This window comes from Rhizobium halophilum (genome assembly GCF_021648825.1).
GTDB classification, from domain to species: Bacteria; Pseudomonadota; Alphaproteobacteria; order Rhizobiales; family Rhizobiaceae; genus Neorhizobium; species Neorhizobium halophilum.
This window is the reverse complement of record NZ_JAKJHS010000001.1, coordinates 671582-784095: the sequence shown is the minus strand read 5'-3', so window position 1 is coordinate 784095 and position 112514 is coordinate 671582. Positions and strand designations below refer to the sequence as shown.

Below are 112514 nucleotides of genomic sequence, written 5' to 3'. Positions count from 1 at the left end.
CTAGCAGTTCATCGACGCGCTTCTTCTGATCCGCCTTGTCGACCCCGCGGATCCGCAAGGCATAGGCAATGTTCTCGCCGACGGTCAGATGCGGAAAGAGGGCGAGCGACTGAAACACCATTCCCAGGTTGCGCTTGTGCGTCGGGATTTGGGTGATGTCCTCTCCACCCAACGCGACCGATCCTGTTGTCGGTAGATCAAGGCCGGCGATCATGCGCATCAAGGTCGTCTTGCCGCAGCCGGAGGGGCCGAGAAGACAGACGAAGGTGCCGTCCGGCACCGAAAGGCTGACATCGTTGACGGCTTTGAACGTGCCGAACTGCTTCGTCACATTGCTGAGGATAAGTCCGGACATTGCTTTTCGCTCGGCTCTTTGAGGCCATGGCTACGGATGTAGAAAGAAGTCACTCCCTCGCACGAAAGGGAGTGACTTGCGCAGGTCATCCCGCGATCATTTCCGTCCACTTCTGGTTCAGGAAGTCTGACCGCTCCTGATACATCTCGTAGCGGGGGATGATCGGCTCGATATCAGAGGAGACAGCGTCAAACTCCTCGGCAGTCAGGTCCAGCAGGTCCCGCTTGACAGTCGGCGAGGTGCCGACTTTGCGCGACAGCACTGCCTGGATCTCCGGCTGGCACATGTAGTTGATGAAGGTGTGCGCTTCTTCGACCTTTTCCGAGGCGCGCGAAAGGGCCCAACTACCGGAGTCACGAATGCCGCCTTCCTTGGGGAAGGTGGAGCGAACGGGATGGCCATCTGCCGCGGCAAGGCCGGTGACGTCGTGGTAGTACTGGCCCATCGGGATTTCGCCCGACTTCAGGGCCTGCTCGAACTGCGCTTCGTCACGGTACCAGAGGCGAACGTTCGGCTTCACTTCCGCAAGCTTGTCGAAGACCTTCAGGATGCCTTCTTCTGTGGCGAGGACGTCCGTGCTGCCGAAATGGGTCTTGGCCGTCACTTCCAGTAGGAAGGAGTTCGACACTAGGGCGAGAAGCCCCAGCTTGTCAGCGTTTGCCGGATCCCAAAGGGCCGCCCAGGAGGTCGGTGCTTCCGGATAAACGTCTGTGTTGGTGACGAGCGTGATATACCAGGACACGGCGCCGATGCCTGCGACGCGACCATCCGGGTACTTGTTGATGAAGGTATCGATAAGCCCGGATGCGTTCTCGATCTTCGCCATGTCGAGCGGCGCCCAAAGGTCGGTGCTCATGCCCTTGAGCAGGGAAACCTGCGACATCATTGAGACGTCGGCGGGCGCCTGACCGGCACGGGCCGCCTGCTCCAATTGCACGAGCCATGCTTCACCTGTCGGTTCGGCTACCGACTCCACGGCGATACCCGTCGCCTTGGTGAACTCCGGGAAGATGTTCTTGTCGAAGGAGTCCTTGAAGTATCCGCCATAGACGCCGACGTTCAGCGAACGATCCTGCGCCCGCAGGATCGTTGGCATCGCCAGCATTGAGGCGCCCGCCAGGCCGGCACCCAGCACCGCACGGCGGCTGGCCTTCTTGTTCAGGATCTCACGCATTCACTTTCTCCTATGTTTGGCGGCAGGTTCTGCGCCTGCGCGACCGGTTCCCACTCTTATCGTTACCTTACGTCAGGCCTTGCCCGTGACGGAAGGGCTGAACACCATCAGGCTGAGGATTTCAAACAGCATCTGTGCGCCGACCTGGGCTGTGTTGGTCGTCGAGTCGTATTGGGGCGCAACCTCAACAACATCGCCACCGACGAGATTGATACCCTTCAAACCGCGGATGAGCTCGAGCACTTCGCGCGTCGTCAGTCCGCCGATTTCGGGCGTGCCCGTGCCGGGGGCGAAGCTCGGGTCGAGGCTGTCGATGTCGAAGGAGAGATAGGTCGGCCCGTCCCCGACGATCGCCTTCGCCTTCTCGATGATGGCCGGCATGCCCATGCCGGACACATCTTCGGCGTGAATGACGGTCATGCCCGAGGCGTAGGAGAACTCCCAGATATATTCCGCCGCCCCGCGAATGCCGATCTGGATTGTCCGCGTCGGATCGAGAACGCCATCCAGGACTGCATTGCGGAACGGTCCCGCATGATGGAACTTGCTGTGGTCGAAGGAGCCGCTCGTGTCGCAATGGGCATCGATGTGGATCATCCCCACCGGCGCCTTCTTTCCGACCGCCTTGAGGATTGACTGGCTGATCGAGTGGTCACCACCAACCGCCAGAGGGGTCACGCCCGCGTCGACGATCTGATTGAAACGCTTCTCGATGTCCTCGTGGCACATTTGCAGGTTGTAGCGGCTGCGCAGCGGAACATCGCCGATATCGGCGACGCGAAGATCGAAAACAGGCGCTGTCTTCAGCACGTGGTTATAGGGGCCGATCCGCTCGATGGCGCGAAGTGCGCGCGGACCGAAGCGCGAGCCTGGCCGGTTGGTGACGCCGAGGTCCATGGGCACGCCGGTGATGGCAACCTGCAGGTTGCCGAAGTCCGGGTTTTCGGCTTCCACCGGCATGTGTGGTGCTGATACGAACGTCGGTACGCCCGCATAAGGCGCCAGGCGAGTGCCGCTCTTGGAGAAGATCTTGTCCGCGACTTTCCTGAACTCAGGATCGTAGAGGTCGCCACCGTGACCTGATCCGTATTTTTCACGCAGTTCGGTAAGTTTCTCGTCGTCCAGGGCCATGATCCCGGCGCTCCCATATGCTCTGTACCAGTTCCCGCGGCTTTGCCGGTTGAATTTAGAGTATTATCGGCAAAGAGGGGGTGGAAATGCAATTGACAATGTTCTAGCGGAAGGTGTGAGAAATGCTCACATGACGGATCCCGGATGACGAACCGCCTGCCGCCCCTCAACCCTCTTCGCGCTTTCGAGGCGACCGCGCGTCTGGCCTCCGTATCAGCCGCTGCGCGGGAACTGCGGGTAACCCATGGGGCTGTGAGCCATCAGCTCCGGGCACTTGAGGAGTCGCTCGATACCACCCTCTTCGAGCGCGGAGGAAGACGCCTGAAGTTGACGGCTGCCGGTGCCTTGCTTCTGCCGGCAGTGACACAAGCCTTCAACGGAATTGCAGCCGCAACCGCGCAGATGAAGCGACCGGCCACCGCAGGCAGTCTTTCAATCACCTGCGTTCCAGCGCTTTTGTCTTTCTGGATCTTGCCGCGGCTATCGTCCTTCACAGACCAGTACCCGGACGTGACGCTGACGCTGGCAGCGTCCAACGACGCTGGACATCTTCATTCCTCCGACGTTGACGTCTGCATCCTCTACGGGGCCGGAAACTGGCCGGACGCCTGGACGCGCCTGTGGAGCAACTTGCAGCTCTTTCCCGTCGCTAGCCCCACTCTCCTCAACAGCCGGCCACTTCGTTCGATGCGGGATCTTGAGGACCACGTCCTTCTTCACGGCGATGCCGATGGCAGGGAGTGGAGCACCTGGCTGGCTGCTGCGGAGGGTGAAGCCTTTCCCCGGCGCAGGCAACATTACATGGGCGATGCCCGTTTTTCGACAGAGGCCGCCCTGCAGGGGCAGGGCGTCGCGCTTGGCGATACGATCACGGCAGCAAAGCTCATCGCCGAGGGAGAATTGCTCGTTCCCTTCGACCTCAGCGTGCCCGCCAACGACGCATTCTACGTGGCTTGCCGCCACGAGATGCGGGCGGCACCGATAGTCCGGGTGTTCATCGACTGGTTGTTTGCGTCCCTTGAGGCAGATCGACTGCCGGAACCATGGAGCCTCGCCCGAACCCTTCTGAGACCGCGAAGCACGAAGTAGACAGATGGAGGAGCCAACATTTGCCGCCTCCTCCATCAGATCGTCTGCTCAGACCTTGCCGGACTCGCCCGCTTCGCGCAGGTTAATATAGCGCGTGGTGACGGTGCTCAGATTGTCGTCGATCCATCGGGCCATATCCTGCTCTTCCTGCAGGTTGGTTCGGAGGCCGGTGGTCGCGAACGTGAAGCCGCCCGCCTCAGCCACCGTGATCAGTGACTTGTAGGCAGCGATCTCGAAGTGCTCGAAGGCGTAGTTTGCGAAGGAATTTTTGAGGATTTCATCGCCGGCAACAGTGTGTCCCATTGCAGCCATGCTGCCGGTGAAGGAAAGCGCCATGTCCTTCATTGATGAGTGGCTCTCATCAAGCTGGCGAAGGATTTCTTCGATCCGCGTCATCTGTGCCTCGGTCTCGCGGATATGTTCTTCCAGACGGCGGGCAACTTCCGGATAGTGCTCGATACGGGAAACCTGCGGCTTCATGATCGACAAGGCCTGGTTTTCCATAGCGTGAGCGTTCTTGAGGCCCGACACGAAGACTTCGCGGGTGGCGCTGGTATCAGCCATTTAGGATCTCCATTAACTATTTGATTTGGTCGCTCTCTAACGGGACTGGGTGGCAATTGTTCCGAGGCAAGAACCGGGTGATCGGTAGCAATCGGTGCAGCGGCGCGTTATCCATTGAGCTAGCCGGCGGGTGCGGACAAACCGGCAGGCATGGCAATTTTGGGGGATGCGGTTGGACTGGCTGGTACTTAGCGACGAAGAGTGGGTGGCCGTGCGCCTGAGCGTGAAGGTTGCTGCCGTCGCGATGCTCTGCAGTCTGCCCCTCGGGATTCTTGTCGCCTATATCCTGGCGCGTGGCCGGTTCTGGGGGAAATCCATCCTGAACGGAATCGTACACCTCCCCCTCATCCTGCCGCCGGTGGTGACCGGCTTTCTGCTCCTGGTCACGTTTGGCCGGCGTGGCGCTGTTGGAGCCTTTCTCTATGACTGGTTCGGGATCAGCTTTTCCTTCCGCTGGACCGGCGCGGCATTGGCCTGCGCGATCATGGGGTTCCCGCTCATGGTGCGGTCCATCCGGCTTTCCATCGAGGCGATCGACCAGAAGCTGGAAGAGGCGGCTGGGACGCTCGGAGCAGGACCGCTCTGGATCTTCCTTTCTGTCACCTTGCCGCTCGCCTTGCCGGGCATTGTCGCTGGGATGATCCTCTCCTTCGCCAAAGCGATGGGGGAATTTGGTGCCACCATCACCTTCGTCTCCAACATTCCGGGCGAGACGCAGACGCTTGCTTCGGCGATCTACACATTCACTCAGATACCGGGCGGCGACGCCGGGGCTATGCGGCTTACTCTTGTTGCCGTGGCCATCTCGTTTGCGGCACTTCTTGGTTCGGAAGCCGTTGGGCGGATCCTGTCTCGCGATGGTCGCGCGTCATGACATTGATCGTTGAGGCCAGACACCGATTTGGCTCGTTTCGATTGAGCGCAGCGTTTTCCGCCGAAGGCGGCGTGACCGCGCTCTTCGGCCGCTCTGGCTCCGGCAAAACGTCACTTCTGCGGATCATCGCAGGCTTAGCGCGACCCGATGAAGGCGAGGTACTTTTCAACGACCAGGTGCTTCTCGACACCTCCGCCGCAATCTTCGTTAAGCCGCACCGCCGGCGCTTCGGATATGTCTTCCAGGAGGCGCGGCTTTTTCCCCATCTCAGTGTCCGCAGCAATCTCCTCTATGGGCGCCGATTTGCCGGAAATACACTCACTGGGGCCAATTTTGCCCGGGTGGTCGAGATGCTGGGGATCTCGCAGCTTCTCGGTCGAGCACCCGGCGCTCTTTCCGGTGGAGAGCAGCAGCGGGTGGCGATCGGGCGGGCGCTTCTCAGCGGGCCTCGTCTCCTGCTGATGGATGAGCCCTTGGCGGCGCTCGACGAAGAGCGGAAGGCCGAGATTCTTCCCTACCTTGAACGGTTGCGGGATGAGGCGGGCGTCCCGATCATCTATGTCAGCCATTCGGTAACGGAGGTGGCGCGCCTGGCCGACCAGGTGGTGCTGCTGGAAGCTGGGAAAGTGGTCGCCACCGGCGATCCCAGCCATATCCTGTCCGGCCGCGTCGCTTCTGCCCTGGATCGCAAGGAGGCGGGGAGCGTGCTGAGTGGCGTCGTCGAGGGCTTGGACCCAGACTCCGGCCTGGCGCGGGTAAAGATCAAGCAGAGGTCTCTTCTCGTACCAAGCCATGGCTTGAGCGCGGGCAAGGCCGTGCGTGTTCACGTCCCCGAGCGGGACGTCATCATCGCTGTTTCCGAGCCGCAGGGGCTGAGCGCACTCAACATCCTTCCCGGTCGCATCACAACGCTGAAGCGGGACGACGACACCGTCGTCATCACCGCGAACTGCGGGGGCGACGAAATCTTTGCCCGCGTTACAAGCTTCTCTTCCGAACGGCTGGGGCTTTCGCTCGGACAGGAGGTCTATGCGGTGATCAAGTCGGTGGCCCTAGAGCGGTAAGCGGTACCGTGACGGCAGTGGATGCACTGGCGCAAGCCAGGCGACTATGCCAAACCAGACGCATCTGATTGGAGGATCAGCAGCTCGCACCGTGTCCCGATGGGATCGATGCGAGGAATGTTAAGAGCAGGGCTGTTTTCAGCCCGCTTGAGGGAGGAAGAACATGACAAGCTGCATCGCGTTCATCGGTCTTGGCAACATGGGCGGGCCCATGGCCGCCAATCTCGTTCAGGCAGGGCATCAGGTGAAGGGCTACGACCTGTTGTCCCAATCGTGCGATGCCGCAGCCCAAAAGGGTGTCGCGATTGCTGACACGATCTCGGCTGCGGTGAAGGAGGCGGATGTTGTCGTGACCATGCTCCCGGCGGGCAAACACGTCCTTGCCGTTTGGCGCGAGATCTCGCAGGCGCTGAAGCCCGGCACCCTGTTGATCGACTGCTCGACCATCGATGTGGAAAGCGCCCGTGAAGCGCATGTTCTGGCCAAGGAAGTGAGCTGCCTTTCGCTGGATGCCCCCGTCTCCGGCGGCACGGTTGGAGCCGCGGCCGGGACGCTCACCTTCATGGTCGGCGGTGAAGAGGCAGCGTTCCAACGAGGCGAGGCAATCCTGCAGGCGATGGGCAAGCGCATCGTCCATTGCGGCGGCGCCGGCGCAGGTCAAGCCGCAAAGATCTGCAACAACATGATCCTCGGCATCACCATGGCGGGGGTCTGCGAGGCCTTCGTGCTCGGCGAGAAGCTTGGTCTCTCGCATCAGGCGCTCTTCGATGTGGCCTCCACCTCCTCCGGCCAATGCTGGTCGCTCACGACCTACTGCCCCGTTCCGGGCCCGGTGCCGACCTCCCCCGCCAACAACGCCTACAAGCCGGGCTTCGCCGCGGGGTTGATGCTGAAGGACCTGAGGCTATCCCAAGAGGCGGCCGCGGCGGCGGGGGCGACAACGCAGATGGGCGCCCGTGCAGCCGCGCTTTATGAAGACTTCAGCAAGCACGGCCAGGGCGACACCGATTTCTCAGGTCTCATCAACTTCCTTCGCGAAGCGTCTGGCCGTCAGTCGTCCGAATAGCGTTCCTCCGCCCAAGGATCGCCGCGCATGTGGTAGCCGTTCTTCTCCCAGAAGCCGGCTCGGTCCGCATCGAGGAACTCGATGCGGTGCAGCCATTTGGCGCTCTTCCAGAAGTAGAGGTGCGGGACGACCAGCCGCACCGGTCCACCATGCTCCTCGGCCAGCGGTTCGCCCTGCCAGCTATGGACGATGATGGCATCCTCGGCTGCAAAATCGGAAAGCAGGAGATTGGTCGTGTAGCCGTCATAGCTCGTCAGCATGACGGCGGCGGCTTCGGGCTGCGGATCGACAGCATCCAGAAAGTCGCGGGTGGTGACGCCGGACCAGTCATTATCGTAGCGCGACCAGGTCGTCACGCAGTGAATGTCGGAACGCATCTGGGTCTGCGGGAGCGAGAGGAAGGCGTCCCAGTCGAAGGTCGCGGGCTTGTTCACCAGTCCGCGCACGTCAAGCCGCCATTGAGCCTTGGAGATCTGCGGTTGCTGGCCAAGGTCCAGCACTGGCCAGTTCCTGACCAGGTGCTGGCCGGGCGGCAGGCGGTCCGCCTCGGGTCGCGATATGCGGCCGGTGAGGAAGCGGCCTTCATCGGCCCATTTCCGCTTGGTCCGGGTGAGCTTCGTGTCTTCGGTCTGAATGGGCTCGTCGGCCATCCTTCAAGTCCTTCTTGTGCGATCACGTGCCTTGCCACCGGCGATATTCTGGTAAATGAGTGGGCAAATCAATCGATCCCTCCGGCCCTCGCAGCCGTCACGCTTCGGAATACCCATGCCTTCCTTCAATCCGCTCATCCAGAAACTGGCTCCCCCGCCCGTGCCCTCCGTCTTCGCCTGGGGACGCTCCTATGACGGATCGCGTGGATCACTGATCGATCTCTCGCAGGCCGTGCCTGGTTACCCGCCGCATCCGACGATGCTGGCGTTGCTGAGGGAGATGGCAGGATCGACCGCCTATTGCGGATATGGACCCATTGAAGGCGAAAATGACCTTCGGCGCGTCTACGCAGACCATGTCAGCGAGGTGTATGGCGCCGACATCGGTAGCCAGAACATTCACGTAACGTCCGGCTGCAACGAAGCCTTCATCAGTGCCGCGATGGCGGTCGCCGGCGCCGGCCAGACCGTGCTGATGACAAATCCCTTCTACTTCAATCACGAGACGACGCTCGCGATGATGGGGGTGACGAGCAAAACGGTTGATTGCGCGGCCGATGACGGGTTCCTGCCGCGCGTTGATGCGGTTGCGGCGGCCATCACGCCCGATGTCCGGGCACTGGCGCTTGTTTCGCCGAACAACCCGACGGGTGCCGTTTACCCGCCGGATCTGTTGCAGGAGATCTTCGAGGTCTGCCGCGAGAAGGACATCTGGCTGATCCTCGATGAAACCTATCGGGATTTCCTGCCGGAGGCGGGACGTTCGCCGCATGGTCTCTTTGCAGAGGCTGATTGGGAAGACCGCCTGATCTGCCTCTACAGCTTCTCAAAATCCTTCTGCATTCCAGGCCACCGGCTCGGCGCCATCACCGCGGGTGCCAAGGCTGTGGAGCAGATCGCCAAGATCATGGACAATGTCCAGATCTGCGCGCCTCGTGCGGCACAGGCAGCCGTTGCGCAGGCTCTGCCGATGCTGGCGGAGTGGCGGGAGGAAAACCGGCAGGAAATCGTGCGCCGGGCGAAGGCGCTCAAGTTGGTGATGGCTCAGCTGCCGGGCTGGCGGATCGATGCGGCAGGCGCCTACTTCGCCTTCGTCCGTCATCCGTTTCCGTCGCTGAATTCGGCTGTGGTTGCAGAGCGGATGGCCAAGCAGGCGGGGGTGGTCTGCATTCCGGGCATGTATTTCGGTCCGGGTCAGGAACGGTATCTGCGCTTCGCCTTCGCCAATGCAGACGTTCCGACCATAGAGCGTCTGGCCGAAAGGCTCGGGAATTTCGCGGCCGAGTAAGATTTAGGTCATGTTTTGTTCTGCCGGTGCTGCTATATGCAGAGGATCTGAAGAACCGGTGGAACATGGCACAGAGAGCAGGCAGCGCAGATCTTCCGCTTCATGGCGGACGTGTACCGGCATGGCTCGGCCAGCGGATGACGCGACTCGGTGCGCTGATCAGCGAAGCGATCGTGCAGCACTATGGTCGGGACGAGTTCCTGCGCCGACTCGCCCATCCGTTCTGGTTCCAGTCCTTCGGCGCCGTTATGGGAATGGACTGGCACTCCTCGGGCATCACGACCAGCGTCATCGGTGCGCTCAAGCGAGGGCTGACACCGCTTTCAAGTGAGCTTGGCATCCATGTCTGCGGCGGCCGCGGGCAGCATTCGCGCAGGACGCCGGAAGAGCTTCTGGCCATCGGCAACCGTGTCGGGCTCGATGGTGGCCGGCTCGGCGACACCAGCCGTCTTGTTGCCAAGGTCGACAGCGCCGCCGTGCAGGATGGCTTCGATCTCTACCTCCACGGCTTCATCGTGACGGATGACGGCAAGTGGGTGGTCGTGCAGCAGGGGATGAATGGCGACCGTCGGCAGGCACGGCGGTATCACTGGCTATCTGAGGGGCTGGAGAGCTTTGTCGATTCTCCCCATTCGGCCATCGAGGGCAGGGGCCAAGGGGAAATCGTCAACCTCGCCGACCGTCGCGCAGCGGCCTCCCGTCACGGCCAGCTGGACCTTCTCGGTTCGCTGGGGCCGGACAAGCTGGTGGCAGAAGTGATCGCTCTGGAGGGACGAGAGGCGCCGCAACCGGCACAGCCTCTCCTGCCGGATCTCGTCATGCCCGCCCATCACGACGTGCGCGAGAAGGACGTGAACATGAGGCGCCTTCACGCCGCATTCGCGGCTGCTGCGGATCGTGGTCCGGAAGATTTTCCGCAATTGCTTCTGACACCCGGCGTCGGCGCGCGCACGGTGAAGGCTTTGGCCATGGTGGCGGAGGTCGTTCACGGCGCACCCTGTCGCTTCTCCGATCCCGCCCGATTTTCGCTTGCCCACGGCGGCAAGGATCGTCACCCGTTTCCGGTTCCGCTCAAGGTCTATGACGAGACGATCAAGGTAATGAAGTCTGCGGTCGCCAAGGGGCGGCTCGGTCGAGAGGAAGAACTGCAGGCGCTGAAGCGCCTCGATGATCAGGCCCGTCAGTTGGAACGCTACGTCACCGGTCCCGATCTGAAGGAGATCGTCGCGGGCGAGTTCCGCCAGTCCTCAGCCTTCGGTGGCCGGAGCGTATTCGGCTGGGAGGAGGCGCTTCAGGGTGCCGAGCGACAAAAAGCCCCCCAGTCCAAGCCCTAAAGACCGGCAGCTGTCTCCTCTTTATATGCTGTCTGCGCCTCAGGCAGAGGCTCGTCGCTCGGATGTGGAGACAAGCCGCGAAGCCAGCGCACCGATGCGTTTCATCGCCGTGACAAGAACGTCATCGGGAACGGTAAGTGAAATCCGCAGGAAACCGGCTGCCTGTTCACCGAAGGATGCTCCAGGCATCACTGCCACGCCTTCCTGTCGCAGGAGTTCCCAGGCGAACTGCTCGCCCGTCAGGCCCGTCGCGGAAACGTCGATGAGGATGAACATGCCGCCTTCCGGCAGCATGGGCTTCACCAGATTGTTGCCGGCCAGCGCCTGTTCTGCGATCTGTGCGCGTCGGCTGTAGTTCGTCCGCATCGTCGGCGCCATGGGGAAATCTTCCGCCAGGGCCATCGCCGTCATATCGGCGATAAACGGCTGGACGCCAAACAGCATGGTTTCCGACACCGGCAGTACCTTGCTGCAGAATTCTGCCGGACCTGCGGCCCAGCCGCTGCGGAAACCGGGTGCCGCGTGTGACTTGGAGATCGACGAAACGACGATCGTGCGTTCGGCCAGTTCCGGCAGGTCGAAAGGTGATGCGAATTCGATGGTCTCGAATACCAACTGCTCGTAGACCTCGTCGCAGACGATCCAAAGGTCGTGCTTGCGGCAAACCTCCCCGATCGCCTTGATTTCGTCGGTGGTCAGCACGGCACCGGTTGGGTTATGCGGGGTGTTGAGAAGGACGACGCGGCATTCGGGCGTCACGGCACGTTCGAGATCTTCCGCCTGCATGTGAAAGCGATTTTCCGGCTTCAGCGGCACGCAAACAGGATGCGCGCCGGTAGAGGAGATCACGCCCTCGTACGTGGCATAAAGCGGATTGCCCACCAGCACGCCGTCACCTGCCTCAACAAGTCCCGCCATAACCGTGTAAAGCGCGGTCTGCGTGCCGGGGAAACAGAGGAAGTTGGCTTCCGTCACATCCGCCCGCCGCTTGGAATACTTCTCGACCAGAGACTTGAGGACGGAAGGCTCGCCACGGCCGTTGGAATAGCGGATGCGACCCGCATACATGGAGCGGACCGCTTCATCGAGAAGCGATTTTTCAGGTGCCACGTCCGGCTCGCCAATCGTCAGTTCGATGATATCTGCACCGGCCGCCTTCATGCGGCGCGCTTCGCTGTGAACGGCCCAGCGACCCGATCCGAGATCTGCGAGACGGTCGGTGATGGAGGCGTAGCGCATTGGGGTTCCTTCTTTGTGATCTGGTTTCAGGACAGCTCGCCCGGAGGAAGCCTCAGCATGGCTTCAACCGAGGCGATGGCTGTCTCGGAGAGTTCTTCGTTCTTGAACAAGTCCGGGGCAAGGGTCCCTTCAAGCCACAGACCGTCAATCAATCCGTTCACTGCAATCGCGTAGGCGCGGCATTCCTGCTCACTTGCAACCCGCCCCCGTTCCGCGAAGAAGGCGACCAGCAGTGTTTCGAGTTCAGCCAGAAAGGAAAGGTAGCTCTCCCGATGAATTGCGGCGAAGGCAGGGTCGAGGGGGATGTGGCTGATGAAGGCGGCCCACAGGGAGAGCGTTCGGCTGTCGGTCACCGGCGGGGTGACGTTCGCCACGATGAAACGCCTTAACCGCGTCTTGGTGTCGGCCCCTTCGGCAGCGGCTTTGGTGATCTCCGTGATGCCGTCCATCAGCTGCCGGTAAGCGGCCTGCAACATCTGGTCCTTGGTGGCGAAATAATGGCGGATGAGGCCGCCTGTTACGCCGGCCCTGGCAGCAATTTGACGTACTGTTGCGCCCTGAATGCCGGCTTCGGCGATGCAGTCCAGCGTGGCGGCGATGAGGTCTTCGCGCCTCTCTGTCTCGGTTGCCCGGCTATAGGATCTACGTGTTACAGCCAAGGCGAAGTTGTCCCGCAGGGAAGGTAGGTTACGATGCAGTCGGCAGCGCGACACAAGCCGGCGCTGCCAAGAATGAGAGCTTGTTATACGCTTGAATAATAGGATGGCAAGGGGCTAACGGCGTCCGTTGGCGAGCTTAACGGCAGCAGGTCGGCGGCGCAAAGCCAGCATGGCGGCTGCGCCAATGAAGGGTCCGATCGCCAGGATGGAGAAGGTCCACTGCCACCCGCCAAGCCAGTTCGCAAGCTGCGGCATCAGCCAGATCATCCCGATGGTGAGCGCAAAGCCCATACCCATCTGCAGCGAGAGAGCTGTGCCCACATAGGCTCGGTCGGCCAGTTCGGTCACGGCGGCGGAAAACTGGGCGGAGTCGCCAATGATGGTGATCCCCCAGACCACGACCACGAGAACGAGCAGCCATTCGGGCCCGTTGAAGACGAAGCCGATCAGCAAGGCACAGCTTCCGGAGGCGAGCATCATTCCGGCAGTCGTGGCCGTGCGGCCGAAGCGGTCGGATAGCAGCCCGCCGGCAAAGCAACCCGCGACGCCGGCCGCGACAGCGGTGAAGGTCAGGAGCGATGGGTTGGGCAAGCTTGCACCCTTCATCGCCTGCAGCGCTGCCGACAGATACGCCAGCAGCCACGCCCACATCGCGTAGAGCTCCCACATGTGACCGAGATATCCAAGGTTTACCAGGGCAACGTCGCGATCGCGCAGGACCCTGCCGATCTGGCGAGGGTCGAAGACGGCCTTCCCGAGCGGATACGGGCCTTCGCGCGCGAAGACCAGGAACAGGATCATGCTGGCGAGGGAGGCGAGGCTTGCGAGCGCCACCACCGATTGCCAATGGACAGCTGTCATTGCCCCGCGAAAGAGGTGCGGCAGGGAGGAGCCGGCTGTGATTGCGCCGATGACCCCTGCGAACGCCAGGCCGCGGCCGGTAACGAACCACGTGGAGACGAGCTTCAGCGCAGGCGGGTAGACGCCGGCAAGGGCAAAGCCCGTGGCGAGGCGCGAGACAATGGCAAGCGTCGGGCCTGGCTCGACAAGCAGGGCAGCATTGGCGACCGCGGCAAGCGCGGCCGAGGCGGCCATCAGGCGGTTCATTCGGATGATGTCCGGCAGGTTGAACAGGCTGGCTAGCAGCGCCCCGATCACGAAACCAAGTTGCACCCCGTTGGTCAGCCAACCAGCGGCGGCTGGAGAGAGGGTCCATTCCCGACTGATTTCGGGCGCGATCGCTGCAGCGGAGAACCAGGTGGAGAAGGAGAGGACGACAGCAGCGCACAAAATGGCGAGAACCCGCCAGCGTTCGCTATCGACCTTCTCTTGACCCATCATAGCGGAGCGACCGAGGCCGGCTTGCCAACCCGATGGAAGGCACGGTCGAGGTATATCAGACCTTCGCCTGCCTCTCCCGCAGACGCTGCCGTGACGCGACAGAAGAACACGGAGTGCGTCCCTACTTCGGAGATATCGGCGATCTCGCATTCGAGTGACGCGGCGGCGCCTGCCAGGAGAGGGCTGCCGTTTTCTCCCGACCTCCAGCGGCCTTGGGCAAAGCGTTCCTCGGCAGACAGGCTGCCGTTGGAAAATCTCCGCGCCAGATCCTCGTGAGCGGCTGACAAGATATTGATGCAGAGCCGACCATTGCGACGGAAGGCCGTGTTGTTGCGGCTGGAGCGATTGAGACAGACCAGAAGGGTCGGCGGCTGATCGGTGACGCTGCAGACGGCGGACACTGTGGTTCCGGCAATCCCGGCTTCACCATCGGAGGTGACGATGGTCACTGCAGAGCCCAACCGCGCCATGGCATCTCGAAATTGCTGCCTCTCCATCGACCACCCTATTCCGCTGCCGGTGAAAATCGCCGGTGTCCGGCGCCGATATGCCTTGTCGGCAGTCGAGGCTGTCCGAACAGCTTCTGCCGCAGCGGTCCCTCGCTGTAAACCGTCTTGTACAGGCCTCGATCCTGCAGGATCGGGATTACCAACTCAATGATGTCGTCGAAGCATTCCGGCACCACGGTCCGCGACAGGTTGAATCCGTCAACTCCGGCCTCATTGGCCCATTTGCCCAGCTCATCGGCAATTTTCTCCGCCGAAGCGATCATCGGAGGCTGGCGGCTGCCGAGCACCATCTGCTCCAGGAGCTTCCGCTTCGTCCATTGCGGGCCCGCGGTTCGGGTCATCGCCTCGACGTTGGACACGATCGCGGCACTCTTGCCGGTTTCGATCGGCTCGTCCAGGTCATACTTGGCAAAGTCGATCCCCATCGATGCTGCGGCGTGAACCAGGGCTGCCTCGGAGCTCACATAGGCGCGGTAGTCTTCGTACTTCTCCTGCGCCTCCTTCTCCGTCCGCCCGGTGACGATGGTTGCGCCCATGAAGACCTTGATGTCATCGGGCTTCCTCCCCCGATCGGTGGCACGGGCACGGATGTCTTCGATGATCGCCTTGACCCCCTCAATCTTCTGACCGTTGACGAACACGCATTCCGCATGGGTTGCGGCGAACTGACGGCCACGCGTGGACGAGCCTGCCTGATAGAGCACCGGCGTCCGCTGCGGCGATGGTTCGCAGAGGTGGATCGCATCGATGCTGTACTGCGGCCCCTTGTGCCTGATCTTGTGGACCTTCTGAGGGTCGGCATAAAGATGCCGGCTGGGGTCGTTGACGACGGCGTCATCCTGCCAGCTTTCCTCCCAGAGCCTGTAGACGACCTCCATGTATTCGTCAGCCAGGTCATAGCGATCGTCGTGCGCTGCTTGGCCATCTAGTCCGATCGCCTTTGCCGCGCTGTCCAGGTAGCCCGTGACGATGTTCCAGCCGATACGGCCATTGGTAAGATGGTCCAGCGTCGACATCCGGCGGGCGAAGAGGAAGGGAGCTTCGTAGGTCAGGTTGGCGGTGATGCCGAAAGCAAGATGCTTTGTGACGGCGGCCATCGCCGGCACGAGCAGCATGGGATCGTTGACCGGCACCTGCACTGCGCCACGCAGTGCGGCTGCGTTGCTGCCGCCAAAGACGTCGTTGACGCCGACGACATCTGCCATGAAGATCCCGTCGAACAACCCAGCTTCCAGCCTACGGGCGTAGTCCGTCCAATAGGAGAGATCGGCACAACGCCGCGACTGATCGCGCGGATGTGCCCAGAGGCCCTGCTGAATATGGCCTACGCAGTTCATGTCGAATGCGTTGAACAGGATCTTCTTCGCCACTGCCGATCTCCCACCTCATTGCTTCCGGAGGTCGTCTCCTATAGGTTCCATTCGTCCACTATAGAAGACGATTGACGAAAGACAAGCTGGTGCAGGAAGCGAGAGATCCGGTTCATGCCATCGCTGCGCGCCTGAGGCACGAGCGGGAGACGAGGGGTTGGTCGCTTTCCGACCTCGCCGATCGTTCCGGTGTCTCGAAGGCCATGATCAGCAAGGTCGAGCGGGCGGAGGCAAGCCCGACCGCGACAGTGCTCGGTCGTCTCTCAGGTGCGTTCGGACTACCACTCTCGGTCCTGCTGGCATTGGCGGAGCAAGCGCCAGAGCGTTTGACCCAACATGGGGAACAGCCGGTCTGGCACGATCCCGAAACCGGCTATATGCGGCGCGCGATATCGCCCGCGGGTTCGACAGTGGAACTGGTGGAGGTGTCCTTGCCGCCTGCGGTGCGTGTCCCCTATCCCGCCTCGGCGTTTGCGTTTCAACAGCAGCAGATCTGGATCCTGACTGGCGAGCTGGAGTTCTTGGAGGGCGAGGTCGTGCATCACCTTGCGAAGGGGGATTGCCTGCTTCTCGGTCCTCCTGCGGACTGCGTGTTCTTCAACCCCACAAATGAGCCTGCGCATTATCTGATAACTCTCACAAGACGTTGAGACAGGAAATCCTGGAACCGGGCAGCCGGGCGATTGTTGCGATGTCAGCCCCGATCGATCCAGGAGTAAAATATGTCTCTGACCGCGCTTGCCCTCAATGCCACGCTGAAGTCCAGCGGTGGCGAACCCTCGTCAACCGACCGGATGCTTGGCCTCATCGAAGCAGCGATGAAGCCGATGGGTGTCGCGACCACCATCCTCCGCTTGGCAGACTACAACATCAAGCCTGGCGTGCTTTCGGATGAAGGCGAGGGTGACGAATGGCCGAAGATCCGGCAGATGGTGCTGGACGCGGACATCCTGATCCTAGGAACGCCGATCTGGATGGGCCAGCCTTCCAGCATTGCCAAGCGTGCGCTGGAGCGAATGGACGCCTTTCTCAGCGAGACAGACGATCAGGGGCGGATGGTGTCCTATGGACGTGTGGCTGCGGTTGCGGTTGTCGGCAACGAGGACGGTGCGCACCATGTTTCGGCCGAGCTTTACCAGGCGCTGAGTGACGTGGGCTTCACCATTCCTGCCAATGCGGTCGCCTATTGGGTTGGAGAGGCGATGCAGAGCACGAACTTTTCCGATCTGGAGAAGATCCCGGAGAAGGTGACTAGCACCGTTAGCATGCTTGCACGCAACACGGTGCATCTCGCGAAGCTGTTGAAGGAAAACCAGTATCCCGGCGAGAAGTAATCAGGCGCCAAGCCAGAGCTTGATCAGCAACCCCACGAACGCGACGCAGACCACACCGGCAAGCCAAAGTCCGATGAACCAGAGGATCCGCTTGCCGGTACCAGGGGCCGGCATTAGTGGTAGCCCTCTTCCGGATCGACCTTGCCGCGGAACACCCAGTAGGCATAGGTGGTGTAGGCGAGGATCAGCGGAACCAGAACCGCAGCGCCGACCAAGAGGAAGGCCAGGCTCTCGTCGGGCGCGGCAGCATCCCAGATCGTCACCGAGGTGGGGACAATGTAGGGATAGAAGCTGATGCCGATGCCTGCATAGCCGAGAACGAAGAGCCCGAGTGCTGCGATGAACGGGCGCGTGTCGTGGTGTGTACGAAGCCCATGAACCATCGTCAGGAAGCAGCCGGTGACGAGCAGGGGTACGATGATGCTGAAGGCTGCTGTCGGCCAGCTGAACCAGCGCTCAAGGTAAAGCGGCTCGAGGAACGGCGTCCAGAGGCTGACGGAACCCATGGCGAGGAGCGTGGCGACGGCCGAGAGGTAGGCATAGTGGCGGGCGCGATGCGCAAGGTCGCCGGTCGTTTTCATCACGAGCCAAGTCGCGCCGAGCAAAGAATAGCCGACCAGAACTGCAAACCCGGTCGCCACGGAAAACGGCGTCAGCCAGTCCCACCAGCCGCCAGCATAGGCGCGGTTTTCCACGGGAATGCCTTGCACTAGGGCGCCGAGCGCCACGCCCTGCGCAAAGGCTGCGACCGCCGACCCGCCGGTGAAAGCCCAGTTCCAGAGTCCTTCCGCACGGCGCGAGCGCCAGCGATACTCGAAGGCGACGCCGCGAAAGATGAGGCCGAGCAGCATCGCGATGATTGGCGCGTAGAGCGCTGGTAGGATCGTAGCGTACGCCAGCGGGAAGACTGCAAGAAGGCCTCCGCCGCCCAAGACGAGCCAGGTCTCGTTACCATCCCAGACGGGGGCAACGCTGTTCATCATCACGTCCTTGTCGCGCTTCTCGGGGAAGAAGGGGAAAAGAATCCCGACTCCGAGGTCAAACCCGTCGAGGATCACGTAGGCAAGGACGGCGAAGGCAATGATCGCCGCCCAGATGAACGCGAGATCAATTTCCATGATGATCGTAATCCTGCTTGCGGGCGAGGTGAGGTGCCGGGGTAATGCCGGCCGTACGGATCGGGCCTTCATCGAGATCGCCGAGCGGATCACGCGGCAGTCTCGACATCAAGCGGAGGATGTAGAACGTGCCCGCGCCGAAGACCAGGAAGTAGACGATGATGAAGGCCACCAGCGACGAGCCCACTGCGGGAGCGGAAATGGGAGAGACCGAATCCGCTGTCAGCAGGTGCCCGTAGACCGTGAACGGCTGCCGCCCCACTTCCGTCGTGACCCACCCGGCCAGGACGGCAATAAAGCCGGCCGGGCCCATCACGAGGGCGGCGCGATGCAGCCCGTCGCTTTGGTAGAACGTGCCACGCCAGCGGCACCACAGGCTCCAGAGGCCGAGGCCCAGCATCGAGAAGCCGAGCAGGATCATGATACGGAAAGACCAGAAGACGATCTGCACCGGCGGATGCAGTTCCTCGGGAACGGTGTCTAGCCCCGGAAGTGGCGCGTTGAGGTCGTGCTTCAGGATGAGGCTCGAGAGCTTGGGGATCTCGATTGCATAGTCCACACGCTTTTCGTCCGGATTGGGTATGCCGAACAGGATGAGGGGGGCGCCATCTGGATGGCTCTCGTAGTGGCCTTCCATCGCCATGACCTTGGTCGGCTGATGCTCCAGAGTGTTGAGGCCATGCATGTCTCCAGCCAGGATCTGCAGCGGCGCGACGATCGTCAGCATCCACATTGCCATCGAGAACATCGTCCCGGAGCGCAGGGGAGAGGTGTGCCGAAGAAGATGGAGTGCGCCAACTGCTCCAACAACCAGAGCGGTCGTCAAATAGGCCGCGAGCACCATGTGCACGAGGCGGTAGGGGAAGGACGGATTGAAGATGATCGCCCACCAGTCCTCGGGAACGAACTGGCCGACATCGTTCATGCCGAAGCCCTGAGGCGTCTGCATCCACGAGTTTACAGCAAGGATCCAGGTGGCCGACATCAAGGTGCCGAACGCCACCATCAGCGTTGCGAAGAAATGAAGCCGCGGGCCTACCCGATGTCGTCCAAACAGCATGACGCCGAGAAAGCCCGCCTCCAAGAAGAAGGCAGACAGCACCTCGTAGCCCATGAGCGGCCCAATGACGGGTCCTGCCTTGTCTGAAAACACGCTCCAGTTCGTGCCGAACTGGTAGGACATCACAATGCCGGAGACGACGCCCATGCCAAAGGCAAGGGCGAAGATCGTCTTCCAGAAGTCAAAGAGCTCGATGTAGACTTCCTGCTTCGTCCAAAGCCACAGCCCCTGCAGCACCGCCAGATAACTCGCAAGTCCAATGGAGAATGCAGGGAAGATAATGTGAAAGGACACCGTAAAGGCGAACTGAAAGCGAGCCAGAAGAATGGCGTCCATATTTTCGAACATGAGCCCTACACCTTAGCGACCAATCCCGATGTCCGGGTTCGACCTCCCTAAGATGATTTAGTGTGACCGAAGGTCAATACGGGCGGATCGCCGCAGCGGGGCAGTATGCCGCATCCTCCGCAATGAGGTCTTTCGCCAGCAGATCTCAGCTGACTATACGTTCAACTGACGCTCCAGGAAATCTGCCTATCGCGAAAGTGACGCGACAGCTTGGCAATATCATTCGCGAGATCGAAGATATTCCTCAGGAACATAAGCCTTGGCGCCCCGGTTTTGACTGTACCAACGCAAGAAGGAGGCACAGATGAGCAAATCCGTGGAGACGACCGATCACAAGGAAATCCGTGGTTGGGTTGAAGAGCGTGGAGGCCATCCGGCACGCGTCAAGACGTCCGGCGAAGGCGGGATCCTGCGGGTAGACTTCGGCGAGCCGGAGGACTCTCTTGAGCAGATCAGCTGGGACGACTTCTTCTCGATCTTCGATGAAAACGAGCTTTGCTTCCTCTACCAGGAAGAAACGTCAGGTGGAAAAACCAGCCGCTTCAACAAGTTCGTCTCCCGCAGCAAGCACTGACACGAGAAACAGGAGGCCCAAATGGCAACCTCGAAGCACTTCCGGCAGGACCGCCCGAGCGACACGGATCTGCAAGGCAATCCCGGTATCGGCACATCGAAAGGCCGACACGGCCATCTGGTCGAAGGCGACATCCAGGGCGAGAACACCGAGGAAGGGGACGTGCTGAATGACACGCTTCCGTCCGGTGGCATCGATCCGGAGCAGCGCGGCCGCGACAACAAGTAGCGAAAGCGAGACGTGACATGCAAGGCAACAAGACACATCAGCAACAACGCAACATCATCGAGAAGCGTGTCGACACCTCCAATGCTGGCGAGGATTTCGACGCCCAGGCAGATCTTGAGCGCAGCGAGGCTGCGAGAGACGCATACCGCAAGGGCGACGACCTCAGCATGAGGGCCGCCGAAATCTCTCTCAACGAGGATGATCCTGCCATCGTGCGAGGCGTGAACCAAGAAAGCGAACATCACAAAGGTACCGGCTCCCGGTGATGCCTTGCTGAAGGCGTGGCTACCGCGCCTTCAGTGGTCACAATCGCACAGTTGCTAGGAGAGGCACGTGATCCGAAGCTTGCCGAACAAGCGTGGTTGACGGTACTTGCGTTTCCACTACCTCCACGTGGTCCGACACGAAGATATGATCCAAGCGCATGAGCGGGAAGCGGGAGGGGAACGTCGGCTTCGGAGTAGCACCCGCTGCTTTTTGCGCGTCATGGAAGCGCCGCGCGAAGTGCTTATAGGCAGTGGAACTCCCTACTGAGTTGAGGTCGCCGATCAAGACCTTTGCAGTACCATCGTAAGCCGGGTGGCCTAGCCAGGCAGGGCTAAGTAAGCTGGCTGCCTGCTGAATCCTATCGCTTCTTCTGAGGCCCAGGTGGGTGTTGAATACCTGTAGAGAAGTGTCTCCGACGGTGATCTCTACCCAGAGCGCCCCCCGCTGTTCGCCGCTTGATGGCAACATCCCGCTCTTGATGAGCTTCATCGGCAATGCAGTCAGGATGGCATCGCCATACCTTTCTTCCGTCACGTGCAAGGCAGCGTGGAAATGATACTTCATCCTCAGCAAAGAGGCGATGATGTGCGCTTGGTCAACACCTCCGGTTCGGGATCGACCGACGTCCAACTCCTGCAGACCGATGATGTCAGGAGACAGATCGGCGATCACCTGTGCAATTCGAGCCGGGTCCAGCTTGCGATCGGTGCCGATGCAACTGTGGACGTTGTAGCTGAGTATCTTGAGGATCGTGCCGGGCGGGTCTGGGTTTTCGGGTCGTTGAGATGCCATGACGCTGGGAACCCGTTAGGCTCGGTTTCGTTCCCTGTCAGCAGATTCCGGAGGAGGGTATGATCTCCAGGCAGCGCCTGTTCAAAGTTCTGGTTCTCGTTGCCGTCTTATTTGCCGTGGTGATCGTATACCGAAGCCTCGGGCGCTATACGTGGGCGGAAATCCAGGCCTCTGTCCGTTCCATCCCCGTTAACCACCTCATTTCGTCCCTCGGGTTCGTGATTGCCTCCTACATCTGTCTTACAGGGTTCGATTGGCTGGCAGTCCGGTACGCCGGGCGGCCGCTCAGCTATCCGAGGGCGGCACTGGCTTCGTTCACGGGGTTGTCCATCGGCCACAATGTAGGGTTGGCGGCCCTGAGTAGCGGCGCCGTTCGCTACCGCTTCTATTCCCGTTGGGGATTGTCACCTGCGCAAGTTGCAAAGGTGATCGTCTTCTGCGGTGTGACGGTCGGCATCGGTCTCACTACATTAGCGTCGCTTGCACTTTTGTCCTCACCGGGAGGAAGGGGCGATATGCTCGGTCTTTCTGCGACGGCGTCAGTTGTGCTGGGGGTGACCATCCTAGCCGTTCCCGGCGGCTATCTCGTTCTCTGCTGGCGCGTGAGGCGATCCCTGACCGTTGGTAAATGGAGCTTCGAACCACCTCCACTTCATCTTGCGCTCGGGCAGGTGGTGGTCGGTACCTTGAATTTTGCCTGCGTCGCGGGCGCGATACACCAATTGATGTCAAGCGTGTCTGACGTCGGCTATCTGTCGGTCGCCACAGCCTATGTGACATCCAACATCGCTTCACTGGTCAGCCACGTCCCGGGCGGGCTTGGCGTGTTGGAGGCAACGATGTTGGGACTTCTGCCGCACGCCAGCGCGATTGGTGCGCTCGTCGCGTTTCGGGTGCTCTACTTCTTTGTGCCATTGATGATCGGGGTGCCGGTATTGATCGCAAGCGAAGCGTACTTCAAGCGGCGTTCTCCAACACTAGCGGAGCAGACGGCGAGCTAATCTTCCGGCCGTACGACGGATGAGAGCCACTATTGGACGGATGGGCCAGAAAGGCTGCTTTGGGTCGAAGAGGCCAGTGCCCACCAGCGAGTCTGTATCCCCCTCCGATCGAACCATCTCAAAAGGCCGAAGGCCACGGCGCTGGACATTCAGCCGGTCGATGGCGGCGATCAAGGATCCCGTCTCTTCAACGATCGCCTTCACCTCTTCGGCGGTGCAGCCCATATGTTCAGCCAAAAGATCATTGCGAATGGACGTTACGGCTCTGTGGCCTTCGGCGGAGCGCGTCTCCACCGCAAGGTCGCATTCGGTGTCGAGGCCCTCCGATCGGTTGTTGAGGTTGGACGAACCGACACGGATGAAGCGATCGTCCACGATGATGACCTTGGAATGGACGATGATTTCTTTTTCACCTTCCTCGCCATCCGGCGTCACTGCGTAAAAGACGCGCAACCTGTTGTACCGGTCGACGCGCTTCAGGCGACGAATGAGCCGGTTGCGGTTCTGTCCCATCATTGCCTGCTCAAAGAAGCCGTGGGATTCTCTTGTCACCACAACAACCACTTCGGGGCCGTTCCGGGCCTTCAGGCGCTTGGCTAGTGTGCGAGCAATACCGAAGGAGGCCAGATACTGCGTCTCTATATACAGATGCCGCTGGGCCGCCCTCAACGCCTCATGAGTGAGGCGAATTGCTTCTCGATGGCCGCGACGCCCTTTCCAGTTCCAGGCCTCGGTCAACGCCAGGGCCGTATTGCAATCGGTCAAGGCAGCGGGAAGGTCTTCGGGCCACGGGTTTGCTCCGTGGGTCTGTCTTGTTGGCTGCAGCACCTCGCCCGTCTGCCTTCGCCACCTGTCGCGCGCCATATCTGCAACGAAGAGTGCCGGCGGACCGGCGACAATCGTCTGAACATCGTGGACGGGCCCGTATGCGGTGCCATCCGGCGATACACGCAACGGGTTGTCTATTTGGTGGCTCCGGTCATCCCACCGTCGAGACGTCAAATCGATACCGCCTAGGAATGCAGTTCGATCATCGATGGAAACCACCTTCTGATGATGGCTGCCGCGCAGGGGATGATCAAAGTCGAGCTTGATGTGGATGCGGGGGTGATCGCTCCACTCCATCTTGCCGAACATCTTAAGGCTCCTGCTGGAGTAGACAGGCCCCATACCCCAGATCAACAAGCGAACTTCAAGTTCTGGCTTGGCGTCCACAAGGTCACGTAGAAGCTGACCTAATGTCTCCTCCGACGCTCCGGGACGGAGTCTGATCTCAGGATTGAAGTCCCAGCCAATAATGAAAATGGAGCGTTGCGCCTGCCGTAAGACCTGATCGAGTCTTGCGAAGTACTCCGCTCCGTCTACCAGAAATGCAACCTTTTCCGCTCGCGCGCTTCGCCATGCATTCAGTCCGGGCTTGATGATGGGATCAGGTCTGGCGTTTTGATGCTTTGATTTAGCGGTTACGGTCACGTCCACCTTTGGCCCCCGGAGCTGCGATCGCAGGGGAACGTGGAATCCTCCCGATTGTTCCAATCAGGAGGATTGCAGCCGGTGGCGGCGGCGCTAGATACTACGCATACGCCGGCGGGTTGTCATTCTCATCGGGATTGGGAGTCGGTGCCTCATCAGGCAGACGATCCGGTTCCGGCTCGTCGATCGGTGGCTCCGGTTTCCAATCCGGGATCGGAATGGGTGGATTCTCCTGTGGCTCGCGCGGATGAACCATGAACGCTCCCTATGTGCATAGTGCAAAACAAGGCTTTGCCCGTTTTGTTCCTTCGACACCGCGATGCTTTTTCGCGACCCCTTCTCCACTCGCAACCGCTTGCTATCTACCTGATGGCATCAAGGCGTCGACTCAACTCGGGAGATCATAGTGGCTCACATGCAAGATCACTACGCAAACTGGCTTCGTGACGCTCATGCGATGGAAGAGCAGGCTGTCACGATGCTTGCCGCTCAGGCGAGACGGTTGGAAAACTACCCGATGCTGAAGGACCGCATCAACCTCCATCTCGCCGAGACCCAGGGGCATGAGAAGTCGCTTAGACACCTACTGGAGAAGCTTCCCGATGCTCGATCTTCCGTATTGAACGACGTAACAGGGCGAGTGACCGCGACCCTCCAGGGGCTTTCGGGCGCGTTCACTCAGGACGAAGTGATCAAGGGCGCCATGGCCAGCTACGCATTTGAGCATGCGGAGATCGCAGCCTACCGAGTGCTGATCGCAGCAGCCGACGAATTGGGAGAAGCCGAAGCGAAATCGGTCTTTGAGAATATCCTGCAGGAGGAGGTGGCGATGGCATCGTGGCTACAAGACAACCTGGATGACACAACGCGACTTTTCTTGATGCGAGACGAACGGGAGCTTCAAGCCAAGCGCTGACCTCTCCAGGTCATCCCAGCAAATGCGTCCTTCGAATAAGATACGCTGCGCCGCTGGGATGGCCGTCGGAGAAGGATTGCGCCGCCCGTTGCAGGAGCGGCACAATCTGGTGCCTGCGTCAGTTCAAACACTCAATTATTTGTCGTCGAGGTGATTTGCATCGTGGTCGTGGAACTGCTCGGTCTGGACGGCCTTGCTGTCGAGGCCACGGTCGCGGGAGTGTTGTGCCTTGTCTCGGTTTGACAGAACCATGTTTTCCGGGAGAACTGACTTATCTACATCCGTCAAGGCTCCGGTTCCACTCTGCTTGCCTTTGGACCCGCCGGGACCAAAGTGCTTCGAGTCTGCGTTGGCCATCTTCTGTCTCCTTCATCTGCTGCGTCCGCCTGCTGCGACGCGACTTACGTGAGCTAAACCACGGCGCAGACGAATTGATCCGGTACGAGAGCTTATTTGTCTGCGCTACGCGCGGTGGCCGCGTGATTCACGCGAGCTTAGGCAGACTAGCTTCTTGCCGAAGGATGGAGGTGGTGGAGCGGCTTGATTGGAAGCTGGCTAGCCAGAGCTGCGTCGAGAGAATGCCCACGAAGGCAACATTGTCCCGGAAACCACTGACCGGCTTAGCCTGACACTTTTGATAGAGCTTGGCGACTGCCGCTGGATTGAACAGTCCGCCCTCCCGGATCTTCTCAGGGCCCAGGAGTTCGTTCAGGTAGTCTGGCTCCGGCTCAAAGAACGAACTGGTATCGGGTGCGCGGTAAGGCTGCTTCGGTCGCCGCACTACCTCCGTTGGCAGGAGATCACCAGCGATCCGGCGCAGGATGTGCTTTTCCTCCAATCCTTTCAGTTTCGCTCCAGGCGGGAGTCGGTTTGCGAACTCAATCAGCCGGGGGTCGAGGAAAGGAAAGCGGCCTTCGACGCCGTTGGCCATTGCCATCCGGTCCCCTTGGCTGGAGAGAATATAGCCTGGAAGCAGGAAGCGAGTTTCCAGATATTGGGCCTGATGCAGCGCGTGCCAGCGGCCGAAATCTGCGGGAAGGCAAGAGGTGAGCTCTTCTGCTGCGTCGTAGCCTGTCAGGCTCTCCCTGAGATCACTGGCATAGAAGATCTTGGCGGCAGCAGTGCTGCGAAAGCGGGGGCGATGCGAGAATAGCGGATCGTCTGTTCCGTCTCCACCCGCGCCAAAAAAAGCCGCCAGATATTCGGGTGTCTGTTGTTTTAGACCAGGCAAATACGGGTAGAGCTTGCGGAACAGGTGCGGGCGGACGCGAGAGCCCGGGTGCCTTGCGCAGAAGCGACGGACCTTGGCCTCTCGGAATATGTCATAGCCGGCGAACACCTCGTCGGCACCTTCGCCCGTCAGCACCACCTTCATACCGGACTGCCTGACGAGCCCGGACAGAGAGAGCAGCGGCGCGGGTGCTGTACGTAGAACTGGGCGTTCGGCGAAGCGGACCACCTGCGGGAAGACTTCGCTGATTTGCGAAGGTCCGCAGGCGATGGCGCGATGATGGGTACCCAGTGCCTCCGCTACCTGACGCTGAAACGACCGTTCGTCGTGCTCCGCACTCTCGAAATTTACGGAGAACGTGTTCAGGCCACCTGCTGCCATGGGGCTCGCTAGCGCCACGATCAATGAAGAGTCGAGGCCTCCGGAGAGGTAGGAGCCCACCGGGACGTCAGCACGCATCCTCAGTTGCACAGCGTCGCGCAACAGTGCCAGCAGTTCTTCTTCCTGTGCGCCGGGATGTTCTGGTGGGCGTAGATCTGCGAGATCGGGGTAGGTGAGGTGATAATATTGTTTGAACTCAACCCTTCCGTCTTCCACGACCAGGGCGGCTCCGGGCTCCAGTTCAGAGATTCCCTTGAAGACCGTCCGTGGCGCAATGGGCGCCCACAGGGTGAAAATCTGATCCAGCGCGATTGGGTCGAGTTCGGCTTCGACCCCGGGCACGGCAAGGAGCGCCTTTGCCTCGGAGGCAAAGATGAGCGCGCCTCGGTGTTGGGTGTAAAAGAGTGGTCGGACACCGACACGGTCACGGGCGATGAGCATGCGCCGGCGCCGGCCATCCCAGATCGCGAAGGCAAAGTCGCCGTTCAAGCGGCCCAGGCATTCGTCTCCATATTGTGCATAGAGCTGAAGAAGGACCTCGGTGTCGCTACCGGTGCGGAACCGGTACCCGCGGGCTTTAAGGTCCTCGCGCAATTCGACGTAGTTGAAGATTTCACCGTTGAAGGCGATAACGAGATCGCCGTCTGGCGTTGACATCGGTTGCTGTCCGTCGCCAAGGCCAACGATTGAGAGACGCACGTGAGCTAGGCCGACGCCGGGGTTCGAGTGAATGCCTCGGCCATCAGGACCACGATGAGCGATCGCGTCGGCCATGGCTGAAAGCAAGGGCTCGGGGCCGCCTGGAACGTCGACCTCACCGACAAAACCTGCAAATCCGCACATGCTCGGTACCCCAGCCCGTCAACAGCCTCCTCTCCAGTACACGATAGCGGTGCAGGAGCCGTTAAGCGCTGTTCTTGCGAGGGAGGGAAGGGAAAGCTGGTAAACCGCCGGTTAAATCGGACGCGCGCTCTGAATCACGGTCGGCCAAAGCTCAGACACGGTCGGGTGGATCGGCACGGCCCAACGTAGTTTATCAGAACTGGCGCCCGCATTCATTATGTCCAACACGCCGTGGATTGCCTCATCTCCGCCCGAGCCTAGAATCGCTGCGCCCAGGATCGTTCCGGTATCAGCCTCCATGACGATTTTCATCAGCCCCTGCGTCTCACCTTTTTCGATCGCCCGTCCGACGCGCGACATTGGCCGGCTCCCAACCAGAACCTTCCTTCCGTCCTTGCAAGCCTGCGCCTCGGTCATGCCTACCCGACCGAGCGGTGGGTCGATGTAAAGTGCGTAAGCGAGCACCCGTTGCGAAACCTTGCGATCCTCACCGTCGAGCAGATTGGCGGCAACGATCTCGAAATCGTTATAGGCGGTGTGGGTGAAGGCGCCTTTGCCGTTGCAATCCCCAAGCGCCCAGATCCCTTCGACATTGGTCGAGAGGTTGTCGTTCACCTTAATGTAGCCGCGGTCGTCGAATTCTACGCCGGCAGCCTCCAGTCCCAGATCGTCTGTATTGGGGCGTCGACCGGTGGCGAGGAGGACGTCTGAACCGATCACCTCCGGTTCGCCGTCGCTACAGGACAGGCCGACAGCCACGCCCTGCGGATGACGGCTGAAGCGGATGCACTCGGCGCTAGCGCGCACCTGTATCCCTTCCGCTTCTAGTATTTCACGTATGGCGTCGGAGATCTCGGGGTCTTCGCGTCCGATCAAGCGGTCGCTCTTCTCGACGATCGTCACGTCTGCGCCGAAGCGGCGATACATCTGCGCAAACTCGAGCCCAATATAGCTTCCACCAATGATCACGAGATGCTCGGGAACACGATCAAGCATCACGATGCTGCTGTTGGTCAGGTAGTCGATGTCGTTCACACCCGGAAGATCGGGAACGGCGGCACGTCCACCGACATTGATGAAGACCTGCGGCGCTTCCAGAACCTCCTCACCCACACGTATCCGCTTCGGCCCCTCGAAGCGGGCGTGGCCTCGGATCAGTGTGCAGCGCTCCATGCCGCTGAGCCAGTTTTCGTTGTTGCCGCGCGCGTTGAGTGTCACCTGGTGGGAGCGCTGCATCACCTTTTTCATGTCGATCCGCACGGGCGTATCGACCAGAACCCCATAGTCCTCCGCACGCCGCGCAAGATTTGCGGCGTATGCGCTGGCAACCAGTGCCTTCGTGGGCATGCAACCGGTGTTGACGCAGGTGCCGCCGACATGCTTTCGCTCAATGATGGCGACGGACTTGCCGGCGGCGGCGAGGCGACCGGCAAGCGGCGGCCCGGCCTGGCCGGTTCCGATGATGATGGCGTCGAAGCTTCTCATGATACTGCCACCAAGGTGACCGCGTTTATGAGCAGCCATGCGCTGATAATGGCCACGGCATCTTCGGCAAGCGCGGCTGGGGTGTCTTTTCGAAATGCCGTAGCGAGGCGGGCGCGGACCGCCGCCCCGCCCAGCGTTCCAACGACCGCTCCGATGGCGCCTGCAATAAGCGCTCCCAGCCAGAGGCCGAAGCCTGCTCCCAAGGCAACCCCTGCAAGCGCGCCGATCACGACGCGACCGGCAAATTGAACGGGTACCTTGCGACTGGGCGTTGTCGGAAGCTTGTCAGTCACGAGTTCGCCGGCGGCAAGGATTGTCAATATGACAACCGCCCAGATGGAGGTGAGGAAGGAGAGCCATGTGCCGGTCAGGGCAAGAAAGCCAAGATGGGCGCCCCAGGCGACCGCAGCGGCGGCAACCATCGTGCGAAGACCTGCAACGACGCCGATCACTAATGCGAGGAGGTAGATCATGGGATGCCTTTCCGAATGGAGCGACAGGACGGGGTGATCCAAGCATGCCGCCGCCAGGAGTCAAGCAGGTCTTCAGGATGCTCTCTTTCGCGTTCGCGCAACGAGCTATGGCAATGGCAGTAGGCTAGGCTTATGATCACGCGCAGTTTGGTGGAGGAGCCAGATTTCATTGCGTCATAGAGTCGTAATTGCGTCGATTGCCTGCCTGGTCGTCGTGGCGGCCGTCATCTTTGGCGGCGGAAACTTCGTATCCCGCAGCTATATGGAAGAAACCGCCGCTCAGGCGCAGACAACCCTGCGTCTCGCTGTTGCGGCGCTAGAGGGGCATCTGAAGCGGTACGAGGCGTTGCCTGCTTTGATCGCGGACCAGGAGAACGTGAAAAACCTGGTGCAGCGTCCAGACGACAAACGACTGCAGGCCGTCACCAACACCTATCTCAAGGAGATCAACGCGCTTCTAACGTCATCGGACATCTACGTGATGACGATGGACGGCAACACCGTTGCGGCAAGCAACTACGACGAACCGCTGAGTTTTGTCGGCGAGAACTTCAGCTACCGTCCCTATTTCCAGGACGCGGCAAGCGGCATGCAATCCCGCTTCTATGCGCTCGGCACCACGTCCCAGAAACGCGGCTACTACTTCGGCTCTCCCATTCGGGTCGCTGGCGAAATCCGCGGTGTGATCGTCTTCAAGGTGGACATCGACGCGATCGAGCGATCGTGGAACGGCGGCGACAGCCGCATCTTCGTCTCGGATCCCGAGGGCATCATCTTCATGACCGGCTCGCCGGAATGGCTTTATGCGGCAATCGAGCCGCTGACGGCGGAGCGGCTGGCGCGGACGGAGGCTTCCCGCCGCTATGCCGATGCCAAGCTGCGCGAATTGCCGGTTAGGCGCGGCACCTATGCCGGGCAGGCGACCATGACCATCTCCGGTGGATCGTCGGAGCGCGAATATCTCGTTGCTTCGGCGCAGATGGAAGATGCAGGATGGGCCGTCAACGTGCTGGTCGACACCGGGACCGTGCGTGCCCAGACAAAGACCACCATCGTTGCGGTTCTGCTCTTCCTCGGTCTGGCTGGGCTCTTTCTTGCCGTCATCCTGCAACGTCGTGCCCGACTGAACGAGCGGATGCAGATGCAGGCGCATGCGAAGGAGGAGTTGGAGCGGAGGGTGGCTGAGCGGACGGCCGACCTCGCGCGGGTCAACAGCATGATCGAAAAGGAGATTGCCGAGCGTCGCCTGACGGAGCAGCGCCTTCGCCAGACACAGGCCGACCTCATCCAGGCGGGCAAACTGGCCGGCCTCGGCCAGATGTCGGCAGCGCTGTCTCACGAGTTCAACCAGCCGCTCGCGGCCGCCAAGACCTACGCAGAAAGCGCTTCCATGCTGATCGGTCTTGGGCGGATCGATGAAGCCACCGACAATGTCCGGCGGATCTCGGCCTTGATCGACCGAATGGCGTCGATCAGCCGGCACCTCCGCAATTTTGCGCGCAAGCCGAAGGAGAAGCTCGGCGCCGTTTCGCTGGAAGAGGTGATCGGCGATACGCTCGAAATCGTCGCTGCCCGTTTGGGAACGGCAAAAGCGGAGTTGAAGGTGACGATCGAGAAGGATCTGCCGCCGGTGCAGGCGGGTGCGGTTCGGCTGCAGCAGGTGCTGGTGAACGTCATCACCAATGCTGCCGATGCTGTCGAAGGTCTTGCCGATCGCACCATCGAAGTGTCGGCCTTCTTGGAGGACGAGGGTAAGGTTTCTATCGCTGTGCGAGACCATGGTGCCGGCGTCCCCGCCGCAATACAGGAGCGCATTTTCGATCCTTTCTTCACGACGAAGGGCGTCGGCAAGGGGCTCGGGCTTGGCCTTTCAATCTCCTACAACATCGTGAAGGATTTTGGTGGCCGTCTCGTCGTGCGTAATCATCCGGAAGGTGGGGCAGTCTTCAAGGTCGAACTGGACGTCGCGTCGGAGACGGCGCTTGAGGCTGCGGAATGAGCGAGCAACGGGTCCTTCTCGTCGATGACGAAGAAGAGCTGCGGCGGTCGACTGCGCAGGCTCTCGAGCTTTTCGGCCTGTCCGTCCAGGCATTCGCCACAGCGGACGACGTCATGGAACTGGCAGGCTTTAGCTTCGATGGGGTCATCGTGACGGACATCCGGATGCCGGGCACCGACGGTATGACGCTGCTGCACCGTATCCGGGAGCTTGATCCGGAGATCCCTGTCATCCTCGTCACCGGTCATGGTGATGTCCAGCTTGCCGTAAAGGCCATGCGCGAGGGCGCTTACGACTTCCTCGAGAAACCCTTCACGCCACAGCACCTCGCAGGCGTGATCCGGCGGGCGCTGGACCGGCGGGCGCTGGTGCTCGAAAATCGAAGGCTGAAAGCGGTCGCCGGCAAGCGGGACGACCTTGAGGCGCGTCTTCCCGGCCGTACGCAGGTCATGGTCGATCTCCGCTACCGCATTCGCGCCATCGGTGCGACGGAAGCCGATACTCTGATCATAGGAGACACAGGTGCGGGCAAGGAGGTCGTCGCCCGCGCACTTCACGACATCAGTCCGCGCGCGAACCGGCCGTTCATCGCCATCAACTGCGCCGCGCTTCCCGACAACCTTATCGAGAGCGAGCTCTTCGGCCATGAGGCCGGCGCGTTTCCCGGGGCGCTTCGGGCCCGATACGGTAAGTTCGAGCATGGGCGGGGCGGCACCATCTTGCTCGACGAAATCGGGTCCTTACCATTTGATCTGCAGGCGAAGTTCCTGCGGGTTCTGCAGGAGCGGGTCATCAGCCGCCTGGGATCCAATGAACTCGTGCCGCTCGACGTCCGCTTCATCGCAACCAGCAAGGTCGACCTTGAGGCGGAGGTTACGGCCGGGCGGTTTCGCGCCGATCTGCTCTACCGCTTGAATGTTGCCACCATCCGGGTGCCATCGCTGCAGCAGCGGCGCGCTGATATCCCGCTCCTGTTCCTGCACCTCGTCAGAGAAGCTGCTGCGCGCTATGGACGCGACGATCTGGAAGTTCCTGCGGATATTCTCTCGGCCGTTGGACAGAAGGACTGGCCGGGTAATGTCCGCGAGCTGCGCAATGCCGCCGATCGGCTGGTGCTCGGCTTGGAGATTGATCCCGGCGAACATAGCTCGAACGGCGCTGAAGGCGGCAGCCGGCTGGCGGAGAAGGTGGCGACCTTTGAGAAGACGGTCATTGCCGGTGCCATTGCGGCCCATGGTGGAGCGCTTCGACCCGTCTATGAAGCGCTCGGTATCTCTCGCAAGACCCTTTACGACAAGATGCAGAAGTACGGCCTGGACAAGAAAATGCACGGTTCCGACCACGACATTTACGATGAGCGTGAGGGATGAAGCGGGCGATGGGTGGATTTCCACCCATGGATTCTGCGGCCCTGTTTCGATTTCCACCCATTACACCGTTAAGCGGCAGACAATGCCATTGATCCTTGAAGTTGAAGATTGCCAGCCTCGCGTGGTGAACCTCTAGATCAGTGCAGGCTGGCGCGGGAGGGACTTGCGCCGGTTCAAGCATATTCATCTGGAGGAGTATGATGAAAACGTTGAACGCCATCATTGGCGCAACCGCTCTTGCGGCCGCCACCCTGTTCTCCGCCGTTGCCGGCGCGCAGACGTATCCCGATCGTACGATCACCATGGTCGTGCCCTTCTCTGCCGGTGGCCCGACCGACACCGTCGCGCGTCTCGTCGCCGAAGCGATGTCCAAGGATCTCGGCCAGCAGGTCATCATCGAGAACGTTGGCGGTGCAGGCGGCACGCTTGGTGCTGCGCGCGTCGCGAATGCCGAAGCGGACGGCTACACGGTGCTCCTGCACCATATCGGCATGGCGACGAGTGACACACTCTATCGCAAGCTGCCCTACGAGACGCTGGACGCTTTTGAATATGTCGGCCTCGTCACTGAAGTACCGATGACGATCGTTGCGCGCAAGGACCTCGAGCCGACCGACCTGAAGGGCCTGATCGAGTACGCGAAGGCCAACAAGGACACCGTTACCGTTGCCAATGCCGGCATCGGCGCTGCCTCTCATCTTTGCGGCATGCTGTTCATGAGCGCGATCGAGACCCCGCTGGTCACGGTGCCTTACAAGGGCACGGGCCCGGCGATGACGGATCTTCTCGGCGGCCAGGTCGATATCATGTGCGACCAGACGACCAACACGACGAAGCAGATCCAGGGCGGCACCATCAAGGCCTATGCCGTGACCTCGCCCGAGCGTCTGGATGTTCTGAAGGACGTACCTACTGCTGCCGAAGGTGGTCTGTCCGACTTCCAGGTCGGCATCTGGCACGGCATCTACGCGCCAAAGGGCACGCCGGAAGAGGCCGTGAACCGCCTTTCGGAAGCCCTGAAGGTGGCGCTTGCTGATCCGAATGTTGCGGCACGGTTCGCCGAGCTTGGAACGGAGCCGTCGCCGCAGTCTGACGCAACGCCGGACGCCCTGAAGGCGAAGCTCGAAGGCGAAATCGCTCGCTGGAAGCCGGTGATCGAAGCGGCCGGCGAATACGCCGACTGATCCCTCAACGCCAGTCTTCGGTCCTCTCTCTGCGCGTCAGGGGGAGGACCATCTTTATGGCGCTCGTGCTGCGCCCCTCCATTCTTCCGGAGCGACCATGAAATCCACGACATTTGACAGAGCCAATCTATTGTGCGGCCTGCTGTTCATTGCGCTTGGCGCGTTCTTCGCGCTTCAATCGCTGACGCTCGAACTCGGCACCGCCTTTCGCATGGGGCCGGGGTATTTCCCGCTGATCCTCGCTTGCGCGCTGATCCTGCTGGGGGGCGTGATCCTGCTTCAATCCATCCGCGTTGAAGGGGAGCCGATCGGCCACATCGCGTGGCGCGGCATGTTCTTCATCCTACCGGCACCGATCTTCTTTGGCCTAACGGTCCGTGGCCTCGGTTTCGTGCCGGCCCTGTTCCTGACGGCGCTGATAGCGTCCTTCGCATCCGGTAAGATGAAGCCTCTGACGGCGCTGGTCCTGGCGTTCTGCCTGACGATCTTTTCGGTCCTTGTTTTCAGTTACGGTCTCGGTTTGCCGTTCCGGCGCTTCGGCCCGTGGCTCGGGTTCTAGGAGAGGCAGATGGATTTCTTGAGCAATCTTGCCCTGGGCTTTTCCACGGCGTCGTCGATCGAAAACCTGTTCTTCTGCCTGATCGGCGTCCTGCTCGGCACGCTGATCGGGGTTCTTCCCGGGATCGGCGCTACCGCGACGATCGCGATGCTGCTGCCGATCACCTTCCAGCTCGAACCGGTCTCGTCGCTCATCATGCTGGCAGGCATCTACTACGGCGCCCAGTACGGCGGCTCCACCACTGCGATCCTGATCAACATGCCAGGTGAATCCTCTTCGGCCGTCACGGCAATCGACGGCTACCAGATGGCGCGAAAGGGCAGGGCAGGGGCGGCGCTTTCGATTGCCGCACTCGGCTCCTTCTTCGCCGGGAGCGTTTCGACATTCCTTGTCGCAATCTTTGCGCCACCATTGACGGCGATCGCTCTTCAGTTTGGGTCGGCGGAGTACTTCTCGCTGATGATCGTCGGCCTGGTGTCGTCGATTGCGTTGGCGCATGGCTCCGTCATCAAGGCGCTGGCAATGGTGGCGCTCGGCCTGCTTCTGGGGCTCGTGGGCACGGACATCTATACCGGCACCCCGCGGTTCACCCTGGGAATCCGCGAATATTCGGACGGCCTCAACTTCGTTGCCGTCGCAGTGGGGGTCTTCGGTATCGCCGAGATCCTGCGCAACCTGGAGAACGAGAAGACGCGCTCGCTGCTGATGGCGAAGGTAAGCGGTCTGCTGCCGACACGGGACGATTTCAGGAAGATGGTGGCGCCGGTTCTGCGCGGCACGGTCATCGGATCGGCGCTCGGTATCCTTCCCGGCGGCGGTGCCATTCTTGCGTCCTTTGCCTCCTACACGGTGGAAAAGCGCGTGTCGGACAAGCCGGAGGAGTTCGGCCACGGGGCAATCGCTGGCGTAGCAGGTCCGGAATCCGCCAACAACGCCGGTGCGCAGACGTCCTTTATTCCGCTTCTGACGCTTGGCATCCCGGCCAATCCGGTGATGGCGCTGATGATCGGCGCGATGATCATCCAAGGCATCGTTCCGGGACCGAACGTCGCAACTGAGCAGCCGGCTCTCTTCTGGGGCATCATCGCCTCCATGTGGATCGGCAACCTGATGCTGGTGGTTCTGAACCTGCCGCTGATCGGGCTGTGGGTGAAGCTCCTGACGATCCCCTATTACGTACTCTTCCCCATCATCATGGCCTTCTGCTCGATCGGGGTCTACAGTGTCAACTCGAACGTCTACGACCTCTTCGCGGTCGCCTTCTTCGGGCTCATCGGCTATGTGCTGGTCAAGCTGCGCTGTGAGCCCGCACCGCTGCTGCTCGGCTTCGTGCTTGGGCCTCTGCTGGAGGAAAACCTGCGGCGCGCAATGATCCTATCGCGGGGCGATCCGACCACGTTCTTCAAACGTCCGATCAGCGCCACCTTGCTGGTCATTGCCCTGGCGGTTTTGGTGATTGTCTTCCTGCCAAGCGTGCGGAAAAAGCGCGATGAGGTGTTTCAGGAAGAAGACTGACGAAGTACGCAGGTGCTTCAGATCGTCTGAAGCACCTGCAGTTCCGAGACCGGCGGACGCTCCGCAATCCGCTTCAGCAGAAGGCGTCCCATTAGGGCACCGGCTTCCGCGAGGTCCTCGTAGATGGTCTCTGTCCGTGGCCTGATCTGGTCAAAGAGGCCTGACGTTTGTTTCGCAACCAGCCGGACGTCACGACAGAGGTCGAGACCGCGGTCATGAGCCGCCGCCATCACAGCGAGCGCAGAAACCTCACCGCCACAGATGAAGCCATCCGGGCGGTCCGGCTGCGAAAGCCGCTGGTCAATTACACACCGGATGTCGTCCGACTTGCTGTCCAAGGTCACTTCGTCAGGGATATCGAATGCGAGGCCTTCCTCCCGGACGGCCTTCATGAAGCCGTGGCGCATATGGTGAGCGAAGGTGAAACGCTCCGGCGGCAGGATGATGCAGAGCTTCTTTGAGCCGCCATCGATGAGTTTGCGTGCGGCTTTGTAGGCGAAGGCGTAATTGTCGAAGTCGACGAACGGATGCGGCGTCGCAAGCTCTGTCCGCCCATGGCAGATAAAGGGGAAGTCCCGCTCGAGGAGCAGCTTCACCCGCTCGTCGGAGGGCTCGGTCCGTGTGAAGACTATGCCGTCCGCCATCCTGTTGCGCATGATGTGCCTGACCGGATCCTGGGCCGGCGTGTCGGAAAAGTGTGGCGTGATCACCAGATGGTAGGTCGTCCCCCGCAGAGCCTCGGTCAGGCCGTTGATCATCGAGGTCGCGTAGCCGAGGATCTCCTCGTGGGGGTCCAGAACGAGACTGATGACGTTCGTTCGGCCGGTGCGCAGCCTCTGGGCTGCTCGATCCGGAAAGTAGCCGATCTCCTCCGCGACCCGCCGCACCCGTAGCCGGGTTTCCAACGCGATCTGCGGTGCATCCGCCAGTGCGCGCGAGACGGTGGTCACCGCCAGGCCCGTCAGTTCCGCCACCGTCCGGAGCGTCGGCTTGGCATCGTCCCGGAGGTACGTACCTCTTTCTGCGGGCGGGCTGCCGCGCGCCCCGCTCTCGTTCCGATTCCTCATCGGATAGTCACCTCACTCCCGACCCTGCAAAGGGTCTCCTTATGGGGAACTATATCGTTATAAATTTCGCGGGCAATTCCCGTTGTGCAGGTTTGCAAAGAAAACTTGCTTCGACAAATCAATGCCCCATCTGGCGCTTCCGCCGCTCCGCCACGGATCGCACGGGGTTGACAGCCCTGGGTTTTGTATCGTTATAAATTGACCATCCGGAGAGGAGCCCGGATCTAGAGGAGATTCTCATGAACATTAGAACATTTACTAAGCTGGCTGCCGGCGCTGCTCTGATCGCGGTGACGGCCGGTGCCGCAAAGGCTCAAGAAGGCGTTGAAGTCCTCCACTGGTGGACGTCCGGCGGTGAGGCTGCGGCGCTTAACGTCCTGAAGGAAAACCTGCAGAAGGAAGGCATTTCCTGGCAGGACATGCCGGTGGCCGGTGGTTCCGGTGTCCAGGCGATGACGGCGCTTCGTGCCCGCGTCACCTCCGGCGATCCGCCGACCGCGGTCCAGATGCTCGGTTTCGACATCAAGGACTGGGCCGAGATGGGCGTTCTGGGCAACCTGAACGATCTTGCGGAAGAGCAGGGCTGGGACGAGGTCATTCCGGCTGCTTTGCAGGAATTCTCGAAGTTTGACGGCGACTGGATTGCAGCGCCAGTGAACGTACACTCCACGAACTGGCTGTGGCTGAACAAGGCCGCTCTCGACAAGGCCGGTGGTGAAGCGCCGAAGAACATGGATGAGCTGTTTGCGCTGCTCGACAAGTTCAAGGAACAGGGGATCACGCCGCTCGCCCATGGCGGTCAGCCCTGGCAGGACGGCACCCTCTGGGAATCGGTCGTTCTTTCGGTCGGTGGCATGGACTTCTACAAGAAGGCTGTGATCGAGGCCGATCCGGAAGCTCTCTCCAGCGATACCATGCGTCAGGTCTTCGACGACATGAGCAAGCTGCGCACCTATTTCGACCCGAACTTCTCCGGCCGCGACTGGAACCTTTCCACCGCGCTCGTCATCGAAGGCAAGGCCGGCGCCCAGCAGATGGGCGACTGGTCGAAGGGCGAGTGGCTGCGCGCGGACAAGAAGCCTGGTGAAGACTTCGTCTGCATCCGCTTCCCCGGCACCCAGGGTTCCGTGCTGTTCAACTCCGACCAGTTCGTCATGTTTGACGTCGGTGAAGACAAGCGTGATGCACAGCTGAAGATGGCAGGCGCCGTTGAAGATCCGGCCTTCCAGATCGCCTTCAACACCGTAAAGGGTTCCGTGCCGGCTCGCACCGACGTTCCTGATACGGAGTTCGACGATTGCGGGAAGAAGGGCATGAAGGACCTGGCTGAAGCTGCTGCCAGCGGCAACCTCGCCGGTTCGCTCGCCCACGGCCACGCACAGCCTTCGGCCGTCAAGGAAGCTGTCTTCGACGTGGTCACCCAGCACCTGAATGGTCAGATCACGACCGACCAGGCTCTGGAGCGCCTGCCGCAGGCCGTTGCATCCGCTCAGTAAGTGCGAAGCATCTTCAATATCTGAAAATGGCCGGGGATGACCCGGCCATTTTCTCACTCACAAATCTCGCTTTTCAATTCGCGGTCTCGGCCGGAGGTGGTGTATGACGACGATCGAACCCGTTCCCATTGTGACGCCGGAGCGACCGCGTCGGTCCTTCACGGCGCGGCTGGGAACGCTGCTGCCGAAGATCGTCCTCGCGCCGTCCTTCGCCATTACCCTGATCTTCGTCTATGGCTTCATCCTGTGGACGGTCTACCTGTCTTTCACGCGCTCGCGCATCCTGCCAGTCTACGACCTGGTCGGGCTCGACGCCTATTACCGGCTCTGGTCGCAACCGAACTGGTACATGGCGATCAAGAACCTCGCGATCTTCGGCGTGCTTTACATCAGCCTTTGCACCGCTATCGGCCTGTTCATCGCAATCCTGATGGACCAGCGCATCCGCGCAGAAGGCCTGCTGAGGCCGATCTTCCTTTATCCCATGGCGCTGTCCTTCGTCGTTACCGGTACCGCCTGGAAGTGGTTCCTCAACCCGGGCCTCGGCCTCGAAAAGACGATGCACAATCTCGGCTGGGAGAGCTTCAAGTTCGACTGGCTGGTCAACACCGACATGGCGATCTACACCATCGTGATTGCTGGTGTCTGGCAGGCATCCGGCTTCGTCATGGCCATGTTCCTTGCCGGGCTGCGCGGCATCGACGGCGAGATCATCAAGGCTGCCCAGATCGACGGCGCACCGGTGTTTGCGATCTACCGGCGCATCATCATCCCGATGCTCCGGCCCGTATTTCTCTCGGCCTTCATCGTTCTGGCGCATATGGCGATCAAGTCATACGACCTCGTCATTGCATTGACGGGCGGCGGTCCCGGCAATGCGACGGAGCTGCCGTCGACCTTCATGTACTCCTATACCTTCACGCGCAGCCAGATGGCGGTCGGTTCCGCAAGTGCGGTCATGATGCTGATGGGCATCACCGCCATCATCGTGCCTTATCTCTATTCCGAGCTTCGGGAGAAGCGTTCATGAGTGCTGCAGCCGAAACCGTCAGCGCCGGTTCTGCGCGCACGGCCCGCATCGTCATCTACTCGCTGCTGGTCCTCCTCGCCCTCGTCTACCTGCTGCCGCTCTACGTGATGCTGACGACCTCCTTCAAATCGCTGGCGGAAATTCGCGGCGGCGACATGCTCGCCCTGCCGCGAGATCCATCCTGGGAGGCCTGGACGAAGGCCTGGGGTCAAGCCTGCATCGGCGTGACCTGCGAAGGCATCAAAGGGTATTTCTGGAACTCCATCCGCATGGTCGTCCCTGCGGTGCTGATCTCGACGGTGCTGGGCGCGCTAAACGGTTATGTGCTGACGAAGTGGCGCTTCCCCGGCCACAAGCTGGTCTTCGGCCTGATGCTGTTTGCCTGCTTCATCCCGTTCCAGGCGGTGCTCATCCCGATGGCGCGCGTGCTCGGGATCTTCGGCCTCGCCAATTCCACCACCGGGCTCGTCTTCGTCCACGTGGTCTATGGTCTCGGCTTCACGACGCTGTTCTTCCGCAACTATTACGAGGCGTTTCCGGACGAGCTGATCAAGGCGGCGATGATCGACGGCGCAGGGTTCTTCAAGATCTTCTGGCGCATCCTCTTGCCGAGTTCGGGTCCGATCATCGTGGTGACGATCATCTACCAGTTCACCAATATCTGGAACGACTTCCTGTTCGGCGTCTCCTTCTCTTCCGGGGCGGAGTCGCCGATGACGGTTGCGCTCAACAACCTCGTTTCTTCTTCCACCGGCGTCAAGGAATACAATGTCGACATGGCGGCCGCCGTGTTCGCGGCCTTGCCGACACTCTTCGTTTACATCGTCGCCGGACGCTATTTCGTGCGTGGCCTCATGGCTGGCGCAGTCAAGGGATAACCGCAATGAGCTTTCTCGAGATCAAGAACCTCAGCAAGAAGATTGGCAACAACGAGGTTCTCAAGAACATCAGCATTGAGCTCGAAAAGGGCGGCTTCCTCGTTCTTGTCGGCCCCTCCGGCTGCGGCAAGTCCACTCTCCTGAACGCAATCGCGGGCTTGATGCCGCTGACGTCGGGCGAGATCGTGCTGGATGGCCAGGTCATCAATGACCTGCACCCCTCCAAGCGCGACATCGCGATGGTCTTCCAGAGCTACGCGCTCTATCCGAACATGACCGTGGAAGAGAATATCGGCTTCGCGCTCGAAATGAGGGGTGTCGACAAGTCTGAGCGCGGAGAGCTGATCCGCAATGTTGCCAAGACCCTGCAGATCGAGCACCTGCTCAGCCGGCGTCCGAGCCAGCTTTCCGGCGGGCAGCGTCAGCGCGTTGCCATGGGGCGGGCGCTGGTGCGCCAGCCGCGTGTCTTCCTGTTCGATGAGCCGCTGTCGAACCTCGACGCTAAGCTCCGCGTGGAGATGCGGGCCGAGATCAAGTCGCTGCACCACAACACGGATGCGACAATCATCTATGTCACGCACGACCAGATCGAGGCGATGACGCTGGCGACGAAGATCGTGGTGCTGAAGGATGGAGCAATTCAGCAGGTCGGAACGCCGGCGGAAATCTACAATCATCCTGCCAATCTGTTCGTGGCGGACTTCATGGGTTCACCCGCGATGAACATGCTGAAGGGCAAGGCGGTCTCCAGCAATGGCACCCGGCAAATCTCGATCTTTGATGGGACGGTCAGGGTTCCCATGCCATCATCCGTTACGACCCAGCTCGCGGATGGAAGGGAGGTCATTCTCGGTCTGCGGCCAGAGGGTATCACGGACGAGGGATTGGTCGATCCGACCGCCGATGCAATCGCAAAGGTGGATGCAGACGTGCGCCTGGTGGAGCCGACGGGATCGGATACCTTTGTAACGGCCACGCTGCAAGGAAGCTCATTCACCGGACGTGTGCGGGCGGATGTGCCGATTGCTCCGCGCGAACGGTTCACCTTCGTGTTCAACCTCGACAAGGCAGTTGTCTTCGATCCCGCTACGAACCAACGCCTGACCTGATCTTTCCAACAGGAACAAACACCTGCGGCCCCTGTTAGAAGATCACTATCGATCAGCAACAGGGAACCAGGTGTGATGAGCAGGGACGAACATCCCTCTGGCGGCTACAGAAACGACGGCCTTCGCAGCGAGCGGGATCCAGAGATCAACGACGGCCGGAGCCAAAAGGATCAACAGACGGATCCCGCGTCACCCCCGGGTGAACTTCCGGAGGTCGAGTACGCCCAAAACGAGATGTCGAAGGCTTGGGCACGGGACTCCTATCGCGCCGATTACGGTCGAGCCTCCGAGCCGGCTCGCAACGATTTTGGCAGGAAGCGCGTTCCAGATGCTGGCGACACGCCCGAGCGCAAGTAATCGAACGCGCGCCAAGATCAGCAGCAGGAGCCACACACATGAGTTCGACACAAAAGCCAGCTGACAAGCAAACGGTTGAGAATGACGCGGCAGGACAGTTCGCCAATGTGAAGGCCGGCGGAAAAAGCTCCGGCGTCGCGAGCGCCAAGCCTACGGTGATCACCGGATCAGAAGACGCTACGGCTCACAAGGAGCCGCCGGGCGACGATGCGCCGAAGGACTGAAATCTGGCCTTTCGGCATCAGTCCAACTCGGCTCTCCTGTGCCATGGGAGCCGAATTGTGCAGCATTGAGACGTCCGCTATCGGGCACGGGGACCATTTCTTCAGTGGAATATTCATCCTGAGCTCTCAAAGGGTTGGTGGTTTCTCCAAAAGAAGCTAGAACGGACCTGTGCTACATTAGCAAGGGGCGGGATACATGAGGGCTTCTACCGCTGCGGTCACTGACGTGATCGCTGGGGAGACTTTGTAGTGTCGAAAGAGGGGGTTGTGCCCCGCTTTCTTCCGACTGCTTCGATCGGGGTCTACCTGATTGCCCTTTCGGCAGTGGTAGCTATCCCTCTCATTGCCTTCGTTCTCTTTCTGATGATCGAGCTGGAAAGCAGAGATCGCGAGCTCCTTGCCGCAAGTACCGCGGAAGACGCACAGATGGTTGCCCGCTCTGTCGATCGGGCGCTTCAGGACATGACCACGACCCTGCGGGTCCTTGCGGGTTCGCCGGAGCTCGAACAGGGGGATCTTCGGGCTTTCCATAACCGGAGTCAGGATAGTCTCCGATCAAACTCGCTCTATGTGATCGCCGTTGATGCCAATGGTCAGCAGTTGCTGAACACCCGTGTTCCCTTCGGCACTCCCTTACCGCCTACGTCGAGTCCTTCCACACTTCGGGCTGCGCTCGAAAGCGAAGTGACACAAATCTCCAACGTCTTCTTCGGCCCGACCAGCGGTCGTTTCGTGTTCAACGTCGTGATGCCATTGTCGGAGGAGAAAGCGGCCAGTTCGGGCGCGCACGCTCTCATCATGACGCAAGATGCGGAAGATCTGCAGAGGCTCCTTTCGACAGAAGGCATGCCGCCCGGATGGTCTGTCGCTATCTTGGATGGCGATGGCGCGATCGTCACAGCTCTTGGGGAAAGCAACGCCTCCTCGATCACCGACTTTTCAGAAGAGACGGTCAGGCTGATGTCCGGCGTCAATGGTACGATAGAGGATGTGGGTGGCGAGCCGGAAGAAATCTATGGCTATGCCCAGATCGTCGGCTCTCAGTGGAAGGCCGTCGTCTGGGGGCCGATCAGCACGGCCCAGGCGGCTATCCTTCACACATCGCGTCAGTTGATCGTCGGAAGCATCCTGTTTCTCGCGATCGGCATGCTCTGCGGTTATCTGATCGCACGCCAACTTCGCCTTCCCATCAGGCAGATTGCCGAAATGGCGGAGCGCATTGGGAGAGGCGAGATCGTTCCCCCCGTGGAGACCCGCATTCGGGAAGTGAGCCAAATCTCAGTCGCGCTCTCCAACGCTTCCTTCGACAGGAGCCAGGCCGAAGATAAAATGCACCTAATTCTGCATGAACTCGTGCACAGGACGAAGAACATCCTGACGCTGGTTCAAGCGATGATGCGCCAGTTGGGGCGCCAGGAGGCCACCATGGAGGAGTTCCAGAAGGCGATTTCGACGCGCCTGCAGGGACTGGGCCGCTCGATTGAGGTTCTCGCAAGCGAGCAATGGGTCGGAGTGCCGTTGAAGCGACTGGTCAGAATACAGCTCGAGACATTTGCCGAGGCTTCCGATCGCGTCGAGCTCGATGGTGAAGACATCGCACTAAAGGCGGAAGCGGTGCAGAACCTCGGTCTGGTTCTCCATGAGCTTGCCACCAATTCGCTCAAGTATGGCGCCCTCTCCGTTCCCGAGGGGAAGGTTGTGTTTTCGTGGCGACAGGATGTCCCATCAGAGCCGAAATCGCTCCTCAGAATGACGTGGGAGGAGCTTGGTGGCCCTCCGGCGCAAGAGCCTGCGCAGACGGGCTTCGGGACAACGATTATCAGACGGCATGCTGAGGCGTCGTTCGGTGGACGGGTCGACGTCCATTATCGGGAGAGTGGTTTTTCATGGGCGCTGGCCGCGCCCCGCGAAGCTTTCGAGCGAAGTTCCAGTGAAACCATTCCGGAGCTGATGACATGAGTACGGTGGCCGCAGGAACGAAGAGAGCCGGTTCTCGTTCTAAGGCCCATGGATGTTACAGCTTTCTCCGCTCCAGACGAGCAATCCCTTAAGGAAATCGGTCTCACGTATGTGAGTGATACCCAGCCTGGTATCCGGCGATTGCGCGCCGGAAGGGGATTTTGCTATCGGCTGCCGGACGGCAAGCTCCTGACCAACCCGGAAGAGAAGCGCCGGATCGCGGCTCTTGGCCTGCCGCCGGCATACGAGAATGTGTGGATCTGCATGGATCCTCAGGGCCATCTCCAGGCCACCGGTTATGATGCTCGGGGCCGCAAGCAGTACCGCTATCACACTGCCTGGCAGAGCCACCGGAGCGAGCTGAAATACGATCAGCTGATCCGCTTCGGTGAAGCCTTGCCGCGCATCCGCAGGCGGATCGAGCGGGATCTAGCTCTTGGACTGGACCACCAGGAAGCCGTGCTCGCGGCCATAGTGGCTCTGATGGATGCCGCTCATCTGCGGATCGGAAATCGTGCCTATGCTAAGGAAAACAGGACCTATGGTGCAACGACGCTGCTCAAGCGTCACATGAAGCTCTCAGACGATGCGGTGGTGCTGAAGTTTACGGCCAAGGGCGGGAAAAAGGTAAGCCATACGATCCAACACCCACGTCTGCAGCGCATCTTCGAGGAGATTGCAGATCTCCCGGGTCGTCAGCTGTTTTCTTGGCCCGACGACGATGGCTTGCCTCATCCCGTCGATTCAGGCCGTTTGAACGCATATCTGGCTGCAATTGCCGGTTTTCCCATTTCCGCAAAGACGTTTCGAACTTGGGGCGGCAGCCTGGCTGGCTTCTCTTCAGTCTGGCAGGCCGTGAAGGACGGGCAGAAGCCGAAGGTAAAACTCGTTTGCCACGCCGCGTCCGAGCGGCTCCACAACACGCCCGCGGTTTGCAGGTCTAGCTACATCCACCCGGCGATCCTCGCTCTGGTGGAAGACCAGTCGCCGCTCCAGACAATATTTTCAGACCCCGTGAAGACGGGCAGCCTGAGAGGCCTGCGGGCGGACGAAAAGCGCCTTCTTGTTTTTCTGCGGGAAGCAGCGGGAGAACTGGTTGCGGCCGCCGCGACTGAGGACGTGGCGACCGCACCAAGATAGCTTCAGCTATGCGGCCCGGCGATCGTGGCGGCCTTCCTTGACCTCTTCGACGATCTTGGCGACGAAAGCATCAAGATCTTTGGGAGACCTCGACGTGATAATGCCATTGTCGACCACGACCTCCTCGTCGACCCACTGAGCGCCCGCATTGCGAACATCTGTCCTGATCGAAGGATAAGATGTTGCGCGGCGGCCGCGCAGTGCATCTGCCTCGACCAATAGCCACGGTGCGTGGCAGATCGCAGCGACGGGCTTTCCGCTTCTGACGAAATCGCGGACGACGCGCATTGCATCTTCGTCCGTGCGAAGCACATCTGGGTTGATTTGTCCGCCAGGTAAAACGATTGCGTCGAAATTCTCGACCTTCACCTCGGAAGCAAGAAGATCGACATCGGCACTGTCGCCCCAATCGGTTTCATCCCAACTCCTGATCTGACCATTCTTGATCGATGCGATCTTCACCTCGGCGCCTTGTTTGCGCAACTGGTCCAGCGGGACGCGCAACTCTGATCGTTCATAGCCATCAGTTGCAAGAATGAGAATGGTAGCAGACTTGATGTCAGCCATTACGTTACTCCTAATCTAGAAGGTCTCTAAAGTTGTCCGTTCTCCCATCAGCGGAAGCTATAGAAAGGCGCCGAAGAAGGGGCTGCCTCGGGTCGTCCTCTGAGCGGAGGCTTTTCCGTCCGTGCAAAAGGAACACACTTCACCTCCATTCGTTCCCGCTGTGCGTCGACTGTGACAACCGCTGACAATCAGCCTGGAACAAACGCCCTACGATCGCGTTTACTTCCGATCGCCCGCGGCGAAGCCGCGGAGGGAGCTGGATGTGCCAGGGGGTCTTTTGCAGGATGGAGCTGATCTGCCCGGCCGGAGCGTCGGTAGCGGGAGAAGATGTTTAAGCGAGTGCCGGAGGCAGGCGCTTCGGGCAGCGCTCCTTGTTGGTCTTCCTTCTCTCTCCTCTTGTTCCGGGCCTCAGTCAGCCTTGGATCCCGCAGGCCCTGAAGCCGCAGATGTTGCAAACCTCTTCTATATGATGCTGGCCGGCGGGGCGCTGGTTTGGATTGGCGTGGTTGGTGCATTGATCTATGCGTCAAGGCGGGGGCGAGAGCCGCATTCGGAGCTATGGGCGTTCCATTTCGTTGTCTGCTATGTCGTCGTGGCGATCTATTGTGAAAAAATGCTCGTCTGGAGCATCGACTTCGACCTGACCCGGATCGGTCTTGGCATTTTTACGCTGCTAGCGCTCGCTATGATCGTTTTGTCGGCCTACCTTGCCTCGCGGCAGTGGGGTTTCGGATCGCGTGAGCCTCCGCACTCACAGACAACAGACCGCGACCGTTGGCGCTTTCCGGGGTTTGCAACCCTTCTCCTTTCAGGACTGAATTTCTTGACCGTAGTCTATGTCGCAATCCCGCTGGCTTTTATCGCGGGGTGCCAGATATGAGGCGGGTTTCCGCGACGGGCGGACTGCTCGTGCTTTTGGTTCTATGGGTTGGCGTCCTTCCCTTCTCCAACCGCGCTTCCTTTTCCGTCCACATGATCGTCCATATGGGAGTGGTTGCCGTGGTGGCGCCACTGCTTGCCGTCGGCCTCACCGGCTCGCGCTATGATATGACCATTCGTTGGCCATGGTTCACACCCGTGGTGGCGTCTGTCGTTGAGCTGGCGGCAATCTGGGGGTGGCATCTTCCGGCGGCACGTGAAGCGGCGGAAGGCTCGTGGGTCCTTACTGCGCTCGAGCAGATGACGTTTCTTCTTGCGGGGCTCCTGCTTTGGCTGTCTTGCCTCGGCGGGGCACTGGATGGGCGCGAGGGGAGGCGGCTTGCCGGAACCTTCGGCCTCCTGTTTACCTCCATGCATATGACCTTGCTGGGAGCCTTGTTGGCGCTCTCGCCGCGGCCGCTTTATGGTGACGCTGAGGTGACATGCTTTGGCGTCCCAATGAGCGCGGCTGTCGATCAACAGGCCGGTGGCGTCGTGATGCTTCTGATCGGTGCGATCGTTTATCTCGCGGGCGGCGTTGCCCTTCTCGCGACCACGCTTGAAGCCCGAACCAGCTCTGGAGGCACACCTTGAAGATCGGCTGGAGACAGGTCCTTATCGGAGTGTTCGGCGTCCCAGCTCTGGCGCTGCTCGTTGGTTGGTCCGGCCTGATCGGGGTAGGCGCCAGCTCTGGACACTGGGCCGTTACAGACTGGTTCCTGCATTGGGTGATGCGCAACTCCGTTCGCACTGCTGCCCTTTCCGTGACGGCTCCGCCTCTCGATGATCCTGCTCTCCTTCCCCCCGCTGCCGGACACTACGAGATCGGGTGTGCGATGTGTCACGGATCGCCGGTTCGCGATCCCGTTGCAGTGGTGCCGCATATGCTGCCCGCGCCGCCTGATCTTGCTCCTGTCATCTCGACCTGGACGGACGAGCAGTTGTTCCAGATCGTTCGGCACGGTGTGCGCTTCACGGGCATGCCCGCGTGGCCGACGCAGGTGCGGCCGGACGAGGTCTGGGCGATGGTGGCGTTCCTTCGGGCGCTACCTAATTTGGATGCTGCCCGATACTACGAGTTATCGGGCCTCTACCAGCCACCCATGGAAGGGGAGGTGGATGACCTGCCGCTTACCTGCGAAAGTTGCCATAGCCAGCGCAGGCTCACCTCCCACAGCATTGTCCCCAGTCTTGCGGGGCGGTCGGAAGCATACCTGCTGGAAAGCCTGAAGGCTTATGCGAATGGACAGCGCGCTAGCGGAATCATGCAGGTCGCGATCGGATCGTTGACGGAGGATACGTTCGCCGAGCTTGCGCGCTACTACGCCAGCCAGCAACGCTCGCAGCGAACTGAGGTGTCGGCGGAGACAGAGCTCGTCGATCGAGGCCGGTCCATAGCGGAAAACGGGCGAGCCAAGGACAAGATCCCAGCATGTCTGTCCTGTCACGAAAAGCCCGGGGCAAATCCGGTGTATCCGAAGCTTGCCGGCTTAAGCCAGCCATACATCGAGCGACAGCTCAAGCTCTTCGTCGAAGGTGTCCGTGGTGGAACGTCGTACAGCCACCTCATGCTGGAGGTGGCGAAGAACTTGGAAGAGGACGACATTGCAGCGGTGGCTGCCTATTTTGCGCAGCGGGACAATTGATGCTCGTCGACTTAGACAGGAATGACCATCATGTAACAGACGGCAACGACCATGACCAATCCGGCTGCTTCTACCCAATCTTTCGCCATGGCTGTCTCCATCGTTAGAATGAGAACTGAACGCCTGCAAACCGATGGTGTTCCACATTTACGACACGAAGATGGCGGATTTGCCTTAATCGCACGATATTTACCTGATCTCTGCTGAGGCTCTCGCTTTTGCGGCCTCCAAGATGCTTCGCAGTTCGACTGCGGCCGCATTTTCGATCGCGAAGCCTTGTTCGGGAAGTACACCTGGATCTTCCTCATTGTCCTTGAAAGTCGCGTCGCTTCGGAGCTTCCGGAGAAAGTCGGCGGTCGCGGCCTCACCACCAATCATCGCCGCCAGCATGTCGATCATCAATTCGCGATGAGCATTCAGGCGGCCTTCCAGTTCCTCGGGCGTCAGCATGTTCATTGCTTTCTCCAACTGCGTTTGATCCATAGATAGGCGCGCCAGTCGGAAGGGAACAATGCCTTCTTGATAAAGTTACCCATAGACTTGGTGGAGACGCTTCTGCACGGACCGAGGCAGGGGCGCGTGTGTTGAGGGGTGAACCTCCTGGTAGCGCAGGCGCTGCGTCCGAAGAATATTTGGAGAAGGATGACGATGTTTCGTGCGATCACTACGGCCTCAATGATCTTGTTCCTGGTGGCTTGCAGCGATCAGGGAACGGATACCAGCGACCCGATCAACAACACTCCTCAGAGCGGGCCAACTGCTGCACCGACGGACGCGGATCCTACGCCTCAGACCGGTGCAGGTGGACAGTCGCCCGTGGAAAGTCCGACTGGTACTGTGAAAAGATAATCAGCGGGTTGTCGGAACCAATACTGCGCCGTCCCATTATTGGAAGGTTCTTCATAGGGGCGGCGCATGGACAGTCATAACGGATACGCGATTCTTCCGGGTAGTTGGGAGCAGCTTGGTGCCAACTACGACGGAGAGGGAACTAACTTCGCCTTGTTTTCCGCACACGCGGAACGCGTCGAGCTCTGCATCTTTGATAGCAGTGGTAAGAACGAGATCGCCCGCCTTGAGCTGCCCGAGTACACCCATGAGATTTGGCATGGCTATGTCCCCGGCCTTCGGCCCGGAAGCTTGTACGGCTATCGTGTGCATGGTCCCTTCGACCCCGAGAATGGTCATCGCTTCAACCCCAACAAGTTGCTGATCGACCCCTACGCCAAAGAGCTGGTAGGCGACGTGGAGTGGAACGAAGCGCATTTCGGTTACGATCTTCTGCATGAGGACAAGGATCTCACCTTTGATGCACGCGACAGTGCGCCCTTCACGCCAAAGTGCCGGGTCTTGGAGCCGAACGGCTTCGATTGGCATCTGAACGACAAGCCCAGCGTGCCCTGGTCACGAACCATCGTGTACGAAACGCACGTGAAGGGTTTCACTCAGCTCAATCCGGCGATACCGCAGGAACTCCGCGGCACCTTCGAAGGTATGGGGCACAAGGCGTCAGTAGACTACATCAAGAGCCTCGGCATCACTTCGGTGGAACTGATGCCGGTGCACTACTTCCCCGACGATCAGCATCTGCTGGAGAAGGGGCTTCACAACTTCTGGGGCTACAATACGCTTGGATTCTTTGCTCCCACGCCTCGGTACTACGGGCCGCGGGGCTATGAGGGCTTCCGCGAGATGGTGCGCAACTTCCACGATGCCGGGATCGAGGTGATCCTGGACGTGGTCTACAACCACACGGCGGAAGGGAACGAATTGGGGCCAACCCTCTCGTTCAAAGGTATCGACAACTTTTCCTACTACCGAACGCTGCCGGACCAGCACCGTTACTACATCAACGATACGGGCACCGGGAACACCGTCAACACGTCGCATCCGCGCGTTTTGCAGATGGTGATGGATTCGCTGCGATACTGGGTGCAGCATATGCAGGTCGACGGCTTCCGCTTCGACCTCGGCACTATTCTGGGGCGGGAGCCGGAAGGGTTCGATCAGCGGGGTGGCTTCTTCGACGCGATTACGCAGTGCCCAATCCTCTCGCGCACAAAGCTGATCGGCGAGCCATGGGACATCGGTCCAGGAGGCTATCAGGTCGGCGGGTTTCCCCCTGGCTGGGCCGAATGGAACGACAAGTACCGCGACACGATCCGCGATTACTGGCGTGGAGAGAATGTCGCTCCTGACTTTGCCGCCCGCCTGCTCGGCTCGGGCGACATCTACGACCTGCGCGGCCGTCGTCCCTGGGCAAGCGTCAATTTCGTTGCCGCCCATGACGGCTTTACGCTCAACGACCTCGTTTCGTACGACGAAAAGCACAATGATGCGAACGGCGAGGACAACAACGACGGCCACAACGACAATCGCAGCTACAACTATGGTGCAGAGGGCCCGACGGAAGACGAAGACATCAATGACGTGCGCGAACGGCAGAAACGCAACTTCCTGGCGACGCTCTTCCTGTCGCACGGCACGCCGATGCTCCTTGCTGGCGACGAGTTCGGCCGCAGCCAGATGGGCAATAACAACGGCTACTGCCAGGACAGCGAAATCTCCTGGGTTCAGTGGGAAAACCTACCCGAAAGCAACGAGGCCCTGCGCGCCTTCACCAAGCAGCTGATCGATCTTCGCGAGAAGCAGCCAATCTTCCGTCGAGAAAGCTGGCGCGATGGTATGGTGGTCAGGTGGTTCAATGCCGGCGGCGGGGAGCAGCTCCCAGAACACTGGCAGGAGGGTACCACGCTCGGGCTCAACCTGAAGCGCGCTGACCTGAAGGGGCAAGACGGTGTGTGGGCCAATGTTCTGGTTCTTTTCAATCCGTTCGAAGGCACCGTACCCTTCCATATTCCAGTGATGAAGGAAGGCAAATGGGTGCTTGAACTCTCAACTGTCGACCCTTCCACACGAGGCATGGAGGTGGAAGAAGGCGAGGACTTGGAGCTTGCCGGCCGCAGTTTTGTCATCCTCAGGCGGGTTACGGACTAATGGGATCCCCATAAGCAACAAAAAACCGGCCGCCTGGCCGGTTTTTTGTTTGTGAACCTCTGCGACGGGCCGTCAGATGGCGATATGAGGCGCGATGCTAATTTCAAGGCTACGCGATTTTTTTGTCAGGCTTGCGTAAACGGCGGCATATTGCTGGGCGCTCCGATCCCAAGAGAATCGGGCCTTCATGCCCTGGTTCTGCAGGCGGGGCCACTGCCGGGGATCAGCATAGGCCTGAAGCGCCCGCCGCAAAGCTCCGCGCAATCCGTCTGTCGTCACCGGATGAAACTGGAATCCGGTTGCCACCCGCGCCGACATGGCAGCGTCATTGGCATCGATGATGGTTTCGGAGAGCCCACCGGTGCGAGACACAACCGGGACGCAGCCGTAGCGCAGCGCGTAGAGTTGAGTCAGTCCGCAGGGTTCAAATCGCGACGGCTGCACGATCGCATCGGAACCCCCGTGGATCAGATGCGCGGTGGGTTCATCGTAGCCGATATGCACCGCCATTCGGCTAGGATAGCGGGACGCGGCTTCCAAAAGCTGCTGCTCTATCGCGTGGTCACCGCGGCCAAAGACGATGAGCTTGCCGCCGTTGCAGATGATCTCGTCCGCCGCTTCGGCCAGCATGTCCATTCCTTTTTGCCAGGTCAGGCGGCTAACTGCGGAAAAGACCGGGCCTTCATCAGTGTCGTCGAGCTCGAACTTTCGGAGCAGAGCGGCACGATTCCCCGACCGGAGACGGAGGTTGGAATGATCGTAGTTCGCAATGAGGTTCGGGTCCGTCATCGGATCCCAGACGTCCAGATCTATCCCATTGACGATGCCCCTGAGAATGGATGCCCGTTCGTTGAGAACCCCGTCCAACCCCATCCCGAAACGCGGCGTGAGGATCTCGCGGGCATAGGTCGGGCTGACGGTCGTAATGGCATCGGCTGTTTGAAGTCCGCCTTTCAGAAAGCTGATGTCACCAAAATATTCAAGGCAGTCGGTCGAGTAGAGCTCCGCCCGCAGACCGAGAAATGGCAAGAGTTGAACGGAGAACTGTCCTTGGAATGCGAGGTTGTGCACGGTGATCACAACGGGAATTCCAAGTCCCATCTCTCGCATGTACACAGATGTCAGAGCTGTCTGCCAGTCGTGGGTGTGAACGAGATCGGGTTGCCATCCGGGAAGCGCTCCGGCAGCCAATTCTGCGGCCGCCAGGCTGAGGGCGGCGAAACGTTTCCAGTTGTCGGGGTGATCTTTGCCTGTGTCGTCCGTGTAGGGCCCGCCGGCACGGTCATAGAGGGCGGGAGCGTCGAGGACAAAAAGGTTTAAGCCCTCTACCCGCACGTGCAGGAGCGATGCAGGCTCACCAAGAAGGTCGTCGAATGCGAGGAGTGGAAGGGCATTGGACAACTGCTCCATGACGATCGGATAGCCTGGCAGGAGTGTTGCGGTTTCTACTCCGCAACGAGCTAGTGCCTTCGGGAGCGAGCCCGTTACATCTGCCAGACCGCCGGTTTTGACGAGCGGGAATATCTCCGAAGCAACCGATAGGACCTTCAGGGGCAAGCTGGTCGACCTCCTCTTGATGCCGCCGGGTGTCGGCACTGACTGCTCCGGGCGAGGAGCGGAAGGGGGGAACTGAACGTTCAGCATGTCATCTTCCACCAGTTCTTCAGTATCAAGGTCCAACTGATGGAGGAGGAGCGGCGTTCCAGCGTCGGACAGTTGCGCTGTCTTCTTGAACGCCTCATTTCCAAAATCAGGGAAATGGGAGCGCCGCGGCGGAGCCGCAGCAGGTGACGCTTGGTGGACGACTTAGCCGTCGTCGCTGGCTTTTTTGCTTCGGCGTACAGCGGAAGCCTTGCCGGGAGATTTTTCAGCTGAACCGCTGGTGGGCAGCTTCTTTGGCCGCGTCTTCTTCCCAGCATCGGGAATCGAAGGCGCTGGCGCCAATGCTGAATTCTCTGCGCGTTTGGCGGAGCCACGCCGGGCAGGTGTCAACGCGAAGGCGGCATACTCTCGCCTTGCTTGCTCCCAGTGCTCTGCGTCCTTCCCATGGGGGCTACCCTCCTCTTGCCAGAGGGCGTACGCCCGCTTTCTGATCCAGTCTTCTTCGGTGTCCGCCATACCTGTCTCCATTCGCCAAAAGCGAACGCTTGACGGCGCATGGAGTTCCCTGGGTCACAAAAAAGCGACGCGCGGCGTTGAGCGGAACCAAAAAGAATTTCGGGAGTTTGTGCGCCTTATAGGAGGAGCCTCGACATGAACAAATTTTGCGACATTATTCCCCATTCCGCTGGCTGGACCTACATCCTGAATGGGGTCGAGGCGGATTGCTCGTTCCCGACCTATGAACTGGCCGTGGAAGCCGCCAAGGTGGAGGTGACGCGACAGATGCGTCAACGAGTTTTTCGGTACCAAGGCGTGAACGGCAAGATGGTGCCGGTGCAGGAAAATGGGCTTGCGCCGTTCCCTTATACGGTCTCCGGCTCAGCATAACAGGCTCGCCGGTAGGTTATTAATGGGAGGTGTTCCTGCGAACCCCTCCCATTTTTTCGACTAGGCAGCTTTCTGGGCCGCCGTGTTAACCGCAGTCTCGGCGAGCTTCGTCAGCTTCTCGTCGGTCTTGCTTTCTTCGGAAAGCGTTTCATCCAGCAGCTTTACAGCCTCCTTCAGACCCAACTGCTGAGCCCACGCGCGAAGCGTACCGTAGCGGCTGATTTCGTAGTGCTCCACTGCCTGAGCCGCGGCGAGAAGTCCGGCATCCAGAGCAGGCGTGCCCTTGAATTCTTCCATGATTTCTTCGCCCTCGGAAATAATGCCTTCAATGGCGTCGCAGGTCTTGCCCCTCGCGCGCTTTCCGATGATCTCGAAAACCTGCTTCAGGCGCTCGATCTGGCCTTCCGTCTCGTCCTTATGTTCGGTAAAGGCGCTTTTAAGCTTGTCGTCCTGGGCCGCTCTTGCCATCTTCGGTAAAGCCTTCAAGATCTGACGCTCTGCATAGTAGATATCCTTCAGCGTTTCGTAGAAAAGATCATCGAGGGTCTTGGTAGCCATCTTGTTCTCCTTGGTCATCGGGTTGCCGAGTGTTTCCGCTGCCAGTAACGGCAGCTCGCTGGAAAGGTTCCGTGTAAGTTAGCGGCCTAGCGACGGGTGAAGGTAGGCTCTCGTCCACCCTCTGGCTTGTCGTACAGCCGCTCCACCGCTTCTTTCTGTTCTATCTGTTCCGTGGCACGAAGCCGCCGCCGGCGGATGAGGCTATAAGCAATCACGCCGCCAAGCAGCAGCGGCCCCAACGCCACCACGATGAACCACAGTTTGTCGGCCATCAGGTCTCTCCTCTCGTGGGTTCGATTTAATTCTGGGACGCCGTGATCTTCAGGTTGTTTTCGCAGCCGGTCACACCATGCACCGCTCTTGCGCACTCTTCCGCCCGCCGTCGATCAGCGTCGGTTGCCACCATGCCGTCCAGGATGACGCGACCGCTGTGAACCGTGACGACGATATTGGTGGGATCAAGCAGAGGATCCTGGGTAAGTGCCTCGTTGACCCCTGTCTCCACGTGCTCGTCAGGTCGCTGATAAGCGGCGGGTGCAGAGCCTCGATGTTTCTGCTGATCGGGATTTTCGGCGAAGATATTCGTGTCACCTTGCATGTAACCGCTCGGGCGGTTCTCGGCGGGACCCTCCCAACGCGGCCACTGCGACGTTTCACCGGGGCGTCCGGTTTTAGGGGCTTCATCTTTCATGGCGTTTTCCTTCACTTCGGACATGCCTTCCAAAAGAAAACCGCTTTCCGTGCGGGAAGGTTCCGCCTATCGCCACCAGTCAAGTACATTCCTTACGGTGTCGATCTTGATCTGGGTGGAGAACCGGGAGCCGAAGACCTGCAGCGAAGCGTCGTGTGTCTGATCGGACGTGCTGCAGATGGCGTCCCTTAGGAGAATGATGGAGTAACCTAGGTCGACGGCGCCCAGAACGGCTGCCATAACGCAGACATCCGTTTCGCCGCCAGATATCACCAAGGTCGTGACCTCCTGCTTTTGCAGGAAGTTGTGCAGGCGTCCGTCGAGCCAAGGGGAATAGATCGGTTTATCGAACACGATGGCGGGTGGAACCAGCGCACGCAGTTCCGGCAGGATATCCACCATGCCATCGCCAAGGATTTCGCGAGTCATCATCGGCCATTTGCGGTAATACTCGCTCCATGTCCCTTGTGTATCATCTGCCCGTTTCGGTGGAATGAACCGGGTGAAGATCGTTTCCGCTGCCCGGGCGGCAGCCAGTGTGGCCACCGGCTCACGCACCCGCTCCATCCAGGGCACATTCCAAGGGGTGTCCTCTGCGAACATGCGCTGCATGTCGACGCATAAGTGGCGGCACTTCCGCGGATCCTCCATTCCCTTCTCCGATCGTTGGTTTGAGTCGAGAATGAACAAGGGCGGGACGGGATGGTTCCTCCAGCGGAACGGCCGATGCGTTATGACTTAACTACTGTCGAGGCTGGCGTGAATCGCAATGAATAAGGAATACGCCTGCGCACTTTGATCGGCAGGACTTGGAGGGCAGATGCGCAGAAGCCAACTGCGGCTATGCTTTCAAGCGGTCCGACGAAGCGTCAGGTCCCGTCTTTCTCCGACTTGTCGTTCAAAGCTTTCTGAAGGTCGGTCGCAAGTTGCAGGAGGCGGTCCGGGACAGCCTCTTTCTCGATTTCGTTCAGCAGCATCGAAATTTTACGGCTGACGCGACGTCCGAGCCGGACATCGCCTTCTGCAAGTTCATCATTGCGTTTCGCCATTCCGACCTCTGACGACGTAGTATAGGCCATCGTCTGCCTCGTGCTGCTGACGTTAGATTAGCCTCCATAGCGCAAATAAACAAACTTCGGAAATCCCGAAAAAGTCACGGGCAAAAAAAACAGGAGCGGACATGATGATGGCCGCTCCTTGCGCAGTAGCTACCGCTTGGGCGGAGGGGGTGTACCCGTTGGAATAGAGGTCGTGGTGGTAGACACGGGATCGCTCGCAGGGAACGTATCTTCGAGCCCTTCTTCCAGCTGATCCTCTAGTTCATGTTTATCCTGTTCTTTACGAGCTGTGGGCTCGGTGTCCCGCTTGTCCGTGGTGCTATGGGGGGAAGAGGGTTGATTGTCGGCCATGATGTCCTCCGTTTTTTCTCCATGAGAACGTGGTGGTGGGCTCCTTGTTCCGGCGCTCCCGGGGAACAAAGAGCAGGCTGAGGCCGTTGCCGCCATCACTGATGGAGGCTGATCAAGTGGCGCCCCGAGCATTCTGGAAAGGCTATCTGAAGCTCTCGCTTGTCACCTGCCGGGTCAGCATGACGCCGGCGGTGTCCGAGAGCAGTAAAGTTCGATTTCACAATCTTAATCGCGAAACCCAAGCCCGCGTTCTTAGCCAGTATGTTGATGCTGAGACGGGGGAGGCCGTCGAGGACGAAGACCAGGTAAAAGGATACGAGAAAGGAGAGGGCGATTATGTCCTGCTTGAGGACGAGGAGATCGAGGAGGTCGGCTTGGAGAGCACTCGGACGATTGACATCGACACCTTCGTGCCGCTCGATTCAATAAGTTGGGTCTGGTACGATCGGCCGCACTACCTTGCCCCCGACGACGACGTGAGCGGCGAGGCTTTTGCGGTGATTCGTGAAGCCATGGCACAGACCGGTACTGCAGGCGTTGCAAGGCTTGTGATGTATCGTCGCGAGCGGGCGGTGCTTCTCACGCCAAAGGATAAGGGCATTGTTGTTTGGACGCTTCGCTATGGAGACGAGGTCCGAGAAGCGAAGGACTACTTTGGCAATGCAAGCGAGGCAAAACCCACGGGGCAGCATCTGACCATGATGAAGAAGCTGATCGAGGAGCGCACGGAAGAGTGGAAGCCGTCTATGGCAGACGACCCTGTGCAGGACCGTTTGCTGGAGATCATCGCCGAGCGCAAAAAGGGGAAGAAGACGAAGAAGCGTTCGGAGCCGAAGGCGGAGGAGCCCAGCAATGTCATAGACATCATGGCCGCTCTGAAGAAGAGTCTGGCTGCAGAAAAGAAGTCGTCCCGCAAATGAGCCTTGCTCAAATCCGCTAGCGTGCGCCCTTTCTCCTGATAAGGGGCTTGATCTCCGCTTCGGCGCTGCGGAAGTTCTCCCAAGGGTCTCGCGTCAATTGCTCCAGCCTTGTCGGTGCATTGCCGACGGTGAAATAGGCTGGCCCTATGGCCTCATTCAGTTCCTCCCATGACACAGGCATGGAGACGGGTGCGCCTGCCCGGGCGCGGGTGGAATAGGGTGCGACCGCAGTCGCGCCTCGCCCGTTGCGGAGGTAGTCTATCAGGATTTTTCCCTTTCGCTTCGACTTGGTGATGGTTGAGACGTATCTATCTGGGCTATCGCCGGCCATGCTGTCGGCGAGCGCTTTCATTGCAGCCTTCACCTCCGGCCATTCCGCCTTCGGCTGGACGGGTGCCACCACATGCAGTCCCTTGCCGCCGGATGTTTTGACAAACCCTGTCAGCCCAATCGCTTCAAAACGTGTCCGAACCTCGTAAGCCGCCTTGATGACATCATTCCACGTCGTGCCCTCACCGGGATCGAGGTCGATGTTGACCATATCAGGTTTCTCCCAATCAACGATCGTCGAGCCCCAAGGATGGATTTCGAGTGTTCCACCCTGAACAAGCCCCAGAAGCCCGTCGAGGTCACGGATGATGATGTCTTCCTCACCCGGGCTGGCGGGATCCTTGGCAGTCAAGATCTTCTTGTTCATGCCTTTCCAGCCATGCTTCTGGAAGAAGAGCTGCTTTCCAACCCCATCCGGTCCGCGCACGAGCGACAGCGGGCGATTGACGATGAAAGGAGCGATCAGCCGCCAAACCTGAACATAATAATCTGCAAGCCCCGCCTTCGTCACGCCGGCATCTGGCCAGTAGACCCGGTCGGGATGCGTCAAGGTGACGGTACGCTGTGCTTCTTCGGCTTGCTCTGCCGACGTTTTCATCGGGCCGCCTTCTCGCACGACGTCGCTGGCCTGCTTGTCGTCCCGCAGCCCCCGGAAAGCAGCATGCCGTATGTGGGCGTCGGCAGTCCAGCCGCGGAACTCCACCTCTGCCACTCGTTGCGGCCGGAGGAACACCACATCCTTTTTTTCGACCCCCGTGAGCTTTTCGTCAAAAGGGCTCCGCTCGCTGCGAAGACCCTCCAGGTCGTTGAAGAGAGAGTGGGCCACCTTGTTGCTATAGCCGGTGCCGACCCTTCCTGCGTGCCTCAGCTTCCCGTCGTCGTGATAGCCCATGACGAGCGAACCGATGGCATTACTTGAGACGGAAGAAGGGACGTAGCCGGCGATAACGAATTCCTGCCGCGCGGAACACTTGGATTTCACCCAGTCGCGTCCCCTGCCGCTCCGGTACGGAGCATCAGAGATTTTCGAGATGATCCCTTCCAGGCTTAGGCGACAAGCATGCTTGAGCACAAGCCCGCCCTCGTCGTCGAAGTGCTCGCTGTAGCGGAGCTTCTCACCGCTGTTGGTGAGCAGCGTCTCTAAGGCCTGTTTGCGAGCGATCAGGGGAGTGCCGGTGATGTCGCTTCCGTCGAGGTAAAGCAGATCGAATGCGAAGAAGACAAACCGGTCCGTGCGGCCTTCACTCAAATCTTGTTGCAGCAGCGAAAAGTCTGTCGCGCCTGCCCCGCCATTCGTCACAAGTTCCCCATCAATGATGGCCTGCTGCACGGGGAGAGCCTTCAACGCGTCGGTGATGGATTTTCCAAACTTATGGGTCCAATCGAGGCCGGTGCGCGTGAGGAGAGTGACCTTGCCGTGATCAATGCGCGCCTGGAGCCGATAGCCGTCGAGCTTGATTTCATGCAGCCATCGTTTGCCGGTTGGCGCGGAGTTCACGAGCGTCGCCAGTTGCGGCGGTATGAAGTCCGGGAATGCAGCCTCCCGTGCCCCTTTGATTTTTGGTTTCTCGGGGGCGGGCCCATTGAGCTCCCGATCCGTTGGAACGCTTCGGGATGCTTTGGCCGGTGCCTTTTTCCTCGCCTTCGGCGGCTTCTTTCCCTGCATTTCCTCGATCATCTTTCCGGATTTCACCGATTGGGGCATCTCCTCCAGGATGTCGGCGTCACCCTCGGCACGCGCAAACTCGTCTTCCCCCTTGATGAGAAGCCAGTTCTCGCGCTTCTCGCCGCGATCGGCCATACGTATCAGATGCCAGCGGCCCTCCAGTTTCTCGCCCTTCAGCTCGAACTCCATGTGGCCCTTTTTGTAGCCCTTGTTCGGGTCGCTGATGGGTGTCCAGATACCGTGATCCCACAGGAGAACGGCGCCGGCGCCGTAGTTACCTTGCGGGATCGTTCCTTCGAACCCTCCGTAGTCAAGTGGATGGTCTTCCACATGGACGGCGAGGCGCTTTTCACCGGGGATCAAGCTCGGGCCGCGTGTGACGGCCCAGCTCTTCAACACGCCGTCCATTTCCAGCCTGAAATCGTAGTGCAGGCGACGCGCGGCGTGCTTCTGGATGACAAAGCTGTTGCCGTTCGCCTTTGCCTTCTTTCCTTTTGGTTCTGGGGAAACGTCGAAGTTGCGCTTCTGATTGTATGTCTCTAGCGCCATCGTCAGCTAGCCTTTCGTTGCGGAGCAGCTGTCTTGGGCTTGCGCGCTGGCTTCTTGCCGCTCGCTGCTTTCTTGCCTCCAGACCCTGTCGCACTGGCGCTTTGGCGGAGCGCATCCAGCAGGTTCGATACCTTCTTCGGTTCGGTTTTCGGCCGTTGCGGAAGTTTGCGCCCTTCGATCTTGGCACGGATCAACTCGGAAAGCGCCGTCTCATATCGGTCGTCGAACCGCGTCGGATCGAATTCTCCCCGCTTGGTCGCGATGATGTGCTCGGCGAGGTCAAGCATCTCTCCCTCGATCTTGAAGTCCGCGATGTCGGAAAACACCTCCTCGGCTGGCCGAACCTCATGATCATAGTTGAGGGTGCTTGCAATCAGGCCATGTTCGTTGGGCCTGATCAGCAGCGTACGCAGCCGACGAAAAAGCACCGTCCGTGCAAGCGCCGCAACGCTTTTCTGCTCGAGTCCCTTCTTGATCAGGTTGTAAACCTCCGCGGACGCCTTGTCGGCCGGGGCGAGGTAATAAGGACGATCAAAGAAGATCGTGTCGACTTCTCCGCAGGGAATGAAGGTCTCCAACTCCAGTGTCTTGTCACTTTGCGGCACGGCGGCCTTGATCTCCTCCGGATCAAGGATGACGTATTCACCGCTCGCGACCTCATAACCTTTGACGATATCGTCCTTTTCGACCTCACGGCCCGTATCTGCGTCGACCATCTGTCGGTGGACCCGATGGCCGGTTTCCCGATTAATGATGTGAAAGCTCACTCGATCCGACGTAGACGCGGCAGTGTAGAGAGCGACCTGGCAACTCAGCTCCCCGACCTTGAGATAGCCCTTCCAGTTTGCACGCGGTGCCACAACTCAAAACTCCCTGAAAGCCTTATCAATGAAGGCTGGGGAACTTTGTTCCGTAGCTCCCGTTGGAGCCTGACTGGCAGTGAACAAGACCATTACCTTAGCGGAACCAAAGACGTGAAGAGCGCGTTTGCCACCGTCATTCCCGCCACGACATGGAGAGGTAGGCAACGGTGTCTGATTCACAGATGAATCGTGATCCTGCACGTGCAGACATAGTGAGGCTGATACCTGCTCTCCGTGCGTTTGCTCGAACATTCTGCAGGAACCCGACCGACGCCGATGACCTGGTGCAGGAAACCTTGATGAAGGCGCTCGCGAACTTGGATAAGTTCGAGCCCGGCACCAAGCTCAAGTCCTGGCTGTTCACGATCATGCGCAACACCTTCTACACCCGCTCAAAAGTGCTGGGGCGGGAGGCGCCGGGATTGGCTGAGCCTGTCTCGGGTGACACGCCCATGCCTGCGACTCAGGAGGTCAGTGCACGGGCCAAGGAGGTACAGCGGGCACTACAGAAACTGCCGCCGCATTACCGCGAGGTATTGACGCTCGTAGCGATACTCGGGGAGAGCTACGAAGCTGCGGCCGAGATCTGTGACTGCGCGGTTGGAACGGTCAAAAGTCGCCTAAACCGGGCACGTCATCAGATTCTCCAGGAGCTTGGAGAAGACGTGGCCTGACGGCAACCCGAGGGCAAGGACGTCGCGACCGTGGATAATCGGGCGGCTCCGCCGATATCTTGGTCCGCAAGGACAAGCTGCATGCCGCCATATGGGAACTTTCGCGTCTGCCTGACGTTCACGGATGGGGGCGGCTGGGCATACCGGTCCCTGTGAATGCTTTCGGGATAGGGATCACAGACATGGCTATTCTACTCACCGCGATCCTCTTCGCACTGATAGGGGTCGTGCTTTCACTTGGTGGCACACAGCTGTTGATGCTCGGCGGCAGCGTCTATTACCTCCTCACAGGGATCGCGTTCCTGATCACCGCGATCCTTCTATATATGCGTCGTTCGGCGGCCCTTGTCGTTTATGCTGTTCTCGTCCTCGCTTCGCTCGCGTGGGCGGTCTGGGAGGTGGGCCTCGACTGGTGGCAGCTTGCCCCGCGCGGCGGTGTCGTCATCGTTCTGGGGATCTGGCTGCTCACACCTTGGATACGAAAGCCGCTCGGGTTCCAGAGCCCAACCGGGGCCCGTTACGCAGCGAGCGCCACTCCGCTCGCCGTAGCGGTAGCAATTTCGGTTGTCGTTGCCGTCTTGTCTATGTTCACCAACAGCACGGATCTTGAAGGTCGTCTGCCTGAGGAGAGTGTGGCAGCCGCGCCCAATCTTGGCGGGGACGTTCCTGCCGGCGAATGGCACCAATATGGTCGCACTCCCTATGGGCAGAGGTACTCGCCGCTTGATCAGATCAATGTTGAGAACGTCAGCGAGTTGGAGGAAGTGTGGCGCTATCAGACGGGAGATGTGAAGCTTCCGGAGGATGTGACGGAGACGACATACCAGGTCACGCCTCTCAAGGTGGGCAACTCCCTGTTTATCTGTACACCGCACAACTGGGCCATCGCGATCAACGCCACAACCGGTGAGGAGCAGTGGAAATATGATCCAAATGCGGGTCTTAATCCCGACCGCCAACACCAAACCTGCCGTGGAGTAGCCTACTTCTCCGATCCGGCGGCACAGCCGGGAGATGCCTGCGCACAACGGGTGTACTTGCCGACCTCGGATGCCCGCCTGATCGCACTCGACGCCAGGACCGGAGAGGTTTGCACCTCTTTCGCCGACAACGGCGTCCTGCAACTTGAGCAGGGCATGCCCTACAACCCGGCCGGCTATTACTACTCCACCTCTCCCCCCGTCATTGCAGCCGGCAAGATCATCATCGGCGGAGCGGTGAACGATAACTATTCAACTCAAAGCCAGTCGGGCGTCATCCGTGCCTTTGACGTCAACACTGGCGAATTGATCTGGAACTGGGATTCCGGCAATCCGGATCAGACCGAACCTCTTCCGCCCGGGCAGACCTACACCGCGAACTCGCCCAACAGCTGGTCGGTGTTCAGCGTGGATGAGGCGCTGGGCCTCGTGTATATCCCGCTTGGAAACCGGGTCCCCGACCAGCTCGGAATGGGGCGCTCAGAGAGCGTGGAGCGATACTCCTCCTCCATTGTCGCGCTCGACGTCAATTCCGGCGCCGATCGGTGGGTACGGCAGACTGTCCATCATGATCTTTGGGATATGGATGTTCCTGCTCAACCTGTCCTTCTGGACCTAGCCCAGCCGGATGGTGAGATTGTTCCGGCGCTGATTGGACCGACGAAGCAGGGCGATATCTATGTCCTCGACCGGCGGACCGGCGAACCGCTGCAGCCGATCGAGGAGATCCCGGCGCCAGGCGGCGCAATCCCTGAAGACTTCACCGCGCCCACACAGCCGATCACCGCCCTTACGTATCGTCCGCGGATGCTCGAAGGACGTGACATGTGGGGCATTACGATGTTCGACCAGATGGCATGCCGCATCCAGCTGAAGCAGTTGAAGTACGAAGGACAATACACGCCACCCTCTTTGGAAGGGACAATCGTTTACCCCGGTAACTTTGGCACTTTCAACTGGGGCTCGGTCGCCGTCGATCCGGAGCGGATGGTGATGTTCGGCATGCCCACCTACCTCGCCTTCATTTCGCAGCTGATCCCGCAGGACGAGGTGCCGCCGCGCGGTGCCGACGAGAAGGCTTCCGAACAGGGCATCAACCGGAACGAGGGCGCACCCTATGCCGTCAAGATGGGCCCGTTTCTCGGGCCGCTGCAGATCCCCTGCCAGGCTCCGCCATGGGGATATGTTTCCGGCGCAGATCTCCGCACCGGCGAAATTGCCTACAAGCTGAAGAATGGCACAGTCTATGACATGACGCTTCTTCCGCTTCCCTTCGAGCTTGGTGTTCCAGGTATCGGCGGGCCAATGATCACCAAAGGCAGTGTGGTCTTCCTTGGAGCAACGGTCGACAATTACCTGCGCGCATACAACCTCACGAACGGGGAGCAGCTTTGGCAGGCACGCCTCCCAGCGGGAGGCCAGGCAACTCCCATGACCTATGCTGTCGACGATGGTCGCCAGTTTGTTGTCATGGTTGCGGGAGGGCACGGATCGATCGGCACCACGCCTGGAGACTACGTCATTGCCTACGCGCTACCGCGTGAATAGAACCAAGAAGGCCCGGATCAAAGTCCGGGCCTTCTTCGTCCCGTGCTCCTCGCGACCCTGTCGTCAGGCAATCTTGCCGGTCGTGATGTGATTGCGAACGGCGGTAACGCCTGGAATGCTTCTTGCGACTTCCTCGGCGCGCGCCACTTCACTCTCGTACATAACCGATCCGGTCAATATGATCGTCGCGCCTTCGGCGACCACCTTGACCCCCGTCGCGTCAATACCGCCAACAGCGCCCAGCGCGTCTGACACGGCTCCTTCGAGCGTAGCTTCGGGGGGAAATTCTGTTTCCACGACAGGCGGTCCTTCGTGAAAACTCTGATGTTTAAAAACCATGGTCAAATCTCCGAGCAGAACTTTTGGTTCAACGTCTGGCGGAACGCTTTTGTTCAAGACGCACTTGAAGTGCTGCTTGTATGGCATCCTGCAATTCGCTCTGGCTGAATGGCTTTGAGAGCTTCGGCCAGTGTCCTTCGTTGCCAGGAGGCAGCTCCGCATAGCCGGTTGCAAGAATGATAGGTAGGTGAGGCCATTCGGCACTGACACGTTCAGCGAGTTCGGCGCCCGTCATGCGCGGCATCGAGTGATCGGTGATGACGAGGTCGACCTCCGCGCCACGGCGAAGCGTCTCCAACGCATCCTGCCCATTGAAGGCCTCGATGACTGTGTGGCCGAGATCTTCCAGCATCAGCGTCGTGTTCATGAGGACCAGCGAATCGTCATCCACTGCCAGAACAGTGATAGGGGCAGGAACTCGACTTTCGCTGACTGGAGTAGCGGTTTCGGCATGGGAGACCTCCACGAAGATTGTATCTGCAACCGGCAGCACGAGGGAGACCGTGGTGCCTTGGCCCTTGATGCTCTCTATCAGCAAACGCCCGCCGGATTGCTCGGCCAGCCCCTGGACCATCGAAAGGCCTAGTCCCGTTCCCTTGCCCACACCCTTGGTGGTGAAGAAGGGGGTGGTGGCCTGCTGAAGCGTCTCCGGCTCCATACCTTCACCCGAGTCGCTGACGGAAATGCGGATGAACCGCGCATCAGGATCTTTGCCGGTCGGGTCACTGGCCGTGTCCGCAGATATCCTGATCATGCCGCCTTGAGACATAGCATCGCGGGCATTGACGATCAGGTTGAGGATCGCTGTTTCCAGTTGAACGGAGTCGGTAAGGACGGGGGGAAGAGTTTCTGGCAAGGAGGTCTCTATCGAGAGGTTCGCCCCAACTGACCGCGGAATGAATTCCATCAGGTTCGCGATCACCTGGGGCACATCCACCGGTGTCATGTTGAGATTCTGCTTGCGCGAATAGGTGAGCATGCGCTGGACCAGTGCAACACCCCGCTCAGCGCCTTGAAGAGCATTGTCCAGCAGCGGAATCAGGTTCCGATCATCAGGGAGTCTCTTCTTGAGGATCTCGAGGCTGCCAAGTATTGCCATCAACAGGTTGTTGAAATCATGGGCGATCCCGCCTGTCAGCTGACCAATGGCTTCCATCTTTTGGGCCTGAAAGAGATCCTCCCGCGTCTGATTCAGCGCCTTCTGAGCCAACCTTCTCTGTGATGTCGCGCGTGATCTTGGCAAAGCCGATCAGGCTGCCTGTCTCATCGCGGATGGCGTCGAGCACGACATGAGCCCAGAATGGGGAGCCGTCCTTGCGCTGGCGGATGCCTTCCTTCTCGAAGCGTCCTTCCCGTCGTGCCGTTTCAAGTCCCAGTTCAGGGAGACCGGCCAGGCGGTCCTCCTCCGTATAGAAGCGGGAGAAGTGCGAACCAACGATCTCGTCTGCGCGGTACCCCTTGATGCGTTGTGCGCCAAGGTTCCAGTTGGTGACGTAACCGTCCGGATCCAGCATGAAGACGGCGTAGTCGGAGACCCCCTGAACGAGCAACTGGAACTGCTGCTCGCTCTTCCTGAGTTCAATTTCCGCCTGTTTCCGTTCCGTGAGGTCACGCGTGACCTTTGCGAAGCCTAATAGATCACCGGAAGGGCTCCAGATCGGGTCGATGATCACATGCGCCCAGAACCTGCTGCCGTCTTTGCGAACCCTCCACCCCTCGTTCTCAAAGCGCCCCTCCGATCGTGCGATCCTAAGAGCGCGCGCGGGGAGGTCGACGGCACGATCCTCATCTGTATAGAAGCGCGAGAAATGCTCGCCCAGGATTTCGTGAGAGCGGTAGCCCTTGAAACGTTCGGCTCCAGGGTTCCAACTGCTCACCTTCCCCGCCGGGTCGAGCATGTAGATCGCGTAATCAGTGATGGCGTCGATTAGAAGCCGGTAGCGTTCCTCCTCGGTCAACGTCACCTGTGCAAGACTGTCCCTCAATGCATTTCCCCCCTGCCATCGGATGGCAGTTAACCTCCCTCAATTGACGAGACGCAGTTTTGTTCCCTTAGGATGCGATTTTTTTTGGAGCTTGCAGTGGCGTTTGCGATAAGCGATTGCGGGCTGCGACGATTTTCACGCTTCGAAATGCCCAAGCGTCGGCGCCGTTCGAAGGAAGGCATCTTGGTTGGCATGTACGGCAGCGATTATGAAGTCGGCTACCGCCCTTACCCGTGGCACATGGCTGAGGTCGCGATGGCAGACCAGCCAATAGTTCCTGGTCAGCGTCACTTCGTCCTGTAGAACGATTTTCAGATCGGGCTGCGCCCGTGCAATGAAATGTGGCAAGACGCAGAGGCCGAGGTGGCCTTTGGTGGCCGTCAATTGGGCGAAGATGCTGGAGCTCTGGAAGTGCGGCTTGATCCCGGGGTGGACGTCGCGCATGTAGTCGAGCCCATGTGCAAAGATCATATCTTCAATATAGCCAATGAAGGGATGTGCCAGTAGGTCTTCCCTGCATGTGATGGAGCTTGCCCCTTGCAGGTATCGCTGCGAAGCGTAAACGTTGAGGACGTAGTCGCTGATCTTCTCGGTCTTGTAAGGGCCGCCCTTAGGTGGATCCAGCGTGACCGCAAGGTCTGCTTCCTTTCGCGAAAGCGACATGATCTGCTGGATCGTAACCAGTTCAAGTGAGATGTTTGGGTGTTGCGCCTGGAAGTTGCCCAGCCGATGGCTCAGAAAGAAGTTGGCGAATCCCTCTGGCGCACTCAGACGAACAACCCCTTTTTGGGCTGTTGTTCCGGCCGCCACATCGGCTTGAAGACGATCGGTCTCCGCTTCGATCCTCTCTGCCGCCTCGATGAACCGCTGTCCGATCGCCGTCAGCATGTATCCCCGCGGATTGCGTTCAAACAGCTTCACCTTCAAGGAGAACTCCAACCGGTCGATGCGCCGGGAGACCGTCGCATGGCTGGTCCTCAGGTGACGCGCCGCTGTTGAGAGCTGGCCTGTTCGTGCGACCGCTAGAAAGTACTGCAGGTCGTCCCAGGTAAAGTTAGGGCTGGCGGTCATCACAACTCTGTTCAAAAATGCACAGGCACTGTTTGCAATTAGTGCCCCAAATTCCCTTGCGTCAACCGTAGAATTCCGAAACGATAGGCAGTGGAGCAGCCGTCTTGAGGAGGGTGGCCTCCCAAATTTGAACAGACCCGCACTCTGCATTCTCTGGGAGGAGAAATCATGCGAAAGAACCTGATTGCGTCGCTTGCAATTTTGCTGGCGGGGAGCACGGCTGCGCTGGCTCAGGACGCCGTATCAGACGGCAAGGTCAAGATCGGTATCCTGAATGACCAGTCCGGCGTTTATGCCGACTTCGGCGGCAAGTCGTCGGTGGAAGCGGCCAAGATGGCTGTGGAAGATTTCGGCGGCACCGTGCTCGACATGCCGATCGAGATCGTTGACGCCGACCACCAGAACAAGCCTGACATTGCCTCCAACATCGCACGCCAGTGGTACGACACCGAGCAGGTGGATGCCATCATGGAACTCACGACCTCTTCCGTGGCGCTGGCTGTGCAGGCCCTCAGCAGGGAAAAGCAGAAGATCAACATCGTAACGGGCGCCGCGACGACCGACCTCACCGGCAAGCAGTGCAGCCCCTACGGCTTCCACTGGGCTTATGACACGCACGCTCTTGCCGTCGGCACTGGTGGCGCGCTCGTCAAGCAGGGCGGCGACAGCTGGTTCTTCCTGACCGCAGACTACGCCTTTGGCTATTCCCTGGAGGAGCAGACCAGCGCATTCGTAAAATCCGCTGGTGGTAACGTGGTTGGCTCAGTACGCCATCCGCTGGCGACCAACGACTTCTCGTCCTTCCTGCTGCAGGCCCAGTCCTCCGGCGCGAAGGTAATCGGCCTCGCCAATGCGGGGCTCGATACTGCAAACGCCATCAAGCAGGCTGCCGAGTTCGGCATCACTGCGGGAGGGCAGAATCTTGCCGCCTTGCTCTTCACCCTTGCAGAAGTGCACGGCCTGGGTGTCGAGGCAGCGCAGGGTCTGACGCTGACCGAAGGCTACTACTGGAACCTTGACGATCAGAGCCGTGAGTTCGGCAAGCGCTTCTTCGAGCGTACCGGTTCAATGCCGAACATGGTCCATGCCGGCACCTATTCAGCCGTCATGCAGTACCTGAAGGCTGTCAAGCAGGCCGGCACCGACGAGACCGAGGCTGTCGCCAAGGCGCTGCACGTAATGCCGGTGGACGACTTCTTTGCCCGTAACGGCAAGGTCGGCGCCAACGGCCGTATGATCCACGACATGTATCTGCTGCAGGTGAAGAAGCCGGGCGAAAGCGACGAGCCGTGGGACTACTTTAACGTGCTGTCGACAATCCCGGGCGACGAAGCCTATATCGACCCCGCCAAGAGCGGTTGCGAGCTGGTGCAGTAAGCCATCATGGCGCAAGCTGCAGTCCAGACCCAAAACGAGCCGCGGGTGGTCCTTTCCGCCCGCGGTCTCACTAAGATTTTCGGCGCCTTCGCCGCAGTGAAGGACGTCGATCTCGATGTGCGCCATGCACAGGTCCATGCGCTGATCGGGCCAAATGGCGCGGGCAAGACCACGGTCTTCAACCTGCTGACCAAGTTCCTGCAGCCTTCTGCCGGAAGCATCAACCTTCTCGGAACGGACATCACCCGCACCGCACCCGACAAGGTGGCGCGCAGGGGCCTCGTTCGCTCCTTCCAGATTTCAGCCGTCTTCCCGCACCTCACGGTACTCGATAATGTGCGCGTGGCGCTCCAGCGTCCTAACAACCTTGCCACGCAGTTCTGGCTGCCAATGGCATCCCTGAACCGGCTCAACGAGCGCGCCGAGGAACTACTCACTGCTGTCGGTCTGCACAACGAGCGGAATGCGCTCGCGGCCGATCTCTCCTATGGCCGCAAGCGCGTACTCGAGATTGCCACCACACTTGCGCTCGACCCGAAGGTGCTGCTGCTCGACGAGCCTATGGCCGGCATGGGTCAGGAGGATATCGGCAATATTTCCGGCATCATTCGGGAAGTGGCCCGTGAGAGGGCAGTGCTGATGGTGGAGCACAATCTTTCCGTGGTGGCCGATATCTGCCATCACGTCACGGTGCTGCAGCGCGGCGAGATCCTTGCGGAAGGCGATTACGCCACCGTCAGCCAGGATCCACGTGTGCGCACGGCCTACATGGGCACGGAGGAGGCGTGAGATGAAGACGCTGCTCCAAGTCGCCGGGCTCAATGCCTGGTATGGCGAAAGTCATGTGCTGCACGGGGTCGACATGACTGTCGGCGAAGGTGAGATGATCACCATTCTCGGCCGTAACGGCGTCGGCAAGACGACGACGCTTCGGACGATCATGGGCATCCTGCGCGAACGCAAGGGCCAGATCATCTTCGACGGGAAGGACATGATGGACGTGCCGCTGCACCGCACCGCACATGCGGGCATCGGCTTCGTGCCGGAGGAGCGGGGGATTTTCGCGACCCTCACGGTCGAGGAAAACCTGATGCTGCCGCCGGTGGTTGCCGGCAACGGCATGTCGCTCGAGGAGATCTACGATCTCTTCCCCAACCTCCAGGAGCGCCGTCATAGCCCAGGCACCAAGCTGTCGGGCGGCGAACAGCAGATGCTGGCGATCGCCCGCATCCTGCGCACCGGAGTGCGGCTGCTGATCCTCGACGAGCCGACGGAAGGCTTGGCACCCGTCATCGTCCAGCGGATCGGCGAAGTCTTGAGGAAACTGAAGGATCGCGGGATGACGGTTCTTCTGGTGGAACAGAACTTCCGTTTTGCAAGCCGGGTCGCCGACCGCTTCTACCTGATGGATCACGGTCAGATGGTCGCCGATTTTCCGGTCAGGGAACTGCCGGAGCGGATGGACATGCTGCACAGCGTGCTGGGGGTCTGAACATGACAATGATCTTCGGTATTCCCATCCAGGCATTTCTCGGCCAGCTGTTGATCGGCCTCATCAACGGCTCGTTCTATGCTCTGCTGAGCCTCGGCCTCGCGGTGATCTTCGGCCTGTTGCGCGTCATAAACTTTGCTCACGGGGCGCAATACATGCTCGGCGCTTTCGTCGCCTTGCTGCTGCTACAGTATTTCGGCATCAACTATTGGCTCGCACTGTTCCTCGCACCGTTGATCATCGGCTTGTTGGGAGCCCTGATAGAGCGGTCCATGCTGAGCCGACTCTACAAGCTCGACCACCTTTACGGCCTGCTCTTCACTTTCGGTCTGGCGCTCACCATAGAGGGCACCTTCCGCTATCTCTATGGCGCGGCGGGACAGCCTTACTCGGTGCCAACCGCGCTCGCCGGCGGCACCAATCTCGGCTTCATGTTCCTACCGATCTATCGCGGCTGGGTCGTGGTGATCTCGCTGATTGCCTGCATCGGAACCTGGCTTCTGATCGAGAAGACGAAGCTCGGCTCCTATCTGCGCGCAGCCACGGAAAATGCGGTGCTGGTGCAGGCCTTCGGGGTGAATGTGCCGCTGCTGCTTACCTTCACCTACGGCTTTGGCGCGGCGCTTGCTGCATTCGCAGGCGTGCTGGCTGCGCCGATCTACCAGGTCTCGCCGTTGATGGGCAGCAATCTCATCATCGTCGTCTTCGCCGTGGTGGTGGTCGGCGGTATGGGCTCCATCATGGGCGCGATCATCACCGGCTACATGCTCGGCATTGCGGAGGGGCTGACGAAGGTCTTCTACCCCGAGGCGTCCAACATCGTCATCTTCGTCATCATGGCGATCGTACTTTTGATCCGGCCGGCCGGCCTCTTTGGACGGGATGCTTGAGATGAGCCACGTCGCACATTCCACGAACTCCAAACCGGCGGCAGAGCCCGGTGTGAAAGTTACCACCAGCGCGACCATCTTCCTCCTTGCGGGGCTCGCCCTGCTGGTGGTTGCGCCGCTGTTCTTCTATCCGATCTTCCTGATGAAGCTTCTGTGCTTCGCGCTGTTTGCCTGCGCCTTCAACCTGCTGTTGGGGTATACAGGCCTCCTGTCCTTCGGACATGCGACCTTCTTCGGCGGCGCGGCCTATTTTACCGCTCATGCCGTAAAGGTCTGGGGCTGGACGCCGGAACTCGGGATCCTCCTGGGCGTAGCTGGGGCGGCTGGACTGGGTGTCGTGATGGGCTTTGTCGCCATCCGCCGCCAGGGCATCTACTTCGCCATGATCACGCTCGCGCTGTCGCAGATGTTCTTCTTCTTCTGTCTGCAGGCGGGTTTCACTCAAGGTGAGGACGGGATCCAACAGGTGCCACGCGGGCATCTGTTCGGGGTGATCGATCTGAGTGTCTCCACCAATATGTATTACTTCGTGCTTTCAGTGTTCGTGATCGGGCTGTTGCTCATCTGGCGCTTCATCAATTCGCCGTTCGGCATGATCCTCAAGTCGATCCGTGAGAACGAGGCACGGGCGACGTCGCTCGGCTATTCGGTGGCACGTTACAAGCTCGGCGCCTTTGTCATGTCGGCGGCCCTTGCCGGCCTGGCAGGCGGTGTAAAGGCTCTGGTGTTCCAGTTCGCGACGCTGACGGACGTGGCATGGCAGATGTCGGGGGAGGTGATCCTGATGACCCTGCTCGGTGGCATCGGCACGCTGATCGGGCCGATCTTCGGCGCAGGGCTGGTGGTCACGCTGCAGAACTACCTGGCGACCTCCGACTTCCCGGTTACCATCATTACCGGCGTCGTCTTCATGGTCTGCGTGCTGCTGTTCCGTCGTGGAATCGTAGGGGAGTTCTATGCCTCCCGCCTCGGTCGCAGCCTCAGCTTCGAGCATCGCCACTAGCCGAGTTGGATTACCAAAAGCGAGGGAGGCGGGTCGCGGCGCTTGGTGTCGAGGTCGGTCACCCTTTGGAGGAAGCATGACCGACCGGTACGATTACATCGTCATAGGAGCAGGGAGCGCGGGATGTGTCGTGGCCAACCGCTTGTCCGCCGACAGCCGCAACCGCGTTCTGCTCCTCGAAGCGGGCGGCACCGACAACTATCACTGGGTTCATATCCCTGTGGGCTACCTTTATTGCATCAATAATCCTCGTACCGACTGGTGCTTTACGACGGAGAGGGAAGAGGGGCTGAACGGCCGTTCGCTGTCCTATCCGCGCGGCAAGCTTCTCGGCGGCTGTTCGTCCATCAACGGCATGATCTACATGCGGGGCCAAGCGCGCGACTACGACCTGTGGCGGCAGATGGGCTGCGAAGGCTGGGGTTGGGACGACGTGCTGCCCAGCTTCAAGAAGTCAGAGGACCACTACAAAGGAAGCGACGACCTACATGGTAGCGGCGGTGAATGGCGGGTGGAAAAATCGCGTGTCCGCTGGGCGGTGCTCGACGCCTTCCAGAAAGCAGCTGAGGAGGCAGGGATCCCCGCTACCGACGACTTTAACCGCGGCACCAACGAAGGCTCCGGCTATTTCGACGTCAACCAGCGCTCCGGCATCCGCTGGAATACGTCGAAGGCCTTCCTGCGCCCGGCAAAGAACCGGCGGAACCTGACGGTCTTGACGAAGGCGCATGCCCGGCGGCTGATCGTGGAGGAGGGAGAAGTCCGCAGCGTCGAGTTCCAGCACAACGGTATGGCCAAGCAGGCCTACGCATCCCGCGAAACAATTCTCTGTGCCGGCTCCATTGGCTCGCCGCAGCTCCTCGAACTCTCGGGCATTGGTCGCGGCGACGTGCTGCGCCAGGCGGGCATCGAAGTCGTCAAGGAAGTGGCGGGCGTGGGCGAGAACCTGCAGGATCACCTGCAGCTCCGCATGGTTTACAAAGTCACCGGCGTGCCGACGCTGAACGAAAAGGCCTCGCGCATGATCGGCAAGGCAGCGATCGGCCTGGAATATGTCTTTCGGCGCTCCGGCCCCATGTCGATGGCGCCGAGCCAGCTTGGAATTTTCACGCGATCCGGTCCGGAAAAGGAAACACCGGACCTGCAGTATCACGTGCAGCCGGTTTCGCTCGACAAGTTCGGCGATCCGCTTCACGGCTTCCCGGCCATGACGGCAAGCGTCTGCAACCTGCGTCCCGAAAGCCGCGGGTCGGTGCATGTGAAGAGTAGCGACTTTGCCGCCGCCCCAGCCATCAAGCCCAATTATCTATCGACGCAGGCGGACCGGGACGTTGCGGTGAAGGCAATCCGGCTCACCCGGAAGATCATCGCCGAGCCGTCCTTTGCGCGGTATCACCCGGAAGAGTACAAGCCGGGGCCGGAGTACCAGACAGAGGAGGATCTGGTAAAGGCCGCCGGCGATATCGGTACCACGATCTTTCATCCCGCCGGCACCGTGCGTATGGGCGCCGATCCAGAGAGTGTTGTCGATCCGCGGCTGAGACTGCGAGCACTTGGCCGCCTCAGGGTGGCGGATGCTTCGATCATGCCCAATATCGTGTCAGGTAACACTAACTCGCCCACGATCATGATCGCCGAGAAGGCGGCGGAGATGATTCTGGCCGACAACCGGTGACAGGGAGACGAGCCATGCTGGAACCAGCGGCGAGCAACGACGAAGTCATCCTTGAACGGAGAGGCTCTGCCGCCGTCATCCGGCTGAACAGGCCGAAGGCGCTCAATAGCCTTAATCTCAAGATGGTCCGAACCATGCGGATGGCCCTCGACGCTTTCGCCGAAGATCCTGCGGTGTCCGTTGTTGTGCTTACGGGAGCGGGGGAACGGGGGCTGTGTGCCGGGGGCGACATCCGGGTGCTTTACGAGATGGGGCGCGCCGGGGACGCGGAGACCACGCAGTTCTGGCGGGAAGAGTTTCCGCTGAACTACCTGATCGCACATTATACCAAGCCCTTTGTCGCTCTGATGGACGGGATCACCATGGGTGGCGGCGTCGGGCTGTCGTCCCACGGCCGACATCGGGTGGTCACCGAACGGACGCGGCTCGCGATGCCGGAAACGGGGATTGGTTACTTCCCGGATGTCGGCACAAGCTGGTTGCTGCCAAAGGCGCCCGGCGAGATCGGCACCTGTATGGGGTTGACCGGACTTGAGGTAAGTCCGGCCGACGCGATTTTCGCCGGACTTGCTGATGTCTTCGTACCCGCCGAGCAGTTGCCGGAGCTGGTAAAGGCGCTGAGCGGGCTAGCGCCGGAGTCGGATGATGAGGCGGTTGAAGCCGTGCTGAGCTGGTTCGCGACCTCGCCCGGCGAGAGCGAACTGCAGAAACATCGCGTTCTGATCGACCGCTGCTTCACCCATGATAGCGTCGAGCAAATCATCGCCGCTCTGAAGGCCGAAGACGACGACTTCGCACGCCGCGCTCTTGAGACTATCCTCAAGCGCTCGCCCACCAGCGTCAAGCTGACCTTGCGTCTCTTGCGAGACGGCCGGAACAGTTCTGGTCTCGTGGAGTGCCTCGAGCGGGAATTTGGTGCCGGAACGGAAATCCTTCGCCACCATGACTTCTACGAAGGCGTGCGGGCTGCAATCATCGACAAGGACCGCAACCCGAAGTGGTCGCCACCGACCCTCGACAAGGTCACGGCGGAAGACATCGCTCCTTATGTCGAGGGGCGGCATGGGACACTCTTTCCCGAACACCGGCTTTAGCATTCCTTTCTGAGGCCAGCGTCTTCGGTTGCCTTCACTGGGTGATCCATCGCGGAAGCTGCTGCGAAAGGAACAGAATTTCTAAGGCAGCCTTTGCTGAGGGTTGCCGGTTGCTCGCTCCGATCTCGCATCGCCGGTAGTTTCTCGGCATAGACGAACACCGGAGACACCCTCATGAACCGCCTCCTGATCCTCGGCACTGCCGTTGCCGCCCTTTTCGCCGCGCCTGCTTTCGCGCAGTCACCGAACACGCTGCTCAACGCCTCTTACGACATTGCTCGTGAGATTTTCGCTGCCGAGAACGAGGCGTTCGTCAAGGCGCACCCAGGCGTCACCATCGACCAGTCGCACGCCGGCACCTCCAAGCAGGCCCGCGCGATCGTCGAGGGTCTGGAAGCGGACGTCGTGACCTTCAACCAAGTGACGGATATCGACTTCCTGGTGAAGCAGGGCTTCGTGTCGGACGACTGGCAGCAGGATTTTCCAAACAATGCCTCGCCGTTCTACTCCTTCCCGTCCTTCCTCGTACGCGAAGGCAATCCGAAGAACATCAAGGACTGGAGCGACCTCGCACGTGACGATGTGCAGGTAATCTTCCCGAATCCAAAGACCTCCGGTAACGCCCGCTACACCTATCTGGCGGCAACCGCCTATGCCATGGAAGCGTTCAATGGTGATGAAGAGAAGGTCGAGGAATTTGTCGGCAAGATCTTCGACAACGTTCCTGTCTTCGATACAGGCGGTCGTGCGGCCACGACCACCTTCGTTGAGCGGGAGCTTGGTGATGTGATCATCACGTTCGAGGCCGAGACCCGCGCAATTGCCAAGCAGTATGGCGATGACAAGTTCGATACCGTCGTGCCCTCGGTCAGCCTGCTCGCAGAATTTCCCGTCGCAATCGTCGACAAGGTGGTGGATAAGCGCGGCTCGCGCGATCTCGCCAAGACCTATCTCGATTTCCTCTACACGGAAGAAGGTCAGCGGATTGCCGCCGAGTTCGGTCACCGCGTGCACAATGAAACCGTTGCGGCTGAGTTCAAGGATCAGTTTCCGGAGATCCGCCTGGTGAACGTCGACGAGGTCTTCGGCGGCTGGGACAAGATCCAGGAAGAGCATTTCGCTTCCGGCGCGACGCTCGACAAGCTTTACGGCAGCCGTTAAGCCCTCATCATCAGCACTGCGATCCCGACGGCACCTTGCCGTCGGGTTTTGTGTGAAAGGACAGGGGAAAGCGCTTGAGACGCAATGTTCTGCCCGGGCTGTCGCTATCGCTCGGTGTCACGCTCTTCTATGTCGGCCTTATCGTCGTGCTGCCGCTGGCGGCATTGATCTTCAAGGCGGCAAGCCTTGGGCCGGTCGACTACTGGTCGATCATCTCCTCGTCGCGCGCTGTCGCAAGCTACCGGGTGACGGTGCTGTCGGCGCTTGGGGCGACTGCGTTCAATCTCGTTTTCGGTCTGGCGCTCGCATGGGTGCTGACGCGCTATCGCTTCCCCGGCTGGCGTTTGATCGACGCCATGGTAGATCTCCCCTTTGCGCTGCCGACGGCTGTCGCCGGCATTTCGCTCACGGCGCTCTTTGCCAACAACGGCTGGTTCGGCTCTGTCTTGTCCGAACTCGGCATCAAGGTCGCCTACACGCCGCTCGGGATCATGGTGGCCATGTGCTTCACCAGCCTGCCGTTCATCGTGCGCACCGTGCAGCCGGTGCTGGAGGATCTCGATCCGGCACTTGAAGAAGCGGCACAATCGCTTGGCGGCTCCGACTGGACGATCTTCCGAAAGGTGATCTTCCCGTTGCTGACGCCGGCACTGCTCGCTGGCCTGTCCCTCTCCTTCGCCCGTTCGCTCGGCGAATTCGGGGCGATCATCTTCATTGCCGGCAATCAGCCGATGTCGACGGAGATTACGGCGCTTCTCGTCTTCATTCGCCTTGAGGAATACGATTACCAGGCGGCGGCGGCCATTGCCTCCGTCCTGCTCATCACTGCTTTTGTCATGCTGGCGGTCACCAATCTGCTGCAGGCACGGGCCCTGCGCTATACGGCGAGGAGCTGACGATGTCCAACGCGTCTTCCGGCCGCAAGCCGCCCCGAGTCGGCGATCAGCCGCTCTTCCGGCGCCTTCTGATCGGCATCGTGCTGGTCGTGGGGGCGCTGCTGATCCTGGCGCCTCTTATCGTCATCGGTGTGGAAGCCTTCTCCGAAGGATGGCGGGTGTATGCCTCCACGCTGGCGGACCCCGACACGCGCCATGCGATCTTCCTGACGGTGGTCACGGCCCTCATTGCCGTGCCGATCAACACCGTCTTCGGCATCGCGGCTGCGTGGGCGATCACCAAGTTCGACTTCCCGGGCCGGCGGTTCCTGCTGGTGGTCATCGAGATCCCCTTCTCGATCTCCCCGATCGTTGCGGGCGTCGCCTACCTTTTCGTCTATGGCCTGCAAGGCTTCTTCGGACCTTTGCTGGAAGCCTACGACATCAAGATCCTCTTTGCGCTGCCGGGGATCATTCTTGCCTCGATGTTCGTCACCGCGCCTTTCGTCGCGCGCGAACTCATCCCCTTGATGCAGGCGCAGGGGCGTGACCTTGAGGAGGCGGCAACCTCGCTCGGCGCGTCCGGCTGGCGTACCTTCTTCTCGGTGACGCTGCCAAACATCAAATGGGCACTGCTTTACGGCGTTGTGCTCTGCAACGCCCGTGTCATGGGCGAGTTCGGTGCTGTTTCCGTCGTGTCGGGCAACATTCGCGGGCAGACGAACACGCTGCCGCTGCACATCGAGCTGCTTTATCACGACTACCAGGCGGCCGGAGCCTTTGCCTCCGCCTCCATCCTGGCCGTCATCGCCGTCTTCACCATCATCGCCAAGGTGGCGCTGGAGCGGCAGGGCGCAGGCCGCGTCCGCCGCCCCGCATTGTCTACGCCGGCCGTTCCTGCCGTGGAGCCCAAGCCATGAAGATCCGTCTCGACCACGTGGTCAAAACCTTCAACACCTTCCGTGCCGTGCGCGACGTTTCGCTCGAGATTGAGAGCGGCGAGCTCGTGGCACTGCTGGGGCCGTCCGGCTCCGGCAAGACGACCATCCTGCGGATGGTTGCCGGGCTCGAATTTGCCGATGGCGGCCACATCTATTTCGGCGACCAGGACGCCACCGACATTCCGGTGCGCGACCGCGGCGTCGGCTTTGTCTTTCAGCACTATGCTCTCTTCCCGCACATGACAGTGCAGGAGAACATCGCCTTCGGTATGAAGGTGTCGAAGGTGAAGCGCGAGAAAGCCGCGATCGCGGCCCGTGTGGAGGAACTCCTGCGGCTGGTCCGGCTGGAACGTTTGGGCGATCGCTTCCCGGCCCAGATTTCCGGTGGCCAGCGCCAACGCGTGGCTTTGGCGCGCGCGCTTGCTGTCGACCCCAAGGTGCTTCTGCTCGACGAGCCCTTCGGCGCACTGGATGCTGCCGTTCGCCGTGACCTGCGGCGCTGGCTGCGCGAGATCCATGACGAACTCGGCATCACCACCCTCTTCGTCACCCACGATCAGGAGGAGGCGCTGGATCTCGCCGATCGCGTCGTGATCCTCAACGAGGGTCAGATTGTGCAAGAGGGGACGCCGGAGCAGGTTTGCCGCGACCCGAAATCCGCCTTCGTGACCCGCTTTCTGGGCGACGCCAACCGGCTCTCGGCGGAAGTGCGCGGCGGTGTCGCCTATGCCGACGGCGCTGCCATCGCAGCCGATGGCGTGGCCAATGGTGCAGCGGAAATCTATGCTCGGCCCGGCGACCTCGACTGGTCTGCCGCAGGACCGGGGATCGCCGCTTCGGTCACGCGCGTGCTGGATCGTCCGGGCGGGCGCCGTGTCATTGCGGTCACCGCCGCCGGAGAGAACCTGGAGTTCGACGTCGAGCCGGAGCTTGCGGTCAGAGCAGGGGAACAGGGCTTCGTGACGCTGCGACGTGCGCAGGTGTTTGCCGCCAGCTAAAGGCGCTTCCGATCCAAGCCATTGCAACAAAAAAGCCGGCGGGATGTCCTGCCGGCTTTCGCGTTCTTGTCGGTGGGGCTCAGTTCATCTGGGTGACGAAGCGCGTTTCCAGATAGGCTTCAACGGCTTCAGATCCGCCTTCCGTGCCGTAGCCGGAGTCCTTGATGCCGCCGAACGGCACTTCCGGAATTGAGAGGCCGTTGTGGTTGATGGTCAGCATTCCCGCTTCCATGTGGCGGCTAAGTGTATGCGCCGTCTTCACAGAACCCGTGAAGGCGTAGGAGGCGAGGCCAAAGGGCAGCCGGTTTGCCTCTTCCAGCGCATCGTCCAGATGCGAGAAGCGGTTGACGATCGCCAGCGGGCCGAACGGCTCGTCGTTCATCATCTTGGCGGAGGTCGGAACGTCGGCCATAACCGTCGGCTCGAAGAAGTAGCCCTTGTTGCCGATGCGCTTGCCGCCGGTCTTCAACTCCGCGCCCTTGGCAACGGCATCGTGGATCATGTCTTCCATGGCCGGGATGCGGCGATCGTTCGCCAGCGGTCCCATGCCAACGCCATCCTCAAGGCCGTTGCCGACCTTGATCGCTTCAGCCGCCTTGACGAAGCCTTCCATGAACCGGTCGGCGATCCCGTCTTGAACAAGGAAGCGGGTCGGCGCGACGCAGACCTGGCCGGCATTGCGGAACTTGGCTGCTGCCGTCACTTCAATCGCCCTTTCCAAGTCAGCATCGTCAAAGATGATCGCTGGCGCATGCCCGCCGAGTTCCATCGTGGCGCGCTTCATGTGCTTGCCCGCGAGTGCCGCCAGATGTTTGCCAACCGGTGTGGAGCCGGTGAATGAAATCTTGCGGATCACCGGATGCGGAATGAGGTATTCGGAGATTTCCGCCGGAATCCCGTAGACAAGGTTGACGACGCCCGCCGGTACGCCGGCATCGGCGAAGGCGCGGATCAGCTCGGCGGGCGAGGCGGGTGTTTCTTCCGGCGCCTTGACTATGATCGAACAGCCGGTGCAGAGCGCAGCCGATAGCTTGCGGACGATCTGGTTGATCGGGAAGTTCCACGGCGTAAAGGCGGCGACCGGGCCGACCGGCAGCTTGACCGTCATCTGCGAAACGCCGCTGAAGCGTGAGGGAATGATCTGCCCGTAGGTGCGGCGGCCTTCCTCGGCAAACCAGTCGATGGTGTCGGCAGCACCGAGGATCTCCACCTTGGACTGCGCCAGCGGCTTGCCCTGTTCGCGGGTCATCATGTAGGCGACCGCATCCACCCGCTGACGCAGCAGCTCGGCCGCCTTGCGCATGATCTTCGATCGCTCAAGCGGCGAAGTTTCGCGCCAGATCTTGAAGCCTTTGTCGGCTGCTTCCAGCGCCAGATCCAGGTCCGCCTTGCGCGCATGTGCGATCTTGCCGATCACCTCTTCCGTTGCGGGATCGGAGACCGGGAGCGTCTCGCCGCCGATGGCGTCGCGCCAGGTGCCGTTGATGAAAAGCTGCACGGCGGGATAACTCTGCATAGGATGACCTTTATTGCGGGCGGCGTCGAATGAGGGCGCCTGAACGTAGGCTGCAGCACCGAAAGCCGCGTAAATGCGGAGCCAGCGCCGCTGCCGGGTGGCGGGAGCGAAGAACGGCCCTAGGCTAAAAAAAGCGAGAGGCGCGATTCCCGTCTCGCCTCTATGTAGGAGGTTCGTCCGAAGCAGCCAAGAGGCGTTGTCGGACAACTTCAAAGGCAGGGACGGATCTGCCACGGGGGCAGGCGCCCCGATCAATTAGAAGAACGCCTGGATGCCCGTCTGTGCGCGGCCCAGGATCAGGGCGTGGACGTCGTGCGTGCCTTCATAGGTGTTGACCGTCTCCAGGTTCTGCGCGTGGCGCATCACGTGGTACTCGATCTGGATGCCGTTGCCGCCGTGCATGTCACGCGCCTGCCTGGCGATATCGAGCGCCTTGCCGCAGTTGTTGCGCTTGACGATGGAGATCATTTCCGGCGCCATCTTCTTCTCGTCCATCAGGCGGCCGACGCGGAGCGAGGCCTGCAGCCCGAGCGCGATCTCCGTCTGCATGTCGGCGAGCTTCTTCTGGTAAAGCTGCGTGCCTGCGAGAGGCTTGCCAAACTGCTTGCGGTCGAGGCCGTACTGACGGGCACGATGCCAGCAGTCTTCCGCCGCCCCCATGACGCCCCAGGAAATGCCGTAGCGGGCACGGTTGAGGCAGCCGAATGGCCCCTTGAGGCCGGAGACGTTCGGCAGCAGCGCATCCTCGCCGACTTCCACCCCGTCCATGACGATTTCGCCGGTCACGGAGGCGCGCAAGGACAGCTTGCCGCCGATCTTCGGAGCAGACAGCCCCTTCATGCCCTTTTCGAGCACGAAGCCACGGATTTCGTTGTTATGGGCTTCAGACTTGGCCCAGACGACGAAGACATCCGCGATCGGTGCGTTGGAGATCCACATCTTGGCGCCGCGCAGGCGGTAGCCGCCCTCGATCTTCTCCGCCCGCGTCTTCATGCCGCCCGGGTCGGAGCCGGCATCCGGTTCGGTCAGCCCGAAGCAGCCGATCAGCTCTCCGGAAACGAGGCCCGGCAGGTACTTGTCCTTCTGTTCTTCCGAACCGTAGGCGTATATGGGGTAGATCACCAGCGAGGACTGGACGCTCATCATCGAGCGGTAGCCGGAATCGATCCGCTCCACTTCCCGGGCGACGAGACCATAGGCCGCGTAGCCCGCATCGGCGGCACCGTACTTCTCCGGCAGCGTCACGCCGAGCAGCCCCGCCTGACCCATAAGCCGGAACAGCTCCGGCTCGGTCTTCTCGTTGAGATAGGCCTCCTGGACGCGCGGTAGCAGTTCAGACTGCCCGAACGCCGCTGCGGCATCGCGGATCATCCGCTCCTCTTCGTTCAGTTGGTCTTCAAGAAGGAAGGGATCTTCCCAGGAAAATGCCACGCGTTCGCTCACTGTCAAATCTCCAGTTGATGGTGCGGATTATCGGTGACGACGGTAATCGCGGCAACCCGCGTTTACTCATTTTACCATGAGTGATAGTCATAGCGTATGACCAGCCTCAGCCGCCGCCTCCTGCCGTCCACAGCAGCACTTGCCGCCTTCGAATCCGTTGCTCGGCTACGCAGCTTCTCACTTGCGGCAGAGGAGCTGGCGCTGACGCAAGGAGCGATAAGTCGCCAAGTTTCCGGGCTAGAGGAGCTCCTCGGCGTCGTGCTATTCGAGCGTACCAGCCGCGGCGTCGTGCTCACGCCCGCTGGCACAGACTACGCGAAATCGGTGGGTGCGGCGCTGTCGCAAATTCGCTCTGCCTCGCTTCAGGCCATGACCAAACGGCATAATGATACGCTGAACCTGGCGATACTGCCCACGTTCGGTACGCGGTGGCTGATGCCGCGCATCCCGAACTTCGTGGCGCGGCATCCGGAGATCACGCTGAACTTCGCCACCCGCATCGGCGTCTTCGATTTCGACCGCGACGGCATCGACATGGCGATACATATTGGCCAGCCGGATTGGCCGGGCGCCGACTGCACATTTCTGATGGAAGAAATGGTCGCCCCGGTTTGCAGCCCCGGATTTCTCGCAAGCCATCCGATCGCACGGCCGGATGACATCCTGGGCATGCCGCTGCTGCACATGGCCTCGCGGCCAGGGGCATGGAGCCACTGGTTCCAAAGCCAGGGGCTCCCCGGGGCAAGTTCCCAAGGGATGCGTTTTGAGCAGTTTTCCAGCGTCGCTCAGGCTTGCGCGGCAGGCCTGGGAGTTGCGCTGATGCCGCTGTTCCTGATCGATTCCGAACTGGCCAGTGGCCAGATCGTCCAGGCCGATCCGCATCAGGTGCGATCGCCCAGTGCCTACTACGCTGTCGCGCCGCTGACCAAGACCGACTTTCGCCCCGTGGTCGCCTTCCGCTCCTGGCTGCTGGAAGAGGTGGAGCGCTATCGTGGAGAGATCGTGGCCTGGTGAATCGGCTGCTCCTCTTTCGGCGGCGTTGCAAATGCTGCGGGAACAAGGAGGAATCGCTCTTGCGGTCGTCGAAGGTGCCGTTAGGATCAGCGGCATCCAACCCTCAGGTGCTTTTCAAGACAACTAGGACATACCCATGGAACTGGTGTTCGACGGCCATAACGACGTGCTTTTGCGGCTTTGGCGGACCATGAAGGCTGGCGGCGATCCGATCGCCGAGTTCGTGAACGGCGCTTCGAACGGGCATATCGATGCGCCGCGGGCCAGGGCAGGGGGGCTGGCCGGCGGGTTCTGTGCGATCTACATCCCGTCGGGCGATCTGATCCTCAAGGAGCCCGATGAGCGCGGCCACTACGAGACGCCGCTTGCGGCTCCGCTGACGTTGGAGCCTGCATTGCAAATTGCGCTGGAAGAGGCGGCGCTCGCGCTCCGGCTCGAGCGTGCAGGCGCGTGGCGGCTCTGTAGGTCTACGGCCGATGTGCGTGCGGCAATGGAGGACGGCCAGTTCGCTGCTGTTATGCATATGGAAGGCTGCGAAGCGATTGATCAAGATCTGAACAATCTGGAGGTTTTCTATGCTGCTGGCTTGCGGTCGCTCGGGCCGGTCTGGAGCCGCCACAATGCCTTTGGCCACGGTGTCCCCTTCTCCTTCCCCATGTCGCCAGACACAGGGCCTGGTCTGACAGAGCACGGATTTGAGCTGGTGCGCGCGTGCAACCGCCTCGGCATCCTTGTCGATCTTGCGCATATCACGGAACAAGGGTTCTGGGACGTCGCAAAGACCACTGACCAGCCGCTCGTTGCCAGCCATTCGAACGTTCATGCGCTGACGCCGGTCGCGCGAAATCTCACCGACAAGCAGCTGGATGCTATTCGAGAAAGCCGTGGTCTGGTGGGTCTAAACTACGCCGTCACAATGCTGCGGCCGGACGGACGCGACGATGCTCACACGCCGCTCTCCGACATGGTGCGGCACGTGGACTACCTCGTTGAGCGTCTCGGCATAGACCATGTGGCGCTCGGTTCCGACTTCGATGGAGCCACAATTCCGGAGGAGATCAGTGACGCGGCCGGCAACCAGAATCTGGTTGCGGCCCTCAAGGACGCGGGCTACGCTGGCGCCGACCTGAACAAGATTTGCCGGGAGAACTGGCTGAGAATCATAGCCTCCGCCTGGCACGAATAGTGCCTTCATCAAAAAACAGCTCATCAAATGGGGAACAAGACAATGATCGACTTGCTGAATAAACGCGTCCGCCTGCTGGCCACCAGCGCTGCACTTGCGCTGCTGGTGACGGCGACCCCGCAGGCCTTGGCGGCGACCCCGCCGGACACGCTGGTTCTGGCCTGGGCGATCGACGACATCATCTCGCTTGATCCGGCCGAAGCGTTCGAAATTTCCGCTGGCGAGATCATGGGCAACACCTATGACCGGCTCGTGAGGCTCGACATCAACGACACGTCCAAGGTCACGCCGGGCGTTGCCGATAGCTGGACGGTCTCGGACGACGGCCTCACCTATACCTTCAAGCTGAAGCCGGACCTGACCTTCGCTTCCGGCAATCCCATCACGGCCGAAGACGTTGCCTACAGCTTCGAGCGCGCCGTCAAGCTGGACCTGACGCCGGCCTTCATCCTGACCCAGTTCGGGCTGACGAAGGAGAACGTCACGGAGAAGGCCAAGGCAGCCAATCCGTCGACCTTCGTCTTCACCGTCGACAAGCCCTATGCCCCGAGCTTCGTTCTCAACTGTCTGACCGCCAACGTGGCGTCGATCGTGGACAAGACGCTGCTGCAGGAGCATGTCGCTAACGATGACTTTGGCCACGAGTGGCTGAAGACCAACTACGCCGGCTCCGGCCCGTTCAAGATGATGCAGTGGCGCGCGAACGAAGTTCTCGTTCTCGAGCGCAACGACAACTACTACGGCGATAAGGCTAAGCTGAAGCGCGCCATCTACCGGCACATGAAGGAAAGCTCCGGTCAGCGGCTGGCGCTGGAAGCCGGCGACATCGACGTTGCCCGCAACCTGGAGCCGGGCGATCTGGAGGCCGTGGCCGACAATGCGGACATCGATACGGAATCGGCGCCGAAAGGCACCGTCTACTACTTCAGCCTCAACCAAAAGAACGAGAACCTGGCGAAGCCCGAAGTGCGCGAGGCGCTGAAGTACCTCGTCGACTACGAAGGTATCGGCTCAACCTTCATCAAGGGCATCGGCGAAATCCACCAGACCTTCCTGCCGAAGGGCATGCTTGGTTCGCTCGACAGCAACCCTTATTCGCTGGACGTCGACAAGGCGAAGGAACTGCTGGCGAAGGCCGGTCTGCCCGATGGCTTCTCCGTCACCATGGACGTGCGCAACACTCAGCCCGTCACCGGCATCGCAGAGTCTCTGCAGCAGACCTTCGGGCAGGCGGGGGTGGAGCTCGAGCTCATCCCCGGCGACGGCAAGCAGACGCTCACCAAGTACCGCGCTCGCAACCACGACATCTATATCGGTCAGTGGGGCACGGACTACTGGGACCCCCATTCCAATGCCGACACCTTCGCAGCCAACCCGGACAACGCCGACGATGCTGCGGCAAAGCCGCTGGCATGGCGCAACGCCTGGGACATTCCGGAGCTGACGCAGAAGACGGCGGCAGCCTTGCTGGAGCGCGACGAAGCGAAGCGCGCCGGCATGTATGAGGAGATCCAGAAGGAAGTTCTCGATCGCGGTCCGTTCGCCATCATCTTTCAGCAGACGGAAGTTGCGGCACATCGGGCGAATGTCGAGAACTACAAGCTCGGGCCGAGCTTCGACACCAACCTGCTGGCCCCGGTCTCGAAGGAATAGGCTGAAGGAATACATCCTTGGCTCCTATGGATACATCCGCAGTCACCCGCCGTCCTCAGCGGCGGGTCCCTGCCTTCGCGTCCGCGCTCATGCGCTTCATCGTCATGGCGGCGACAACCCTCCTCGGCCTTCTTGCCGTCACCTTCTTCATCGGCCGGGTCATTCCAATTGATCCGGCGCTTGCCATTGTCGGCGATCGTGCGCCCCAGCACGTGGTCGAGCGGATCCGGCTGGAGCTCGGCCTCGACCTGCCGCTCTACCAGCAGTTCTGGATCTACCTGAAGCAGGTCGCTTCCGGAGACTTCGGCACGTCCGTGCTGACCACCAATCCGGTGCTGACAGACATTCTGCGCGTCTTCCCGGCAACCATCGAACTTGCGACCGTCGGCACCATCATCGGCGCGGTCCTCGGCATTCCGCTCGGAGTCCTTGCTGCGGTCAAGCGCGGCAGCATTGCGGATCAGGTGGTGCGGGTGATCGGGCTCGTCGGCTATTCCGTGCCGATCTTTTGGCTGGGGCTGCTGGCGCTTGTTCTCTTCTATGCAAAGCTCGGCTGGGTCGCTTATCCGGGCCGCATGGACATTGTCTATGAATACACCTTTACGCCGACGACGGGGTTCTATCTGGTCGATGCCATCTGGCAGGGTGAATGGGACGTCGTGCGCGACCTCTTCCGCCACATCATCCTGCCGGGCGCGCTGCTTGGCTATTTCTCGCTTGCCTATATCAGCCGCATGACGCGCTCCTTCATGCTGAACGAGCTGAGCCAGGAGTATATCGTCGCCGCGCGCGCAAAGGGCTTGTCGGAAGCGCGCATCATCTGGTTTCATGCACTGCGCAATGCCGCCGTTCCGTTGGTCACGGTGATTGCGCTTTCCTATGCAGGGCTGCTGGAAGGCTCCGTCCTGACGGAAACGATCTTTGCCTGGCCGGGGCTTGGCCTCTACATCACCAATTCGCTGCAGAACGCAGACATGAACGCCGTGCTCGGTGGAACCGTGGTGATCGGTGCCGTCTTCGTCGGCATCAATCTCCTGTCCGATCTTCTTTATCGGACGCTCGATCCGAGGACCCGCAGCCGATGAGCGTCGTGGAGCAGACTGTGAAACCTTACTCGCGGGAGTGGCTGCTGTCGGACCGCCCGCAGTCGCGCCGGCAGGCTAAGCTGGGGCGGGCTTACGTCGTCTGGAGGCGGTTTGGCGAAAACCGTCTCGCCCTTCTTGGCCTTGTGATCATCCTTGCGCTGTTGTTCGTCGCAGCCTTTGCCGGCGTGCTTGCGCCCCATGATCCGCTGCAGGGTGACCTTCGCAATGCGCGCCTTTTGCCGCCGGGTGCTGAAGGCTATCTGCTGGGGACGGATGACCAGGGTCGCGACATCCTCTCGCGGCTGCTCTACGGCTCGCGTCTGACGCTGCTCGTCGTGGTTCTGGTCGCGGTCATTGCCGCACCAGTCGGGCTGATCGTCGGCACGGTGTCCGGTTATGCCGGAGGGTGGATCGATGCCGTTCTGATGCGCATCACCGACATCTTCCTCGCCTTCCCGAAGCTCGTGCTGGCGCTTGCGCTGGTCGCGGCTCTCGGACCAGGCATCGAGAACGCGATCCTTGCGATCGCCGTCACGTCCTGGCCACCCTATGCCCGCATCGCGCGGGCCGAAACCATGACCTTCCGGCAGTCGGAGTTCATCTCAGCCGTGCAGCTGATGGGCGCGTCGCCGTTCCGCATCGTGATGCGCCACGTCATGCCGCTCTGCCTGTCCTCGCTGATTGTGCGCGTCACGCTCGACATGGCAGGCATCATCCTGACCGCCGCCGGTCTCGGCTTCCTTGGGCTCGGCGCGCAGCCGCCGCTGCCGGAATGGGGTGCAATGATCGCTTCGGGGCGACGCTTCATCCTCGACCAGTGGTGGGTTGCCGCCATGCCGGGCATCGCAATCCTGATCGTCAGCCTCGGCTTCAACCTGCTGGGTGACGGCCTTCGCGACGCGCTCGATCCGAAGGAGGCGGGACAATGACGCCACTTCTGACGGTCGAAGATCTGAGGGTCAGCTTTCCCACCCGAACCGGAACGGTCGACGCGGTACGCGGCGTTTCCTTCAGTCTTGGGCGCGAGCGGCTTGGGATCGTCGGCGAGTCCGGATCGGGCAAGTCGCAGACCGGCCGGGCCATCATGGGCCTGACGCCCAACCAGGCGGATGTCCGGGCCAAGAAGCTGCTTTTCGGCGACATGGACCTTCTGGCGATGCCACCAAAGGAAAGGCGCCTGCTGCGCGGCAAACGTCTCGCGATGATCCTTCAGGACCCGAAATACTCGCTGAACCCGGTGATGACAATCGGACTGCAGATCGTCGAGACGCTGAAGACCCACGAGCGGATCAGCAGCAAGGATGCTCGCGCGCGCGTCCTGCAGATGCTCGAGGCGGTTCAGATCAACGACCCGGAGCGCGTCTTCGATCTCTACCCGCACGAGGTTTCCGGCGGCATGGGTCAGCGGGCGATGATCGCGATGATGCTGGTCTGCGGCCCGGACTTGCTGATCGCCGACGAGCCGACCTCGGCGCTGGATGTCACCGTCCAGCTTGAGGTGCTGGCGATCCTCGACAAGCTGGTGGCGGAACGGGGCATGGGGCTGATTTTCGTGTCTCACGATCTCCGCCTCGTCTCGACCTTCTGCGACCGCGTGCTGGTCATGTATGCGGGACGCGTGGTGGAGGAGCTGTCCTCCGCCAATCTCGATCAGGCACAACATCCCTACACCCAGGGGCTTCTGAACTGCCTGCCGCACATCGGCAGCCACCGGCATCCGCTGCCGGTTCTTGAGCGCCAGAAGGAGTGGGCAGAATGACGGCTGCTCTCTCGATCCGCGACATGCTGGTGATGTACGAGGATTTCGCTGCACTGAACCGCGTCAGCCTCGACGTCAACTTCGGTGAGTCCTTCGGCATTGTCGGTGAATCCGGCTCCGGCAAGTCGACCCTGCTACGCGCAATCACTGGGCTCGCCAGCTTCCAGTCGGGCAGTCTCACGGTCAACGGGCGCAGCTATAGCGGCCGCAAGCGCGACAAAGAGTTCTACCGCACGGTCCAGATGGTCTTCCAGGATCCTTACGGGTCACTGCATCCGCGCCAGACGGTCGACCGGTTGCTGCTGGAGCCGCTGACTATCCACGGGTTTGATAACGTGGATGCCCGGATTGCCCGTGCGCTGGACGAGGTGGGGCTCGGGAGCGGCTTCCGCTTTCGTTACTCGCATCAGCTGTCGGGCGGGCAGCGGCAGAGAATTGCGATCGCCCGCGCCCTCATCGTCGAACCGAAGATCCTGCTCCTCGACGAGCCGACCTCAGCACTCGACGCATCGATCCAGGCGGAGATCCTCAATCTTCTGGAGCAGGCGCGCCGCGACCGGAACCTCACCTTCGTCATGGTTAGCCATGATCTGGGCGTCATCAGCCATATGTGCGAACGCCTCACCGTGATGAAGAGCGGCGAGGTGGTCGAGACGGTGCCGGTCGAGGCACTAGAAAAGCGGCAGCTCGCGGCGGATTATACCCGCCAGCTGATGGTGGCGAGCGAGGGCTTCCGTCGTGACTGACGCGGCCGGTGCACGGGCATGAACCTTCGGGCGCTGCTCTATTTTGACGAGCTGGTGCGCACCAATTCCATGCGTGCGGCGGCGGAGAACCTGAATGTCGCGCCAACGGCGGTTAGTCGACAAATCGAGAATCTCGAGGAATACTTCGGTGCGCAGCTTGTCGAGCGCAGCAACCGCGGCATTCGGCTGACGGCGGCCGGTAGGCTGCTGGCGGAGCGGGCGGGCAAAACCCTGCGCGAGCTGGATCATGTTCACCAGCTAATCGACGATCTGAAGGGTCTGCAGGGCGGCAAGGTGGTGCTCTATGCCAATGGTGCGACCGTCGCGAACGTGATTGCGCCGGTGCTTGCCGAATTCAGCCTGCGCCACCCCAGACTGCGCTTCGAGGTCACGATCAGCAGCGCCCGCGAGGTAATAGAGGCGCTCGCTGCGGGCGAGGCGGATATCGCGGTCACGCTTTTTGCTCCGCCGATGGCTGGCGTGAAGGTCCGCCTGAGCTCCGAGGTTGCGTATGATGTAATCCTCAGCAGGCAGCATCCTTTGTCCAAGGCGAAGGAGATTACGCTTACGAAGCTGATGGAGCTGCCGTTGGCGCTCCCCGATCGCGGATTTGCGGCGCGCCAAGCGATCGACGACCTGTTTGCGCGCGAGAAGCTGGAGCCCGATCCGCTGTTCGTCACCAGTTCGCTTGATATGCTGAAGGAACTGGTCCTGCGGGGGGCGGCGGTGACCCTGCTTCCTGAGCTGGCTGTGCGTCGTGAGGTAGAGGCAGGGTTGTTATCCGCAGTGCCGATCGCCGATGGCAAAGCCGTGCGCACTGCCATCGACCTTTGCGTCTCTACGGATCGGCAACTGACAGCAGCGGCAAAAGCCTTGGTAGAGTTCATTGAAGACTACGTAGGGATCGCCCATCCTGCCAGATAATCCGCCGACGACTTTTGTGTTGCAGTTTCGGCTACGCACCTTGTGTTGAATCCCTATTGTGTGTTCGCTGCAGCGATGCCATATGGGCTGACGCGTTATGCAACACCTGCTCAGGGAACGAGGCCGTCATGCGTATCAGGAAGTTATTCGGTGCCGCCGCAGTTTTCGGCGGCGTCTTGTTCGCCGCATTATCTGCGGCCCCCTTCGCTGAAGCAGCACCCAAGACCTCAGTCACCTTGGGGATGTCTATCGAACCCGCTGGTCTCGATCCCACCATCGCGGCGCCGGTCGCGATCGGCCAGGTGACGTGGCAGAACATCTTCGAAGGCCTGACGACCATTGATCGCAATGGTGCTGTCCAGCCCCAGCTCGCGGAAAGCTGGGAGATCTCCGAAGATGGCAAAACCTACACCTTCAAGCTTCGCCCCGGTGTCACCTTCCATGATGGGGAGGTTTTCGATTCCTCCGTCGCCAAGTTTGCGATCGACCGCGCGCGGGGCGCGGACTCAGTCAACCCGCAGAAACGCTACTTCCAGACGATCGAAGGCGTGGAAACGCCGGACGCGCAGACGCTGGTGCTGAAGCTCAGCGAGCCGACGGGCAGCCTTCTCTACTGGCTCGCCTGGCCATCCTCCAGCATGGTGGGTACCAAATCGGCTGACAACAACAAGACGACGCCGGTCGGGACAGGCCCCTTTACCTTCGTCGACTGGTCGAAGGGCGAGAAGGTCGAACTGGCTCGCAATCCCAACTACTGGAACAAGGATGAGGCGGCGAAGCTGGAAACGGCAGTCTTTCGCTTCATCTCCGAACCGCAGGCCCAGGCTGCGGCGCTCAAGGCCGGGGATGTCGATGCCTTCCCCGAGTTCGCGGCGCCCGAACTCATGGAAAGCTTCGAAGGCGACGACCGTCTCGTAACGGTCATCGGCGACACCGAGATGAAGGTGGTTGCCGGAATGAACAATGCTCGCAAGCCCTTCGATGACGCACGGGTTCGCCAGGCGTTGATGATGGCGCTTGACCGCAACATGATCGTCGAGGGCGCATGGTCGGGCTACGGGACGCCTATCGGCAGCCATTACACGCCGAACGATCCCGGGTATGTCGACCTCACCGGCGTCTATCCCTACGACCCCGAAAAGGCGAAGGTACTGCTGGAGGAGGCCGGTTACGGCAACGGCTTCACCTTGACCATCAAGGCGCCTCAGATGGCCTATGCTCAGCGCACCGCACAGATCATGCAGGCCATGTTTGCCCAGATCGGCGTGACGATGAACATCGAGACCACCGAGTTTCCGGCCAAGTGGGTCTCGGATGTCTTGAAGGCGTCAGATTATGGCATGACCATCGTCGCCCATGCCGAACCGATGGACGTCGACATCTACGCGCGTGATCCCTACTACTTCAACTACAAGAACCCGTCCCTCAACGAGGTCCTCGACAAGATTCAGCAGACGACGGATTCGGATGAGCAGGCGGCACTTTATGCCGAAGCGCAGAAGATCCTCGCCAAGGATGTTCCGGCACTCTACCTCTTCGTCATGCCGAAGCTCGGGGTGTGGGACAAGAAACTGAAGGGCCTCTGGGAAAACGAACCGATCCCTTCCAACGTGCTGCGGGAGGTTTACTGGGAGGAATAGGAGCCGCCATGCTATCGGTGAACGCGTCGCGATTGCAGAGTTCAGCGTCCCGTCAGCGGAGGCGGTAGAATGGCGTCGCTCATCGCGCGTCGGCTGGTCAGTCTCGTGGTCACGCTTCTCGTGACATCTCTCCTGATCTTCCTCGTCATGGATCTGCTGCCGGGCGACCCGGCAGCGGTCATGCTCGGAACGTCGGCAAGCCCCGACACGCTTGCGGCCCTTCAGAGGGAACTCGGGCTCGATCAGCCCCTGCCTCTGCGCTATCTCGGCTGGATCAGCGGCGTGTTGCAGGGCGACCTCGGAACCTCTTACACCTACGGCGTTCCCGTTGCGGGGCTGATCGTGGAGCGGCTTGCGGTGACGCTGCCACTGGCGGCGATGGCAATCCTCATCTCGCTCATGATCGCGGTACCGATGGGGGTTGAGGCTGCGCGACGACAGAAGGGCTTGGTCGATCTTACCGTGGGGCTGTTTTCATACATCGGCATCGCGGTGCCCGCCTTCTGGCTCGGCCTGCTGCTCATCCTGTTGTTTGCGACCAATCTCGGCTGGATGCCGGCCGGCGGCTTTCCTGGATGGGAGGCCGGCGCCCTTTTAGCGCTTCAGGCCCTGCTTCTTCCGGCGGTTGCCCTTGCACTGCCGCAGGCGGCGGTCCTGACACGGGTCACGCGGGCAGCGGTGCTCGAAACGCTCAGCGAGGATTTCGTTCGGACCGCCCGCGCAAAGGGATTGGGGGAGGGGGGAGCCGTCTGGCGCCATGCCCTGCCGGCATCACTTGTGCCGATCATCGCTGTCTTCGGGCTGCAGGCGACGTTTCTCGTTGCGGGAGCGGTCCTGGTCGAGAATGTTTTCAATCTTCCCGGCCTCGGCCGGCTTGCTTATCAGGCGCTGTCACAGCGTGACGTCATCGTCATGCAGGATGTGGTGCTGTTTTTCGCGGCGCTGGTGATCGTGATGAATTTCCTCGTCGAGCTCGCCTATATTCTCGTTGATCCTCGGCTTCGGGCGGAACGTTCCTGATGCGTGTCCTCGCCCGCTATCCGATCCTGCTCGCGGGGGCATTGATCACTGGCGCGTTGATCCTGACGGCCGTCCTGTCGCTGGTCTGGACGCCCTTGCCGCCGGCGCAGATCAACATCCTTCAGCGACTGAAGCCGCCGCTTGAACAGGGTCTGCTCGGAACGGACCAGTTCGGCCGGGACATGGCGTCGATGCTGATGGCGGGCGCTTGGAACTCGTTATCCACCGCCTTCCTCGCCGTCGCAGCCGGCGCTTGCATCGGCTCGGTGCTTGGACTGCTGGCGGCTGCCGGGCGCGACCTGCTGCAGACGGTGCTGATGCGCATCTGCGATGTCATCTTCGCCGTCCCGCCGATCCTGTCGGCCATGGCCCTCGGTGCCTTCCTCGGCGCCGGACGGATCACCGCCATCATCGCGATCGGCACCTTCATGATCCCGGTCTTCGCGCGGCTGACCTTGGCAGGAGCGCTGCAGATCTGGACGCGCCCTTATGTGCTGGCTGCGATCGGCATGGGGCGTTCCGCGGTCAGGATCACCCTCGTTCACGTGCTGCCGAACATCGGCAACCAGATCATTGTGCAGGTGACCATCCAGCTTGGCCTCGCCATCCTGACCGAAGCTGGCCTCAGCTTTCTTGGGTTGGGGCTGGCGCCCCCTGCGCCCACCTGGGGCCGGATGCTGGCGGATGCGCAAACCTTCATCGGTCAAGCGCCGTGGCTTGCTGTCCTTCCTGGCGCTGCCATCCTGATGGCCGTCATGGGGTTCAGCCTTCTAGGCGACGGCCTGCGCGAGCTGCTGGATCCGCGCGCGCGCTGACGTTTGCGCATCATGGAACAAAATCGGCAGTACGTCGTTCACTGCTTGCAGCGTGGTGGGCGGCTGCGCGCCTTCTTCCTGTCCGGCCCGGGAGACTTACCTGGTGCGCGGCATCCTGCTTTACCTTTTCAACGTCCTTTGACCTAACTCAAGATTTGCCGAACCGCGATCAATACCATCCGATCGAGATCTAAGTAGGAGACAAACATGGCACAGGTTAACCCATCCAATGATCCGGCCCGCGCAGCGGCAGCTTCTTCGACAAAGGATATTGAGGTGCAGCTCCAGCAGCTGCGCGAAGATTTGGCCGCACTGGCGCGCAGCGTCGCCGCTGTGGGATCCGAGAAGGCGGACGACTATCGCCGCCGCGCTCGCCGGGCCACGAGTGATGCCACAGATGCTTCTCTTCAAATGGTGGAAGCAGCTCGCGAGCAGGCAATGTCGCTTGAGCGGGATCTGGAGCGAAAGATCCGCACCAGCCCTATCCAGTCCGTGGCGATGGCTGCCGGCGTCGGCTTCCTGATCGCTATGCTGGCACGCCGTTGATGCTGTTGCTGACCAGACTGGCGCCGCTCCTGGCCTCTTTTGCGGCGATGGATGTTGGCCAGTTCGTTAGCCGCCTGCGTCGCAATGCGGTGATGTATGCGCTGGTTCTCCTGTTGTCTCTGACAGCATACGGCGCATTGGTTGCAGCCGCGGCAGTTGTCATGGCTGAGGAGATCGGAGCGGCAGGTGCTCTGCTCGTCGTGGCCGGCGCCGCCTTGTTCTTGGCTTTCGTTCTTCTGCTGGCCGCGCGATTGCGTGCGCGGGCAGAAGAGAAGAGGCGGAAGCAGGCTGCGGTCGACGGAGGCAGCCGCGCTTTGATGGCAACTGCTGCGCTCTCGGTTCTTCCCGTTGTCGTTAAATCCCGCTCTCTTGCCATCCTGGCTGTTGCCGGCGGCCTCGGCTATCTGGCCATGCGGAACCTGGACAGTGTTTCCCGGATGTTGCATCGACCGCCGCCCGGGCCGAGGCCCGAGGATGATCCTCGCTACTGATCAGATGAACGGTCGCTTTCCTTCATCAGGCGGTTGCCATCCTGCCACCCGGTACAGTCTTTCCGGTTCAATGACCTGACAGCCCCTGTCGAGCCAGCGCACCAGTCCTTGGTCCAGAAGCTTCCGCAAGGTCTTGTTCGTGTGGACAAGGGATAGCCCCAGCGTGTCAGCCACGTGCTGCTGGGTAAGCGGCAGTTGGTAGCCGGTTCCGTTATCGGCCATTGTCGCCCTGGCGCGCCAGTCAAGAAAGGCGAGAAGGTAGGCTGCTCTCTCCAATGCGCTCCGTCTGCCAATGCTGAGCAGGTGTTCATCGAGCATTGATTCTTCCCGCGATGCGATCCACGTGATGTCGAAAGCGAGAGAAGGATGGTTGCGGAAGAGCGAGGAGAAGCGCTCCCGCTCGAACGTGCAAAGCGTCATTCGGGTCAAGGCTTCAACCGAATGCTGCATTTCAGCCATCACGTTGCCCTGAAGGCCGATCATGTCGCCGGGCAAGACGTAGTTGAGGATTTGGCGTCTTCCGTCTTCCAGAATTTTATATCGGAAACCCCATCCGGTGAGGACGGTATAGAGGGATGGGTTTTGCTCGCCTTCTACGAGGATTAGCAGGCCCGGTTCCGCAGGCATCTCTGCGATCTTGAAACTCGACACGAAAGCCAGTTCCTGAGGGTCGAAGTCGCGGAACACCCGGCGGCGCCGAAGCGGGCAGCGCTCACACTGAACGCGCGGAGGTACGACAGGCTTGAGATTGGCCATGAGACTCACAAGAAGAGAGGGAGGCACCCTCTACTGCAATCGACTTAGCCTTACTGTGTCTTTTTTAAATGACCAGCATCTTCGAACCGCTACTACGAGATTTTATGGAAAGAGTGCGTATCATTTCCTCAGAACCCAACATCCTGGTCGTAGACCGCGAATATCTGGTTGCAATGGAAGCAGAGCGGGTTCTTCTCGATGCGTTCGCGTGTCGGGTGCGCATCGCTATGCCCCATGACTTTTCGCACGCTGTGGAGCACGACCGCTTCGATCTGCTTATTATCGACACGAGCGTCGCCGATGATGATGGCTCCCGCATTCTCGCAAATGCCCGGGCAGGGGGTGCCAAGCTGATCTTTACCACATTGACCAAGGACGCAATGCGGTCGCTTCCACAGTTTCAAGGCTTCGCCACGGTGGCGAAGCCTTTCAGTGATGAAGATCTTGTTGATGTCGTCAATGCGGCTCTTTCCGTGCCGGAACCGGAGCCGGAGGCTTAGCCTCCGAACGCCCGGGCCGTAATGGCGGCGTGCCCGGCATCGGGGCCGAAATCGCCTTCACCAGAGACGCCCAGTAGCTCCTGCAATCTGCTGCGAGCTCGGCTGACACGGCTTTTGATGGTACCTACAGCGCAGCCGCATATGGTTGCCGCTTCCTCGTAAGCGAAGCCGGCAGCCCCCACCAAGATGATCGCCTCACGCTGATCATCCGGCAGTTTGTCCAGCGCCTTGCGAAAGTCCTGCAGGTCCAGGCGGCCGTATTGCTCCGGATGGACCGAAAAGCGCTCGCTAAACAGGCCGTCGGTATCTTGCACCTCGCGCCCACGCTTGCGCATCTGGCTATAGAATTCGTTGCGCAGGATGGTGAAGAGCCAGGCCCGCATGTTCGTGCCGGCGGTGAAGCTTGTTTGGTTCGCCCATGCCTTCATGATCGTGTCTTGAACCAGATCGTCGGCTTTGTCGTGACGTCCGGTGAGGGAGACGGCAAAGGCGCGCAAGTTGGGTAAAGACGCGAGAAGGTCGCGCTTGAAGCCGCGATCGTCGCTCTCGGTCATCGTCATTTTACTTTCACCGACTTCGTATTACGTTCGGCTTCATCCAGCTTTTCGAGAAGGTCCAGAAAACGATCAGGAATACCCTCCTCCTGCACCGCATCATAGAATTCGCGGAGCTTTCGGGAAATCGACGCGTTTGGCGGCATCGATCCAGGTTTTATCTCATTGTGGGAAATGGTCATATCCTGCTTGTTTCTGGTTTTGTCACTCATCACGCGGGAAGCCTATTACGATATCGTCACGGCAAAATGCGCGACCAGAAAAATAGTTCCACCTCTTGCGGAACTTTTTTTCGTGCCCCACGTTCCTCCCCAGTAATTGCCCAGACGGGCGTCAGGGGAGAATTCTGAATGTCACTGACCACGCGTGTTGCGTCTCACCTTCCATACTTGCGTCGTTACGCTCGAGCCGTCACCGGTTCCCAGACTTCCGGGGATGCCTATGTGGCGGCTGTCCTGGAAGCGCTGATCGCAGATGTTTCAATCTTTCCAGAAACATCCAAGGACCGGGTCTCGCTTTACAAACTCTTCGTCGCAATCTTTGGTTCCACCTCCATCGAGATACGTCCAATCGAGTCACCATTCGCCTGGGAACAACGCGCGGCCGCCAACCTGTCGGCGCTGCCTTCGATGGCTCGCCATGCCTTTTTGCTCGTCTCCGTGGAGGGTTTCACGTTAGAGGAGGCGGCGGAAGTCCTGGATGTGAGCCTTGAGAAGGCAACGCAACTGCTAGACGAAGCTTCCAGGGAGATTTCGCGTCAGGTGGCGACGGACATCATGATCATCGAGGACGAGCCTCTGATCGCGCTCGACATCGAGCAGATGGTTCAGGAGCTTGGACATCGTGTCACCGGAATCGCGCGGACACATAAGGAGGCAGTTTCGCTCTTTCAGAGCACGAACCCGAAAATGGTGCTGGCCGATATCCAACTGGCAGATGGAAGCTCAGGAATCGACGCCGTCAACGAAATCCTGAATTCGTCCACGGTCCCCGTCATCTTCATCACAGCCTTCCCTGAGCGTCTTCTCACGGGTGAGCGTCCGGAGCCTGCGTTCCTTGTGACGAAGCCCTTCAATCCCGACATGGTCAAGGCTCTGATAAGCCAAGCCTTGTTCTTCAACGAAAGCGTCAAGGTTGCCGCCTGACGGTGTAGATCGCAGAGCATGCGGGAGAGGCCACGGTTCTATGGTGGTCCCCGCGCCAGAGACAACCTTGGCTATTTCCCTGCTGCTCCGATCGCTTAACTTCAACAGGCACGAGATCGTGAGGGCGAAAGGGTTCTCCCTCGCATTCTCCGGCCGATGTCAGACATTAGCCGGTTGTTGGAGCGCCTGCGACTCTCTATAAGAGGTGCGGCCACGTCAGGGATCTCTCGGCGCTACTCGGTTGTTTCCCTTGCAAACGGAACGGAGTGAACACATTGGTGCATCCGCTGACATGGCAGCACGCTGGTCAGAGCGATGACAAGTTGCGTGAGTTCTTTATGCCGGCGCTGGTGGACCTTGGCGCCAGCATCATCATCCAGAATGTGCAACACCAGTATCTGTTCGTCACCAATCTTCCAGAAGTCTGGGCCAAGAACCTCCTGGACACGCCGTCCGATGATCTGATCTTCGGATCCGATGTCGCTTCCAGTCTTGCGGCCTTGAAGGCTGAGATTCTGTTGCCGGGGCAAAAGGCTCAACTGGAGGTCATGGTCGGGGCCGAGCAGTTCTATGAGTTTCGCATCCAAGCGATAGAATTTGCAGAAGGCGGGCTCCACCTGGTGACGACGATCCTCGACCGGTCTGAGGAGCGTCACAGGGAGCGGCTGTTGCGTGCCCTTTTGAGGGAGGTCAGCCACCGCTCGAAGAACCTGCTGGCGATTATTCAGAGCATTGCTCTCCAGACGGCCCGCTACTCGGGCTCTTTAGATCTTTTCCTTCACAAGTTCCGTGGTCGGCTGTACTCGCTGTCGCAATCGCAGGATCTCATTACCGACTCAAGTTGGCGCGGTGCCTATTTTTTCGAGCTGGTGCAGCAGCAGACGGAGAAGTACCTGCCGGAGAATCGTGAGCTTGTGAAGGTGAGTGGCGACAACCTGCTCTTGAGCCCCAATGCCTCATTACATCTGGGCCTTGCCCTTCACGAACTCATCGTGAATGCGGTCAGCCATGGGTCCTTATTGCGGAGTGGCCTGCCGGTGGAGGTTTCCTGTGTCCGCAAGCACGCCAACGGGCATGACATGGTGGAGATGGTCTGGCATGAGCCGCTTCAGGAGGCGGCGAAGCCTGTCAATGACACGGAGCAGTTACAATCCCACTTTGGCAGCACCGTGCTCGAGAGGGTCGTGCCGGCGTCCGTCAATGGGAAGGCGCAGTACGTGATCTCCCAAGACAGGATCGCCTACCATCTCGCGTTCCCACTTGAGACTGCGTCCGACTGAAGCTCGGAGCCTGCCAGTCATTCGCTACCGCCAAACGCAGAATTGGCCCGGTTCCTTGTGAAACCGAGCCAACTCATCTCTTCGAGGGGGACTGAAGAGTGATGCCTGGAAGCTTTGTAGGGCGGGGGACGGGGGGTGCTTCCAGACGCTGACATAACGGCGGTCCCCGGCCTTCGTTCCCAAGAAAAAGCATAGATCCAAAAAAAAGATCATACGGGCATCAAAGCGGGCGCTCAAGCGCAGAACTACCGCTTCAGCGTCCGCGGATCCAGCGCATCTCGGATGGCATCGCCCATGTAGTTGACGCTGAGAACGGTCAGGGAAATCGCCAGTCCCGGCCAGAGAACCCGCGACGGTGTCAGTTGCAGGAAGTTTGCGCCATCGTAGAGCAAGCGACCCCAGGTGGGGAAGTCAGAGGGAAAGCCGAGGCCCAGGAAGCTCAGTGCGGACTCGGTGATGATCGCTGCGGCAATGCCCAACGTCGCCGAAACCATGATCGAACTTAGAACATTCGGCAGGATGTGGCGGATGATGATCCGGTGTTCGCGCATGCCGCTGCTTTTGGCCGCAACAATGAATTCCTGACTCTTTACCGCCAGGACATCGCCCCGCACGATGCGCGCCGTATGCATCCAACTGGTAATGCCGATAACGAACACGATCAGGATGAAGATGCCAGTTTCGGGTCCGAACGCCGAGCGGAGGGTGTCGCGAAACAGCATGAGGATCACGAGCAGTAGTGGCAACAGCGGCAAGGCGAGGAAGAGGTCCGTCAGCCGCATCAGCGGGCCGTCGGCCCGACGGAAATAGCCCGACAAGACTCCGACCAGGGTCCCGAGGAAGAGTGCCAGCAGCATCGCTGCGAAGCCGACCGCAAGCGAGATGCGGCCGCCGGCGAGCACCTGGGCCAGCATGTCTTTACCCAGATTGTCGGTTCCGAACGGATGAGCGAAAGACGGCCCCTGGTTCTTGTCGCGGATGTTGATCGCATTCGGCGCGACGGTATGGATATAGGGGCCGACATAGACGGCGAGCACGATGAAGATGAAGACCGCGAGCCCGGCAACGCCCCCCTTGTGAGCGCGGAACTGGCGCCACATCTCCCTCATCGGCGTGCGGACCGGCGTCTCGTCCCTGACCGTCGGTGCGGCTTGCAAAGTGGTGTCAGTCATACCGGATCCTCGGGTCAAGGATGCCGTAAAGAACATCGGCAATCAGGTTGAAGAGGACGATCAGCACGGCGAAGATGAAGGTCAGCGTCTGAACGAGCGGAATATCTGCGCCCTGGATGGCGGTTATCAGAAGTTGGCCGAGGCCGTTTACCCGGAAGATCTGCTCGGTGATGATCGCACCTGAGAAGATGGTCGGCACGCCGAGCGCGATCACCGTGACCACCGGGATCAGGCTGTTGCGCAGCACGTGGACGAGCAGGACCGCCTTTTCCTTGACACCCTTCGCGCGGGCGGTGCGGACATAGTCCTGGTGCAGATTGTCCAGCATGGAGGCGCGTACGAAGCGGGCGATTTGGGACGCGTTATAAAGCGCCAGAACCGCGACGGGCAGGGCCATTTGCCTTACCTGCGCGATGAAACTCTGGAAATCTGTGACCCTCAGATTGGTGTCGTAGACCGATGGAAACCACTGCAGGTAGGAGGAGAAGATCACGATCAGCAGAACGCCGGTGAAGAAGGTCGGGACGGAGTAGCCGACCATGGAGACGAAGGTGCCGATCTGGTCAAAGATCGAGTACTGCTTATAGGCGGAGATGACGCCAATCGGTATGGCGATCAGGATGCCGAAGATGTAGGCGAGACCGACGACCCAGAGGGTCTGGGGCAGGCGCTGGACGATCAGATCAACCACCGGGCTGCGGGTTGCCCAAGACAGGACGCGCATGCGTTCACCATCGCCGAACTGCCAGCCGGTCAGGCTCTCCAAGATGTTGAGCGGCTCGTTGATGAAGAACTGCTGCAGCCACTTCAGATAGCGGATGAGGAATGGCTGGTCGAGGCCGAGCGACGCGCGGATCTGCTCGCGAACTTCCGGCGGAATGGTCAGAGGAAGGTCCCCGGTCGGATCGCTTGGCGCAAGATCCAGCAGCGCGAAGATGACGAAGCTGATCACCAGCAGCGTCGGGATTGCAAACAGCAATCGCCGCAAAGTGTATGTGAACATCGGAATTCCCCGGACTGCAGCGCCGCAGAGGCTTTCCGGTCTTGGGTGCTGCAGGTGTCTGAAACTACGACCATCGCCAAAGTGTCGGGCGATGTGCCAGGGCGGCGAAGAGATGCCGAACCCGGATCACCCGGGCTCGGCAGTCACCTCACTTCTTGCGGTGCCAGTCCGCGATGTTCCAGACCTGCGAATCCCACGAGTTCATCTTGATGCCGTCGAGAGAGAGGGCAAAGGACGACTGGTCGCCGCGATGGACGAGCGGGATGTGAGCACCTTCTTCCGTCAGCATGTCGTTGAGCTGTTTTGAAAGCTCCGCGCGCTTTTCAAGATCGGCGGTCTTGGAGAGTTCGCCAACCAGCTTGTCGTAATCCGGGTTGCAGTAGCGCGGGATGTTCTGGCCCTGCCAGCCGTTGGCCGGGCTCGGCATCTTGTCGCACAGCCACTCCGCCAGATATTTCTCCGGGTCCGTGCCGTCGAAGTTGTTGGTGTACATTTCGACGTCGGCATAGAACTTCTGAAAGGTGTCGGGGCTCGCCGGATCGCCACCGAAGAAGACGGATGCGCTGGCATTGCGCAACTCCGCGTCGACGCCGATCTCGGCCCACATCGCCTTCACCAGTTCCTGGGTCGCCTGTCGAACTGAATTGGTTGATGTCTGGAACAGGTAGGAAAGCCGAACGCCATCCTTCTGGCGAATGCCGTCAGGACCGGGCATCCAGCCAGCTTCGTCGAGCAGCTTGTTGGCAGCTTCGATGTCCTGCTTCAGGCACCATTCGTCGTTCTTGGTAGAGGCGACGTTCTCAGGGGCGGGAACAATGTTGCAGGTCGGCTTGCCGGACTGACCGTAACCGGCCTCGATAATGATGTCGCGATCGATGGCAAGCGAAAGTGCGCGACGGACGGCCGGATCGCTGAGCGACGGGTGAGGGCCGGCTTCTACCGTGGAGCGTTTGTCGCCGAGTGACGGGTCTGGGTTCGTGAAGTTCAGGTTGATACGCTCGACCTGGGTGCCGAAGGAGATTTCAAGCCGTCCCTTCCCAGCAGCGAGCATGGTTTCCAGCACTTCGGGCTCCACCTGGGCATTCCAGGCATAATCGTACTCGCCGGTCTCGAGCACGGCGCGCGCGGCCGATGCGGCGTCGCCGCCACCCTTGAGGGTAACGGAGGCGAAGGCGGGTTTGTCAGCTTCGCGATAATTGGGATTAGCTTCGAACGTGATGACGTCGTTCGGCTTGAAGTCCTTGACGACAAAGGGGCCGGTGCCGACGGGCTTGAAGTTCGCATCCGTGCAGCCTGGGGCTTTGGTTCCAAGGCAATCCTTGAACTGCGCTGCCTGAATGATGGGTGACTGGGCGCCGACAAAGGCGCTGTAGGGATAAGGCTTCGGATCTTCGAAGGTCACCTTGACCGTGTGGGGATCGACCGCTTCGACATTCTTCACTCCTTCATACTGGGCCCGCTGGGCGCAACCGCCATCTGGCGCCGTGCAGTATTTCCAGGTGAAGACGACATCATCGGCGGTGAAGTCGGTGCCGTCCGACCACTTCAGGTCCGGCTTGAGCTTCCAGGTCATGCTGAGCATGTCTTCTGCAAAGCCGCCGTTCTCGATCGTGGGGATCTCGGTTGCCAGCCAGGGAACCAGTTCTCCCTTTTCGTCGTAACGCGCCAGCGGCTCGATTACCATGGACGAGGCATAGACTTCCTTCGTGCCTGCCGACAGGAAGGGGTTCATGGTGGACACTGCCTGCCAGAACAGGATCTTGAGCTCCCCGTCAGCGCCGCGTTCGGCATGTGCGAGAGAGCTTGAAACCGCCACGATAGCGGCCGCTCCTGCAAGCAGGATCTTCAACTTCTTCATGCTGCTGTCCCCTTATAGTTCTTGTTAGGGTTGTAATGGACCTTTGCCATCTGTTTATCCGGCATGTTCCTTTCGCTGCGAAACGCATTTTTTAACTTGCTGTTTTCGCAGAAGATTCTCTGTCGATCCTCCTTTATGCGAAGCTGATGAGCACACCACTGACAAGGCACTCCCAGTTGTGCCTGATCAAATTTTGGGCCATCTAAGCATAGGCCTATTTTTCGTTCAAGCGCGAAAATTGAAGCTTGCCAAGTCGCGCTCGGGCTGCACAGTATCCCACCACAAAAGAGTGGGAACGACTACAAGAAAATGAGGTGATCGCATGCCAGTGCTAAACCGTGCCGCCGAAATGCAGGAACAGGTCGCGGGATGGAGGCGCCACCTCCATGAACGTCCCGAGATCCTCTACGACGTGCACGAAACGGCCTCCTTTGTCGCAGACAAGCTTCGTTCGTTCGGGTGCGACACGGTCGAGACGGGCATCGGCCGCACCGGTGTCGTGGCCATCATCAAGGGGCGGCAGGGCGATGGACCCGTCGTCGGCTTTCGCGCCGACATGGATGCGCTGCCGATCCTGGAAACGAGCGGCAAGCCATGGGCCTCCAAGACGCCGGGCAAGGCGCATTCCTGCGGCCATGACGGCCACACGGCCATGCTTCTTGGCGCCGCTCAGTATCTCGCCGAAACCCGCAACTTTAAAGGTTCGGTCGCCGTCATCTTTCAGCCGGCGGAAGAGGGTGGCGCAGGGGCGCTTGCCATGGTGGAGGATGGCTTCCTCGACAAATATTCGATCAGCCAGGTCTACGGCATGCACAACTCGCCGGGGCTTCCGCTCGGCCAGTTCGCGATCCGCAAGGGCTCGGTGATGGCAGCGGCCGACACGTTCGAAATCACCATCAACGGTCGCGGCAGCCATGCAGCACAGCCCCATAATTCCATCGATCCGGTGCTGACGGCGTCGCATGTTGTCGTCGCCTTGCAATCGATCGTCTCGCGGCAGACGGACCCGCTTCATTCCCTCGTCGTCACGGTCGCCTCCATCCACGGCGGGGAGGCAAACAACGTCATCCCCGACACGGTAAAGCTCGGCGGTACGGTGCGGACGCTTTTGCCGGAAACACGCGATTTTGCTGAGAAGCGTCTTAAGGAAGTGGTGCAGGCCACCGCGCTCGCACACGGCGCGTCTGCCGAGATCGTCTACCGCCGCGGCTATCCGGTGACGTTCAACCACGATGCCGAAACCGACTTTGCCGCCGGAGTGGCCGGAAAGGTTGGTGGCGCCAACGCCGTGGATCTCGGCATGGCGCCACACATGGGGGCGGAGGATTTCTCCTATATGCTGGAGCGCCGCCCCGGCGCCTTCATCTTCATCGGCAACGGCGACACCGCAAACCTCCACAACCCGGCCTACGATTTCAACGATGAGGCGCTGCCCTATGGCATCAGCTATTGGGTGACGCTCGCCGAAACGGCTCTTGCCGCCTGACATCCTCGTCCTGGAAAAGGAGAAGCCCATGTCGCTTGCGCAGTCTGCGGTCGAGGGTGTGTTTGGCCTGACGGAGCCGGTTCTGTCCGTCCGCAACCTGACGACGTCGTTCAAGGTCGAAGACCAATGGCGGTCGGTGGTAAAAGGGATCTCTTTCGACATCGCGCCAAAGGAGACAGTCGCCATCGTCGGCGAATCGGGATCGGGTAAGAGCGTCACGTCGCTTTCGATCATGCGCCTCCTGCCCAAGAACGCGAGCCGCATCGAAGGCAGCGTCAAGCTGGGGGGGCGCGAGCTTTTGACCTTGCCGGACGAGCAGATGCGGCAGGTGCGTGGTAACGAGATCTCGATGATCTTCCAGGAGCCGATGACATCGCTTAACCCGATCTTCCCGATCGGCAAGCAGATTGCCGAGGCGTTGACGGTGCATCGGGACATTTCCCGGGCGGAGGCGCGGGCAGAGGTCATCCGGCTTCTGGAGAAGGTCCGCATCCCGAACGCGCCCAACCGCTACGACGAATTTCCGCACCAGTTCTCCGGCGGCATGCGCCAGCGGGTGATGATCGCGATGGCGCTGGCCTCGAAGCCGAAGCTTCTGATCGCCGACGAGCCAACGACCGCACTTGACGTAACGATCCAGGGCGAGATCCTCGATCTTATCAAGACGCTGCAGGACGAGGAGGGGATGTCGGTCCTCTTCATCACCCACGACATGGGCGTCGTTGCCGAAGTCGCCGACCGGACGATCGTGATGTATCGCGGCGAGGCGGTGGAAACGGGGCCGACGGAGCAGATCTTCCACCGCGGCCAGCATCCTTATACGCGCGCGCTGCTGTCTGCGGTACCGCGGCTGGGTTCGATGGGAAGCCGTGAGCTGCCGCTACGGTTTCCCAGCATCGACATCGGCACCGGCGAGCAATTCGAGCTTGAGGACGTCGCGGATACGGTGGCGAAGACGAAGACGCCGATCCTGGACGTCCGGGACCTGACGACGCGCTTCGACATCCATTCCGGCCTGTTTGGCCGCAAGACGGGTGCCGTTCATGCAGTGGAGAAGGTGTCCTTCCAGGTGCACGAGGGCGAGACCCTGGCTCTGGTCGGCGAGTCGGGGTGCGGCAAGTCGACGACAGGTCGATCAGTGACCCGCTTGATAACGCCCACCAGCGGCGAAGTGACGATCGACGGCTATAACGTTATGCAGCTCGACAAGACGACACTGCGCTCCATGCGCCGGTCGATCCAGATGGTGTTCCAGGATCCGTTCGCCAGCCTCAACCCGCGGATGAGCATCGGTTCGGCGGTGATGGAGCCCTATATCGAGCACCGGCTGGGGACGAAGGCGCAGGCGCGCGCGAAGGCGGCGGACCTCCTGCAGAAGGTGGGGCTTTCACCCGACATGATGCGGCGCTTCCCGCACGAGTTCTCCGGCGGCCAGAGACAGCGTATCGCCATTGCGCGCGCCCTGATGCTTGATCCGAAGGTGATCGTGGCGGATGAGGCGGTCTCGGCGCTGGACGTCTCGATCAAGGCGCAGGTCTGCAACCTGCTGCTCGACCTGCAGCAGAGCCTCAAGCTCGCCTACCTCTTCATCAGCCACGACATGGCGGTGGTGGAGCGGGTCAGTCACCGGGTGGCGGTGATGTATCTCGGGGAGATCGTGGAGATCGGTCCGCGTGCGGCCGTCTTCGACAATCCGCAGCATCCTTATACCCGCAAGCTGATGGCCGCGGTGCCGATCCCGGATCCTTCGCGCCGCGGCATCAAGCGCAACATGGCCATTGACGAGATCAAGAGCCCCATTCGCCCGGTGGGCTATGTGCCGCCCCTAAGGGAGTACCGCGAGATTTCGCCGGGCCATCTGGTGCAGGTCGCCTGATCTCCGTTGCGGGATCCGCTGCTGCAGCGTCCGTTTGACAGGCGGTCGCGAAGCATGGCAGCAACGGCGCCGGGAGGAGTGCTTTGATGGCAAAACGGTCGGATGCTCAAGGGCGGCTGGACGATGCGGCGCGCGCAGGCTGGATGTATTACGTGGCCGGGCGGACGCAGGACGAGATCGCGACCGCGATGGGTATTTCACGCCAGTCGGCCCAGCGGCTGGTATCGCTGGCGGTCGCCGAGCGACTGATCAAGGTCCGGCTCGACCATCCCATCGCTGCCTGTCTCGAACTGGGGGAGGCGCTGCGCAGCAAGTACGGTTTGCGCCAGGTCGAGGTCGTTCCGAGCGATCCCGGCGCCGCGTCCACGACCGTCGGTATTGCCGAGGCCGGCGCTGCCGAGATTGAGCGCTGGCTGAGGCGACAGGAGCCGATCATCCTTGCCGTCGGGACCGGGCGCACGCTGAAAGCGGCGGTAGACCAGCTCCCGCCGATGGAATGCCCGCAGCATCGCATCGTATCTCTGACTGGAAACATCGGCCCGGACGGGTCGGCGGCCTATTACAACGTCATTTTCTCCATGGCGGACGCCATCAAGTCCCGGCACTTTCCCATGCCGCTGCCGGTGCTCTGCTCTTCGGCCGAGGAGCGGGATACGTTGCACGAACAGGCGCTCGTCCGCTCCACGCTTGCGATTGGCGCCCAGGCCGACGTGACATTCGTCGGCATTGGTGAACTTGGCCCCGACGGCCCGCTCTGCGTCGATGGCTTCTTGGCGCGGGATGAGATGGCAAAGCTCGTTGACGCCGGTGCAGCAGGCGAAATCTGCGGCTGGATGTTCGACCACGACGGCAAGCTTCTGACCGACTGGATCAACGACCGCGTCGCCAGCGTGCCAATCCCTTCCTGCGACACGTCCTGTGTGATTGGGATTGCTCAGGGAAAGAAGAAACTTCCCGCCATTGCAGCTGCGTTGAGCGGCCACCTCATCAACGGCTTGATTACCGACGAAGCCACCGCTGAGCAATTGCTGCGCAACTGAGCAAAAATTTACTTCATGTGTTCAATGGGATAGCGCTTTTCGCTGCGCCGCAGCGATGATTATGCGTTGACTTGCGCTAGGTGAAGGTGGGTAATTGCTCATGGGCAAAGCGAATGCTCGTTTCCATCTTCGGGAGGAAGATTATGACTTTCAAGACAATCCTGCTGGGCGCGTGCTCGGCGCTCGCCTTTTCCGGTGTGGCTTCGGCCGAAACCCTCACCATCGCAACCGTCAACAACGGCGATATGATCCGCATGCAGGGTCTGACGGAGGACTTCACCTCTAAGAACCCTGACATCCAGCTCGAATGGGTGACGCTCGAAGAAAACGTTCTGCGTGAGCGCGTCACGACGGACATCGCGACGTCCGGCGGTCAGTACGACATCATGACGATCGGCAACTACGAAGTTCCGATCTGGGCCAAGCAAGGCTGGCTGACGGAACTCGCCGATCTCGGTGAAGACTACAATGTTGACGATCTGCTGCCGTCCATCCGCGGCGGTCTGACCGTCGACGGCAAGCTCTATGCCGCGCCGTTCTACGGCGAGTCGGCGATGATCATGTACCGCAAGGACCTGTTCGAGAAGGCCGGCCTCGAAATGCCGGAAAACCCCACCTGGGAATTCATTGGCGAAGCTGCCCGCAAGATCACCGACCGCTCGCAGGACATCAACGGCATCTGCCTGCGCGGCAAGGCCGGCTGGGGCGAGAACATGGCCTTCATCACGGCGCTGACCAACTCCTTCGGGGGGCGCTGGTTTGATGAAAACTGGCAGCCGCAGTTCGATCAGCCGGAGTGGAAGGAAGCGCTGCAGTTCTACGTCGACCTGATGAAGGATGCCGGTCCGGCCGGTGCTTCCTCCAACGGTTTCAACGAAAACCTGACGCTCTTCCAGCAGGGCAAGTGCGGCATGTGGATCGATGCCACCGTCGCTGCTTCCTTCGTGTCCAACCCGGAAGATTCCACCGTTGCGGATAAGGTCGGCTACGCAATCTTCCCTTCCAAGGAAGGCGTCGACAATCACGGCAACTGGCTGTGGTCGTGGAACCTAGCCATCCCTGCAAGCTCGCAGAAGGTCGATGCGGCGAAGAAGTTCATCGCCTGGGCGACCAGCGAAGACTATGCAGAGCTCGTTGCTTCCAAGGAAGGCTGGGCCAACGTTCCTCCGGGCACGCGCACCTCGCTCTATGAGAACGAGCAGTACAAGGAAGCGGCTCCGTTCGCCGAGCAGACGCTCGCTGCCATGCAGGCTGCCGACATCACCAAGCCGACGGTGGAGCCGGTGCCTTACACGGGCGGCCAGTTCGTCGCGATCCCAGAGTTCCAGGCGATCGGCACCAATGTTGGTCAGCTGTTCTCTGCAGTCGTAGCAGGCCAGTCCTCGGTTGACGACGCACTCTCGCAGGCGCAGTCGGCTACGGTTCGCGAAATGACGCGCGCCGGTTACATCAAGTAGCTCCTCCCGAGCAATTGCCGCCCGGCCTTCGGGCTGGGCGGCCTTTTCCACCTCTGCCTCAACTTTTTTAGATAAGCTCGCTGTGTGCGTGTCTCATGCTTGACGAGATGCGCGGCAAACGGAGGAGGGCGTCGACATGGCAACACAGAACACGAGGGGCCTGGCCCGCCTGATGATGGCGCCGTCGGTCATTCTGTTGCTGGTCTGGATGATCGTGCCGCTTTCGATGACGCTGTGGTTCTCATTCCAGAACTACAACCTCCTCAATCCCGCAAACGTCAGCTTTGCCGGCCTGTTCAATTATCGCTTCTTCTACACCGATCCGGCCTTCTTCCAGTCGATCTGGAACACATTGTTGATTGTCGGCGGGGTCTTGCTGATCACAGTGGTCGGCGGGACGTTGATCGCGCTTCTGATCGACCAGCCGATCTTTGGACAAGGGATCGTGCGGATCCTGGTTATCTCGCCATTCTTCGTCATGCCGCCGGTCGCCGCGCTGGTGTGGAAGAACATGATCATGCACCCGAGCTATGGTGTGCTTGCCGATATCAGTCGGCTGTTCGGCTTGCAGCCGATCGACTGGTTCGCTCAGTACCCGCTGCTCGCGATCATTATCATTGTCGCCTGGCAGTGGCTGCCGTTCGCGACGCTCATCCTGCTGACCGCCCTTCAGTCGCTCGACAGCGAGCAGAAGGAAGCAGCCGAGATGGACGGTGCCAACGTCCTCAACCGCTTCATTTATCTGACGCTGCCGCACCTGGCGCGGGCGATGACCGTCGTCGTCCTGATCCAGACGATCTTCCTGCTCGGCGTCTATGCGGAAATCCTCGTCACCACCAATGGCGGCCCGGGCTACGCGTCCACCAACCTGGTGTTCCTCATCTACCGGACGGCACTACTCGGCTACGACGTCGGCGGGGCCTCCGCAGGCGGGATCATCGCCATCATCCTTGCGAATATCGTCGCGATCTTCCTGATGCGCGCCGTCGGCAAGAACTTGGATCGATAGGGGGACGACCATGGCACGCTCCGTCACCACCCGTCACAAGGTCATCGCCACCGTCGCCGCCTGGGCCGTTGCGCTGCTGATCTTCTTCCCCATCCTCTACACCGTTGTCACCAGCCTCAAGACGGAGCCGGAGGCGATCGCAGGCTTTAACCTGATCCCCTCGTTCACGCTTGACAATTACGTCACGGTGCAGACCCAGCGGGACTACATCAAGCCCTTCACCAACTCCGTCATTCTGTCGGTCGGCTCCACGATCCTGGCGCTGATCATCGGCATCCCCTCGGCCTGGGCCATGGCATTCTCGCCGACGAAGCGGACTAAGGACGTGCTGATGTGGATGCTGTCGACCAAGATGATGCCGGCTGTCGCCGTGCTCGTTCCCATCTACCTGATGTTCCGGGACTTCGGCCTTCTCGACACGCGCATCGGCCTCACGATCATGCTGACGCTGATCAACCTGCCGATTGTGATCTGGATGCTCTACACCTATTTCCGCGAAATTCCGGGCGAGATCCTGGAAGCGGCACGCATGGATGGTGCAGGGCTCTGGCAGGAGATCGTCTACGTCCTGACGCCGATGGCGGTGCCGGGCATTGCGTCGACCCTCCTCCTGAACATCATCCTAGCCTGGAACGAGAGCTTCTGGACGATCCGGCTGACGACCGCGACCGCAGCGCCGCTGACGGCCTTCATCGCCTCTTTCTCCAGCCCCCAAGGGCTGTTCTGGGCGAAGCTCTCGGCAGCGTCGACCATGGCGATCGCGCCGATCCTCATCATGGGCTGGTTCAGCCAGAAACAACTCGTTCGCGGCCTGACCTTCGGCGCGGTTAAGTAAGGAAGACGACGATGGGCAGCATTACGCTCGACAAGGTTTCGAAGTCCTTCGGGGAAGCAAAGGTCATCCCCTCGATCGACCTGGAGATCCAGGACGGGGAGTTCGTGGTTTTCGTCGGTCCCTCGGGTTGCGGCAAGTCAACCCTGCTGCGCCTCATTGCCGGCCTTGAGGATGTCAGCGGCGGCAGGATCCTGATAGACGGTAAAGACGTCACCGGCAACGCGCCGGCGCAGCGCGGGCTTGCCATGGTGTTTCAGTCCTATGCGCTCTATCCGCACATGAGCGTGCGCAACAACATCGCCTTTCCGCTGAAGATGGCGAAGGTCGACAAGTCCGTGATCGATCAGAAGGTCAAGGATGCCGCCGCCATCCTGAACCTGACGGATTATCTCGAGCGTCGGCCCTCCCAGCTTTCGGGTGGCCAGCGCCAGCGTGTTGCGATCGGGCGCGCCATTGTGCGTGAGCCTTCCGCGTTTCTCTTCGATGAGCCGCTTTCCAACCTCGACGCGGCGCTGCGCGGAACGATGCGGCTGGAGATCAGCGAGCTGCACAATCAGCTGAAGACCACCATGATCTACGTCACGCACGACCAGATCGAGGCCATGACCATGGCCGACAAGATCGTCGTGCTGAACCGCGGTAATATCGAGCAGGTCGGCTCGCCACTCGACCTCTACGCCAAGCCGCGCAACCTCTTCGTCGCCGGCTTCATTGGCTCGCCGCGCATGAACCTGATCGAAGGTGATTTTGCCCGGTCCAAGGGCGCCAAGACGGTCGGCATCCGTCCGGAGCACTTCGACCTGTCGCATGAGGCGGGTCTGTGGGAAGGCGTCGTCACGGTTGCCGAGCATCTCGGCTCCGACACCTTCCTGCATGTCGAGGTCCAGGGGATCGGGCAGATTAACGCCCGCACCGATGGCGAGTTTCAGGCCCGTCATGGCACCCGAATCTATCTGACGCCGAACGAAACGAAGCTGCATCGCTTCGACGAACAAGGGCTGGCGATCTGACGCCGGCGTGGAGTGTCCTATGACCGTCAAACTTTCCGCCGCCGTGCTTGGCGAAATTGCGCATACTGCGGCCGTGCCTGCCTATGATCCGATCATGCTGACGCCCGGCATCCTGCATTTCGGCGTCGGCAACTTCCACCGCGCGCACCAGGCCGTCTACCTGGACGACCTGTTTAGCAAGGGGCACGGCCTGGACTGGGCGATCATCGGTGCCGGCGTCATGCCGTCTGATGCGACCATGCGGGAAAAGCTTGCGGAGCAGGATTTCCTGACGACGGTTGTCGAGCAGGACAACAACCGGACCGCGGCACGCGTCACCGCGCCGATGATCGACATCATCGCGCCCGGCGAGACGGAAACGATCATCGCCACGCTTGCCGATCCGCGGATCCGGATCGTGTCGATGACGATCACCGAGGGCGGCTATTTCATCGATGCCTCCGGCGACTTCAATCCCGGCCATCCCGCAATCTTCCACGACGGCCAGAACCCGAACCAGCCCAAGACCGTCTTCGGCCTTATCGTGGCCGGGCTCAAGCGGCGCAAGGCAGCTGGAATCGCTCCCTTCACCATCATGTCCTGCGACAACATCCCCGGCAACGGAGAGGTGACCGAGAATGCGGTGGTGGGTCTCGCCGCTCTGTCCGACCCCGCCTTCGCAGAGTGGATCGCGGAGAACGTTGCTTTCCCCAACTCCATGGTCGATCGCATTACGCCGGCGACCGGTGAGCGGGAGATCGATTTCCTCCGCGACACCTTTGCGATCGAGGACAACTGGCCCGTCTTCTGCGAGGAATTCAAGCAGTGGGTGATGGAGGACAATTTTCCGGCCGGCCGGCCGCCGCTCGAAGAAGTCGGCGTCCAGTTCGT

At 60.5% G+C, this 112514-nt stretch carries 109 protein-coding genes and 1 pseudogene (2 of these 110 running past the window's edge); 69 read left to right on the top strand and 41 right to left on the bottom strand.

Features of this window, described 5'->3' with window-relative positions; genetic code table 11:
• The 3 genes from LXM96_RS03955 to speB form a co-directional block, all read right to left on the bottom strand.
• A protein-coding gene (locus tag LXM96_RS03955) for an ABC transporter ATP-binding protein (protein ID WP_239997039.1) crosses the window boundary here: on the bottom strand, positions 1 to 355 show its beginning. 680 nt of this gene lie to the left of the window's left edge; 355 of the gene's 1035 nt are visible here — the first part of the coding sequence; the start codon lies at positions 353 to 355; its stop codon lies beyond the left edge, outside the window.
• A gap of 85 nt (positions 356 to 440) precedes the next feature.
• Complete coding sequence (locus LXM96_RS03950; protein ID WP_239997038.1) at positions 441 to 1529, bottom strand: ABC transporter substrate-binding protein; 1089 nt, start codon at positions 1527 to 1529, stop codon at positions 441 to 443.
• A gap of 72 nt (positions 1530 to 1601) precedes the next feature.
• A complete protein-coding gene (gene speB / locus LXM96_RS03945) occupies positions 1602 to 2660 on the bottom strand; it encodes an agmatinase (protein ID WP_239997037.1) in 1059 nt (352 codons plus the stop codon).
• 144 nt (positions 2661 to 2804) lie between these two features.
• On the opposite strand from speB, the gene LXM96_RS03940 reads away from it, so the two are divergent.
• Positions 2805 to 3749 (top strand): LysR substrate-binding domain-containing protein, encoded by a 945-nt coding sequence (locus LXM96_RS03940; RefSeq protein ID WP_239997036.1) that lies wholly within the window; start codon positions 2805 to 2807, stop codon positions 3747 to 3749.
• Between the two features lie 48 nt (positions 3750 to 3797).
• Here LXM96_RS03940 and LXM96_RS03935 read toward each other — a convergent pair whose 3' ends face one another.
• Positions 3798 to 4313: a ferritin-like domain-containing protein gene (locus LXM96_RS03935; protein WP_239997035.1), complete on the bottom strand. Its 516-nt coding sequence runs from the start codon at positions 4311 to 4313 to the stop codon at positions 3798 to 3800.
• Between the two features lie 166 nt (positions 4314 to 4479).
• Between LXM96_RS03935 and modB the strand changes: the two genes are divergently transcribed.
• The 3 genes from modB to mmsB all read left to right on the top strand — a co-directional run bounded on the left by modB (position 4480) and on the right by mmsB (position 7317).
• The gene (modB, locus tag LXM96_RS03930) at positions 4480 to 5187 is read left to right on the top strand and encodes a molybdate ABC transporter permease subunit (RefSeq protein ID WP_239997034.1); all 708 of its coding nucleotides are present in this window, start codon (positions 4480 to 4482) and stop codon (positions 5185 to 5187) included.
• Complete coding sequence (gene modC / locus LXM96_RS03925) at positions 5184 to 6251, top strand: molybdenum ABC transporter ATP-binding protein (RefSeq protein ID WP_239997033.1); 1068 nt, start codon at positions 5184 to 5186, stop codon at positions 6249 to 6251. Before modB ends, modC begins: the two co-directional genes overlap by 4 nt.
• Before the next feature lie 163 nt (positions 6252 to 6414).
• On the top strand, positions 6415 to 7317 hold the full coding sequence (gene mmsB, locus LXM96_RS03920) for a 3-hydroxyisobutyrate dehydrogenase (protein WP_239997032.1): 903 nt from the start codon (positions 6415 to 6417) through the stop codon (positions 7315 to 7317).
• Here mmsB and LXM96_RS03915 read toward each other — a convergent pair.
• A complete protein-coding gene (locus LXM96_RS03915) occupies positions 7302 to 7967 on the bottom strand; it encodes a sulfite oxidase-like oxidoreductase (RefSeq protein WP_239997031.1) in 666 nt (221 codons plus the stop codon). The two genes, mmsB and LXM96_RS03915, sit on opposite strands and share 16 nt — an antisense overlap.
• Positions 7968 to 8082: 115 nt before the next feature.
• Here LXM96_RS03915 and LXM96_RS03910 point away from each other — a divergent pair, with 115 nt between their 5' ends.
• Together LXM96_RS03910 and LXM96_RS03905 are read left to right on the top strand one after the other, a co-directional pair.
• Positions 8083 to 9255: an aminotransferase gene (locus tag LXM96_RS03910; protein ID WP_239997030.1), complete on the top strand. Its 1173-nt coding sequence runs from the start codon at positions 8083 to 8085 to the stop codon at positions 9253 to 9255.
• Positions 9256 to 9320: 65 nt separating this feature from the next.
• Positions 9321 to 10589 (top strand): DUF763 domain-containing protein, encoded by a 1269-nt coding sequence (locus LXM96_RS03905; RefSeq protein ID WP_239997029.1) that lies wholly within the window; start codon positions 9321 to 9323, stop codon positions 10587 to 10589.
• Between the two features lie 39 nt (positions 10590 to 10628).
• On the opposite strand, the gene LXM96_RS03900 is transcribed toward LXM96_RS03905, so the two are convergent.
• The 5 genes from LXM96_RS03900 to LXM96_RS03880 all read right to left on the bottom strand — a co-directional run bounded on the left by LXM96_RS03900 (position 10629) and on the right by LXM96_RS03880 (position 15707).
• Complete coding sequence (locus LXM96_RS03900; RefSeq protein WP_239997028.1) at positions 10629 to 11828, bottom strand: pyridoxal phosphate-dependent aminotransferase; 1200 nt, start codon at positions 11826 to 11828, stop codon at positions 10629 to 10631.
• A gap of 26 nt (positions 11829 to 11854) precedes the next feature.
• Positions 11855 to 12487 (bottom strand): TetR family transcriptional regulator C-terminal domain-containing protein, encoded by a 633-nt coding sequence (locus LXM96_RS03895; RefSeq protein WP_239997027.1) that lies wholly within the window; start codon positions 12485 to 12487, stop codon positions 11855 to 11857.
• A 114-nt stretch (positions 12488 to 12601) separates the two neighbouring features.
• Positions 12602 to 13828 (bottom strand): MFS transporter, encoded by a 1227-nt coding sequence (locus LXM96_RS03890; RefSeq protein ID WP_239997026.1) that lies wholly within the window; start codon positions 13826 to 13828, stop codon positions 12602 to 12604.
• On the bottom strand, positions 13825 to 14298 hold the full coding sequence (locus tag LXM96_RS03885; RefSeq protein ID WP_239997025.1) for a flavin reductase: 474 nt from the start codon (positions 14296 to 14298) through the stop codon (positions 13825 to 13827). The genes LXM96_RS03890 and LXM96_RS03885 overlap by 4 nt, the downstream gene beginning before the upstream one ends.
• A gap of 35 nt (positions 14299 to 14333) precedes the next feature.
• On the bottom strand, positions 14334 to 15707 hold the full coding sequence (locus LXM96_RS03880; protein ID WP_239997024.1) for an LLM class flavin-dependent oxidoreductase: 1374 nt from the start codon (positions 15705 to 15707) through the stop codon (positions 14334 to 14336).
• 71 nt (positions 15708 to 15778) lie between these two features.
• On the opposite strand from LXM96_RS03880, the gene LXM96_RS03875 reads away from it, so the two are divergent.
• Positions 15779 to 16357 (top strand): helix-turn-helix domain-containing protein, encoded by a 579-nt coding sequence (locus tag LXM96_RS03875; protein ID WP_239997023.1) that lies wholly within the window; start codon positions 15779 to 15781, stop codon positions 16355 to 16357.
• A 72-nt stretch (positions 16358 to 16429) separates the two neighbouring features.
• The gene (locus LXM96_RS03870; protein WP_239997022.1) at positions 16430 to 17041 is read left to right on the top strand and encodes a flavodoxin family protein; all 612 of its coding nucleotides are present in this window, start codon (positions 16430 to 16432) and stop codon (positions 17039 to 17041) included.
• A gap of 113 nt (positions 17042 to 17154) precedes the next feature.
• On the opposite strand, the gene cydB is transcribed toward LXM96_RS03870, so the two are convergent.
• Both cydB and LXM96_RS03860 read right to left on the bottom strand, forming a co-directional pair.
• Positions 17155 to 18159, bottom strand: a complete 1005-nt coding sequence (gene cydB / locus LXM96_RS03865; RefSeq protein WP_239997021.1) for a cytochrome d ubiquinol oxidase subunit II — start codon at positions 18157 to 18159, stop codon at positions 17155 to 17157.
• Positions 18149 to 19567 (bottom strand): cytochrome ubiquinol oxidase subunit I, encoded by a 1419-nt coding sequence (locus tag LXM96_RS03860; protein ID WP_239997020.1) that lies wholly within the window; start codon positions 19565 to 19567, stop codon positions 18149 to 18151. Before LXM96_RS03860 ends, cydB begins: the two co-directional genes overlap by 11 nt.
• Positions 19568 to 19871: 304 nt before the next feature.
• Between LXM96_RS03860 and LXM96_RS03855 the strand changes: the two genes are divergently transcribed.
• The 3 genes from LXM96_RS03855 to LXM96_RS03845 are packed head-to-tail and all read left to right on the top strand — an operon-like array spanning position 19872 to position 20635.
• Positions 19872 to 20141: a hypothetical protein gene (locus LXM96_RS03855; protein WP_239997019.1), complete on the top strand. Its 270-nt coding sequence runs from the start codon at positions 19872 to 19874 to the stop codon at positions 20139 to 20141.
• A 21-nt stretch (positions 20142 to 20162) separates the two neighbouring features.
• A complete protein-coding gene (locus LXM96_RS03850) occupies positions 20163 to 20369 on the top strand; it encodes a hypothetical protein (protein WP_239997018.1) in 207 nt (68 codons plus the stop codon).
• Between the two features lie 17 nt (positions 20370 to 20386).
• Positions 20387 to 20635 carry a hypothetical protein gene (locus tag LXM96_RS03845; protein WP_239997017.1) on the top strand — a complete coding sequence of 83 codons (249 nt, stop codon included), beginning with the start codon at positions 20387 to 20389 and terminating at the stop codon, positions 20633 to 20635.
• 37 nt (positions 20636 to 20672) lie between these two features.
• Here LXM96_RS03845 and LXM96_RS03840 read toward each other — a convergent pair whose 3' ends face one another.
• Positions 20673 to 21428, bottom strand: a complete 756-nt coding sequence (locus LXM96_RS03840) for an endonuclease/exonuclease/phosphatase family protein (RefSeq protein WP_239997016.1) — start codon at positions 21426 to 21428, stop codon at positions 20673 to 20675.
• 59 nt (positions 21429 to 21487) lie between these two features.
• On the opposite strand from LXM96_RS03840, the gene LXM96_RS03835 reads away from it, so the two are divergent.
• Positions 21488 to 22429, top strand: coding sequence for a lysylphosphatidylglycerol synthase domain-containing protein (locus LXM96_RS03835; protein ID WP_239997015.1), 942 nt, complete (start codon positions 21488 to 21490; stop codon positions 22427 to 22429).
• Here the strand turns inward: LXM96_RS03835 and LXM96_RS03830 are convergent.
• Positions 22406 to 23566, bottom strand: coding sequence for a phospholipase D-like domain-containing protein (locus LXM96_RS03830; RefSeq protein WP_239997014.1), 1161 nt, complete (start codon positions 23564 to 23566; stop codon positions 22406 to 22408). The genes LXM96_RS03835 and LXM96_RS03830 overlap by 24 nt on opposite strands.
• Before the next feature lie 742 nt (positions 23567 to 24308).
• On the opposite strand from LXM96_RS03830, the gene LXM96_RS03825 reads away from it, so the two are divergent.
• Positions 24309 to 24818, top strand: coding sequence for a ferritin-like domain-containing protein (locus tag LXM96_RS03825; RefSeq protein ID WP_394801874.1), 510 nt, complete (start codon positions 24309 to 24311; stop codon positions 24816 to 24818).
• Between the two features lie 135 nt (positions 24819 to 24953).
• On the opposite strand, the gene LXM96_RS03820 is transcribed toward LXM96_RS03825, so the two are convergent.
• The 4 genes from LXM96_RS03820 to LXM96_RS03805 all read right to left on the bottom strand — a co-directional run bounded on the left by LXM96_RS03820 (position 24954) and on the right by LXM96_RS03805 (position 29231).
• Entirely contained in the window at positions 24954 to 25175 is a 222-nt protein-coding gene (locus tag LXM96_RS03820) for a hypothetical protein (RefSeq protein ID WP_239997013.1), read from the bottom strand.
• Between the two features lie 127 nt (positions 25176 to 25302).
• Positions 25303 to 27273, bottom strand: a complete 1971-nt coding sequence (gene asnB / locus LXM96_RS03815) for an asparagine synthase (glutamine-hydrolyzing) (protein WP_239997012.1) — start codon at positions 27271 to 27273, stop codon at positions 25303 to 25305.
• 111 nt (positions 27274 to 27384) lie between these two features.
• Entirely contained in the window at positions 27385 to 28758 is a 1374-nt protein-coding gene (locus LXM96_RS03810; protein ID WP_262913460.1) for an FAD-containing oxidoreductase, read from the bottom strand.
• Positions 28755 to 29231 (bottom strand): DUF4126 family protein, encoded by a 477-nt coding sequence (locus tag LXM96_RS03805; RefSeq protein ID WP_239997011.1) that lies wholly within the window; start codon positions 29229 to 29231, stop codon positions 28755 to 28757. The genes LXM96_RS03810 and LXM96_RS03805 overlap by 4 nt, the downstream gene beginning before the upstream one ends.
• A gap of 196 nt (positions 29232 to 29427) precedes the next feature.
• Between LXM96_RS03805 and LXM96_RS03800 the strand changes: the two genes are divergently transcribed.
• The 5 genes from LXM96_RS03800 (at position 29428) to LXM96_RS03780 (ending at position 35858) form a co-directional block, all read left to right on the top strand.
• Positions 29428 to 31230, top strand: coding sequence for a sensor histidine kinase (locus tag LXM96_RS03800; RefSeq protein WP_239997202.1), 1803 nt, complete (start codon positions 29428 to 29430; stop codon positions 31228 to 31230).
• A complete protein-coding gene (locus LXM96_RS03795; RefSeq protein WP_239997010.1) occupies positions 31227 to 32600 on the top strand; it encodes a sigma-54-dependent transcriptional regulator in 1374 nt (457 codons plus the stop codon). Before LXM96_RS03800 ends, LXM96_RS03795 begins: the two co-directional genes overlap by 4 nt.
• Before the next feature lie 200 nt (positions 32601 to 32800).
• Positions 32801 to 33784 carry a tripartite tricarboxylate transporter substrate-binding protein gene (locus tag LXM96_RS03790; protein ID WP_239997009.1) on the top strand — a complete coding sequence of 328 codons (984 nt, stop codon included), beginning with the start codon at positions 32801 to 32803 and terminating at the stop codon, positions 33782 to 33784.
• 97 nt (positions 33785 to 33881) lie between these two features.
• The gene (locus tag LXM96_RS03785) at positions 33882 to 34343 is read left to right on the top strand and encodes a tripartite tricarboxylate transporter TctB family protein (RefSeq protein ID WP_239997008.1); all 462 of its coding nucleotides are present in this window, start codon (positions 33882 to 33884) and stop codon (positions 34341 to 34343) included.
• Between the two features lie 9 nt (positions 34344 to 34352).
• Positions 34353 to 35858 carry a tripartite tricarboxylate transporter permease gene (locus LXM96_RS03780; protein ID WP_239997007.1) on the top strand — a complete coding sequence of 502 codons (1506 nt, stop codon included), beginning with the start codon at positions 34353 to 34355 and terminating at the stop codon, positions 35856 to 35858.
• A 17-nt stretch (positions 35859 to 35875) separates the two neighbouring features.
• On the opposite strand, the gene LXM96_RS03775 is transcribed toward LXM96_RS03780, so the two are convergent.
• Positions 35876 to 36925 (bottom strand): LacI family transcriptional regulator, encoded by a 1050-nt coding sequence (locus LXM96_RS03775; RefSeq protein WP_239997006.1) that lies wholly within the window; start codon positions 36923 to 36925, stop codon positions 35876 to 35878.
• Between the two features lie 245 nt (positions 36926 to 37170).
• Between LXM96_RS03775 and LXM96_RS03770 the strand changes: the two genes are divergently transcribed.
• The 8 genes from LXM96_RS03770 (at position 37171) to LXM96_RS03735 (ending at position 45118) form a co-directional block, all read left to right on the top strand.
• Positions 37171 to 38421: an ABC transporter substrate-binding protein gene (locus tag LXM96_RS03770; RefSeq protein WP_394801885.1), complete on the top strand. Its 1251-nt coding sequence runs from the start codon at positions 37171 to 37173 to the stop codon at positions 38419 to 38421.
• A gap of 103 nt (positions 38422 to 38524) precedes the next feature.
• Positions 38525 to 39451: a carbohydrate ABC transporter permease gene (locus LXM96_RS03765; RefSeq protein WP_239997004.1), complete on the top strand. Its 927-nt coding sequence runs from the start codon at positions 38525 to 38527 to the stop codon at positions 39449 to 39451.
• Positions 39448 to 40329 carry a carbohydrate ABC transporter permease gene (locus tag LXM96_RS03760; protein WP_239997003.1) on the top strand — a complete coding sequence of 294 codons (882 nt, stop codon included), beginning with the start codon at positions 39448 to 39450 and terminating at the stop codon, positions 40327 to 40329. The genes LXM96_RS03765 and LXM96_RS03760 overlap by 4 nt, the downstream gene beginning before the upstream one ends.
• A gap of 5 nt (positions 40330 to 40334) precedes the next feature.
• Positions 40335 to 41438 carry an ABC transporter ATP-binding protein gene (locus tag LXM96_RS03755; protein WP_239997002.1) on the top strand — a complete coding sequence of 368 codons (1104 nt, stop codon included), beginning with the start codon at positions 40335 to 40337 and terminating at the stop codon, positions 41436 to 41438.
• Positions 41439 to 41513: 75 nt separating this feature from the next.
• Positions 41514 to 41795 carry a hypothetical protein gene (locus LXM96_RS03750; RefSeq protein ID WP_239997001.1) on the top strand — a complete coding sequence of 94 codons (282 nt, stop codon included), beginning with the start codon at positions 41514 to 41516 and terminating at the stop codon, positions 41793 to 41795.
• A gap of 38 nt (positions 41796 to 41833) precedes the next feature.
• Complete coding sequence (locus LXM96_RS03745; RefSeq protein ID WP_239997000.1) at positions 41834 to 42019, top strand: hypothetical protein; 186 nt, start codon at positions 41834 to 41836, stop codon at positions 42017 to 42019.
• A 267-nt stretch (positions 42020 to 42286) separates the two neighbouring features.
• Positions 42287 to 43978: an HWE histidine kinase domain-containing protein gene (locus LXM96_RS03740; protein ID WP_239996999.1), complete on the top strand. Its 1692-nt coding sequence runs from the start codon at positions 42287 to 42289 to the stop codon at positions 43976 to 43978.
• 48 nt (positions 43979 to 44026) lie between these two features.
• Positions 44027 to 45118 carry a DNA topoisomerase IB gene (locus LXM96_RS03735; RefSeq protein ID WP_239996998.1) on the top strand — a complete coding sequence of 364 codons (1092 nt, stop codon included), beginning with the start codon at positions 44027 to 44029 and terminating at the stop codon, positions 45116 to 45118.
• 6 nt (positions 45119 to 45124) lie between these two features.
• On the opposite strand, the gene LXM96_RS03730 is transcribed toward LXM96_RS03735, so the two are convergent.
• On the bottom strand, positions 45125 to 45685 hold the full coding sequence (locus tag LXM96_RS03730) for a type 1 glutamine amidotransferase domain-containing protein (protein ID WP_239996997.1): 561 nt from the start codon (positions 45683 to 45685) through the stop codon (positions 45125 to 45127).
• 418 nt (positions 45686 to 46103) lie between these two features.
• Here LXM96_RS03730 and LXM96_RS03725 point away from each other — a divergent pair, with 418 nt between their 5' ends.
• From LXM96_RS03725 to LXM96_RS03715, 3 genes are read left to right on the top strand one after another with little or no spacing between them, the layout of a single operon-like run.
• Positions 46104 to 46565 carry a hypothetical protein gene (locus tag LXM96_RS03725; RefSeq protein ID WP_239996996.1) on the top strand — a complete coding sequence of 154 codons (462 nt, stop codon included), beginning with the start codon at positions 46104 to 46106 and terminating at the stop codon, positions 46563 to 46565.
• Positions 46562 to 47197: a cytochrome c oxidase assembly protein gene (locus LXM96_RS03720; protein WP_239996995.1), complete on the top strand. Its 636-nt coding sequence runs from the start codon at positions 46562 to 46564 to the stop codon at positions 47195 to 47197. Before LXM96_RS03725 ends, LXM96_RS03720 begins: the two co-directional genes overlap by 4 nt.
• The gene (locus LXM96_RS03715; protein WP_239996994.1) at positions 47194 to 48249 is read left to right on the top strand and encodes a c-type cytochrome; all 1056 of its coding nucleotides are present in this window, start codon (positions 47194 to 47196) and stop codon (positions 48247 to 48249) included. Before LXM96_RS03720 ends, LXM96_RS03715 begins: the two co-directional genes overlap by 4 nt.
• A gap of 189 nt (positions 48250 to 48438) precedes the next feature.
• Here LXM96_RS03715 and LXM96_RS03710 read toward each other — a convergent pair whose 3' ends face one another.
• On the bottom strand, positions 48439 to 48705 hold the full coding sequence (locus LXM96_RS03710; RefSeq protein ID WP_239996993.1) for a hypothetical protein: 267 nt from the start codon (positions 48703 to 48705) through the stop codon (positions 48439 to 48441).
• A 459-nt stretch (positions 48706 to 49164) separates the two neighbouring features.
• On the opposite strand from LXM96_RS03710, the gene glgX reads away from it, so the two are divergent.
• A complete protein-coding gene (gene glgX / locus LXM96_RS03705) occupies positions 49165 to 51246 on the top strand; it encodes a glycogen debranching protein GlgX (RefSeq protein WP_239996992.1) in 2082 nt (693 codons plus the stop codon).
• A gap of 72 nt (positions 51247 to 51318) precedes the next feature.
• On the opposite strand, the gene glgA is transcribed toward glgX, so the two are convergent.
• Positions 51319 to 52797, bottom strand: a complete 1479-nt coding sequence (glgA, locus tag LXM96_RS03700) for a glycogen synthase GlgA (protein WP_239997201.1) — start codon at positions 52795 to 52797, stop codon at positions 51319 to 51321.
• Between the two features lie 255 nt (positions 52798 to 53052).
• Positions 53053 to 53364: a DUF2934 domain-containing protein gene (locus LXM96_RS03695; protein ID WP_239996991.1), complete on the bottom strand. Its 312-nt coding sequence runs from the start codon at positions 53362 to 53364 to the stop codon at positions 53053 to 53055.
• A gap of 135 nt (positions 53365 to 53499) precedes the next feature.
• On the opposite strand from LXM96_RS03695, the gene LXM96_RS03690 reads away from it, so the two are divergent.
• Positions 53500 to 53736 carry a hypothetical protein gene (locus tag LXM96_RS03690; RefSeq protein ID WP_239996990.1) on the top strand — a complete coding sequence of 79 codons (237 nt, stop codon included), beginning with the start codon at positions 53500 to 53502 and terminating at the stop codon, positions 53734 to 53736.
• Between the two features lie 60 nt (positions 53737 to 53796).
• Here LXM96_RS03690 and LXM96_RS03685 read toward each other — a convergent pair whose 3' ends face one another.
• The 5 genes from LXM96_RS03685 to LXM96_RS03665 form a co-directional block, all read right to left on the bottom strand.
• Positions 53797 to 54294, bottom strand: a complete 498-nt coding sequence (locus LXM96_RS03685; RefSeq protein ID WP_239996989.1) for a YciE/YciF ferroxidase family protein — start codon at positions 54292 to 54294, stop codon at positions 53797 to 53799.
• Between the two features lie 86 nt (positions 54295 to 54380).
• Positions 54381 to 54566, bottom strand: a complete 186-nt coding sequence (locus tag LXM96_RS03680) for a hypothetical protein (protein ID WP_239996988.1) — start codon at positions 54564 to 54566, stop codon at positions 54381 to 54383.
• A 26-nt stretch (positions 54567 to 54592) separates the two neighbouring features.
• Positions 54593 to 54985 carry a BON domain-containing protein gene (locus LXM96_RS03675; protein WP_239996987.1) on the bottom strand — a complete coding sequence of 131 codons (393 nt, stop codon included), beginning with the start codon at positions 54983 to 54985 and terminating at the stop codon, positions 54593 to 54595.
• Positions 54986 to 55051: 66 nt separating this feature from the next.
• Complete coding sequence (locus LXM96_RS03670; protein WP_239996986.1) at positions 55052 to 55636, bottom strand: cysteine hydrolase family protein; 585 nt, start codon at positions 55634 to 55636, stop codon at positions 55052 to 55054.
• 218 nt (positions 55637 to 55854) lie between these two features.
• Positions 55855 to 56064 carry a hypothetical protein gene (locus tag LXM96_RS03665; RefSeq protein WP_239996985.1) on the bottom strand — a complete coding sequence of 70 codons (210 nt, stop codon included), beginning with the start codon at positions 56062 to 56064 and terminating at the stop codon, positions 55855 to 55857.
• Between the two features lie 446 nt (positions 56065 to 56510).
• Here LXM96_RS03665 and ku (LXM96_RS03660) point away from each other — a divergent pair, with 446 nt between their 5' ends.
• Complete coding sequence (ku, locus tag LXM96_RS03660; protein ID WP_239996984.1) at positions 56511 to 57314, top strand: non-homologous end joining protein Ku; 804 nt, start codon at positions 56511 to 56513, stop codon at positions 57312 to 57314.
• A 16-nt stretch (positions 57315 to 57330) separates the two neighbouring features.
• Here the strand turns inward: ku (LXM96_RS03660) and ligD are convergent, their stop codons facing one another.
• A complete protein-coding gene (ligD, locus tag LXM96_RS03655; RefSeq protein WP_239996983.1) occupies positions 57331 to 59859 on the bottom strand; it encodes a DNA ligase D in 2529 nt (842 codons plus the stop codon).
• A gap of 2 nt (positions 59860 to 59861) precedes the next feature.
• Positions 59862 to 60719: a non-homologous end joining protein Ku gene (ku, locus tag LXM96_RS03650; RefSeq protein WP_239996982.1), complete on the bottom strand. Its 858-nt coding sequence runs from the start codon at positions 60717 to 60719 to the stop codon at positions 59862 to 59864.
• A gap of 185 nt (positions 60720 to 60904) precedes the next feature.
• Between ku (LXM96_RS03650) and LXM96_RS03645 the strand changes: the two genes are divergently transcribed.
• Together LXM96_RS03645 and LXM96_RS03640 are read left to right on the top strand one after the other, a co-directional pair.
• Complete coding sequence (locus tag LXM96_RS03645; RefSeq protein WP_239996981.1) at positions 60905 to 61396, top strand: sigma-70 family RNA polymerase sigma factor; 492 nt, start codon at positions 60905 to 60907, stop codon at positions 61394 to 61396.
• Between the two features lie 182 nt (positions 61397 to 61578).
• Positions 61579 to 63924 carry a glucose/quinate/shikimate family membrane-bound PQQ-dependent dehydrogenase gene (locus LXM96_RS03640; RefSeq protein WP_239996980.1) on the top strand — a complete coding sequence of 782 codons (2346 nt, stop codon included), beginning with the start codon at positions 61579 to 61581 and terminating at the stop codon, positions 63922 to 63924.
• Between the two features lie 63 nt (positions 63925 to 63987).
• Here LXM96_RS03640 and LXM96_RS03635 read toward each other — a convergent pair whose 3' ends face one another.
• The 3 genes and pseudogenes from LXM96_RS03635 to LXM96_RS03625 form a co-directional block, all read right to left on the bottom strand.
• On the bottom strand, positions 63988 to 64263 hold the full coding sequence (locus LXM96_RS03635) for a BON domain-containing protein (RefSeq protein ID WP_239996979.1): 276 nt from the start codon (positions 64261 to 64263) through the stop codon (positions 63988 to 63990).
• A 28-nt stretch (positions 64264 to 64291) separates the two neighbouring features.
• Positions 64292 to 66248: pseudogene (locus LXM96_RS03630) on the bottom strand (PAS domain S-box protein).
• 135 nt (positions 66249 to 66383) lie between these two features.
• Positions 66384 to 67319 carry a LysR family transcriptional regulator gene (locus tag LXM96_RS03625; RefSeq protein ID WP_239996978.1) on the bottom strand — a complete coding sequence of 312 codons (936 nt, stop codon included), beginning with the start codon at positions 67317 to 67319 and terminating at the stop codon, positions 66384 to 66386.
• A 168-nt stretch (positions 67320 to 67487) separates the two neighbouring features.
• Between LXM96_RS03625 and LXM96_RS03620 the strand changes: the two genes are divergently transcribed.
• The 11 genes from LXM96_RS03620 to LXM96_RS03570 all read left to right on the top strand — a co-directional run bounded on the left by LXM96_RS03620 (position 67488) and on the right by LXM96_RS03570 (position 78825).
• The gene (locus LXM96_RS03620) at positions 67488 to 68696 is read left to right on the top strand and encodes an ABC transporter substrate-binding protein (protein ID WP_239996977.1); all 1209 of its coding nucleotides are present in this window, start codon (positions 67488 to 67490) and stop codon (positions 68694 to 68696) included.
• A 6-nt stretch (positions 68697 to 68702) separates the two neighbouring features.
• Positions 68703 to 69485 carry an ABC transporter ATP-binding protein gene (locus LXM96_RS03615; protein ID WP_239996976.1) on the top strand — a complete coding sequence of 261 codons (783 nt, stop codon included), beginning with the start codon at positions 68703 to 68705 and terminating at the stop codon, positions 69483 to 69485.
• Between the two features lies 1 nt (position 69486).
• On the top strand, positions 69487 to 70188 hold the full coding sequence (locus LXM96_RS03610) for an ABC transporter ATP-binding protein (protein WP_239996975.1): 702 nt from the start codon (positions 69487 to 69489) through the stop codon (positions 70186 to 70188).
• Between the two features lie 2 nt (positions 70189 to 70190).
• A complete protein-coding gene (locus LXM96_RS03605; protein WP_239996974.1) occupies positions 70191 to 71078 on the top strand; it encodes a branched-chain amino acid ABC transporter permease in 888 nt (295 codons plus the stop codon).
• A gap of 52 nt (positions 71079 to 71130) precedes the next feature.
• Entirely contained in the window at positions 71131 to 72081 is a 951-nt protein-coding gene (locus LXM96_RS03600) for a branched-chain amino acid ABC transporter permease (RefSeq protein ID WP_317208191.1), read from the top strand.
• Between the two features lie 76 nt (positions 72082 to 72157).
• On the top strand, positions 72158 to 73756 hold the full coding sequence (locus LXM96_RS03595) for a GMC family oxidoreductase (protein WP_239996972.1): 1599 nt from the start codon (positions 72158 to 72160) through the stop codon (positions 73754 to 73756).
• Between the two features lie 14 nt (positions 73757 to 73770).
• A complete protein-coding gene (locus LXM96_RS03590; protein WP_239996971.1) occupies positions 73771 to 74850 on the top strand; it encodes an enoyl-CoA hydratase/isomerase family protein in 1080 nt (359 codons plus the stop codon).
• Between the two features lie 174 nt (positions 74851 to 75024).
• A complete protein-coding gene (cysP, locus tag LXM96_RS03585; RefSeq protein WP_239996970.1) occupies positions 75025 to 76011 on the top strand; it encodes a thiosulfate ABC transporter substrate-binding protein CysP in 987 nt (328 codons plus the stop codon).
• A gap of 74 nt (positions 76012 to 76085) precedes the next feature.
• On the top strand, positions 76086 to 76907 hold the full coding sequence (cysT, locus tag LXM96_RS03580; RefSeq protein ID WP_239996969.1) for a sulfate ABC transporter permease subunit CysT: 822 nt from the start codon (positions 76086 to 76088) through the stop codon (positions 76905 to 76907).
• A 2-nt stretch (positions 76908 to 76909) separates the two neighbouring features.
• A complete protein-coding gene (gene cysW, locus LXM96_RS03575) occupies positions 76910 to 77806 on the top strand; it encodes a sulfate ABC transporter permease subunit CysW (RefSeq protein WP_239996968.1) in 897 nt (298 codons plus the stop codon).
• Entirely contained in the window at positions 77803 to 78825 is a 1023-nt protein-coding gene (locus LXM96_RS03570) for a sulfate/molybdate ABC transporter ATP-binding protein (RefSeq protein ID WP_239996967.1), read from the top strand. Before cysW ends, LXM96_RS03570 begins: the two co-directional genes overlap by 4 nt.
• 79 nt (positions 78826 to 78904) lie before the next feature.
• Here the strand turns inward: LXM96_RS03570 and LXM96_RS03565 are convergent, their stop codons facing one another.
• Both LXM96_RS03565 and LXM96_RS03560 read right to left on the bottom strand, forming a co-directional pair.
• Positions 78905 to 80341 (bottom strand): NAD-dependent succinate-semialdehyde dehydrogenase, encoded by a 1437-nt coding sequence (locus tag LXM96_RS03565; protein WP_239996966.1) that lies wholly within the window; start codon positions 80339 to 80341, stop codon positions 78905 to 78907.
• A 255-nt stretch (positions 80342 to 80596) separates the two neighbouring features.
• Entirely contained in the window at positions 80597 to 81784 is a 1188-nt protein-coding gene (locus LXM96_RS03560; RefSeq protein WP_239996965.1) for an acyl-CoA dehydrogenase, read from the bottom strand.
• 96 nt (positions 81785 to 81880) lie between these two features.
• Here LXM96_RS03560 and LXM96_RS03555 point away from each other — a divergent pair, with 96 nt between their 5' ends.
• The 13 genes from LXM96_RS03555 (at position 81881) to LXM96_RS03495 (ending at position 94663) form a co-directional block, all read left to right on the top strand.
• Positions 81881 to 82798: a LysR family transcriptional regulator gene (locus LXM96_RS03555; protein WP_239996964.1), complete on the top strand. Its 918-nt coding sequence runs from the start codon at positions 81881 to 81883 to the stop codon at positions 82796 to 82798.
• A gap of 136 nt (positions 82799 to 82934) precedes the next feature.
• Entirely contained in the window at positions 82935 to 83984 is a 1050-nt protein-coding gene (locus LXM96_RS03550) for a dipeptidase (RefSeq protein ID WP_239996963.1), read from the top strand.
• Positions 83985 to 84026: 42 nt separating this feature from the next.
• A complete protein-coding gene (locus LXM96_RS03545; RefSeq protein ID WP_239996962.1) occupies positions 84027 to 85637 on the top strand; it encodes an ABC transporter substrate-binding protein in 1611 nt (536 codons plus the stop codon).
• 89 nt (positions 85638 to 85726) lie between these two features.
• On the top strand, positions 85727 to 86722 hold the full coding sequence (locus LXM96_RS03540; RefSeq protein WP_394801884.1) for an ABC transporter permease: 996 nt from the start codon (positions 85727 to 85729) through the stop codon (positions 86720 to 86722).
• Positions 86719 to 87651 carry an ABC transporter permease gene (locus LXM96_RS03535; protein ID WP_239996960.1) on the top strand — a complete coding sequence of 311 codons (933 nt, stop codon included), beginning with the start codon at positions 86719 to 86721 and terminating at the stop codon, positions 87649 to 87651. Before LXM96_RS03540 ends, LXM96_RS03535 begins: the two co-directional genes overlap by 4 nt.
• Positions 87648 to 88481 (top strand): ABC transporter ATP-binding protein, encoded by an 834-nt coding sequence (locus tag LXM96_RS03530; protein WP_239996959.1) that lies wholly within the window; start codon positions 87648 to 87650, stop codon positions 88479 to 88481. The genes LXM96_RS03535 and LXM96_RS03530 overlap by 4 nt, the downstream gene beginning before the upstream one ends.
• Positions 88478 to 89227, top strand: coding sequence for an ABC transporter ATP-binding protein (locus LXM96_RS03525; RefSeq protein ID WP_239996958.1), 750 nt, complete (start codon positions 88478 to 88480; stop codon positions 89225 to 89227). The genes LXM96_RS03530 and LXM96_RS03525 overlap by 4 nt, the downstream gene beginning before the upstream one ends.
• An 18-nt stretch (positions 89228 to 89245) precedes the next feature.
• Positions 89246 to 90151: a LysR family transcriptional regulator gene (locus LXM96_RS03520; RefSeq protein ID WP_239996957.1), complete on the top strand. Its 906-nt coding sequence runs from the start codon at positions 89246 to 89248 to the stop codon at positions 90149 to 90151.
• 128 nt (positions 90152 to 90279) lie between these two features.
• Entirely contained in the window at positions 90280 to 91791 is a 1512-nt protein-coding gene (locus LXM96_RS03515; protein WP_239996956.1) for an ABC transporter substrate-binding protein, read from the top strand.
• Positions 91792 to 91860: 69 nt separating this feature from the next.
• Entirely contained in the window at positions 91861 to 92811 is a 951-nt protein-coding gene (locus LXM96_RS03510) for an ABC transporter permease (RefSeq protein ID WP_239996955.1), read from the top strand.
• A complete protein-coding gene (locus LXM96_RS03505; protein ID WP_239996954.1) occupies positions 92811 to 93626 on the top strand; it encodes an ABC transporter permease in 816 nt (271 codons plus the stop codon). Before LXM96_RS03510 ends, LXM96_RS03505 begins: the two co-directional genes overlap by 1 nt.
• Before the next feature lie 207 nt (positions 93627 to 93833).
• Entirely contained in the window at positions 93834 to 94172 is a 339-nt protein-coding gene (locus tag LXM96_RS03500; RefSeq protein WP_239996953.1) for a DUF883 family protein, read from the top strand.
• Complete coding sequence (locus tag LXM96_RS03495) at positions 94172 to 94663, top strand: hypothetical protein (RefSeq protein ID WP_239996952.1); 492 nt, start codon at positions 94172 to 94174, stop codon at positions 94661 to 94663. The genes LXM96_RS03500 and LXM96_RS03495 overlap by 1 nt, the downstream gene beginning before the upstream one ends.
• Here the strand turns inward: LXM96_RS03495 and LXM96_RS03490 are convergent, their stop codons facing one another.
• On the bottom strand, positions 94664 to 95419 hold the full coding sequence (locus LXM96_RS03490) for a Crp/Fnr family transcriptional regulator (protein ID WP_239996951.1): 756 nt from the start codon (positions 95417 to 95419) through the stop codon (positions 94664 to 94666).
• Between the two features lie 113 nt (positions 95420 to 95532).
• Here LXM96_RS03490 and LXM96_RS03485 point away from each other — a divergent pair, with 113 nt between their 5' ends.
• Positions 95533 to 95919, top strand: a complete 387-nt coding sequence (locus LXM96_RS03485) for a DNA-binding transcriptional response regulator (protein WP_239996950.1) — start codon at positions 95533 to 95535, stop codon at positions 95917 to 95919.
• Here the strand turns inward: LXM96_RS03485 and LXM96_RS03480 are convergent.
• Positions 95916 to 96479, bottom strand: a complete 564-nt coding sequence (locus tag LXM96_RS03480) for an RNA polymerase sigma factor (RefSeq protein WP_239996949.1) — start codon at positions 96477 to 96479, stop codon at positions 95916 to 95918. The genes LXM96_RS03485 and LXM96_RS03480 overlap by 4 nt on opposite strands.
• Positions 96476 to 96655 carry a NepR family anti-sigma factor gene (locus LXM96_RS03475; RefSeq protein ID WP_394801883.1) on the bottom strand — a complete coding sequence of 60 codons (180 nt, stop codon included), beginning with the start codon at positions 96653 to 96655 and terminating at the stop codon, positions 96476 to 96478. The genes LXM96_RS03480 and LXM96_RS03475 overlap by 4 nt, the downstream gene beginning before the upstream one ends.
• A 168-nt stretch (positions 96656 to 96823) precedes the next feature.
• Here LXM96_RS03475 and LXM96_RS03470 point away from each other — a divergent pair, with 168 nt between their 5' ends.
• Together LXM96_RS03470 and LXM96_RS03465 are read left to right on the top strand one after the other, a co-directional pair.
• Positions 96824 to 97618, top strand: a complete 795-nt coding sequence (locus LXM96_RS03470; protein ID WP_239996948.1) for a response regulator — start codon at positions 96824 to 96826, stop codon at positions 97616 to 97618.
• 266 nt (positions 97619 to 97884) lie between these two features.
• Positions 97885 to 98898, top strand: coding sequence for a sensor histidine kinase (locus LXM96_RS03465; RefSeq protein WP_239996947.1), 1014 nt, complete (start codon positions 97885 to 97887; stop codon positions 98896 to 98898).
• A 245-nt stretch (positions 98899 to 99143) separates the two neighbouring features.
• Here the strand turns inward: LXM96_RS03465 and LXM96_RS03460 are convergent, their stop codons facing one another.
• The 3 genes from LXM96_RS03460 to LXM96_RS03450 all read right to left on the bottom strand — a co-directional run bounded on the left by LXM96_RS03460 (position 99144) and on the right by LXM96_RS03450 (position 102931).
• Positions 99144 to 100070 carry an ABC transporter permease gene (locus LXM96_RS03460; protein ID WP_239996946.1) on the bottom strand — a complete coding sequence of 309 codons (927 nt, stop codon included), beginning with the start codon at positions 100068 to 100070 and terminating at the stop codon, positions 99144 to 99146.
• Positions 100063 to 101073, bottom strand: a complete 1011-nt coding sequence (locus LXM96_RS03455) for an ABC transporter permease (RefSeq protein ID WP_239996945.1) — start codon at positions 101071 to 101073, stop codon at positions 100063 to 100065. Before LXM96_RS03455 ends, LXM96_RS03460 begins: the two co-directional genes overlap by 8 nt.
• 148 nt (positions 101074 to 101221) lie before the next feature.
• Positions 101222 to 102931: a peptide ABC transporter substrate-binding protein gene (locus LXM96_RS03450; RefSeq protein ID WP_239996944.1), complete on the bottom strand. Its 1710-nt coding sequence runs from the start codon at positions 102929 to 102931 to the stop codon at positions 101222 to 101224.
• A gap of 322 nt (positions 102932 to 103253) precedes the next feature.
• On the opposite strand from LXM96_RS03450, the gene LXM96_RS03445 reads away from it, so the two are divergent.
• The 8 genes from LXM96_RS03445 to LXM96_RS03410 all read left to right on the top strand — a co-directional run.
• Positions 103254 to 104417 (top strand): M20 aminoacylase family protein, encoded by a 1164-nt coding sequence (locus LXM96_RS03445; protein WP_239996943.1) that lies wholly within the window; start codon positions 103254 to 103256, stop codon positions 104415 to 104417.
• A 28-nt stretch (positions 104418 to 104445) separates the two neighbouring features.
• Complete coding sequence (locus LXM96_RS03440) at positions 104446 to 106293, top strand: ABC transporter ATP-binding protein (RefSeq protein ID WP_239996942.1); 1848 nt, start codon at positions 104446 to 104448, stop codon at positions 106291 to 106293.
• An 86-nt stretch (positions 106294 to 106379) separates the two neighbouring features.
• Positions 106380 to 107333 carry a sugar-binding transcriptional regulator gene (locus tag LXM96_RS03435; RefSeq protein WP_239996941.1) on the top strand — a complete coding sequence of 318 codons (954 nt, stop codon included), beginning with the start codon at positions 106380 to 106382 and terminating at the stop codon, positions 107331 to 107333.
• 143 nt (positions 107334 to 107476) lie between these two features.
• The gene (locus LXM96_RS03430) at positions 107477 to 108790 is read left to right on the top strand and encodes an ABC transporter substrate-binding protein (protein WP_239996940.1); all 1314 of its coding nucleotides are present in this window, start codon (positions 107477 to 107479) and stop codon (positions 108788 to 108790) included.
• Positions 108791 to 108926: 136 nt separating this feature from the next.
• The gene (locus LXM96_RS03425; RefSeq protein WP_239996939.1) at positions 108927 to 109799 is read left to right on the top strand and encodes a carbohydrate ABC transporter permease; all 873 of its coding nucleotides are present in this window, start codon (positions 108927 to 108929) and stop codon (positions 109797 to 109799) included.
• A 10-nt stretch (positions 109800 to 109809) separates the two neighbouring features.
• The gene (locus LXM96_RS03420; RefSeq protein ID WP_239996938.1) at positions 109810 to 110634 is read left to right on the top strand and encodes a carbohydrate ABC transporter permease; all 825 of its coding nucleotides are present in this window, start codon (positions 109810 to 109812) and stop codon (positions 110632 to 110634) included.
• 11 nt (positions 110635 to 110645) lie between these two features.
• A complete protein-coding gene (locus tag LXM96_RS03415) occupies positions 110646 to 111644 on the top strand; it encodes an ABC transporter ATP-binding protein (RefSeq protein ID WP_239996937.1) in 999 nt (332 codons plus the stop codon).
• 19 nt (positions 111645 to 111663) lie between these two features.
• Positions 111664 to 112514 carry the 5' portion of a mannitol dehydrogenase family protein gene (locus tag LXM96_RS03410; protein WP_239996936.1) on the top strand. It continues 631 nt past the right edge of the window, so only the first 851 of its 1482 coding nucleotides appear in the window; its start codon is at positions 111664 to 111666; its stop codon lies off the right edge, out of view.

What these genes read in the sequence shown, in the direction of transcription:
- LXM96_RS03950 (WP_239997038.1), bottom strand. Translation starts at nt 1,529, where the DNA reads ATGCGTGAGATCCTGAACAAGAAGGCCAGCCGCCGTGCGGTGCTGGGT.
- speB (WP_239997037.1), bottom strand. Translation starts at nt 2,660, where the DNA reads ATGGCCCTGGACGACGAGAAACTTACCGAACTGCGTGAAAAATACGGA.
- LXM96_RS03940 (WP_239997036.1), top strand. Translation starts at nt 2,805, where the DNA reads ATGACGAACCGCCTGCCGCCCCTCAACCCTCTTCGCGCTTTCGAGGCG.
- LXM96_RS03935 (WP_239997035.1), bottom strand. Translation starts at nt 4,313, where the DNA reads ATGGCTGATACCAGCGCCACCCGCGAAGTCTTCGTGTCGGGCCTCAAG.
- modB (WP_239997034.1), top strand. Translation starts at nt 4,480, where the DNA reads ATGCGGTTGGACTGGCTGGTACTTAGCGACGAAGAGTGGGTGGCCGTG.
- modC (WP_239997033.1), top strand. Translation starts at nt 5,184, where the DNA reads ATGACATTGATCGTTGAGGCCAGACACCGATTTGGCTCGTTTCGATTG.
- mmsB (WP_239997032.1), top strand. Translation starts at nt 6,415, where the DNA reads ATGACAAGCTGCATCGCGTTCATCGGTCTTGGCAACATGGGCGGGCCC.
- LXM96_RS03915 (WP_239997031.1), bottom strand. Translation starts at nt 7,967, where the DNA reads ATGGCCGACGAGCCCATTCAGACCGAAGACACGAAGCTCACCCGGACC.
- LXM96_RS03910 (WP_239997030.1), top strand. Translation starts at nt 8,083, where the DNA reads ATGCCTTCCTTCAATCCGCTCATCCAGAAACTGGCTCCCCCGCCCGTG.
- LXM96_RS03905 (WP_239997029.1), top strand. Translation starts at nt 9,321, where the DNA reads ATGGCACAGAGAGCAGGCAGCGCAGATCTTCCGCTTCATGGCGGACGT.
- LXM96_RS03900 (WP_239997028.1), bottom strand. Translation starts at nt 11,828, where the DNA reads ATGCGCTACGCCTCCATCACCGACCGTCTCGCAGATCTCGGATCGGGT.
- LXM96_RS03890 (WP_239997026.1), bottom strand. Translation starts at nt 13,828, where the DNA reads ATGATGGGTCAAGAGAAGGTCGATAGCGAACGCTGGCGGGTTCTCGCC.
- LXM96_RS03885 (WP_239997025.1), bottom strand. Translation starts at nt 14,298, where the DNA reads ATGGCGCGGTTGGGCTCTGCAGTGACCATCGTCACCTCCGATGGTGAA.
- LXM96_RS03870 (WP_239997022.1), top strand. Translation starts at nt 16,430, where the DNA reads ATGTCTCTGACCGCGCTTGCCCTCAATGCCACGCTGAAGTCCAGCGGT.
- cydB (WP_239997021.1), bottom strand. Translation starts at nt 18,159, where the DNA reads ATGGAAATTGATCTCGCGTTCATCTGGGCGGCGATCATTGCCTTCGCC.
- LXM96_RS03860 (WP_239997020.1), bottom strand. Translation starts at nt 19,567, where the DNA reads ATGTTCGAAAATATGGACGCCATTCTTCTGGCTCGCTTTCAGTTCGCC.
- LXM96_RS03855 (WP_239997019.1), top strand. Translation starts at nt 19,872, where the DNA reads ATGAGCAAATCCGTGGAGACGACCGATCACAAGGAAATCCGTGGTTGG.
- LXM96_RS03850 (WP_239997018.1), top strand. Translation starts at nt 20,163, where the DNA reads ATGGCAACCTCGAAGCACTTCCGGCAGGACCGCCCGAGCGACACGGAT.
- LXM96_RS03845 (WP_239997017.1), top strand. Translation starts at nt 20,387, where the DNA reads ATGCAAGGCAACAAGACACATCAGCAACAACGCAACATCATCGAGAAG.
- LXM96_RS03840 (WP_239997016.1), bottom strand. Translation starts at nt 21,428, where the DNA reads ATGGCATCTCAACGACCCGAAAACCCAGACCCGCCCGGCACGATCCTC.
- LXM96_RS03835 (WP_239997015.1), top strand. Translation starts at nt 21,488, where the DNA reads ATGATCTCCAGGCAGCGCCTGTTCAAAGTTCTGGTTCTCGTTGCCGTC.
- LXM96_RS03830 (WP_239997014.1), bottom strand. Translation starts at nt 23,566, where the DNA reads ATGTTCGGCAAGATGGAGTGGAGCGATCACCCCCGCATCCACATCAAG.
- LXM96_RS03820 (WP_239997013.1), bottom strand. Translation starts at nt 25,175, where the DNA reads ATGGCCAACGCAGACTCGAAGCACTTTGGTCCCGGCGGGTCCAAAGGC.
- asnB (WP_239997012.1), bottom strand. Translation starts at nt 27,273, where the DNA reads ATGTGCGGATTTGCAGGTTTTGTCGGTGAGGTCGACGTTCCAGGCGGC.
- LXM96_RS03810 (WP_262913460.1), bottom strand. Translation starts at nt 28,758, where the DNA reads ATGAGAAGCTTCGACGCCATCATCATCGGAACCGGCCAGGCCGGGCCG.
- LXM96_RS03805 (WP_239997011.1), bottom strand. Translation starts at nt 29,231, where the DNA reads ATGATCTACCTCCTCGCATTAGTGATCGGCGTCGTTGCAGGTCTTCGC.
- LXM96_RS03795 (WP_239997010.1), top strand. Translation starts at nt 31,227, where the DNA reads ATGAGCGAGCAACGGGTCCTTCTCGTCGATGACGAAGAAGAGCTGCGG.
- LXM96_RS03790 (WP_239997009.1), top strand. Translation starts at nt 32,801, where the DNA reads ATGAAAACGTTGAACGCCATCATTGGCGCAACCGCTCTTGCGGCCGCC.
- LXM96_RS03785 (WP_239997008.1), top strand. Translation starts at nt 33,882, where the DNA reads ATGAAATCCACGACATTTGACAGAGCCAATCTATTGTGCGGCCTGCTG.
- LXM96_RS03780 (WP_239997007.1), top strand. Translation starts at nt 34,353, where the DNA reads ATGGATTTCTTGAGCAATCTTGCCCTGGGCTTTTCCACGGCGTCGTCG.
- LXM96_RS03775 (WP_239997006.1), bottom strand. Translation starts at nt 36,925, where the DNA reads ATGAGGAATCGGAACGAGAGCGGGGCGCGCGGCAGCCCGCCCGCAGAA.
- LXM96_RS03765 (WP_239997004.1), top strand. Translation starts at nt 38,525, where the DNA reads ATGACGACGATCGAACCCGTTCCCATTGTGACGCCGGAGCGACCGCGT.
- LXM96_RS03760 (WP_239997003.1), top strand. Translation starts at nt 39,448, where the DNA reads ATGAGTGCTGCAGCCGAAACCGTCAGCGCCGGTTCTGCGCGCACGGCC.
- LXM96_RS03755 (WP_239997002.1), top strand. Translation starts at nt 40,335, where the DNA reads ATGAGCTTTCTCGAGATCAAGAACCTCAGCAAGAAGATTGGCAACAAC.
- LXM96_RS03750 (WP_239997001.1), top strand. Translation starts at nt 41,514, where the DNA reads ATGAGCAGGGACGAACATCCCTCTGGCGGCTACAGAAACGACGGCCTT.
- LXM96_RS03745 (WP_239997000.1), top strand. Translation starts at nt 41,834, where the DNA reads ATGAGTTCGACACAAAAGCCAGCTGACAAGCAAACGGTTGAGAATGAC.
- LXM96_RS03735 (WP_239996998.1), top strand. Translation starts at nt 44,027, where the DNA reads ATGGATGTTACAGCTTTCTCCGCTCCAGACGAGCAATCCCTTAAGGAA.
- LXM96_RS03730 (WP_239996997.1), bottom strand. Translation starts at nt 45,685, where the DNA reads ATGGCTGACATCAAGTCTGCTACCATTCTCATTCTTGCAACTGATGGC.
- LXM96_RS03720 (WP_239996995.1), top strand. Translation starts at nt 46,562, where the DNA reads ATGAGGCGGGTTTCCGCGACGGGCGGACTGCTCGTGCTTTTGGTTCTA.
- LXM96_RS03710 (WP_239996993.1), bottom strand. Translation starts at nt 48,705, where the DNA reads ATGAACATGCTGACGCCCGAGGAACTGGAAGGCCGCCTGAATGCTCAT.
- glgX (WP_239996992.1), top strand. Translation starts at nt 49,165, where the DNA reads ATGGACAGTCATAACGGATACGCGATTCTTCCGGGTAGTTGGGAGCAG.
- LXM96_RS03695 (WP_239996991.1), bottom strand. Translation starts at nt 53,364, where the DNA reads ATGGCGGACACCGAAGAAGACTGGATCAGAAAGCGGGCGTACGCCCTC.
- LXM96_RS03690 (WP_239996990.1), top strand. Translation starts at nt 53,500, where the DNA reads ATGAACAAATTTTGCGACATTATTCCCCATTCCGCTGGCTGGACCTAC.
- LXM96_RS03685 (WP_239996989.1), bottom strand. Translation starts at nt 54,294, where the DNA reads ATGGCTACCAAGACCCTCGATGATCTTTTCTACGAAACGCTGAAGGAT.
- LXM96_RS03680 (WP_239996988.1), bottom strand. Translation starts at nt 54,566, where the DNA reads ATGGCCGACAAACTGTGGTTCATCGTGGTGGCGTTGGGGCCGCTGCTG.
- LXM96_RS03675 (WP_239996987.1), bottom strand. Translation starts at nt 54,985, where the DNA reads ATGAAAGATGAAGCCCCTAAAACCGGACGCCCCGGTGAAACGTCGCAG.
- LXM96_RS03670 (WP_239996986.1), bottom strand. Translation starts at nt 55,636, where the DNA reads ATGGAGGATCCGCGGAAGTGCCGCCACTTATGCGTCGACATGCAGCGC.
- LXM96_RS03665 (WP_239996985.1), bottom strand. Translation starts at nt 56,064, where the DNA reads ATGGCCTATACTACGTCGTCAGAGGTCGGAATGGCGAAACGCAATGAT.
- ligD (WP_239996983.1), bottom strand. Translation starts at nt 59,859, where the DNA reads ATGGCGCTAGAGACATACAATCAGAAGCGCAACTTCGACGTTTCCCCA.
- LXM96_RS03645 (WP_239996981.1), top strand. Translation starts at nt 60,905, where the DNA reads ATGAATCGTGATCCTGCACGTGCAGACATAGTGAGGCTGATACCTGCT.
- LXM96_RS03640 (WP_239996980.1), top strand. Translation starts at nt 61,579, where the DNA reads ATGGCTATTCTACTCACCGCGATCCTCTTCGCACTGATAGGGGTCGTG.
- LXM96_RS03635 (WP_239996979.1), bottom strand. Translation starts at nt 64,263, where the DNA reads ATGGTTTTTAAACATCAGAGTTTTCACGAAGGACCGCCTGTCGTGGAA.
- LXM96_RS03625 (WP_239996978.1), bottom strand. Translation starts at nt 67,319, where the DNA reads ATGACCGCCAGCCCTAACTTTACCTGGGACGACCTGCAGTACTTTCTA.
- LXM96_RS03620 (WP_239996977.1), top strand. Translation starts at nt 67,488, where the DNA reads ATGCGAAAGAACCTGATTGCGTCGCTTGCAATTTTGCTGGCGGGGAGC.
- LXM96_RS03615 (WP_239996976.1), top strand. Translation starts at nt 68,703, where the DNA reads ATGGCGCAAGCTGCAGTCCAGACCCAAAACGAGCCGCGGGTGGTCCTT.
- LXM96_RS03610 (WP_239996975.1), top strand. Translation starts at nt 69,487, where the DNA reads ATGAAGACGCTGCTCCAAGTCGCCGGGCTCAATGCCTGGTATGGCGAA.
- LXM96_RS03605 (WP_239996974.1), top strand. Translation starts at nt 70,191, where the DNA reads ATGACAATGATCTTCGGTATTCCCATCCAGGCATTTCTCGGCCAGCTG.
- LXM96_RS03595 (WP_239996972.1), top strand. Translation starts at nt 72,158, where the DNA reads ATGACCGACCGGTACGATTACATCGTCATAGGAGCAGGGAGCGCGGGA.
- LXM96_RS03590 (WP_239996971.1), top strand. Translation starts at nt 73,771, where the DNA reads ATGCTGGAACCAGCGGCGAGCAACGACGAAGTCATCCTTGAACGGAGA.
- cysP (WP_239996970.1), top strand. Translation starts at nt 75,025, where the DNA reads ATGAACCGCCTCCTGATCCTCGGCACTGCCGTTGCCGCCCTTTTCGCC.
- cysW (WP_239996968.1), top strand. Translation starts at nt 76,910, where the DNA reads ATGTCCAACGCGTCTTCCGGCCGCAAGCCGCCCCGAGTCGGCGATCAG.
- LXM96_RS03570 (WP_239996967.1), top strand. Translation starts at nt 77,803, where the DNA reads ATGAAGATCCGTCTCGACCACGTGGTCAAAACCTTCAACACCTTCCGT.
- LXM96_RS03565 (WP_239996966.1), bottom strand. Translation starts at nt 80,341, where the DNA reads ATGCAGAGTTATCCCGCCGTGCAGCTTTTCATCAACGGCACCTGGCGC.
- LXM96_RS03555 (WP_239996964.1), top strand. Translation starts at nt 81,881, where the DNA reads ATGACCAGCCTCAGCCGCCGCCTCCTGCCGTCCACAGCAGCACTTGCC.
- LXM96_RS03550 (WP_239996963.1), top strand. Translation starts at nt 82,935, where the DNA reads ATGGAACTGGTGTTCGACGGCCATAACGACGTGCTTTTGCGGCTTTGG.
- LXM96_RS03545 (WP_239996962.1), top strand. Translation starts at nt 84,027, where the DNA reads ATGATCGACTTGCTGAATAAACGCGTCCGCCTGCTGGCCACCAGCGCT.
- LXM96_RS03540 (WP_394801884.1), top strand. Translation starts at nt 85,727, where the DNA reads ATGCGCTTCATCGTCATGGCGGCGACAACCCTCCTCGGCCTTCTTGCC.
- LXM96_RS03535 (WP_239996960.1), top strand. Translation starts at nt 86,719, where the DNA reads ATGAGCGTCGTGGAGCAGACTGTGAAACCTTACTCGCGGGAGTGGCTG.
- LXM96_RS03530 (WP_239996959.1), top strand. Translation starts at nt 87,648, where the DNA reads ATGACGCCACTTCTGACGGTCGAAGATCTGAGGGTCAGCTTTCCCACC.
- LXM96_RS03525 (WP_239996958.1), top strand. Translation starts at nt 88,478, where the DNA reads ATGACGGCTGCTCTCTCGATCCGCGACATGCTGGTGATGTACGAGGAT.
- LXM96_RS03520 (WP_239996957.1), top strand. Translation starts at nt 89,246, where the DNA reads ATGAACCTTCGGGCGCTGCTCTATTTTGACGAGCTGGTGCGCACCAAT.
- LXM96_RS03515 (WP_239996956.1), top strand. Translation starts at nt 90,280, where the DNA reads ATGCGTATCAGGAAGTTATTCGGTGCCGCCGCAGTTTTCGGCGGCGTC.
- LXM96_RS03510 (WP_239996955.1), top strand. Translation starts at nt 91,861, where the DNA reads ATGGCGTCGCTCATCGCGCGTCGGCTGGTCAGTCTCGTGGTCACGCTT.
- LXM96_RS03505 (WP_239996954.1), top strand. Translation starts at nt 92,811, where the DNA reads ATGCGTGTCCTCGCCCGCTATCCGATCCTGCTCGCGGGGGCATTGATC.
- LXM96_RS03500 (WP_239996953.1), top strand. Translation starts at nt 93,834, where the DNA reads ATGGCACAGGTTAACCCATCCAATGATCCGGCCCGCGCAGCGGCAGCT.
- LXM96_RS03495 (WP_239996952.1), top strand. Translation starts at nt 94,172, where the DNA reads ATGCTGTTGCTGACCAGACTGGCGCCGCTCCTGGCCTCTTTTGCGGCG.
- LXM96_RS03490 (WP_239996951.1), bottom strand. Translation starts at nt 95,419, where the DNA reads ATGGCCAATCTCAAGCCTGTCGTACCTCCGCGCGTTCAGTGTGAGCGC.
- LXM96_RS03480 (WP_239996949.1), bottom strand. Translation starts at nt 96,479, where the DNA reads ATGACGATGACCGAGAGCGACGATCGCGGCTTCAAGCGCGACCTTCTC.
- LXM96_RS03475 (WP_394801883.1), bottom strand. Translation starts at nt 96,655, where the DNA reads ATGACCATTTCCCACAATGAGATAAAACCTGGATCGATGCCGCCAAAC.
- LXM96_RS03470 (WP_239996948.1), top strand. Translation starts at nt 96,824, where the DNA reads ATGTCACTGACCACGCGTGTTGCGTCTCACCTTCCATACTTGCGTCGT.
- LXM96_RS03460 (WP_239996946.1), bottom strand. Translation starts at nt 100,070, where the DNA reads ATGACTGACACCACTTTGCAAGCCGCACCGACGGTCAGGGACGAGACG.
- LXM96_RS03455 (WP_239996945.1), bottom strand. Translation starts at nt 101,073, where the DNA reads ATGTTCACATACACTTTGCGGCGATTGCTGTTTGCAATCCCGACGCTG.
- LXM96_RS03450 (WP_239996944.1), bottom strand. Translation starts at nt 102,931, where the DNA reads ATGAAGAAGTTGAAGATCCTGCTTGCAGGAGCGGCCGCTATCGTGGCG.
- LXM96_RS03445 (WP_239996943.1), top strand. Translation starts at nt 103,254, where the DNA reads ATGCCAGTGCTAAACCGTGCCGCCGAAATGCAGGAACAGGTCGCGGGA.
- LXM96_RS03440 (WP_239996942.1), top strand. Translation starts at nt 104,446, where the DNA reads ATGTCGCTTGCGCAGTCTGCGGTCGAGGGTGTGTTTGGCCTGACGGAG.
- LXM96_RS03435 (WP_239996941.1), top strand. Translation starts at nt 106,380, where the DNA reads ATGGCAAAACGGTCGGATGCTCAAGGGCGGCTGGACGATGCGGCGCGC.
- LXM96_RS03430 (WP_239996940.1), top strand. Translation starts at nt 107,477, where the DNA reads ATGACTTTCAAGACAATCCTGCTGGGCGCGTGCTCGGCGCTCGCCTTT.
- LXM96_RS03425 (WP_239996939.1), top strand. Translation starts at nt 108,927, where the DNA reads ATGGCAACACAGAACACGAGGGGCCTGGCCCGCCTGATGATGGCGCCG.
- LXM96_RS03420 (WP_239996938.1), top strand. Translation starts at nt 109,810, where the DNA reads ATGGCACGCTCCGTCACCACCCGTCACAAGGTCATCGCCACCGTCGCC.
- LXM96_RS03415 (WP_239996937.1), top strand. Translation starts at nt 110,646, where the DNA reads ATGGGCAGCATTACGCTCGACAAGGTTTCGAAGTCCTTCGGGGAAGCA.